The organism is Pseudomonas triticicola (assembly GCF_019145375.1).
GTDB lineage: Bacteria > Pseudomonadota > Gammaproteobacteria > Pseudomonadales > Pseudomonadaceae > Aquipseudomonas > Aquipseudomonas triticicola.
Window position 1 is genome coordinate 2,424,675 of sequence record NZ_JAHSTX010000001.1, and the last position, 115,343, is coordinate 2,540,017.

The 115,343-nt window shown below is 61.7% G+C and carries 68 protein-coding genes and 1 other RNA gene (2 of these 69 cut by a window edge); 34 read left to right on the forward strand and 35 right to left on the reverse strand.

From position 1 onward, the window contains the following. From xth to KVG85_RS10945, 9 genes are all read right to left on the reverse strand, one after another. Positions 1 to 517, reverse strand: the 5' portion of a protein-coding gene (gene xth, locus KVG85_RS10905; RefSeq protein WP_217863847.1) for an exodeoxyribonuclease III. It extends 278 nt beyond the left edge of the window; 517 of the gene's 795 nt are visible here — the first part of the coding sequence; the start codon lies at positions 515 to 517; its stop codon lies beyond the left edge, outside the window. A gap of 83 nt (positions 518 to 600) precedes the next feature. Next, positions 601 to 2,043 carry a mechanosensitive ion channel family protein gene (locus KVG85_RS10910; protein WP_217863848.1) on the reverse strand — a complete coding sequence of 481 codons (1,443 nt, stop codon included), beginning with the start codon at positions 2,041 to 2,043 and terminating at the stop codon, positions 601 to 603. A gap of 311 nt (positions 2,044 to 2,354) precedes the next feature. After that, positions 2,355 to 3,221 (reverse strand): pirin family protein, encoded by an 867-nt coding sequence (locus KVG85_RS10915; protein WP_217863849.1) that lies wholly within the window; start codon positions 3,219 to 3,221, stop codon positions 2,355 to 2,357. Positions 3,222 to 3,378: 157 nt separating this feature from the next. Next, positions 3,379 to 6,582 carry a transporter substrate-binding domain-containing protein gene (locus tag KVG85_RS10920; protein WP_217863850.1) on the reverse strand — a complete coding sequence of 1,068 codons (3,204 nt, stop codon included), beginning with the start codon at positions 6,580 to 6,582 and terminating at the stop codon, positions 3,379 to 3,381. Between the two features lie 10 nt (positions 6,583 to 6,592). After that, on the reverse strand, positions 6,593 to 7,225 hold the full coding sequence (locus KVG85_RS10925) for a response regulator transcription factor (RefSeq protein WP_217863852.1): 633 nt from the start codon (positions 7,223 to 7,225) through the stop codon (positions 6,593 to 6,595). Positions 7,226 to 7,350: 125 nt separating this feature from the next. Continuing rightward, the gene (locus KVG85_RS10930; protein ID WP_212615775.1) at positions 7,351 to 7,785 is read right to left on the reverse strand and encodes a chemotaxis protein CheY; all 435 of its coding nucleotides are present in this window, start codon (positions 7,783 to 7,785) and stop codon (positions 7,351 to 7,353) included. Between the two features lie 230 nt (positions 7,786 to 8,015). Continuing rightward, on the reverse strand, positions 8,016 to 10,715 hold the full coding sequence (mgtA, locus tag KVG85_RS10935; protein WP_217863853.1) for a magnesium-translocating P-type ATPase: 2,700 nt from the start codon (positions 10,713 to 10,715) through the stop codon (positions 8,016 to 8,018). A 675-nt stretch (positions 10,716 to 11,390) separates the two neighbouring features. Further along, complete coding sequence (locus tag KVG85_RS10940) at positions 11,391 to 12,728, reverse strand: lysine N(6)-hydroxylase/L-ornithine N(5)-oxygenase family protein (RefSeq protein WP_110598717.1); 1,338 nt, start codon at positions 12,726 to 12,728, stop codon at positions 11,391 to 11,393. Between the two features lie 133 nt (positions 12,729 to 12,861). Then, positions 12,862 to 13,344, reverse strand: a complete 483-nt coding sequence (locus tag KVG85_RS10945; protein ID WP_264083042.1) for a sigma-70 family RNA polymerase sigma factor — start codon at positions 13,342 to 13,344, stop codon at positions 12,862 to 12,864. A gap of 280 nt (positions 13,345 to 13,624) precedes the next feature. Between KVG85_RS10945 and KVG85_RS10950 the strand changes: the two genes are divergently transcribed. Genes KVG85_RS10950 through KVG85_RS10960 form a run of 3 tightly spaced genes read left to right on the forward strand, consistent with a single transcriptional unit; the run spans position 13,625 to position 18,161 of the window. Next, entirely contained in the window at positions 13,625 to 14,788 is a 1,164-nt protein-coding gene (locus KVG85_RS10950) for an efflux RND transporter periplasmic adaptor subunit (protein WP_217863854.1), read from the forward strand. Beyond that, positions 14,789 to 16,759, forward strand: coding sequence for a MacB family efflux pump subunit (locus KVG85_RS10955; protein ID WP_217863855.1), 1,971 nt, complete (start codon positions 14,789 to 14,791; stop codon positions 16,757 to 16,759). A gap of 7 nt (positions 16,760 to 16,766) precedes the next feature. Next, a complete protein-coding gene (locus KVG85_RS10960) occupies positions 16,767 to 18,161 on the forward strand; it encodes an efflux transporter outer membrane subunit (RefSeq protein WP_217863857.1) in 1,395 nt (464 codons plus the stop codon). 1,597 nt (positions 18,162 to 19,758) lie between these two features. Here KVG85_RS10960 and pvdP read toward each other — a convergent pair. Beyond that, positions 19,759 to 21,384, reverse strand: a complete 1,626-nt coding sequence (pvdP, locus tag KVG85_RS10965) for a pyoverdine maturation tyrosinase PvdP (protein WP_217863858.1) — start codon at positions 21,382 to 21,384, stop codon at positions 19,759 to 19,761. Between the two features lie 207 nt (positions 21,385 to 21,591). Here pvdP and pvdM point away from each other — a divergent pair, with 207 nt between their 5' ends. The 5 genes from pvdM to KVG85_RS10990 all read left to right on the forward strand — a co-directional run bounded on the left by pvdM (position 21,592) and on the right by KVG85_RS10990 (position 29,521). Beyond that, positions 21,592 to 22,956 (forward strand): pyoverdine-tailoring dipeptidase-like protein PvdM, encoded by a 1,365-nt coding sequence (pvdM, locus tag KVG85_RS10970; RefSeq protein WP_217863860.1) that lies wholly within the window; start codon positions 21,592 to 21,594, stop codon positions 22,954 to 22,956. Beyond that, positions 22,953 to 24,239 (forward strand): pyoverdine-tailoring periplasmic protein PvdN, encoded by a 1,287-nt coding sequence (pvdN, locus tag KVG85_RS10975; protein ID WP_217863862.1) that lies wholly within the window; start codon positions 22,953 to 22,955, stop codon positions 24,237 to 24,239. Before pvdM ends, pvdN begins: the two co-directional genes overlap by 4 nt. A gap of 36 nt (positions 24,240 to 24,275) precedes the next feature. After that, positions 24,276 to 25,163, forward strand: coding sequence for a dihydropyoverdine dehydrogenase (gene pvdO / locus KVG85_RS10980; protein WP_206420709.1), 888 nt, complete (start codon positions 24,276 to 24,278; stop codon positions 25,161 to 25,163). Positions 25,164 to 25,272: 109 nt separating this feature from the next. Next, a complete protein-coding gene (locus tag KVG85_RS10985; protein WP_024012358.1) occupies positions 25,273 to 26,922 on the forward strand; it encodes a cyclic peptide export ABC transporter in 1,650 nt (549 codons plus the stop codon). 115 nt (positions 26,923 to 27,037) lie between these two features. Next, positions 27,038 to 29,521, forward strand: coding sequence for a TonB-dependent siderophore receptor (locus tag KVG85_RS10990; RefSeq protein ID WP_217863864.1), 2,484 nt, complete (start codon positions 27,038 to 27,040; stop codon positions 29,519 to 29,521). Between the two features lie 1,003 nt (positions 29,522 to 30,524). Here KVG85_RS10990 and KVG85_RS10995 read toward each other — a convergent pair. From KVG85_RS10995 to KVG85_RS11020, 6 genes are all read right to left on the reverse strand, one after another. Further along, the gene (locus tag KVG85_RS10995; protein ID WP_217863865.1) at positions 30,525 to 31,487 is read right to left on the reverse strand and encodes an alpha/beta hydrolase; all 963 of its coding nucleotides are present in this window, start codon (positions 31,485 to 31,487) and stop codon (positions 30,525 to 30,527) included. A gap of 69 nt (positions 31,488 to 31,556) precedes the next feature. Further along, positions 31,557 to 43,871 carry a non-ribosomal peptide synthase/polyketide synthase gene (locus KVG85_RS11000; RefSeq protein WP_217863866.1) on the reverse strand — a complete coding sequence of 4,105 codons (12,315 nt, stop codon included), beginning with the start codon at positions 43,869 to 43,871 and terminating at the stop codon, positions 31,557 to 31,559. Between the two features lie 13 nt (positions 43,872 to 43,884). Continuing rightward, positions 43,885 to 51,708 (reverse strand): non-ribosomal peptide synthetase, encoded by a 7,824-nt coding sequence (locus KVG85_RS11005; protein ID WP_217863867.1) that lies wholly within the window; start codon positions 51,706 to 51,708, stop codon positions 43,885 to 43,887. Beyond that, positions 51,705 to 55,106 (reverse strand): non-ribosomal peptide synthetase, encoded by a 3,402-nt coding sequence (locus KVG85_RS11010; RefSeq protein WP_217863868.1) that lies wholly within the window; start codon positions 55,104 to 55,106, stop codon positions 51,705 to 51,707. The genes KVG85_RS11005 and KVG85_RS11010 overlap by 4 nt, the downstream gene beginning before the upstream one ends. A gap of 187 nt (positions 55,107 to 55,293) precedes the next feature. After that, entirely contained in the window at positions 55,294 to 56,277 is a 984-nt protein-coding gene (locus tag KVG85_RS11015) for a TauD/TfdA family dioxygenase (RefSeq protein ID WP_217863869.1), read from the reverse strand. 35 nt (positions 56,278 to 56,312) lie between these two features. Then, entirely contained in the window at positions 56,313 to 57,053 is a 741-nt protein-coding gene (locus tag KVG85_RS11020) for a thioesterase II family protein (RefSeq protein WP_217863870.1), read from the reverse strand. A gap of 136 nt (positions 57,054 to 57,189) precedes the next feature. On the opposite strand from KVG85_RS11020, the gene KVG85_RS11025 reads away from it, so the two are divergent. Further along, entirely contained in the window at positions 57,190 to 58,323 is a 1,134-nt protein-coding gene (locus KVG85_RS11025; protein WP_217863871.1) for a cupin-like domain-containing protein, read from the forward strand. Positions 58,324 to 58,434: 111 nt separating this feature from the next. Here KVG85_RS11025 and KVG85_RS11030 read toward each other — a convergent pair whose 3' ends face one another. Next, positions 58,435 to 59,607: an MFS transporter gene (locus tag KVG85_RS11030; RefSeq protein WP_217863872.1), complete on the reverse strand. Its 1,173-nt coding sequence runs from the start codon at positions 59,605 to 59,607 to the stop codon at positions 58,435 to 58,437. 244 nt (positions 59,608 to 59,851) lie between these two features. Between KVG85_RS11030 and KVG85_RS11035 the strand changes: the two genes are divergently transcribed. From KVG85_RS11035 to KVG85_RS11050, 4 genes are all read left to right on the forward strand, one after another. Continuing rightward, on the forward strand, positions 59,852 to 60,856 hold the full coding sequence (locus KVG85_RS11035; protein WP_110647023.1) for a family 2 encapsulin nanocompartment cargo protein terpene cyclase: 1,005 nt from the start codon (positions 59,852 to 59,854) through the stop codon (positions 60,854 to 60,856). Positions 60,857 to 60,945: 89 nt separating this feature from the next. After that, positions 60,946 to 61,746, forward strand: a complete 801-nt coding sequence (locus tag KVG85_RS11040; protein WP_217863873.1) for a glucose 1-dehydrogenase — start codon at positions 60,946 to 60,948, stop codon at positions 61,744 to 61,746. Further along, the gene (locus tag KVG85_RS11045; protein WP_217863874.1) at positions 61,739 to 63,565 is read left to right on the forward strand and encodes a glycoside hydrolase family 15 protein; all 1,827 of its coding nucleotides are present in this window, start codon (positions 61,739 to 61,741) and stop codon (positions 63,563 to 63,565) included. The genes KVG85_RS11040 and KVG85_RS11045 overlap by 8 nt, the downstream gene beginning before the upstream one ends. 186 nt (positions 63,566 to 63,751) lie before the next feature. Beyond that, positions 63,752 to 64,639 carry an alpha/beta fold hydrolase gene (locus KVG85_RS11050; RefSeq protein ID WP_217863875.1) on the forward strand — a complete coding sequence of 296 codons (888 nt, stop codon included), beginning with the start codon at positions 63,752 to 63,754 and terminating at the stop codon, positions 64,637 to 64,639. Here KVG85_RS11050 and KVG85_RS11055 read toward each other — a convergent pair. Further along, positions 64,608 to 65,591: a GlxA family transcriptional regulator gene (locus tag KVG85_RS11055; protein WP_122506491.1), complete on the reverse strand. Its 984-nt coding sequence runs from the start codon at positions 65,589 to 65,591 to the stop codon at positions 64,608 to 64,610. The two genes, KVG85_RS11050 and KVG85_RS11055, sit on opposite strands and share 32 nt — an antisense overlap. 89 nt (positions 65,592 to 65,680) lie before the next feature. Between KVG85_RS11055 and inhA the strand changes: the two genes are divergently transcribed. The 3 genes from inhA to KVG85_RS11070 all read left to right on the forward strand — a co-directional run bounded on the left by inhA (position 65,681) and on the right by KVG85_RS11070 (position 68,974). Further along, on the forward strand, positions 65,681 to 66,367 hold the full coding sequence (gene inhA / locus KVG85_RS11060) for an isonitrile hydratase (RefSeq protein WP_217863876.1): 687 nt from the start codon (positions 65,681 to 65,683) through the stop codon (positions 66,365 to 66,367). 147 nt (positions 66,368 to 66,514) lie between these two features. Further along, complete coding sequence (locus KVG85_RS11065) at positions 66,515 to 67,306, forward strand: CPBP family intramembrane glutamic endopeptidase (protein ID WP_122506493.1); 792 nt, start codon at positions 66,515 to 66,517, stop codon at positions 67,304 to 67,306. 102 nt (positions 67,307 to 67,408) lie between these two features. Next, a complete protein-coding gene (locus KVG85_RS11070) occupies positions 67,409 to 68,974 on the forward strand; it encodes a methyl-accepting chemotaxis protein (protein ID WP_217863877.1) in 1,566 nt (521 codons plus the stop codon). A gap of 724 nt (positions 68,975 to 69,698) precedes the next feature. Here the strand turns inward: KVG85_RS11070 and KVG85_RS11075 are convergent. After that, positions 69,699 to 70,052, reverse strand: a complete 354-nt coding sequence (locus tag KVG85_RS11075; RefSeq protein WP_024012339.1) for a DUF6124 family protein — start codon at positions 70,050 to 70,052, stop codon at positions 69,699 to 69,701. A 1,030-nt stretch (positions 70,053 to 71,082) separates the two neighbouring features. Then, positions 71,083 to 71,763, reverse strand: coding sequence for an alpha/beta family hydrolase (locus tag KVG85_RS11080; protein ID WP_217863878.1), 681 nt, complete (start codon positions 71,761 to 71,763; stop codon positions 71,083 to 71,085). A gap of 90 nt (positions 71,764 to 71,853) precedes the next feature. On the opposite strand from KVG85_RS11080, the gene ccoN (KVG85_RS11085) reads away from it, so the two are divergent. From ccoN (KVG85_RS11085) to hemN, 14 genes are all read left to right on the forward strand, one after another. After that, complete coding sequence (gene ccoN, locus KVG85_RS11085) at positions 71,854 to 73,278, forward strand: cytochrome-c oxidase, cbb3-type subunit I (protein WP_217863879.1); 1,425 nt, start codon at positions 71,854 to 71,856, stop codon at positions 73,276 to 73,278. Between the two features lie 10 nt (positions 73,279 to 73,288). Then, on the forward strand, positions 73,289 to 73,897 hold the full coding sequence (gene ccoO, locus KVG85_RS11090; RefSeq protein WP_003223389.1) for a cytochrome-c oxidase, cbb3-type subunit II: 609 nt from the start codon (positions 73,289 to 73,291) through the stop codon (positions 73,895 to 73,897). Between the two features lie 3 nt (positions 73,898 to 73,900). After that, the gene (locus KVG85_RS11095) at positions 73,901 to 74,098 is read left to right on the forward strand and encodes a cbb3-type cytochrome oxidase subunit 3 (protein ID WP_016773878.1); all 198 of its coding nucleotides are present in this window, start codon (positions 73,901 to 73,903) and stop codon (positions 74,096 to 74,098) included. Further along, the gene (gene ccoP / locus KVG85_RS11100; protein WP_217863880.1) at positions 74,095 to 75,051 is read left to right on the forward strand and encodes a cytochrome-c oxidase, cbb3-type subunit III; all 957 of its coding nucleotides are present in this window, start codon (positions 74,095 to 74,097) and stop codon (positions 75,049 to 75,051) included. The genes KVG85_RS11095 and ccoP (KVG85_RS11100) overlap by 4 nt, the downstream gene beginning before the upstream one ends. Positions 75,052 to 75,551: 500 nt before the next feature. After that, on the forward strand, positions 75,552 to 76,994 hold the full coding sequence (gene ccoN / locus KVG85_RS11105; RefSeq protein WP_217863881.1) for a cytochrome-c oxidase, cbb3-type subunit I: 1,443 nt from the start codon (positions 75,552 to 75,554) through the stop codon (positions 76,992 to 76,994). Further along, on the forward strand, positions 76,994 to 77,602 hold the full coding sequence (gene ccoO / locus KVG85_RS11110; protein ID WP_007917161.1) for a cytochrome-c oxidase, cbb3-type subunit II: 609 nt from the start codon (positions 76,994 to 76,996) through the stop codon (positions 77,600 to 77,602). The genes ccoN (KVG85_RS11105) and ccoO (KVG85_RS11110) overlap by 1 nt, the downstream gene beginning before the upstream one ends. A gap of 5 nt (positions 77,603 to 77,607) precedes the next feature. Then, on the forward strand, positions 77,608 to 77,793 hold the full coding sequence (locus KVG85_RS11115; RefSeq protein ID WP_122705775.1) for a cbb3-type cytochrome oxidase subunit 3: 186 nt from the start codon (positions 77,608 to 77,610) through the stop codon (positions 77,791 to 77,793). Further along, on the forward strand, positions 77,790 to 78,773 hold the full coding sequence (gene ccoP, locus KVG85_RS11120; protein WP_071171608.1) for a cytochrome-c oxidase, cbb3-type subunit III: 984 nt from the start codon (positions 77,790 to 77,792) through the stop codon (positions 78,771 to 78,773). The genes KVG85_RS11115 and ccoP (KVG85_RS11120) overlap by 4 nt, the downstream gene beginning before the upstream one ends. 593 nt (positions 78,774 to 79,366) lie before the next feature. Further along, positions 79,367 to 80,782, forward strand: coding sequence for a cytochrome c oxidase accessory protein CcoG (gene ccoG / locus KVG85_RS11125; RefSeq protein WP_041479087.1), 1,416 nt, complete (start codon positions 79,367 to 79,369; stop codon positions 80,780 to 80,782). A 13-nt stretch (positions 80,783 to 80,795) separates the two neighbouring features. Further along, positions 80,796 to 81,335, forward strand: a complete 540-nt coding sequence (locus KVG85_RS11130; protein ID WP_217863882.1) for a FixH family protein — start codon at positions 80,796 to 80,798, stop codon at positions 81,333 to 81,335. Between the two features lie 214 nt (positions 81,336 to 81,549). Then, positions 81,550 to 84,000 (forward strand): heavy metal translocating P-type ATPase, encoded by a 2,451-nt coding sequence (locus KVG85_RS11135; protein ID WP_217863883.1) that lies wholly within the window; start codon positions 81,550 to 81,552, stop codon positions 83,998 to 84,000. Between the two features lie 23 nt (positions 84,001 to 84,023). Continuing rightward, the gene (ccoS, locus tag KVG85_RS11140) at positions 84,024 to 84,236 is read left to right on the forward strand and encodes a cbb3-type cytochrome oxidase assembly protein CcoS (RefSeq protein WP_039763029.1); all 213 of its coding nucleotides are present in this window, start codon (positions 84,024 to 84,026) and stop codon (positions 84,234 to 84,236) included. Continuing rightward, a complete protein-coding gene (locus tag KVG85_RS11145; protein WP_217863884.1) occupies positions 84,229 to 84,912 on the forward strand; it encodes a sulfite exporter TauE/SafE family protein in 684 nt (227 codons plus the stop codon). Before ccoS ends, KVG85_RS11145 begins: the two co-directional genes overlap by 8 nt. Before the next feature lie 197 nt (positions 84,913 to 85,109). Beyond that, a complete protein-coding gene (gene hemN / locus KVG85_RS11150) occupies positions 85,110 to 86,492 on the forward strand; it encodes an oxygen-independent coproporphyrinogen III oxidase (protein ID WP_217863885.1) in 1,383 nt (460 codons plus the stop codon). Here the strand turns inward: hemN and KVG85_RS11155 are convergent. Further along, positions 86,489 to 86,971: a hypothetical protein gene (locus tag KVG85_RS11155; RefSeq protein ID WP_217863886.1), complete on the reverse strand. Its 483-nt coding sequence runs from the start codon at positions 86,969 to 86,971 to the stop codon at positions 86,489 to 86,491. The two genes, hemN and KVG85_RS11155, sit on opposite strands and share 4 nt — an antisense overlap. Positions 86,972 to 87,125: 154 nt before the next feature. Here KVG85_RS11155 and fnr point away from each other — a divergent pair, with 154 nt between their 5' ends. Then, positions 87,126 to 87,860, forward strand: coding sequence for a fumarate/nitrate reduction transcriptional regulator Fnr (gene fnr, locus KVG85_RS11160; RefSeq protein WP_123448571.1), 735 nt, complete (start codon positions 87,126 to 87,128; stop codon positions 87,858 to 87,860). Positions 87,861 to 87,935: 75 nt separating this feature from the next. Beyond that, complete coding sequence (locus KVG85_RS11165; RefSeq protein WP_024012326.1) at positions 87,936 to 88,484, forward strand: adenine phosphoribosyltransferase; 549 nt, start codon at positions 87,936 to 87,938, stop codon at positions 88,482 to 88,484. 213 nt (positions 88,485 to 88,697) lie between these two features. On the opposite strand, the gene KVG85_RS11170 is transcribed toward KVG85_RS11165, so the two are convergent. The 6 genes from KVG85_RS11170 to dnaX form a co-directional block, all read right to left on the reverse strand. Further along, positions 88,698 to 94,592, reverse strand: coding sequence for an SET domain-containing protein-lysine N-methyltransferase (locus KVG85_RS11170; RefSeq protein WP_217863887.1), 5,895 nt, complete (start codon positions 94,590 to 94,592; stop codon positions 88,698 to 88,700). A 164-nt stretch (positions 94,593 to 94,756) separates the two neighbouring features. After that, the gene (locus tag KVG85_RS11175) at positions 94,757 to 95,905 is read right to left on the reverse strand and encodes an acyl-CoA dehydrogenase family protein (RefSeq protein ID WP_217863888.1); all 1,149 of its coding nucleotides are present in this window, start codon (positions 95,903 to 95,905) and stop codon (positions 94,757 to 94,759) included. 192 nt (positions 95,906 to 96,097) lie between these two features. Continuing rightward, positions 96,098 to 96,700, reverse strand: a complete 603-nt coding sequence (gene recR / locus KVG85_RS11180) for a recombination mediator RecR (protein WP_016773861.1) — start codon at positions 96,698 to 96,700, stop codon at positions 96,098 to 96,100. A 66-nt stretch (positions 96,701 to 96,766) separates the two neighbouring features. Further along, the gene (gene curA, locus KVG85_RS11185; protein WP_217863889.1) at positions 96,767 to 97,801 is read right to left on the reverse strand and encodes an NADPH-dependent curcumin/dihydrocurcumin reductase; all 1,035 of its coding nucleotides are present in this window, start codon (positions 97,799 to 97,801) and stop codon (positions 96,767 to 96,769) included. A gap of 262 nt (positions 97,802 to 98,063) precedes the next feature. Beyond that, complete coding sequence (locus KVG85_RS11190; protein ID WP_003223337.1) at positions 98,064 to 98,402, reverse strand: YbaB/EbfC family nucleoid-associated protein; 339 nt, start codon at positions 98,400 to 98,402, stop codon at positions 98,064 to 98,066. 66 nt (positions 98,403 to 98,468) lie between these two features. Then, positions 98,469 to 100,553, reverse strand: a complete 2,085-nt coding sequence (gene dnaX, locus KVG85_RS11195; RefSeq protein ID WP_217863890.1) for a DNA polymerase III subunit gamma/tau — start codon at positions 100,551 to 100,553, stop codon at positions 98,469 to 98,471. Positions 100,554 to 100,698: 145 nt separating this feature from the next. On the opposite strand from dnaX, the gene KVG85_RS11200 reads away from it, so the two are divergent. After that, a complete protein-coding gene (locus KVG85_RS11200) occupies positions 100,699 to 101,448 on the forward strand; it encodes a substrate-binding periplasmic protein (RefSeq protein WP_217863891.1) in 750 nt (249 codons plus the stop codon). A 107-nt stretch (positions 101,449 to 101,555) separates the two neighbouring features. On the opposite strand, the gene KVG85_RS11205 is transcribed toward KVG85_RS11200, so the two are convergent. The 8 genes from KVG85_RS11205 to KVG85_RS11240 all read right to left on the reverse strand — a co-directional run bounded on the left by KVG85_RS11205 (position 101,556) and on the right by KVG85_RS11240 (position 113,643). Further along, on the reverse strand, positions 101,556 to 103,523 hold the full coding sequence (locus tag KVG85_RS11205) for a hypothetical protein (RefSeq protein WP_217863892.1): 1,968 nt from the start codon (positions 103,521 to 103,523) through the stop codon (positions 101,556 to 101,558). A gap of 36 nt (positions 103,524 to 103,559) precedes the next feature. Continuing rightward, positions 103,560 to 104,048: a hypothetical protein gene (locus tag KVG85_RS11210; RefSeq protein WP_217863893.1), complete on the reverse strand. Its 489-nt coding sequence runs from the start codon at positions 104,046 to 104,048 to the stop codon at positions 103,560 to 103,562. A gap of 176 nt (positions 104,049 to 104,224) precedes the next feature. Next, positions 104,225 to 104,321, reverse strand: an RNA gene (gene ffs / locus KVG85_RS11215) — signal recognition particle sRNA small type. 146 nt (positions 104,322 to 104,467) lie between these two features. Next, the gene (locus KVG85_RS11220; protein ID WP_217863894.1) at positions 104,468 to 105,631 is read right to left on the reverse strand and encodes a zinc-binding metallopeptidase family protein; all 1,164 of its coding nucleotides are present in this window, start codon (positions 105,629 to 105,631) and stop codon (positions 104,468 to 104,470) included. A 275-nt stretch (positions 105,632 to 105,906) separates the two neighbouring features. Continuing rightward, complete coding sequence (ligA, locus tag KVG85_RS11225) at positions 105,907 to 108,264, reverse strand: NAD-dependent DNA ligase LigA (protein ID WP_217863895.1); 2,358 nt, start codon at positions 108,262 to 108,264, stop codon at positions 105,907 to 105,909. Between the two features lie 139 nt (positions 108,265 to 108,403). After that, positions 108,404 to 109,267 carry a cell division protein ZipA gene (gene zipA, locus KVG85_RS11230; protein ID WP_041479106.1) on the reverse strand — a complete coding sequence of 288 codons (864 nt, stop codon included), beginning with the start codon at positions 109,265 to 109,267 and terminating at the stop codon, positions 108,404 to 108,406. Between the two features lie 225 nt (positions 109,268 to 109,492). Further along, positions 109,493 to 112,981 carry a chromosome segregation protein SMC gene (gene smc / locus KVG85_RS11235; protein WP_217863896.1) on the reverse strand — a complete coding sequence of 1,163 codons (3,489 nt, stop codon included), beginning with the start codon at positions 112,979 to 112,981 and terminating at the stop codon, positions 109,493 to 109,495. A 2-nt stretch (positions 112,982 to 112,983) separates the two neighbouring features. After that, entirely contained in the window at positions 112,984 to 113,643 is a 660-nt protein-coding gene (locus KVG85_RS11240; protein ID WP_039763015.1) for a GntR family transcriptional regulator, read from the reverse strand. A 268-nt stretch (positions 113,644 to 113,911) separates the two neighbouring features. Between KVG85_RS11240 and xdhA the strand changes: the two genes are divergently transcribed. Then, positions 113,912 to 115,343: the 5' portion of a xanthine dehydrogenase small subunit gene (xdhA, locus tag KVG85_RS11245; RefSeq protein ID WP_217863897.1), read on the forward strand. The gene runs 23 nt beyond the window's last position; only the first 1,432 of its 1,455 coding nucleotides appear in the window; the start codon lies at positions 113,912 to 113,914; its stop codon lies beyond the right edge, outside the window.

Below are 115,343 nucleotides of genomic sequence, written 5' to 3' on the forward strand. Positions count from 1 at the left end.
GCAACAAGGCGTCCTTGAGCCAGGAACGGGTGTTGTAGATGTCCATGTCGGTGGGCACGACATTGAAGTCACCAGCCAGCACCACCGGGTGATCGCTGCTTTGCAGGTCTTTGGCGTAATTGATCAGACGCTCGAACCAGGCCAGTTTGTAATCGAATTTCGGCCCCGGCTGCAAGTTGCCATTGGGCAGATACAGGCAACCGACCAGCACACCGTGCACTGCCGCTTCGATATAGCGGCTGTGCGTGTCATCGGGATCGCCGGGCAAACCGCGCCGACTCTCCAACGGCTGCGCATCGCGCGCCAGAATCGCCACGCCATTCCATGACGCCTGGCCCTGCCAGATCGCGCCGTAACCGGCGGCCTCCAGTTCGGCAGCGGGAAATGCGCTGTCGACTGATTTGAGCTCTTGCAGGCAGACGATGTCCGGCTGCTCGCGCTTGAGCCATTCCAGCAGATTCGGCAGCCGCGCGCGCATGCCGTTGACGTTGAAGGTGGCGATTCGCAGGTTTTTCATCATCTGCAACTCCTGCCCGGTGGGATTGCAAATTGTGACCCTGAGAACGCCGCGCAGGTTGCATCGAATGACAATACGACAGCTCAGACGCGATTACGCAGCCATTGCAGAAAGCCTCTTTTCGGCGCGACCACGGGCGTTTCCTCGGTCAGCGACTGTGCCTTGTGCAGACGGAAATCGAGCAATGCCTGCATCGCATCGTGAATGTCATGGCGCGCATCCAGGCACGGCTTCAGGTAGGACTTCTCGATGCGATACAGGGCGCAGAAAGTCTTCGCGGAAAAATCCGCCGGCAAGGCGGTGTCGGAAAGAATCCCGGCCTCGCCGATCACCTCACCCGGCCCCATGCGCCCGGATTCCAGGGGTGCACCATGGCGCTTGAGCGTCACCGAAACCACGCCGGACTCAATGATGAACAAATGATCGCTGACCTCGCCGCCCGCCAGAATCGTTTCGCCGGCGCGGAAAGTTTGCAGGGTCATGTTCTGGCTGAAGGTGTCTTTTTCTTCTTCACGCAGAGTCGAGAAGATCGGTGAGCTTTCCAGCAGCGCCCGTGGCCGCGACAACTGCGGTGCGGCGCTGGTCTCGTTGCTGGACAGCAGGTTGACCCCGGACGCCTGCAAATGCCGGTAAGCGAGGTCGAACAACTGATTGCGCACCACGCGCTTCTCGCCCATCGAGGCGACAAATCCACTGATTTCGTACTCCGCGCCGCCGCTGGCAGAACTCTTCAATGACACGCTGGGCGCCGGTGTGTCGAGCAATTGCCGGCAGCCTTGCATTGCCCGCTCCAACGCCTCGATCACTGAGCTGGGCCGGGCATGAGGGCTGACGGGCACGCTGACGGAAACGCCGAACATATTGCTCGGTCGGCTGAAGTTGATGATTTTGGCTTTCGCCGCCAGCGAGTTGGGAATCACGGCCATGCTGCCCTGGCTGGTTTGCAGACGCGTGGCGCGCCAGTCGATGTCGGTGACGCGGCCCTCGGTGCCGTCGATGGAGATCCAGTCATCGAGTTGATAGGGCTTGGTGGTGTTGAGGACGATGCCGGAGAACACGTCGCTCAAGGTGCTCTGCAAGGCCAGACCGACGATGATCGCCAACGCGCCGGACGTCGCCAGCACACCTTTGACTGGCAGATCGAGCACGTACGCCAGCGCCGCAATGATCGCGATGAGGAAAATCACCGCGCCGAGCAAGTCCTGCAACAGCCGGCCGGTATGGCCGACCCGTTGCATCATCACCGCGCCGATCAGCACCGTCAGGGTCCGCGCACCAAACAGCCACCAACCGATCTGCAACCCGGTCGCCGCCAGATGCAGCGGCACGTTGTCGGCCCACGGTGCCGGTTCCATCGGGTTGAGACCTTCGTTGAACAGCACAATGCTGAACAGGGCGAAAATCAGTACCCGCACCAGCAGCTTCCATTCGCTGCCGCGAGAGCTGATCAGCCGCCACAGGCCTAGATCGAGCAGGATCAGGATCAATGCGCAAAACAACGGGTGTTCGGTCAGCAGAGACAGCATCAAACAACTCCGACAAAGGCCAATCGCGAGAAGATCGCACAGATTGGCACAGTGTAGGAGCAAATGATTTCGGTGGATGAGCACCGGCTTACAAACACTGCAAAACCCTGAGCTGACGAAGGCTGCGATCTTGAGGCTGTGGGACGCGGAGCGTCCCCGGATGCATTCCCACGCAGAGCGTGGGAACGATCAGACGCTGAACAACCTGCTCGCGAAGGCGTCCTGTCAGTCGCTACCTCTTGGACTGAAACAGAGCATTCGCGAGCAGGCTCGCTCCCACAGGTGGTTTCGGTTAGCCGTAAAGCTCGGGGTCAGGCGTGCATCCGGCCAAAGCGCCCCGACTGGAAGTCGGCAAAGGCCTGATGGATTTCCTGCTCGGTGTTCATCACGAACGGGCCGTGGCCGACGATCGGTTCGTCGATCGGCTCGCCACTGAGCAGCAATACCACCGCGTCTTCGCTGGCCTGGAGGGTGAGTTGATCACCGTCGCGCTCGAACAGCGCCAGCTGCCCTACCCCAACCGATTCCGCACCATTGACCTGCACCGAACCTTTCAACACCACCAGTGCGGTGTTGCGTCCTTCGTGCAGATCAAGCGTCAGCAGCTTGCCGGCATTGAGGCGCAGATCCCACACGTCAATGGGCGTGAAAGTCCGCGAAGGTCCGGTGTGCCCGGCGAATTCGCCAGCGATCAGCCGCAGACTGCCGGCGTCGTCCTTGAGCGCGATGCTCGGAATGTTCCGGTCGAGAATGGTCTGGTAACCCGGCGCGGCCATTTTGTCCTTGGCCGGCAGGTTGACCCACAGCTGGACCATTTCCAGCTTGCCGCCGGTTCTGGCGAAGTTTTCCGAGTGGAATTCTTCATGGAGGATGCCGGACGCTGCGGTCATCCACTGCACATCACCCGGGCCGATGGTGCCGCCACTGCCGGTGGAATCGCGGTGCTGCACTTCGCCGTCGTAAACGATGGTCACGGTTTCGAAACCACGGTGCGGGTGCTGGCCGACGCCACGCTGTTCAGTGGTCGGGGTGAATTCGGCGGGACCGGCGTGATCGAGCAGCAGAAACGGGCTGATGTGCTTGCCCAGGTTGTCGTAGGAAAACAGCGTGCGCACCGGGAAACCATCGCCGACCCAATGGCCGCGCGGGCTGGTGTAAATGCCGATGATGTTTTTCATGGGGTCTCCAACGGGTAAATGCATTGGATTAAGCCTAAAGGCATATCGAATATTCGACTAGAGGGTGGAAATCGGCTTGAGTGTTCCATATGCAGAACAATTGAGCAGCGGCGCGCATTTCTCGAGCAGGCTCGCTCTCACAGGAGGCTGCATGGGTTCAGAGGCACCGTGCGAGGCCGTGCATGGCTTCGCGCAACCTGTCGATGGCGCGGTCGATGACAGCGCTGTCACTGTCTCGGCACGCCGTGTCCAGATCTGCACACGCCGCAACAACCCGCGCAGCCCCAACCATTTGCGCGCCGCCCCTGATGCGATGGGCCAGCTCACGCAGGCCGTTGCGGTCGCCGACGGTCTGATCCAAAGCCTGCAGATCCTCGTGCAGGCTGTTGCCGACTTCCTTGCGCAAACGCTCGATCAACGAGTGATCGGCACCGGCCATCTGCTCCAGGGCACTCAGATCAATCTCGACGGGCTCGGCACTTGGCGGTTCATCTTCGTGGCGCTCGCAACGATGAGCGCCTTTCAGGGCTTCAGCCAGATCATGCAAGCGAATCGGTTTGAACAGGCAGCCGTCCATGCCGGCATCCAGACAGCGCAGGCGCTCTTCGACCTGCGCATTGGCCGTAAAACCGAGGATAAGACAGGGCCTGCGGCCGCTGGCGGCCTCTTCATCGCGAATGGTGCGCGCCAGCTCATAGCCATTGCGTCGCGGCATGTTGCAGTCGGTGATGACGACATCGAAGGCCTGGGTTCGCCAGCGGTCCAGCCCCTGCTCTCCGTCGCCCACGTCTACCGTGCGATGGCCCAGTTCGCTCAATTGCCAGCACATCAGCAGGCGGTTGACCGGGTGATCGTCTACCACCAACACACTTAATACACAGGTAGCGGCTGCCGCCTCGGGCGTTACCGGTGTGGTCGGCATCGCGGTCAGCAGAGGCAAGGACAGATTCATTTCCACTTGCGTGCCTTGCCCGAGATCACTATCGAGACCGAGCGTGCCGCCCATCATCTCGCAGAGATTACGGCTGATCACCAGCCCCAGACCGGAACCGCTACGCGCCGCTTGAGGGCTATTGCTCGCTTGAACGAACGGGCTGAACAGGCGCTTTTGATCCTCGGCACTGATGCCGATGCCGCTGTCTTCGATGCGCACCAGCATGTCCACTTGAACGTCCGTCATGGCGATAACCTGCAAGCGCAAACTCACCTCGCCCACCTCAGTGAATTTGATCGCATTGCTCAACAGGTTCGACAGCACCTGCTTGAAGCGCGTCGGATCGATCCGCACATCGACGTCGGCGCGCGGATCAAGATCGATGCGCCACAACAAGCGTTTCTGCCGCGCCAGCCCTTCGAAGACACGGCACACCGAAGACACCGTCTTGCGCAGGTTGGCCCGTTCGGGAGCGAGGGACAAATGCCCCGATTCGATACGGGCGATATCGAGAATGTCACCAATCAACGCCAATAATTGCTGGCCGGCATTCGACGCCACCTGAATCGCCAGTCGATCGGTCACGCCCTCCTCCGCGCGCCTGAGCGCCAGTTCGAGCATGCCGATCAAGGCGTTCATCGGCGTGCGGATCTCGTGGCTCATGGTCGCCAGAAAAGTGCTTTTGGCCCGATTGGCCTGCTCCGCTGCGTCCTTGGCCTGTTGCAGTTGCAGCAACCATTGCTGACGCTGATGGATCTGCCGGCGCTGCCAGCCGATCCCGATCAACGCTAGCACCAGCAAGACCGCCGCGCCGGCAAAACCAAGCAGAATCTCTCGGCGATGGCGCGACCAATAGCTGTCCTCTACCACTACATCATGGCTCCAGCGCTCGACCAGCTCATCCATTTGCTGCGGCGCGATGCTCAGCAACGCCTTGTTCAGGATCGAGTGCAGCAACGCCGATTGCGGCGCCGTGGCCAAAGCAATGCGCGCCGGCTGATCGCCAACGGTGCCGGTAATACGCAGGCGGTCGCGGTACTGCCGGGCAATCAGAAAACGCGCCACCAGCAACGAGCTCACCGTCACGTCGACCTGTCCTCGGGCAATCAGCGCCATGCCTACGGCGGGGCTTTTGACCTCGACCAGACGCAGACCGGGGACCCGTTGCAGCAAATAATCGCGCAATGGGTGCCCCCGATAGATCGCCAGGCGTTTGCCCGCCAGATCGTCGAGCGGCAATGGATGTTGCCCGTTCGCCGCGCTGACCAGTACGAACGGATTGTTCAGATAGGCGCGGGTGAATTGCAGCTGCGCTTCCCGCTCGGTGCTCGGCGTCACCACTGGCAAAATATCGAGTGCGCCGGCCTGAAGTTGTTCGAACTGGTCGTTCAGCGAGGTGCCACGCACGATCTCGAAATTCAGCCCGCTGCGCTGTGCAATCAGGCTCAGCAACTGCGCTGCCAGGCCGTTGAAACGTCCGTCGGCATCGAAAAACGCCAACGGCGCGAAGTCTTCGACCGCGCCCACCCGCACTACCGGGTGCTGATCCAGCCACTGCTGCTCGGCGGCGCTGAGCTGTACCCCCGACTGTTCGGCCATCTCGGCGAGGCCGACACTCCAGCGCTGTTCGATCAGATGGCGACGCTCCATGGGCACGGCCAGCAAGGCCTTGTCGACGATGCGTTTGAGCACCACATCGCTGCGCAACAACGCAAAGGCGAACGGATTGGCATCAAGCCCCGACGGCCCGGCCAATTGCAGGTCGTTGCGATAATTGGTGTTGATCAGATAGTTGGCGCTGATGAAGTCGCCCAGATACACATCGTCGGCACCGAAGGCGACCGCGCCGAGTGCATCCATGGCCGAAGCATAAAGCTGCACGTGGGCGCCGGGGTAGAACGCCTGAACATGGGCCAGTGGCAGGTAATCCTCGACCATGGCGATGCGTTTGGTCGTCAGGTCGGCGGGCAGCTTCTCGTCGTGGCGCGTGACCAGCATCGGCTGATCTTCAGCATACGGCCGCGACAGAATAAAAGCCGGATCCACCGCTTCGAAACTGTTCGAGGTGCCCAAGAGATCAACGTCAGCGCGCTTGAGTGCGGCCATCAGTGCAGGCCGATCGGCGAAACGCCGCACTTCGATCCTGATGCCGAGCAGTTGCGCCAGCAGATCGGCGTAATCGGCGGTCAGCCCTTCCAGCTCATGCTGTTGGCGGGTGATTTCGAAGGGCGGGTAATCCGGGCCGGAGATGCCCATGCGCAAGACTGGATGCTCACGCAGCCACTGGCGTTCCCGATCATCGAGGCGGACCTGGACATTGCCCGGCTCGAGGCGGGCCAGCACTTCCAGCGTCTGCGGTTGGTCATTCGCCCAGACCGAGGCGGCAAGCCCCAGCCACAGTCCTAAAACCCGCAGTCCCTGCGTCATGTCGAGGTACTCAGATCAAGTGATTGCGCTTGGCGAACTCACGCAGGAGCACCAGCGAACCCAGGCCAAGTTTCGCCATCATGCGGGTCTTGTAGGTGCTGACGGTCTTGTGACTCAGGTGCATCTCCTGGGCGATGGATTTGTTCGGTTTGCCCAGCGCCAGATTCACGAAAATGCATAGCTCTCGATCGGACAGCTGAGCGATCTGCTCCTTTTCAGTGCGTTGCACGGCGTTGTACAAGCCGCTGTTATTGGGCAAAGCCGAGAAATAGGTGTGGCCGGACATCAATGCCTTGATGGCTTCGTGCAGCAGAGCCAGTTGGTTGCTCTTGGTCACGTAACCCCGTGCGCCAGCACGCAGACAGCGCTCTTGATAATGCGTGGGCTCATGCATGCTGAACACCAGGATTCGGCAGCGCGCCGTCGGCGCCTTGATCTGAATCCGCGTCAACACTTCCAGCCCATCCATGGACCCCAGCCCGAGATCGAGTACGACGAGCTGCGGATCATGTGTGCAAATCAGCGGCACGACTTCATTGCCATTGGACGCTTCATGAATCTGCGTGAAGCCTTGAGCCTGCAGGACGATGCGAATGGCCGCGCGCACGACTGGATGATCATCGACGATCAGCGCTGACTTCATTGGTACTCCTGCAAAATCGAAGACACCGCAACAGTCTGTTCCGGAGTCGGTGGCTGCGCCGGCACTGTTACATGGATGAGCAAGAGAATCACCTGTCAGGTCTGACAGTTGTGCAGCATGGTTTTTTATGCATTGGCATGGCGCAATGACGCGTGTGAATCAGGCGCAGCCTGGCGCTCGCCGTGAGCTTCGACCCTCGCCATCACCTGGCCGATGAGTTGTAGATTGGGCAGTGGCGTCGGACTGATCTGCGCACTTTCCTGAGCAAAACCTGCAAGTGCCTGCAAAGGTGCTGATTGTTCGTTGTAGATCAGAGCATGGCGGACCTGTGGGTTATCGAGCAGAAAGCTCAGCAGATCGAGGGAGCCTGCCGCCAGTTCGGAATTGATCACCAGCACATCAAACGGCTCGCAGCCGTAGTCGACCAGGGTCAACAATTCGCCGAGAGTCTGCACCGGGGCGACGCGGTAGTAGCCGAGCGCATTGAACAGGCGCTCGATTTTCATGCGATGAAAATGCTGCGGGTCGGCGATCAGGATGCGCAACGCTTTGTTGCTCATGGTCATTCTCCCGGTGAGGTTTGGGGAGGGCAAGACTACGCAAGCGCCGGGGATAGCTCTGTAGGACTTTTCCTAAAAATCCGGTCATTCATCCGGCGGCCCTGACGCACCAATATCCCCTGTGGGAGCGAGCCTGCTCGCGAAGGGGCTATACCTGTCAGAGATGTATTGACTGACACGACGCCTTCGCGGGCAGGCTCGCTCCCACAGGGGAAAGCATTCCATGGCGGTTATTGCCAGCCGAACCGGCGGATGTAGAAGCCTTTAACAGCTTGGGTCAGGGCCATGTACGCCAGCAGAATCACCGGCAGAAACACGAAATACAGCGACGGCAGCGCCTGCAATTTGAAGTAATGCGCCAGCGGCCCCATCGGCAGGAAGATGCCGACCGCCATGATGACCCCGGTCATGACCAGCAGCGGCATGGCGGCGCGGCTTTGCAGGAACGGAATCTTCGGCGTGCGGATCATGTGCACGATCAGCGTCTGGGTCAGCAGACCGACCACGAACCAGCCGGACTGGAACAGTGTCTGGTGATCCGGGGTATTGGCGTCGAACACGTACCACATCAAGGCGAACGTGGTGATGTCGAAGATCGAGCTGATCGGGCCAAAGAACAGCATGAAGCGCCCGACGTCAGCCGGCTGCCAGCGCTGCGGCTGTTTCAGCATCTCGTCGTCGACGTTATCGAACGGAATGGCGATCTGCGAAATATCGTAGAGCAGGTTCTGCACCAACAGGTGCATCGGCAGCATCGGCAGGAACGGGATGAACGCGCTGGCAACCAGCACCGAGAACACATTGCCGAAGTTGGAACTGGCAGTCATCTTGATGTACTTGAGCATGTTGGCGAAGGTGCGCCGCCCTTCGAGCACGCCCTCCTCCAGCACCATCAGGCTTTTTTCCAACAGGATGATATCCGCCGCTTCCTTGGCGATGTCCACCGCGCTGTCCACGGAAATGCCGATGTCGGCGCTGCGCAGCGCCGGCGCGTCGTTGATACCGTCGCCCATGAACCCGACCACATGGCCGTTGCCCTTGAGAATGCCGACGATGCGCTCTTTGTGCGACGGCGTGAGTCTGGCGAAAACGTTGGTCGTCTCGACCGCCACGGCCAGTTCGGCATCGCTCATGCGCTCAATGTCATTGCCCAGCAGCAAACCCTGTTGGGCGAGGCCGACCTCACGGCAGATCTTTGCTGTGACCAGCTCGTTGTCACCGGTCAGCACCTTCACCGCCACGCCATGTTCGGCCAAGGCCTTGAGCGCGGGCGCGGTGCTTTCCTTCGGCGGATCGAGGAACGCCACGTAACCGATCAACGTCAGCGCCTGCTCATCCGCCAGGCTGTAAATCTCGCGCCCTGCTGGCATTGAGCGAGCCGCAACCGCGACCACCCGCATACCTTCGGCGTTGAAAGCGCCGGTGACCTGGCGAATCCGCGCCAGCAGCTCGTCGCTCAGCGCCTCATCGACATCGCCGTGACGCACCCGGCTGCACACCGCCAGCACTTCTTCCACCGCGCCTTTGCAGATCAACTGATGTGGCTGACCGCGGCCCTCCACCACCACCGACATGCGCCGGCGATTGAAATCGAAGGGGATCTCATCGACCTTGCGAAACACGCTGCCGACCTTCAGCTCGCGGTGGATTTCCACGTGTTCGAGCACGGCGACATCCAGCAGGTTTTTCAGGCCGGTCTGGTAGTAGCTGTTGAGGTAGGCCAGTTCCAGCACAGCGTCAGAATCCTCACCCCAGACGTCGACATTACGCGCCAGAAATATCTTGTCCTGAGTCAGGGTGCCGGTCTTGTCGGTGCACAGCACGTCCATGGCGCCGAAGTTCTGGATCGCGTCGAGGCGTTTGACGATGACCTTTTTGCGCGACAGAAACACGGCGCCTTTGGCCAGGGTCGAAGTGACGATCATCGGCAGCATTTCCGGAGTCAGGCCGACGGCAATCGACAGCGCGAAGAGCAGCGCTTCACTCCAGTCGCCCTTGGTGAAACCGTTGAGGAACAGCACCAGCGGCGCCATGACGAACATGAAGCGGATCAGCAGCCAGCTGACCTTGTTGACGCCCTGCTGGAACGAGGTCACCGCGCGGTCCGTCGCGCCGACGCGTTGCGCCAGCGCACCGAAGTAGGTGCTGTTGCCGGTGGTGAGAATCAGTGCAATCGCGCTGCCGGAAACGACGTTGGTGCCCATGAACAGAATGTTGTCCAGCTCCAGCGGGTTACGCGTGTCGCGATCGGCCTGGTGGGTGAACTTCTCCACCGGCATCGATTCACCGGTCATTGCTGCCTGGCTGACGAACAGATCCTTGGCGCTGAGCACGCGGCAATCGGCGGGAATCATGTCACCGGCCGAGAGCACGATGAGATCGCCCGGCACCAGTTGCTTGATCGGCAGTTCCTGCCGTGGCGCATCCCGGCGCAGCACCGTGGCGGTGTTGCTGACCATGGCTTTGAGCGCATCGGCGGCCTGATTGGATTTGCTCTCCTGCCAGAAGCGCAGCAGCGTCGACAGCACCACCATGGAGAAAATCACCACGGCAGCCTTGAGGTCTTCGGTCAGCCAGGAGATCACCGCGAGCAGAGTCAGCAGCAGGTTGAACGGGTTTTTGTAGCAGTGCCACAGATGGGTCCACCACGGCAGCGGCTGCTCGTGTTCGACTTCATTGAGGCCGTGTTGCGCGCGCTGTGCATCGGCCTCAACTTCGGTAAGCCCCTCGCCGTGCGTGCCCAGCGATGACAGCAACGCAACGCTGTGTTCATGGGCGGCAGCGACTAGCGTACTGGCCAGCGTCGGCGGCACTTCACGGCTGACCGATGTGTCATTGATCGAATCCAGCAGCGCCAGACGACGGAAGTGCCGGGCGATGTGGCGGCTGCGCAGAAAGCCTGCGAAAAATTCCTTGAGCGTGAGTTTCATGGCTGTGTCCCCTGTGGTCAGCCGGGAAACCGTCGAGCAGGTACCGCCGCGCCCTGGCACCGGGAAAACCGGCACGGCGAGGCGTGGCACGCCGGTCGGGTATGACAGGCGTGTCGATAGGCTGCGATGACGACTGAGGTCGCCATCACGCCTGGTTCAGCGTCGATGAGAAGGACGTCGAGACACGACCCAAAACCGGCCGTGCACGAGATGCCGCTGCTCGCTGTTACGGCGAGACAACGGCAGGGAAAGACTGCGCGTTATCTTGCCGAGAATCTGCCGGTGATCGAGACCGGCCGACAACTGTCACTCGAACAAGTACCCACTGTGGGTCTCCGCAATTGATGAAAACGCGCGCAGCTTACGCCCGCAGCGAAACGGCTGGAAGAGGTGTTTTCGGGGAATGTGAGGGGTGTTCAGGAAGGGTTCAGAATCTCCCCGCGATCGTTCCTGCGCTCAGCGTAGGAACGCCTCATCGGACGCTCCGCGTTCGGCTTCTGAAAGGGACGCGGAGCGTCCCGGGCTGCATTCCCACGCAGAGCGTGGGAACGATCATATGCGGGGCTTTCCATGGCCCCTTCGCGAGCAGGCTCGCTCCCACATTTTGTCCTGCGTTCACAGAACCATTGTGGGAGCGAGCCTGCTCGCGAAAGCGGTATGTCAGGCAATGCAGATTCAGCTGGCAGTCGCCAACAACAGCTCCGCCACCGAGCGGCTGTGCCCGCGCTGTTTGCCATGCTCGTACAGCGAGCCAGCGATTTCATCGGCGCGAATCGGCAGCACCGACAGCAGCGTATCGCTCAGGCCATGGCTGGCCTGGCAGAAGCCCTGCATATAAATGCCGGCCTTGCAGCGCTCGTCGGTGATCAGTTTGTAGTTGCGATCGACCTCGAACTCACCGAGGTATTCCTCCAGCGGCGCGAGCAACTTGCGGTGCATCTGCCGCTCGTAACCGGTGGCCAGCACCACGGCGTCATAGATTCGCACCGTGACTTCCCCGGTGGCGTTGTTGCGCACGGCCAGTTCGATACCGTTTGCCGTGGCAGTGGCGCTCTCGACGGTGGTCAGGGTGCGGAACGCATGGCGGGCAATCCCGGAAACCTTCTGCCGGTAGAAGATGCCGTAGATGCGTTCGATCAGGTCGATGTCGACCACCGAATAGTTGGTGTTGTGGTACTCGTTGACCAGACGTTCGCGCTCGGCGCTGTTCTGCTGGAACACCAGATCAGTGAATTCCGGCGAGAACACTTCGTTGACGAACGGGCTGTCGTCCGCAGGTTTCAAGGCCGAGCCGCGCAGGATCATGTCGACCTGCACCGACGGGAATGAATCGTTGAGATCGATGAAGGCTTCCGCCGCGCTCTGCCCGCCACCGATGATGGCGATGCTCATCGGTTGATTGTTCACGCACGGCTGTCTGGCCATTTGCGACAGATACTGCGAATGGTGGAACACCCGATGATCGCCCTTCAGCGCCTTGAACGCCTCTGGAATGCGCGGCGTGCCGCCAGCGCTGACCACCACCGAACGCGTGGTGCGCACGAACTGCTGGCCGTCGCTGCCCCGGGAAATCACCCGCAACGCTTCAACCTGCTGGTTGTGCAACACCGGTTCGATGAACTGCACTTCTTCGCCATAACGGCTCTGCGCGGTGAACTGCCCGGCCACCCAGCGCAGGTAGTCGTTGTACTCCATGCGGCATGGATAAAAGGTGCCGAGGTTGATGAAATCGACCAGACGCCCGTGGTGCTTGAGGTAGTTGACGAACGAGTACGGGCTGGTCGGATTGCGCAGGGTCACCAGGTCCTTGAGGAAGGAAATCTGCAACTCGCTCTGCGTCGACAAGGTGTTGCCGTGCCAGCTGTAAGTGGCCTGCTTGTCGAGGAACAGCACATCCAGTTCGCCCTGGATCCGGCCGCGCTCCTGCAGAGCGATGGCCAGTGCCAGGTTCGAAGGGCCGAAACCGACGCCGATCAGGTCGTGAACGATGGGCGATGCAATTGCCTGTGTCATTTCCAGTGTCCTCTGGATGAACCCCTCAACGCGGGGAAATAAAGCCTGGGTGGCCTGACCGGCCTGAATCAGGTCAGCAGGTTGTCTGTTGAGTAGGAACGAGGACGATGAAAGGAAATTTAACCGGCGCGGATCACTGGCCATCCCATTGCTGGATGCGCAGACGGCAATGTTTCATGGCGTTGACGATGTGTTTTTCCACCATCGCCCGGGAGATGCCGAGGGTCTGGGCGATTTCCGGATGGGACAGGCCTTCGATCTTGCGCAGCAGAAAACTGTCGCGGCACAGCGGCGGCAATTCGGCCAATGCGCGCTGGAGCATTTCCAGGCGCTGGCCGTGATCGAGGGTGCCGTGGGGTGACGGGGTGAAATAGCGCTCTTCGTTGTCCAGTACGTCCAGCGATTCGACCTGACGCAGCGCGTTACGGCGGTGATCGTCAATAACCAGATTCAAAGCGGTGCGATAAAGGAAGGCCCGGGGTTGTTCGATCGGTACTTCGCTGGAGCGCTCCAGCACGCGTACATAGGCGTCATGCACCACATCCTCGGCGACCTGACGGTTGCCCAGTCTGGCGTTGAGGAAACACACCAGCTCACGATAGTAGTTTTCCAACATGACTCCCGACCGCATCGATGCCGTTTCTGTCCTTGAGCGCACTGATCAGACCTGCGAATCACGCAGTAGCAAGATAGTGGCAACTTGAGATGCGTAATTTATAGTAATTCTCATATAGATTTAAAGAGTTGATTCCATATCCCGGACAAATAGTCGTGGTCCGGCGTGCGGTAACTCGATGTGTCTGCGGCTAAATTCCATGGCGCATGCCTCGTTTACAGGACAGCCCCCGTGTCTGTCGTGCCTTGCGACGGGCCGCAACCACTGGCCGGAAACCTGCATGAATCGTCCCCGCCCCGCCCGTCGCGCGCTGTTTGCCGCCCTCTGTCTGATTCCCCTGATCGCCGTTGCCGCCTGGCAAGTCTTGCCACCCGGTCGCGACGCCGTTGCCACTGTGCAGGTCAGCCGCGGCGATATCGAAAACAGCGTGACGGCGCTCGGCACCTTGCAGCCGCGCCGCTATGTGGATGTCGGCGCACAGGCTTCGGGTCAGATTCAGAAGATTCACGTCGAGGCCGGTGACACGATCGAGGAAGGCCAGTTGCTGGTGGAGATCGACCCGTCGACACAGAAAGCCAAGCTCGATGCCGGGCGCTTTTCCATCGAAAACCTCAAGGCGCAGTTGCAGGAGCAACGCGCCCAGCACGATCTGGCGCAGCAGAAATACCAGCGCCAGCAGAAACTCGCCGCCGGTGGCGCCACCCGCGAAGAAGACGTGCAGACCGCGCGCGCCGAGGTCCGAGCGACCCAGGCGCGCATCGACATGTTCCAGGCGCAGATCCGTCAGGCCCAGGCCAGCCTGCGCAGTGACGAGGCCGAACTCGGTTACACGCGCATCTATGCGCCGATGAGCGGCACCGTGGTCGCCGTCGGTGCGCGGGAAGGCCAGACGCTCAACGCGCAACAACAGACCCCGCTGATCCTGCGCATCGCCCGGCTGTCGCCGATGACGGTGTGGGCCGAGGTTTCAGAGGCCGACATCGGGCACGTCAAACCCGGCATGAGCGCCTACTTCACCACCCTCAGCGGCGGCACTCGGCGCTGGAGCAGCACCGTGCGGCAGATCCTGCCGGTGCCGCCGCGCCCGCTTGAACAGAACCAGGGCGGCAGTCCCACCAGTGGTCGCAGTGGCAGCGAACGGGTGGTGCTGTACACCGTGCTGCTCGACGTCGATAACGCCGACAACAGCCTGATGACCGACATGACCGCACAGGTGTTCTTCGTCGCGCAACAGGCGCAAGACACCCTGACCGTGCCGACTGCCGCCCTGCAACCGGGCTCGCGCCCGCAGTGGCAGCGGGCGCAGATCGTCGCCGCCAACGGTGATATTCAGGCGCGCGAAGTACGCACCGGCATCAGCGATCGCCTGCGCACCCAAGTGCTCGAAGGTCTGGCCGAGGGCGAGCATGTTCTCAGCGCGCCGGCCACTGGTCATGGAGGCTGAATGCACACGCCCCTGATCGACCTGCGGCAGATCCGCAAAGCCTATGGCGGTGATGACAGCCCGCTGGTGGAAGTGCTGCGCGGGATCGATCTGTCGATCCACGCCGGCGAATTCGTCGCCATCGTTGGTGCCTCCGGTTCGGGCAAATCGACGCTGATGAACATTCTCGGTTGCCTCGACCGTCCCACCAGCGGCGAGTATCTGTTCGCCGGGGAAAATGTCGCGCAGCTGGACAGCGATGAACTGGCCTGGCTGCGCCGCGAAGCCTTCGGGTTTGTCTTTCAGGGCTATCACCTGATCCCGTCCGGCTCGGCCCAGGAAAACGTCGAGATGCCAGCGATCTATGCCGGCACCCCGGCCGCCGAGCGGCATGCCCGAGCTCACGCGCTGCTGGAACGTCTCGGTCTCGGCACTCGCACCGGCAACCGTCCGCATCAGCTTTCCGGCGGTCAGCAACAGCGGGTGTCGATCGCCCGAGCGCTGATGAACGGCGGCCACATCATCCTCGCCGACGAGCCGACCGGCGCCCTCGACAGCCACAGCGGCGCTGAAGTGATGACCCTGCTCGACGAACTCGCCGATCAGGGCCATGTGGTGATCCTTATCACCCACGACCGCGAAGTGGCGCAACGGGCCAAACGCATCATCGAAATCCGTGACGGCCTGATCATCAGCGACAGCGCCGAGCACGCGTGCGCGACGCCTGCGGCCAATCCCGGGGCGTTGCAAGCGGTCGACCTGCGCCAGCGCCTGAGCAGCGGCAGCAACCAGACCGGCGCCTGGAAAGGTGAACTGGTGGACGCTGTACAAGCGGCGTGGCGAGTGATGTGGATCAACCGCTTTCGCACCGCGCTGACCCTGCTGGGCATCGTCATTGGCGTGGCCTCGGTGGTGGTCATGCTCGCCGTCGGCGAAGGCAGCAAGCGTCAGGTCATGGCGCAAATGGGTGCGTTCGGCTCCAACATCATTTACCTCAGAGGCTCGGCGCCGAACCCCCGCACGCCGGAGGGCATCATCACCCTCGACGACGTTGCCGAACTGTCCGCCCTGCCCCAGGTGGAACGGATCATGCCGGTCAACGGCTCGACCGCCGGGGTGCGCTTTGGCAATGCCGACCACAGCAGTTACGTCGGCGGCAATGACACCAACTTTCCGCAGATTTTCAACTGGCCGGTGATCCAGGGCAGTTACTTCACCCAGGCCGACGAGGACAGCGCCGCCGCCGTCGCGGTGATCGGCACCAAGGTCCGCGACAAATTGCTCAAGGATGTCGCCGACCCCATCGGTCAATACATCCTCATCGAGAACGTGCCGTTCCAGATCCTCGGCGTGCTTGCGGAAAAAGGCGCCAGCTCCGGCGACTCCGATAGCGACAACCGCATCGCCGTGCCTTATTCGGCGGCGAGCACGCGCCTGTTCGGCAGCCGCAATCCGCAATACGTGGTGATTGCCGCGAAGGACGCGCGCAAGGTCAAGGACGCCGAACAGGCCATCGAACAGGCGATGTTGCGTCGGCACCACGGCAAGAAGGATTTCGAGCTGACCAACAATGCCGCGATGATCCAGGCCGAAGCGCGCACGCAAGGCACGCTGTCGCTGATGCTGGGGGCGATTGCGGCGATTTCCCTGCTGGTCGGCGGTATCGGCGTGATGAACATCATGCTCATGACCGTGCGCGAACGTACCCGCGAGATCGGTATTCGCATGGCCACCGGCGCCCGTCAGCGCGACATCCTGCGGCAGTTTCTCACTGAAGCGCTGATGCTCTCGGTGGTCGGCGGAATCGCCGGAATCGGCCTGGCGCTGCTGGTCGGCGGCGTGTTGCTGCTCAGCGGCGTGGCGATCGCCTTTCAAGGGCTGGCGGTGATCGGTGCGTTTGCCTGTGCGCTGGCCACCGGCGTCATCTTCGGCTTTATGCCGGCCCGCAAAGCTGCCCGGCTTGACCCGGTCACGGCCCTTACCAGTGAATGATCGACCTATGAAAGTGCGACTGACCTTCCTCGCCGCCAGCCTGTTGCTGGCGGCCTGCAGCAGCCCGGCGCCGCGCCTGGACAGCGGCGTGCAGCCACCGAGCGCGTGGCAGTCCGCCGACACCACCGGCGCGCTGCAGAGCAATCGGCAATGGTGGACGCGATTCGGCAGCCCCGAGCTGGAGCGGCTGGTGGAACAGGCGCGGCTGGGCAGCTACGACCTCGCCGCCGCCGTGGCGCGGGTCAGACAGGCCGAGGCCAGCGCAACCATCGCCGGCGCCCCGCTGCTGCCCGAGCTCAAGGCCGGTTTGAATGCCAACCGGCAGAAACTGATCCACGGCAAGGGCTACAGCCAACTGGATGTCAGCCCCGAGAATCGCTCGCTGGACTATTACGATGCCGAGCTCAGCGCCAGTTACGAAATCGATTTCTGGGGCGGCAAGCGTGCCGCCCGCGACAGTGCGGTGTTCGGCGTGCAGGCCAGCGAGTTCGACCGCGCCACCGTCGAGCTGACCTTGCTCAGCGGCGTCGCCAACAGTTACACCCAGGCCCTGGCCTTGCGTGAGCAGGCGCGCATTGCCGAACTCAATCTGGCCAATGCGCAAAATGTGCTGCATCTGGTGCAGACCCGCTTCGACGCCGGCAGCGCCACCGCGCTGGAACTGGCCCAGCAGAAAAGCCTGGTGGCCGAACAACAGCGTCGCCTGCCGCTGGTGCAACAACAGGCCCGCGAAGCACTGATCAGCCTCGCCGCCCTGCTCGGCCAACCAGTGCAAACGTTACCGTTGCCCACGCAATCCTTCGCGCAACTGCACTGGCCGGACATCGCCAGCGGCGTGCCGAGCGACTTGCTCAGCCGGCGTCCGGACATTGCCAGCGCCGAGGCCAAGCTCGCCGCAGCCCAGGCTGATGTCACTGTCGCCCGCGCCGCGATGCTGCCAAAAATTACCCTGACCGCCAGTCTCGGCAGCGGCGCTGATCTGGCGGCCGATTTGCTGCGCACGACGTTCTACAACCTGTCCTCGGGCCTGACCGCGCCGATCTTCAACAATGGCCGCCTCAGCGCCGAACGCGACAAGGCCAAGGCCCGACAGGATGAACTGCTGGAGACCTATCGCGGGGCAATCATCAACGGCTTCGCCGACGTCGAAAAAGCCCTCAGCAGCATTCGTGGCCTCGACGAACAGCGGCAATGGCAAAGCGAAGAACTGAACCAGGCACAAACCGCCTTCGACATCGCCCAAAGCCGCTACCAGGCCGGCGCCGAAGACCTGCTCACCGTCCTGCAAACCCAGCGCACGCTGTATGCGGCGCAAGACCTCAACGTGCAGCTGCGCCTGTCGCGCTTGCAGGCGAGCATTGCCTTGTACAAAGCGTTGGGGGGTGGCTGGGAAGTGATCTGACAGAGATGCGTCGACTGGACTGACGACTTCGCGAGCAGGCTCGCTCCCACAAATGGAATTCGGTTTGGACCGAAATCTCCGGCACGAACAAGGCACCATGTGGGAGCGAGCCTGCTCGCGAAGGGGTCGTGTCAGGCACTGATGCATCTGGATGACACTCCGCATTCGCGAGCAGGCTCGCTCCCACAAATGGAATTCGGTTTGGACAGAAATCTCCGCCACGACCAATGCCCATGTGGGAGCGAGCCTGCTCGCGAAGGGGTCGTGTCAGGCACTGATGCATCTGAATGCCACACCGCATTCGCGAGCAAGCTCGCTCCCACAAATGGAATTCGGTCTGGACGGAAATCTCCGCCACGACCAATGCCCATGTGGGAGCGAGCCTGCTCGCGAAGGGGTCGCGTCAGGCACTGATGCATCTGAATGACACACCGCATTCGCGAGCAAGCTCGCTCCCACAAATGGAATTCGGTTTGGACCGAAATCTCCGCCACGGCCAATGCCCATGTGGGAGCGAGCCTGCTCGCGAATAGGCCTTGTCAGCCGATGATGCGTTGGATGACACACCGCATTCGCGAGCAGGCTCGCTCCCACAAATGGAATTCGGTCTGGACAGAAATCTCCGCCACGAACAAGGCCCATGTGGGAGCGAGCCTGCTCGCGAAGAGGTCGTGTCAGGCACTGATGCATCTGAATGACACACCGCATTCGCGAGCAGGCTAACTCCCACAAATGGAATTCGGTTTGGACGGAAATCTTCGCCACGACCAAGGCCCCATGTGGGAGCGAGCTTGCTCGCGAAGAGGTCCTGTCAGGCACTGATGCATCTGAATGACACCCCACATTCGCGAGCAAGCTCGCTCCCACAAATGGAATTCGGTTTGGACCGAAATCTCCGCCACGAACAAGGCCCATGTGGGAGCGAGCTTGCTCGCGAAGAGGCCTTGTCAGGCACTGATGCATCTGGATGACACTCCGCATTCGCGAGCAAGCTCGCTCCCACAAATGGAATTCGGTTTGGACCGAAATCTCCGGCACGAACAAGGCACCATGTGGGAGCGAGCTTGCTCGCGAAGGGGTCCTGTCAGGCACTGATGCATCTGGATGACACACCGCATTCGCAAGCAAGCTAGCTCCCACAAATGGAATTCGGTCTGGACAGAAATCTCCGCCACGAACAAGGCCCATGTGGGAGCGAGCCTGCTCGCGAAGAGGTCGTGTCAGGCACTGATGCATCTGAATGACACACCGCATTCGCGAGCAGGCTCGCTCCCACAAATGGAATTCGGTTTGGACCGAAATCTCCGCCACAAACAAGGCCCATGTGGGAGCGAGCTTGCTCGCGAAGAGGTCCTGTCAGGCACTGATGCATCTGAATGACACACCGCATTCGCGAGCAAGCTCGCTCCCACAAATGGAATTCGGTTTGGACCGAAATCTCCGCCACGAACAAGGCCCCATGTGGGAGCGAGCCTGCTCGCGAAGGGGTCGTGTCAGGCACTGATGCATCTGGATGACACTCCGCATTCGCGAGCAGGCTCGCTCCCACAAGGGGATTGCGAACTATTCTGAGTGTGTGTGTGTGTGTTGAACCAATCTAGAGCTGTCGGCCCTTGACCTTCAGGTGCCGCGCATACCAAGGGCGCTGTGGCACTTTGCGGAACAGTTCGGTCATGTTGTCTTCGTCGCCGAAGGTGATACGCAGCGCCAGTTTCATGGTTTCCGGATCCATCTCCACGGAGCGCCCGACTTGCAGGCCGGGCACGGTGCTGCAGCCGTGGGTGTCGGGGCCGAGCCAGGGGTCGGAGACTTCCACCCAGCGCCCCGGTGCAAACCATGGCACGCCGTTGACTTCCAGACGGCTCACTTCGCCCGGATGAAAACGTTCATGGGCGCGGAACCAGTCTTCCAGGCGGTCATCAATCCAGCCGTGGAAACGCCAGAACACCGGGTTCACATGGGAGGAAAACGGATCACCGAGAAAGTCGTTTTCCGGCGCATACCAGCGCGCGGCGAAATCCGCCTGATCGCGCGCCATCGGCACGGGAATGTCATTGGACGGGTCACGCGCCACCGAGGCCCAGCGCATGTGCAGCCAGTCGTGCAGGCCCAGTTCGACTTCCGAACCGAACTGGCCAAGGGTCAATTTCGCCAAGTAACGCGGATCGCGATACTGCGATTCCCAGACCAGAAAATTGCTCTGGAAAGTCTCCGCCGCTTTGATGTCGCTGACCCATTTGGTGTACTCGTCATCGCCCTCGGCCAGCCAGGTCGGCGGCAGTGAGTTGCCGTCGTGGTTGTCGAAATAACGCGCGAAGCCTTGGCGGTCCCGTTCCAGCTCAGGCTGCGGCTGCGGAAACGCCGGCCAGGAAGGTAGATCCTGCATCGAGCGGGCGATGCCGAGCATGTGCCGATGCATAAAGAAAAAATCCACGCCCGAGCCATTGCGATCCTTGCTCGGCCCACGGGCATCACGCTCGTTGCTGCGCGGTCCGGGCTGCCAGCCAATGCCGCGCAGCGCTTCGCGTTTTTTCTCCGAGAGCTTGTGCCACTTGTCGCGCGTGGCGTGCCAGAGCTGGTGGAACAACCGATGCTCGGGCGCCACCAGCCAGGCCAACAGTTGCGGATTAAGCCCGGTGCGTTCACGGGCCTCGGGAAAACGCCGCTTGATAGCGATGAACTGATTGTCCAGCTCGGGCAACGCCAACGGCCGATCCAGACGCAGTACCTGCCCGGTGAACGTGGCGCTGCCGGCATTGCCGAACGCCGCCCAGACTTCATCCAGTTTGACTTTGAATTCATACACCGGCGGCGCAAGCGGCGCATCGGTGCGCAGCAGGCGCCAATACATTTCGGCACCGTTGCCCGGCACCAGATCACCGACCACTTGATAACGCACAGGCCCTTCGGCACGCAGATTGGTCCCGGTGTCGAGATAACCGCGCAAGCCGCGCCCACGATGAGCGATGTCGAGAAACAGCTCCAGGCCTTGCGCCGGCAAACCATCAAGCCCCGCTGCCGCACCAGTAAAGCGAATGTCCCAGACCCCACGCAAATTGTCCGCCAGCTGTTGCCCGGCGGTGTCCGCCAGATCGACCGTGGCCTCGCCCGGGGTGATCGGAAACTCCTCGCGAGTCAGTTCACGATGTGCATAAAAAGCGGCAGGCAGCGCGGCGCCCGTGAGTGCCATGCCCGCCATGAACCAGCGTCGAGAGATCGTCATTGCCCTACCTGTGTCAGCCATGAAGCAGGCTTTATCCAAGCTAGAACGTTTGCTCGGCGGGGAAATTTACGCCGCCGGCAAACATCACCCGCGCCGCTGCCGGGCATTTGTAACGCACACCTAAATTAGCCCTGCGGCCACTCGTTCTTCCCAGATAGCAAAGGCCCCTGCGCCTGTACCTCGACGGCGAACCTGAATGAGATGGCAATGACAAAACCGCGTTGGAAAAAGGCTCTATTCATCGGCCTGCCGCTGGCCCTGGCGATCAGTGCCGGCGCAGGATTTCTGGCCTGGGATTACTGGAACAACCCCGGCTACCCGGTGAAGGTGATGAAACAGGCGACTGAATTGCAGGATCGCCTGCTGTCGTTCGACAGCCACATCACCGTGCCGCTGAGTTTCGGCAGCCACGACCACGAAGCCGACAAGGATGGCTCGGGCCAGTTCGACCTGGTCAAGGCCAATCGCGGACGCTTGTCCGGCGCAGCATTGACGGTGTTCGGCTGGCCGGAAATGTGGAACGGCCCGAACGCCCCTCACCGTCCGACCGAGGGTTTTGTCGAAGAGGCGCGCAACCAGCAGGAAGTGCGCTACAAGATCATTTCCGGGATTGTCCGCGACTTTCCCAATCAGGCCGGCATCGCCTACACACCGGATGATTTCCGCCGCCTGCACGGCGAAGGCAAGTTTGCGATTTTCATCAGCATGCTCAACGCCTACCCGCTGGGCGATGATCTGAGCAAGCTCGACCTGTGGGCCGGGCGCGGCATGCGCATGTTCGGTTTCAGTTACATCGGCAACAACAGCTGGGCCGACTCGTCGCGGCCGCTGCCGTTTTTCAATGATTCGCCCGATGCCCTCGACGGTCTGTCGGACATCGGCAAACAAGCGGTGCAGCGCTTGAACGATCTGGGGGTGATCATCGACGTGTCGCAGATGTCGACCAAGGCCCTCGAGCAAGTCGCCGAACTGAGCCGCACACCGCTGGTGGCCTCGCACTCGGCACCAAGGGCGGCAGTGGATATCCCGCGCAACCTCAGCGACAAAGAGCTGCAACTGATCAAGAACAGTGGCGGCGTGGTGCAAGTGGTCGCCTTCTCGCAATACCTGAAACCGCTGACCCAGGGCACGCAGGACAAACTCAATGCGCTGCGTGCGCGCTTCGATCTGCCGCCACTGCCCAATCTGGCCATGGCGCTGATGCCGGGCGATCCGATCATCACTGCCTGGTCGGAACAGAAGCTCGGCCAATACGCCAGCGGCCTCTACGCGATCCTCGAAGAAGAACCGAAAGCCACTCTCAAGGACTTCGGCGACGCCATCGATTACACGGTGCGCAAGATCGGTATCGACCACGTCGGCATTGCTTCGGATTTCAACGATGGTGGCGGCATCAAGGGCTGGGAAAACGTCGGCGAGATCCGCAACGTCACCGCCGAACTGCTGCAGCGCGGCTACTCCGAAGCGGACATCGCCAAGCTCTGGGGCGGCAACTTCATGCGCGTCTGGGATCAGGTGCAAAATGCCGCGAAACCGGCGCTGGCGTCGCGCCAGGAGGTGGCGCGACCATGACCGATCGTCGCACTTTCCTGAAGCAGGCCGGCCTGCTCGCCGCCGCCCTGCCCCTGGGCGCCAGCCTGACTGCACCGGCGGCCATCGCTGCCGTGCCGACTGCGTCGCGGGACAAATGGGCGCAGTTACGTCAAATGTTCGATCAGGATCCTCAGGCGATTCACTTCGCCAATTTCCTCGTCACCTCACATCCCAAACCGGTGCGTGAAGCGATCGAGCGCCATCGCGCAGCGCTGGATCTGAATCCGGGTCTGGCGATGGATTGGGATCTGGGCGTCACCGAGAAGCGCGAAGAAAACGTGCGCCACTGGGCCGGCCAGTATCTGCAAGCCAAACCGGTGCAAATCGCCCTGACCGGCAGCACCACCGAAGGCCTGGCGATGATCTACGGCAGCGTGCAGGTGCGCGCGGATCAGGAAATCCTCACCACGGTTCACGAGCATTATTCGACGCGCAACATTCTCGATTTCCGCAGCCGGCGTGACGGCACGCGCGTGCGCAAACTCACCCTGTTCGAAAACCCGCAGAGCATTTCTCTGGATCAGGTGCTCGACACGATCAATCGCAATATCCGCCCCGAGACCCGCGTGCTGGGCATGACCTGGGTGCATTCGGGCAGCGGCGTGAAGCTGCCGATCAGCGAGATCTCGCGGCTGGTCGATGAGCACAACCGTCAGCGCGAGGACCAGGATCGGCTGATCTACGTGGTTGATGGTGTGCACGGTTTTGGCGTCGACGACTTGAGTTTCCCGCAGATGAACTGCGACTTTTTCATCGCCGGCACGCACAAGTGGATGTTCGGCCCGCGCGGCACCGGCATCGTCTGCAGCCGCACTGAAGAACTGAAATACGTCAGCCCCAGCGTGCCGACCTTCTCCGAGGCCACGGCTTTCTCGACCATCATGACGCCGGGCGGCTACCACGCCTTCGAGCATCGCTGGGCGCTGGACGAAGCCTTCAAGTTGCACCTGCAACTGGGCAAGGCCGAGGTGCAGACGCGCATTCATCAGCTCAACAGCTACCTCAAGCAACGCTTGCAGGAGCACCGCAACATCGAGTTGGTGACCCCGCTCGACTCGCAGTTCTCCGCCGGTTTCACCTTCTTCCGGATCAAGGGCCAGGACAGCGATGAAGTGGCCGCCTGGCTGATGCAAAACCGGGTGATCTGCGACGCGGTCAGCCGCGATGTCGGGCCGGTGATCCGCACCGCGCCGGGCTTGCTCAACAGCGAAGCCGAAGTGGATCGCTTCATGGACATCCTCGGCAAAAAGCTGCGTGCCTGAACCTCGACTGCCGTTTTCCTTTTAAAGAGACGACCCATGAAAAAGCCTCACGCGTCACTCCTCTCCAAAGCCCTGCCCGCACTGGCGCTGAGCGCCCTCTGCGCTGCGCTGTTGCCCGGCAGCGCGCAGGCGGCGACCGCGCCCGCTGCGGGCAAAGTGTTCAAGGACTGCAAGGACTGCCCGGAAATGGTCGTGCTGCCGACCGGCAGCTACACCATGGGCACGCCGGATGATGAAGTCGGCCGCCAACCCGACGAAGGCCCGCTGCACACGGTGACGTTCAGCAAACCGTTCGCTATCAGCCGCTCGCAGGTGCTGGTGGGCGAATGGGACGCCTACGTGCGCGAGACCGGCAACAAGCCCTACGACTTCGATGATCGCCCCGGCCGCCGTTGCACCGCCGGCAAGCCGGAATTCAAACAGACGCCCCGCGATCCGGCGGTATGCATGAACGTCGCCGAAGCCCAGGGCTACATCGACTGGCTGTCGAAAAAGACCGGCCACGCCTATCGCCTGCAAAGCGAATCGATCCGCGAATACGCCGCCCGGGGCGGCAGCACCGGGCCTTTCCCGTTCCCGTTCGATGAGGGCAAGGATTACCAGATTTCCAGGCACGCCAACACTTACGGCGCGGCCGATGGCTACAACTTCACCTCGCCGGCCGGCACCTTCCCGGCCAATGCGTTTGGCGTGTTCGACGCCCACGGCAACGTCTACGAATGGACCGCCGACTGCTACCACCCGGACTACTCCGGCGTGCCCGCCGACGGTCGCCCATGGACCCAGGAAAACTGCGAACGCCAGGTCATGCGCGGCAACGACTGGGGCGAAGCGCCGATCTTCTCGCGCTCGGGCAACCGCAACAGCAGCTGGCCGACCAGCAAGGGCGACTGGCTGGGCTTTCGCGTAGTACGCGACCTCTGATCCCGCCCTCGACGAGCGCAGCCACACCTGCGCTCGGTTAAAGAAACTCCGCGACCATTCGTTTTCCTTAAGTACCGGCACTCCCTCCGCATCGAAGCAGGAATCCTCCATGACCAAGCCTACGCGTGGGGCGATCAACGAATTGTTCGCCCTGCTCAAGCCCTTCCGCCTGATCGTCTCGGCGTCCATCGTGCTCGGCATGCTCGGCGGCCTGAGCGTCACCGTGCTGCTGGCGACCATCAACAACGCCCTGCATTCCGATGACGGCCTGACCCGCACCGTGGTGATGATCTTCGCCGGCCTCTGTGCCCTGGCCCTGCTGACCACGATTCTGTCGGACATCGGCACCAACTATGTCGGCCAGCACATCATCGCCAAACTGCGCAAAGAGCTCGGGGAGAAAGTCCTGTCGGCGCCGATCGACCAGATCGAACGCTATCGCAGCCACCGCCTGATTCCGGTGCTGACCCACGACGTCGATACCATCAGCGACTTCGCCTTCGCCTTCGCGCCGCTGGCGATTTCGATGACCGTGACCCTTGGCTGTCTCGGCTATCTGGCCATGCTGTCGTGGCCGATGTTCCTGATGATGCTGGTGGCCATCGCCATCGGCACCACCATCCAGGCGATTGCGCGGGCCAAGGGCATGCGCGGTTTCTACGCCGCACGCGATTCCGAAGACGAACTGCAAAAGCATTACAACGCGATTGCCGAAGGTGCCAAGGAACTGCGTATTCACCGCCCGCGCCGTCAGCGCATGTTCGTCGCCGGCATTCAGAAAACCGCCGAGAAAATCTGCGACACCCAGATCAGATCGATCAACACCTTCGTCATCGCCAAGTCGTTTGGCTCGATGCTGTTCTTCGTCGTCATCGGCATGGCCCTGGCCCTGCAATCGCTGTGGCCGAGTGCCGACAAAGCGGTGATGAGCGGATTCGTTCTGGTGCTGCTGTACATGAAGGGGCCGCTGGAACACCTGATCAGCACCCTGCCGATCATCAGCCGCGCGCAGATTGCCTTCCGTCGCATTGCCGAGCTGAGTGAACAGTTCTCTTCACCGGAACCGCACCTGTTGCTGCAGGATCAGGGCAGCAAGCCGGCCGCCGTCAACAGCCTGGAACTGCGCAACGTGCGCTACGCCTTCCCGCCCGTCGAAGGCAGCGAACCGTTCCGCCTCGGCCCGGTGAACCTTCGTATCGAACAGGGCGACATCGTGTTCATCGTCGGTGAGAACGGCTGCGGCAAAACCACGCTGATCAAACTGTTGCTGGGGCTGTATGCGCCGACCGAGGGCGAAATTCGCGTTAACGACAAGCCGATCACTGCGGTCAACCGCGACGATTACCGGCAGAACTTCACCACGATCTTCGCCGACTACTACCTGTTCGATGACTTGATCCAGGGCGATCGTGAAGTGCCGCAGGATGCCACCCGCTACCTCGAACGTCTGGAGATCGCGCACAAGGTCAGCGTGCGCGACGGCGCGTTCAGCACCACCGACCTGTCCACCGGCCAACGCAAGCGCCTGGCACTGGTCAATGCCTGGCTCGAAGAGCGCCCGGTGCTGGTGTTCGATGAATGGGCGGCGGATCAGGACCCGACCTTCCGGCGGATCTTCTATACCGAGCTGCTGCCCGACCTCAAGCGTCTGGGCAAAACCATCATCGTGATTTCCCACGACGACCGTTACTTCGACGTCGCCGATCAACTGGTGCGCATGGAGGCCGGCAAGGTCAGAAGCGAACTGCAAACCGCTTGATCGAGGCAGCCGCGACCGGGCCGGAGAAAAAACTTTTCCGGTTTGCCGCGGCTTCCTCGTCTTAATGAGATGAATAAGAACCATTAACAACTATACCTGCCAAGGTCTTAACCTCATGTCCGCATCCCGTTTCATGCTTCGCCCTCTGACTCGAGCCCTGCTGATGCACGGCGCGACCCGCACACGCCTGGCCGGTAGCGGCCTGGGTCTGGCACTGACCCTCGCGGCAGCGCCGTATGTCCAGGCCCAGGAATGGACCCTGAACATCCCGGCCCAACCGCTGGCCCAGGCCCTGCAGACCCTCGGTCAGCAGACCAGCCTGCAAATCGTCTACAGCCCGGAAAGCCTGCAAGGCCTGCGCTCCAGCGCCCTCAACGGCCGCTACCAGGATGACGATTCGCTGAAAGCCATGCTCAGCGGCACCGGCATCCGCTATCAGCGTGACGGCAACACCGTCACCGTGCTCGGCCCGGCCACCGGCGGCAGTGCGATGGAACTGGCGCCGACCAACGTCAACGCCAACCGCCTCGGCGCCACCACCGAAGGCAGCAACTCGTACACCACCGGCGGCGTGACCATCGGCAAAGGCGTGCACTCGCTGAAGGAAACGCCGCAGTCGGTCACGGTGATGACCCGCAAGATGCTCGACGACCAGAACCTCAACACCATCGAACAGGTGATGGAGAAGACCCCGGGCATCACCGTCTACGACTCGCCAATGGGCGGCAAATATTTCTACTCGCGCGGTTTCCGCATGACCGGCCAGTACCAGTACGACGGCGTGCCGCTGGACATCGGCAGCAGCTACGTGCAGGCGGACAGCTTCAACAGCGACATGGCCATCTATGACCGCGTGGAAATCCTCCGCGGTGCGGCCGGCATGATGAAGGGCGCGGGCGGCACCGCCGGCGGCGTCAACTTCGTGCGCAAGCGCGGCCAGGACACCCCGCACACACAGCTGTCGCTGTCGGCCGGGACCTGGGACAACTATCGCGGCCAGGTCGACACCGGCGGCCCGCTGAGCGACGCCGGCACCGTGCGTGGCCGCGCCGTGGTGACCCAGCAGACCCGTCAGTATTTCTACGATGTGGCTGAACGCCGCGACCAGATCTACTACGGCGCCCTGGACTTCGACCTCAGCCCCGACACCACCCTCGGTCTGGGCATGGCCTATGAAGACGTCGACGCCACCCCGTGCTGGGGCGGTCTGCCGCGCTACGCCGACGGCTCCGACCTGCACCTGAAACGCTCCACCTGCCTGAACACCTCGTGGAACAACCAGCGCAGCAAACGCGCCACCTACTTCGCCGACGTCAAACACCAGTTCAACGATGACTGGTCGCTGAAAGTCGCCGGTGTGTACTCGCGCAACACCCAGGACATGGAATATTCCTTCCCGAGCGGCACAGTGCCATTGGGCGCCACCGCCACCAATACGCTGATGCTCGGCAGTACCTATGATTACGATCAGCGCGACTACGGCTTCGATGCTTACGTCGACGGCAAATTCGACGCCTTCGGCCAGCAGCACGAACTGATCGTCGGCGCCAACGCCAGCCGTTCGCACAAGGACGACTTCTACGCAGTGGCGGCATTGCCACAGCGCCAGAACGTCTTCAACCCGAACCACAACATCCCGCAGCCGGATGAAAGCTACTACCTGGCCAACGCCTCCCGTGGCGGCCCGGTGGACATGCACATCAAGCAATACGGCGCTTACTCGATCGCCCGCCTGAAACTCGCCGACCCGATGACCCTGGTACTCGGCAGCCGGGTCAGCTGGTACAAATCCGATACCGATTCGGTGCAGTACTTCCGCGGTGAAGGCACCGAGGTCAACACCCAGTCCACCGAAACCGGCCAGGTCACCCCATTCGCCGGCCTGCTCTACGACCTCAACGACAACCTGACCGCCTACGCCAGCTACACCGACATCTTCACCCCGCAAGGCTCGTACAAAACCATCGACGGCAGCACGCTCAAGCCGCTGATTGGCCAGAGCTACGAGCTGGGGATCAAGGGTGAGTGGTACGACGGTCGCTTGAACACCACGTTCAACCTGTTCCGCACCATCCAGAAAGACGCGGCCCAGGATGACCTGCGGTGCGAAGACAGCTCCTGCCAGATCAACTCGGGCAAGGTCCGCGCCCAGGGCTTTGAAGCTGAAGTCAGCGGTGAAGTGATCGACCGCCTGCAATTGCTGGCCGGTTATACCTACACCCAGACCAAGGTGCTGGAAGATGCCGACGCCACTCAGGATGGCGCGGTCTACAACTCCTATGTGCCGCGTCACCTGTTGCGCGTCTGGGGTGATTACGCCCTGAGCGGGCCGCTGGACCGTGTGACCATTGGTGCGGGTGTCAATGCGCAGACAGGCACCTACCGCGTTTCGCCTCTGGGCGGGGACAATGTCGACGGCGCGGGTTATGCGGTCTGGAACGGTCGCATCGGTTATCGGATTGATGACACCTGGTCGGTGGCGTTGAACGGCAACAACCTGTTCGACAAGCGTTATTACGCGACCATTGGGACCGAGGGGTTCGGTAACTTTTATGGGGATCCGCGGAATTTTGTGATGTCGGTGAAGGCTGATTTCTGATTGGTCTGATGTTGTTTAGAAGCCCCGCTTTGGCGGGGCTTTTTTGTTATTGGAATTGGGGGCATATCCGTTGCTGCGGTGAAGGCTACTTAGGGTTCCGCCCTTACGGCGGGTCACTTTTTCCAAACGCCGGAGTGCCGGCCCAGCGAAAAGGTAACCAAAAAGGCTTTGCCCCGGCGTACGGCCCGCTCGCTGGGGCTCGGGGTACCTTCGTTACGGGACCGATCCGGGCGCAGCGGCTCCGGTTGGCTTCGCTGCACCTACACTCGCTGTGTACGACTGCGTCGTACGGTCGCTGCGCTCCCACGCCCGGATTGATCCCGTAACGAAGCCTGCCGAAGGGGCAAAAGATCAAAAGCCAAAGCCAAAGCAGAAGCAGAAGCAGAAGCCAGATCAACAGCCCCTCACCCTAGCCCTCTCCCAGAGGGAGAGGGGACATGCGAAGTACGCCGACCTGAGATACCGAGTCGAATGCAAATATGCAGAAAATCAAAAGCCCCTCACCCTAGCCCTCTCCCGGAGGGAGAGGGGACTGACGGAGGTGTTTAGGTGAAATATGCCGACTTGCGATACCGAGTCGATGCAGATTCTGAAAAGCCCGCAAATCGGCTCCCTCTCCCTCGGGAGAGGGCTGGGGTGAGGGGCGAATCCACCGAAAATCTCAAGCCATGCGACGCTTCTAACCACTCAGCAATGAGCGTTAGCTCGAGTGCTTTTGACCCACCGGCGACGTCGGAAGGCTGAGTGGAGGGATTGATCCGGGGGTGGGAGCGCAGCGACCGTTTGGCGCAGCCAAACACAGCGAGTGTAGGTGCAGCGAAGCAAACCGGAGCCGCTGCGCCCGGATCAGTCCCGCAGCGAAGGAACCCGAGCCTGCGAGGGCCGAACGCAGGAGCAAGCGTTTTTTGCTTATTTTTTTCTGGGCCGGCATTCCGGGCGCTTGTAAAAAAGTAAGTCGCCGTCAGGCGAAACCGCCAGCAGCCGCTACCGAAGCAACGGATATTCACCCAATCTCAAGAGCCCGCGCAAGCGCCCCACCCACCCGCAGATACACCTCCAGAACCCCAGGCACCACCGTCCCCAACCGCAACAAATCATGAGTCAACCCGGCACATACCTCGACCTCGACCTCAACCCCCTGCCCACGCAGCCTGTCGACATAGGCCTGCCCCTCATCCAGCAACGGATCAAACCCGGCCAATACCACAATGGCCGGCGCAACCCCGCGCAGATCCTGCGCCAGCAACGGCGAAAAACGCCAGTCCAGATAATCCTCCGGCCCACGCGCATAGTGCTGATAAAACCACTCCAGCGTGTCGTTCTCGAGCAAATACCCCTCACCAAACAACAGCCGCGAATCATGCACCCGCGAAGCATCGGTCACCGGATAACACAACAACTGCGCCTTGGGCGCGATAGCTACCGTGTGCGGTTGCCGCAGCGCCTGAATCGCCAGCACCGTCGCCAACGTAGCACCCGCGCTATCACCGCCAACCGCAACCCGCGAACAATCCAGACCGTGACTCGTCGCGTTCTCGGCCAGCCAAGACAACGCGTCCTCGCCATCCTCCAGCGCTGTCGGAAAGCGATGCTCCGGCGCCAGCCGATAACCCACAGAGAGCACCGCACACGGCGTGCGCTGGCAAAACTCGCGGCAGACGCCGTCGTGGGAATCCAGGCTGCCAACGACAAACCCGCCACCATGGAAATACACCAACACCGGCAGCGGCGAGGCAACTCCATTGGGCCGATACAAACGCAACGCCAGCGCCGCGCCATCCCGGGACAGTGTTTCAATCTCGGTGACTTCAAGATCCTGCGGTGCCGGCCAGCGCAGTTGCGCGGTGGTCTGTTCGAAGGTGGCGCGGGCCTCGCTCGGGGTCAGTTGGTGCATGGCGGGCAGGCCGGCGTCCTGGCTGTCTTGAGCGAGGTCGAGGAAAGCTTCCAGATCAGGGTGTAACGACATCGATAAAAATCCTTGTATCCGCAATAGGACGGGCGCGCCTGGGCAGCGCCCGCGCAAAAGGCCGGGTGATCAACCCACCCGCGCCATGCAATGTTCGATCAACGCTTCAAGCTCGCGCTGGTAATCGCTCATCAGCGCATCCATGGTGCCGGCGCGGTAACGCTGGCTGCTGTAGATGCAGCGCAAGGCCAGTTGCCCGTCATAGACCTGGCCGACGATTTCCAGCCAGTTGCCCAGATTCGCCTTGAGGCTGTAGTTGTCGCCGGTCTCTTCCAGTGCCGGCACCAGCAACGCCTGTTCATCGAAGCTCTGGTCGAACTGCCCGAGGTAGTTGAACGTCACCCGTGCCTGCGGCAATGCAGCCAGTTGTGCCGAGATTTCCGGCCCGGCCAGATGACGCAGCACGCCATAGCCGATGCCCTTCTGCGGTACGCCCGCCAGTTGCGCCTGCACATCGATGATCGACTGGCCGATGTCATCGCTGTCCGGGCGCAAACGTACCGGGAACATGCTGGTGAACCAGCCGAGGCTGCGGCTCAGGTCGATCGATTCGAAGAGGTCTTCGCGCCCGTGCCCTTCGAGCAGAATCAGCGCCGACGGTTGCTGACTCCAGCGGCACAGGGCGCGGCTGAGCGCCGACAGAAGCAAGTCGTTGATCTGCGTGCCGTACACCGCCGGGGCCTGTTTGAGCAGTTGTTCGGTGTGCTCGCGGGACAGTTTGAGCCGTGCCTGCGCCTGTTGCCGCACAAGGTTCTTGCCGCGCGGGTTGTCGCATGGCAGATCAACGCCGGGCTGATCCAGTTGCTCCAGCCAATAGCTCAATTCCCGCTCGGCTATCACTGGCGCCTGCGCCTGCAACGCCTCGGCAAACGAACGATAACTGCTGGTACGAATCGGCAGTTGCGGCACCAGCCCCTGCACGGACGCCTCATAAGCGACTTTCAGGTCGTCGAGCAGAATCCGCCACGACACGGTGTCGACCACCAGGTGATGAATCACCACCAGCAACCGCGCCTGACCATCCGGCAAGGCCACATGCATGACCCGCCAGACCGGCCCGTCGTCGAGTTTGAGGCTGCGCTGCGCGAGGTTGGCCAAGGCTTCGACCTCTTCGCTGCTTTGCGCTTCACGGCGCCACAGCACAGTCTCGTCGGATGCGCTGGTGTTGTAGCGCTGCAACCAGCGCCCGCCGTCGTTGGAAAAACGCAGACGCAGCGAATCGTGATGTTGTTCGATCAAGCCCAGCGCCTGTTCCAGGGCGTCAAGATCCAGCGGCTGACGTGCGCTGAGCAGCAACGACTGGTTGTAGTGATGCGCCTCGGCCATGCCTTCGGCGAAGAACCACTCCTGGATCGGCAGCAGATTGAACGCGCCCTCTGCGGCAACCTGAGTCAGGTCCGGCAGCGCTTGCCCGGCGCTCTCCTTCGCCACCTGCTGCTCGAGAATGCCGGCGATGGTTTGATAGCGCATCAGATCGCGCAGCTTCAGTTCCATCTGCAGGGTCGGATGGTTTCGCACCCGCGAGATCACTTGCAGGCTGAGGATCGAATCGCCGCCCAGTTCAAAGAAGTTATCGCTGATACCCACCTGCTCGACCTGCAACACCTGCGCCCAGATTTCCGCCAGCAGGCGTTCCTGCCCGGTGCGCGGGGCAACATATTCGTCGCTTTTGAACTCCGGTTCCGGCAGTGCCTTGCGATCGAGTTTGCCGTTGGGCGTGACCGGGAATGCGCTGAGGCAGACGATCTGCGCCGGCACCATGTATTCCGGCAGCGAAGCGCGCAGCCCGGCCTTGAGTTCATCGCCGATATCATCACCCGTGGCGGTGACCACGTAGCCGATCAGTTGCTTGCCGGAGGCATTGTCGCGGGCAATCACCAGCGCATCGCTGACCGCCGGCAACTGACGCAGGCTGGCCTCGACTTCGCCTAGCTCGATGCGGAAGCCACGGACCTTGACCTGATGGTCGATGCGCCCGACGTAATCGACCACCCCGTCCGGGCGACGACGCACCAGATCGCCGCTGCGGTACAGGCGCTCGCCAGGGGCAAACGGGTTGGGCACGAAGCGTTCGCCGGTCAGGTCGGGGCGTCCGTAGTAACCACGGGCGACGCCGTAACCGCCGATGTACAACTCACCGGCAAAGCCCGGCGGCAGCGGATTCAGATCGTCGTCGAGCACGTACAACGAACGCGCACCGACCGCGCGACCGATCGGCGCGTATGCCGCTTCGCACTGCTGGCTGATGGCGACTTTCCAGAGCATCGGCGTGACCACGGTTTCGGTCGGGCCGTAGCCGTTGGTGAAGAACTGCGGACGCAATGCGGCTTTGACCTGTTCGAAGGTCTGCTCCGGCACCGCATCGCCACCGAAGCAGTAGATGCGTACCGCTGGCGGCGCGATGCCGCTGGCGGCCGCGTACTCGGCCAGTTGCTTCAGATAGGCCGGCGGGAAACAAGCGATGGTCACGCCGTAATCGTGCAGGGCCTGATAGGTCTGCTCCGGCGTCCACAGGCATCCGTCACGGATCACCAGACGACCGCCGCTGTACAAGGTACTCAGCCAGCGTTCATGGGCACCGTCGAAAGCGAACGACATGAAGTGCAGCTCGCAACTGCTCGCGTCCATTTCGTACAACTCGGCGATCGCCTGGCAGTGCATGCTCAGCGGTCCCTGGGTGACAGCCACGCCTTTCGGTCGCCCGGTGGAACCGGAGGTGTAAACCAGATAGGCCAGGCTCTGCTCGTGAACATCGCAGACCGGGGCGGCATCGCTGTAAAGACTGCGATCGAGTTGATCGATTTCCAGACGCCGCACGCCTTGTGGTGCAGGTAACGTCGCGCGCAGGCTGGTTTGCGTCAGCAGCAGGGCCATGCGCGAATCTTCGATCATGTACGCCAGACGCTCCGGCGGGTAATCGATGTCCAGCGGTACGTACGCCGCACCGCTCTTGAGCACGGCGAGGAAACTCACCAGCATTTCCAGCGAGCGCGGCAATGCCACGCCGATCACCACTTCCGGCCCGGCGCCATGGGCGATCAGGCACTGCGCGAGGCGATTGGCCTGCCGCTCCAGTTCGGCGTAGGTCAGGTTGTCGCCGGCGCATTGCACCGCGATCGCGTCGGGCTGCTGTTGCGCATGGCGACTGATCAGCTCCGGCAGCAACTGCGGCGCGTGGCGGTGGGAAGGCTCGGCACTCCAGGCCTGCGCCGCGTGCCATTGTTCGGCGGACAGACGCTGCAAGTTGCCCAGCCGCTCATACGGCGCGGCCATCATCGCCGCGAGGGTGTTTTCCAGGGTCAGGCGAATGCCTTGCACCGCCTCGGCGCTGAAGTGGCTGCGCAGGTACAGGTACTCGATCGACAACTCGTCGCCGAGCATCACCGCAAGGTCCATCGGCACGTTGGTCACGCCATGGCCGATGGATTTGCCGAAGGTCAGCTCGGTGTCGGTTTCTTCCTGCAAGCGCTCGTCGATCGGGAAGTTCTCGAATACCACGATGCTGTCGAACAGCGCATGACCACCGAGATTCGACCAGCGCTGCACATCGGCCAGCGGTGCCTGGGAGTAATCGCGAATGTCGAGGTTGTAGGCCTGCACTTCACCCAGCCAGTCGGCCAGACGCTGATCGGCCTGCGGGGTCTGAATGATCGGCAGGGTGTTGATGAACAGGCCGAGCATGTTGCCGACGTTCGGCAGACTTTCCGGACGCCCTGATACGGTGGCGCCAAAGGTCACCGTCTGCTGGCCGGTGTAGCGTTGCAACAGCAGCAGCCACGCGCCCTGGATCAGTGTGTTGGGGGTGATGCGCAGGTCGCGGCAGAACTCCAGCAGGCGTGAGGTTTGCGCTTTGTCCCAGTTCGAATAGATAGCATCGTGACCGGTAACGTCGGCGCTGTGACGCGGGTGCATCGCCTGACTCAGCGCGGTCGGTTCGTTGACCACCGCCAGACGCGCCTTCCAGAACAGCTCCTGGGCATCCTGATCCTGCGCCTGCAACCAGGCAATGAAGTCGCGATAGCGGCCGTTTTCGCCAGTCACCTCGCCCGTGGAGTAGTACTGCAAGACCTCGCCGAACAGCCGCGAACTGCTCCAGCCGTCCATCAAAATGTGGTGGCTGGTCCAGATCATCTGGTACTGCTCGTCGCCCAGCTGCAGCAGGGTCACCCGCTGCAAACGCGCTTCGGCCAAGTCGAAGCCCAGCGCGCGATCAGCGCTGGCGAACTCGGCAATCGCCGCCTCGCTGCAGTCCTGCTCGCGCCAATCGAGCACCTGCATCTGCAGCGGCGCCTGGCGATGGACGACCTGCAACGGCTTGGCCAGCCCATCCTGCCAATGGAAACTGGTGCGCAGGATCGCCTGACGCACAACGATGAATTCCCAGGCCCGGCGGAAACGCTCAACGTCGAGGCCCTTGATCGGCAGGCTGACCTGTTGCACGTAAAGGCTGCTGCCGTTATCCGACAGGGTGTGGAAGAGCATGCCTTCCTGCATCGGCGACAGCGGATAGACGTCTTCGATCAGCTCCGCCGGCACCGGCAAGGCATCGAGCTGCGCCTGATCCAGTTGCGCCAACGGGTAGTTGGCAGCGCTGGCGGATTGCGCGTCTGCCAGCGAAACCACTGCGGCCAGTTTCTGCACCGTCTGCTGCTGGAACAGGTCTTTGGGCGTGAAGCAAATGCCCTGCTGCCGCGCGCGGCTGACCAGTTGAATCGAGATGATCGAATCGCCGCCGAGGGCGAAGAAATTGTCGGTCACGCCGACCCGCTCGATCTTCAGAATGTCCTGCCAGACCTCGGCGAGTTGCTGCTCCAGCGGCGTCGACGGCGCGACGTAATCGCGTTGTGCCTGGCTGGCATCCGGTGCCGGCAAGGCCTTGCGATCGAGTTTGCCGTTGGGTGTCAGGGGTAATTGTTCGAGGAACAGCCACTGCGCCGGCACCATGTAGTCCGGCAGATGCGCCTTGAGCGCGGCTTGCAACTCAGCACTCAGCGCGTCCAGTTGCGCGGGGCTTTGATCGGCCTCGGCCGGTACCACATAAGCCACCAGTTGCTGGCCGCCAACGCCGTCCACCGCCAGCACCACGCCTTCGCGCACGCTGGCCTGGGCCAGCAGACGCGCTTCGATTTCGCCCAGTTCAATACGGAAGCCACGCACCTTGACCTGATGGTCGATGCGGCCGACGTATTCGATACGGCCGTCATCCAGAAAACGTGTCAGGTCGCCGGTGCGGTACATGCGCTCGCCGTTGCTCGCCAACGGGTTGGGCACGAAACGTTCGGCGGTCAGGCCCGGGCGCAACAGATAGCCACGGGTGATGCCGTCACCGGCCAGATACAGCTCCGCTGCGATGCCGAGCGGTGCTGCCTGCAATTGCCCGTCGAGCAGGTACGCGGTGGTGTTGCGCAGTGGCCGGCCGATATTGGCCTGGCCGCCGAGTTCGCGACGGGTCCAGGTCGAATACGTGGTGTCTTCGGAAGGCCCGTACAGGTCGTAAACGTGGGCGACCGAAGTCTCGCGGTACAAGGTGTCGACCAGCGCCTGCTTGAGCGGCTCGCCGGCCAGATTGATGATGCGCACGCCCGGCGGGATCTGGCCGATGCGTTGTAGCGCGGCAATCGCCGACGGCACGGTGTTGATCAGGCGCACCTGATCACGCTCGGGCAAGTCCGGCAGCTCCAGGGCATTGCGCGCCATGACCATGGATCCGCCGCGCGCCAGGGTGACGAAAATCTCCCACACCGACAGGTCGAAGCACACCGACGTCGAGGCCAGCACGCCTTGCAGATCGTCCTCGCTGTAGACCTCGGCGGACCAGTGAATCAGCGCCTGCACGTTGCGATGGGCGATGGCCACGCCTTTCGGTTTGCCGGTGGAACCGGAGGTGTAGATCACGTAGGCCAGATTGGCCGAGTCGGCGCGCGCCGGCAGGTTGTCCGGCGCTTGCGATGCAAACGCCTCGCCGCCGGCCTCGACCAGCACCACCTGCGCTTCGCTGGACGGAAGTTGCGCGAGCAACGCTTGCTGGGTCAGCAGGACTTTCGCCTGGCTGTCATCGAGCATGTAGGCCACGCGGTCGGCCGGGTAGTCCGGGTCCAGCGGCACGTAGGTGCCGCCGGCCTTGAGCACCGCCATCAGGGCGATCACCAGTTCCGCCGAACGCGGCAGCGCCACGCCGACGCGCACTTCGGCGGTGACACCCAGCGTCACCAGATGCCGGGCCAACTGGTTTGCGCGGCGGTTCAGTTCGCCGTAGCTCAGGGCCACGCCGGCATGACTCAACGCCAGTGCCTGCGGATGCGCTGCGACCCGTGCTTCAAAGCTCTGCGAGATCAACCGCTCGGCCGGATAAGCCGCTTGATTGTCGTTCCACTGCGCCAGCGTCTGCCGTTCGGCCAGCGGCAGCAGACCGATCTCGCCGAGTGCCCGCTGCGGCGCTGCGATAAATTGCTCGAGCACTTCACGCAAATGCGCCGCCAGACCAAGCACGCTGCGCTCGGCAAAGTGCTCGGTGAGGTAATTGAAATCGAGGTTGAGCACTTCGCTGGCGCCGGCAATCAGGGTCAGGCCGTAGTTGGTCTGCTCGCGATGCTCCAGACCGGAAAAACGCAGCCCGCCCGGATTGGCCTCCAGCGCTTCGGACACCGGGTAGTTCTCGAACACCAGCAAAGTGTCGAACAGCGCTTCGCCACTCAATGCGGCCAGACGCTGAATGTCCTGCAACGGCGTCTGCTCGTAATCGCGCAACAGCAGGTTCTTGTCCTGCACGCTGCGCACCCAATCGCCGACGCTGAGGCTGGCCTGCGGGCTGGCGATCACCGGCAGAGTGTTGATGAACAGCCCCAGCTGTTCTTCGATGCCCGGCAAATCCACCGGACGCCCGGATACCGTAGCGCCAAACGCCACCGTGGCCTGCCCGGTGTAGCGCTGCAACACCAGCAGCCACGCGGCCTGCACCAGGCTGTTGAGGGTCACCTGTTGCTGACGGGAGAAGGCGTTCAGACGCTGGGTCAACGCTTCGTCGAAATGCAGACGATGCATCTGTTTGCCCGGCCCCGGCACGGTTCGTCCGTGGCAGGCCGAGGCCAGTCGGGTCGGCTCGTCGAGTTCGGCCAGTTGCCCGCGCCAGAATTCCTGCGCCCCAGCCTTGTCCTGGCCCTGCAGCCAGACCAGAAAATCGCGATAGCGGCCCTGTGCGCTCGGCACCGGCTGGCCGGCGTAATCCTGCAGCACTTCGCCGAACATCCGCGAGTTGCTCCAGCCATCCATGAGGATGTGGTGGCAGGTAAAAATCAGGCGATGGCGATCGTCGGCAGTGCGCAGCAGGCACAGACGCAACAGCGGCGGATTCTGCAGATCGAAGCCGCGTTCGCGGTCGGCCTGCGCCCGCGCCTCAAGCTCCGTCGGCAGATCAGCGGCATCGCGCACATCGATTTCCGGCATTTCCAGGGTCAGTTGGCGATTGATCACCTGCAACGGCGCGTCGAGGCCATCGCGGCCCCAGATGAAACCGGCGCGCAGCACTTCATGGCGGTCGACCACGCGCTGCCAGGCTTGCTGAAACCGCGCGACGTCGAGGCCGTCGATGTCCAGCAGCATCTGATAGACGTAGGCGCTGGCGTCGGCGTCGTACAGGCTGTGGAACAGAATGCCCTGCTGCATCGGCGCCAGCGGATAAATGTCCTCGATGCGCTGGGCGGCAATCGGCAGGCTGTCCAGATGCGCCTGGGACAAACCGGCCAGCGGCACGTCGGACGGCGTGAGGCCGCCCGCATGGCTAAGGCAGTGGTCGATCAATTCGCTCAGTGCCACTTCGTAGGCGCGGGCCAGCGCGGCGATGATCGCCTCCTCGAAGACGTCGCTGCTGTAGGTCCAGGTCAGGCTCAACTGGCCCTGATAAACCCGGCCATCGATAGTCAGCCAATTGGCCATCGGCGCGTTTGCGTCCTGACCGGCGCCCTTGTCTTCGGTGGCCGGCCGCCACAAGGCGTCTTCGTCGAAGTTGTTATCGAACTGGCCGAGGTAGTTGAACGTCACCTGCGGTTGCGCCAGTTCATGCAACGCCGCTTGTGCGTCGGCGGTGCCGAGATAACGCAGCAAGCCATAGCCGATGCCCTTGTTGGGGATCGCGCGCAGTTGCTCCTTGATGCCTTTGATCGAGCTTTCCAGGCTGGCGTTTGGTGCCAGGCGCACCGGGAACATGCTGGTGAACCAGCCCACAGTGCGGCTCAGGTCGATGTCATCGAACAGGTCTTCGCGGCCATGGCCTTCGAGCTGCACCAACGCGCTGTCGCTATCGGTCCACTCGCAGAGCACCCGCGCCAGTGCGGTCAGCAGCAGGTCGTTGACTTGAGTGCGGTATGCCGCCGGGGCCTGTTGCAGCAGCTGGCGAGTGCGTTCGGCGTCCAGCCGCGTGTCGACGCTGCGTTCGAAGCGGTTGTTCAATTGGCCCTGCGGATTATCCAACGGCAAACCGAGCGGCGCGTCGCGCAACTGCTCGCGCCAGTAGCTCAGTTCACTGTCCAGCGCCGCGCTGCGCGCATGCTCTTGCAGGCGCAAGCCCCAGTCCTTGAACGCGCTGGTCTTGGCCGGCAGATGCACGCGCTGTCCGCTGCTGATCTGCTGATAGGCGCTTTGCAGGTCTTCGAGCAGGATTCGCCACGACACGCCATCGACCACCAAGTGATGAATCACCAGCAGCAGACGCTGACTGGCGTCCGGCAAATCGATCAGCGCCGCGCGGATCAGCGGGCCGTTGTGCAGGTCGAGGCTGCGTTGCAGGTCCAGGCACAGCGCTGGCAATGCCGCGCTGTCGTCCAGCGTGAAAGTGCGCAATAACGCTTGTGGTTGATCCTCCGCGCCGTGGCTTTGCTGCCAGCCCTGCTCGGTTTGGCGATAGCGCAGACGCAAGGTGTCATGCTGTTTTTGCACCTGCGCCAGGGCCTGTTGCAGGGCTGCGGCTTGCAGGGTTTTCGCCGGGGTCAGCAGGATCGACTGGTTCCAGTGATGCCGCGCCGGGATGTCGCTGTGGAAGAAATACTGCTGGATCGGCGTCAGCGGCGCATCGCCAAGCACCTCGCCCTGCTCCGTCTGCACGGCGTCGCTCTGTTGCGCGACGGTGGCCAGACGCTGCACGGTCTGGTGCTGGAAAATATCCTTGGGCGTGAAGCGAATGCCAGCCTGCCGAGCGCGGCTGACCACTTGAATCGAAATGATCGAATCGCCGCCCAGCTCGAAGAAATTATCGTGAAGCCCGACCCGTTCGACCTTGAGCACGTCCTGCCAGATCTCCGCCAGACGCTGTTCCAGTTCACTGCGCGGCGCCGCGTAGGCCTCTTGCACATGCGCAACGTCCGGCTGCGGCAGTTGCTTGCGATCGAGCTTGCCGTTGGCGGTCAGCGGCAGCCGGTCGAGGAACGCCCAACTGACCGGAACCATGTAATCCGGCAGGGTGTCGCGCAGGTGCGCCTTGATCGAATCGCGCAGGGCGCCCTGCTCGTCCGCGTTCACTACCTCGACGGGCACGACCCAGGTTGCCAGTTGCTGACCGCTGAGGCCGTCCACCGCCAGCACCACCGCTTCGCGCACCTGTGGATGCTTGAGCAGTTGCGCTTCGATTTCGCCGAGCTCGATGCGGAAACCACGGATCTTCACTTGGTGGTCGATACGGCCGATGTACTCGATCACCCCGTCGCCGCGCAGCCGAGCGAGGTCGCCGGTACGGTACAGACGCTGGCCGGCCTTGCGGTTGAACGGGTCGGGCACGAAGCGGGTAGCGCTCATGCCAGCCTGCTTCAGATAACCACGAGCGAGACCGGCGCCAGCGATGTACAACTCACCGATGCAGCCTTGCGGCACCAGGTTCAGCGAGCTGTCGAGCAAGTACCACGACAGGTCGACAATCGGCGCGCCGATCGGGCTGCTGTGAGTGCTGTGCAGATCGGCCAGCGACAATGGCCGGTAGGTCACGTGCACGGTGGTTTCGGTGATGCCGTACATGTTGATCAGCGTCGGCGCGCGGTCGCCAAAACGCTCGAACCACGGACGCAGATTCTGTACTTCCAAAGCCTCGCCGCCGAACACCACGTAACGCAGGGCATTACTGCGGCTCGACTCGCAGGCGACCTGCATCAACGGCTTGAACGCCGACGGTGTCTGGTTCAGCACCGTGACATTTTCATCGCACAGCAGCGTGTAGAAATCTTCCGGCGAACGGCTGACATCGTGCGGCACCACCACCAATTTGCCGCCGTACAGCAGCGCGCCGAAAATCTCCCACACCGAAAAGTCGAACGCGTAGGAATGGAACAGCGTCCAGCTGTCCTGCGCGCCGAAATCGAACCAGTGCGCGGTGGCGCTGAACAGGCGCATCACGTTGCCGTGCGGCAGCAAGGCGCCCTTGGGTTTGCCGGTGGAACCGGAGGTGTAGATGACGTAGGCCAGATTGTCCGGCGTGGTCAGGCATGGCGGGTTGCTTGCGATGCCGTGCTCCGGCGTTTGATCCAGATCGAGGCAGACCAGCCCCGGCGGAATCGGCAATTTCCCGAGCAAATGCCCCTGGGTCAACAGCAAGTGAATGCCGCTGTCGCCGATCATGTAGCTCAAACGGTCATCCGGGTAGCTCGGGTCCAGCGGCACATAGGCGCCGCCGGCTTTCAGCACCGCGAGAATGGCGACAATCATCTCCAGCGAACGCTCCACCGCCACGCCGACGCGCACATCCGGGCCGACGCCCTCCTCGAGCAGCGTATGCGCCCACTGGTTGGCGCGGTGATTGAGCTCGGCGTAGGTCAGGCGTTGCCCGGCACAGCTCACCGCCACCGCATCGGCATGCCGCTCGGCCTGGAGCTCGATGGCTTGCTGGATGCACTGGGTCAGCGGTTGTTCAATCAGCGACGGATTCCATTGCGCCAACAGCTGTTGCTGCTGGCCGGCGTCGAGCATTGGCAACTGGCCAATACACTGGCTCGGCTCGGCGACGATCGCTTGCAACAGCGCGGTCCAGTGTTGCGCCAGGCGCTCGATGGTCGCTGCGTCGAACAGGTCGGTGGCGTACTTGAGTACCGCTTCGATGCCGTGCGCCTGTTCGGTAGTGTTGAGGGTCAGGTCGAATTGCGCGGTCTGGCTCTGCCATTCCAGCGGTTCGATGTTCAGGCCGTTAAGGCGCGTCGCAACGCTCGCACGGCGCTCGGCCTGGTGGTTGAACATCACCTGGAACAGCGGACTGTGGCTGAGGCTGCGGCCCGGCTCCAGCGCTTCGACCAGTTGCTCGAAGGGCAAGTCCTGATGCGCCTGCGCCTCCTGGGCGGTCTGTTTGACCTGACGCAGCAGTTCGACAAACGGCAGCTCTGCGTCGATGTCCGCCTTGAGCACCTGGGTGTTGACGAAGAAGCCGATCAGGCGCTCGATTTCTACCCGGCCACGGTTGGCCACCGGCACGCCGACACGGATGTCGCTTTGCCCGCTGTAGCGATGCAGCAAGGCCTGAAACGAAGCCAGCAGCAACACGAACAGGGTGACGTTTTCCTGCCGGGCAAACGCTTTGAGGGCATGGCTCAGCGCCGGGTCGAGAATCAGGTTGTGGCTGGCGCCGGCGAAGCTCTGCTCCACCGCGCGCGGGCGATCCAGCGGCAGTTCCAGCACCGGTTGCTCGCCGCCGAGCTTGGCCTGCCAGTAGGCCAGTTGTCGCTCCTGCTCACCGGCCTCCATCCACTGGCGCTGCCACAAGGCGTAATCGGCGTATTGAATCGGCAGGGCCGGCAGACCGGCGTCGTGACCGAGGTTGAAACCGGCATAGAGCTGCACCAGTTCCTCGATCATCACTTGCAGCGACCAGCCATCGGAAACGATGTGGTGCAGGGTCAGCACCAGCACATGGTCATCGGGGTTGACCTGCAGCAGCGCGGCACGCAGCAACGGCCCGTGCTGCAGGTCGAAAGTCTTCTGGCTCTGGGTCTGGACGAAAGCCTCGATCGAGTGCTCCGGGTCATTCGCCAGATCAGCGCTCAGGTTGTGAATATCGAGGGTAAAAGGTCCTGCGGGCAGGACCACTTGCAAGGGTTGCGCGCTGTCTTGAGAGAACACCGTGCGCAAGGTTTCGTGGCGTTCGATCAGCGCCGCAATGCTGCGTTCCAGTGCCGGCACATCCAGCGGCCCCTGCAAGCGCAGGGCCGTCGGAATGTTGTAGGCCGCGCTGTGCGGTGCCCACTGCCAGAGGAACCACTGGCGCTGCTGAGCGTAGGACAGCAGCAACGGCTCTTCAGCCGTGCGCTTGAAAACCGGGGCAATGTCAAAGAGGTTGACGCCTTTCTGCTTGAGCAGAACCGCCAGAGCCTTTCTTTGCTTAGCCGAAAGTTGTCCTACCGACTCGATTAACTCTTGCACGCGTTTTTCCCTCTCAAGAAATCAGTTTTTCCAGATCATCGAGGGATAGACGTTTGAGGGCCTCCAGTGATTTAGCCAATTCATCCTGAACGGGCGACATTTCGACGCGCAGGGCTTCGATCCGCGCGCAGAAATCCTTGAGCGTGTCGGTCTCGAACAGCGCCTTGAGCGGCACCTTGTCGCCCAGACGTTCCTGCACCCGGGTCACCACCAGCGTCGCCAGTAACGAATGGCCGCCGAGCTGGAAGAAGTTGTCCGCCAGCCCGACCCGCTCGACTTCCAGCACCTCCTGCCAGATCGTCGCGACCTCCCATTGCAGATCGCTTTGCGGTGCATGGTATTGCTCCTGCGTCGGGCTCTCGCCCAACGCCATCAGCGCCTTGCGATCCAGCTTGCCGTTGGGCGTCAGCGGGACCGCATCGATCAGGTGCAGATGCCCCGGCACCATGTGCGCCGGCAAGCGACTGGCCAAGGCATTGCGTACCCGCTCGGCCAGCGTCGACCGCTCGCTGTCCGGCGCGGCGACGAGGTAGGCATGCAGGTGTTTGCCAGCGGCGCCGTCCTGCGCCAGTACCACCGCTTCGCCGATATCGTCGAGTTCCAGCAGACGCGCTTCGATCTCGCTGAGCTCGATGCGGAAGCCGCGAATCTTCACCTGATGGTCGGCGCGACCGATGTACTCGATGTTGCCATCGTCGCCCTGGCGCACCAGATCGCCGGTGCGGTACAGGCGCTCGCCGTTGCTCGCGTAAGGATTCGGCACAAAGCGTTCGGCGGTCAGCGCGGCACGGCGCAGATAGCCGCGCGTCACCCCGGCACCCGCCAGATACAGCTCGGCCGCCACGCCCTCGGGCGGCACCTGCAACTGACTGTCGAGCAGGTACGCCACGGTGTTGTCCAGTGGCCGGCCAATATTCGCCCGGCCCTTTGGCGTGCGCAGGGTGAAGGTCGAATAAGTGGTGTCCTCCGACGGCCCGTAAAGATCGTAGACCTGCTGCACCTGAGTGCTGGCGTAGAGGCTGTCGACCAGACCCTGCTTGAGCGGTTCGCCGGCCAGATTGATGGTGCCGACCGAAGCCGGAATCTGTCCCGACCGTTGCAACGCGGCAATCGCCGACGGCACGCTGTTGATCAGCGTGACCTGATCGCGCGCCGGCAAATCCGCCAGCGCCAGGGCGTTGTCGGCCAGCACCAGGCAGCCACCGCAGGCCAGCGTGACGAAGATTTCCCACACCGAAAGATCGAAGCAGATCGAGGTCGAAGCGAGCACACCGCGCAATTGTTCTTCGCGATAGACACCCGCAGACCATTGAATCAGCGCCGACAGATTGCCGTGGCTGATGGCTACGCCTTTCGGTTTGCCGGTGGAGCCGGAGGTGTAGATCACGTACGCCAGATTTTCAGCCGCGAGGTTAACCAGCGGCGCAGTGGCCGGGCATTCGCTGGCGACGTTCTCGTCCACCAGCAGCACCTGCGCACTCAAGGTTTCGGGCAGCATCGCCAAGGCCGCTGGCTCAGTGAGCAGCACCGCCGCGCGGCTGTCGTCGAGCATGTGCAGCAAGCGTTCCTGCGGGTAATCCGGATCGAGCGGCACGTAGGCGCCACCGGCCTTGAGGATCGCCAGCAAGCCGACCAGCATGTCCGGCGTGCGGCGCATGCACACGCCGACGCGCACTTCCGGCCCGACGCCCATGCCTTGCAGCTTGTGCGCCAGACGATTGGCTCGGGCATCGAGGTTTTGGTAAGCGATGGATTGCTCAGCGAACAGCACCGCGTTCGCCTGCGGTTGACGTTGCACTTGCGCGGCAATGTACGCCAGCACCGTGCGTTGATCCGGCGCGGTCGCGGGTGCCTTGCCCCACTCGATCGCTTGTTGCCGTTGTGGCTCGGCGAGCAGTTGCAGCGCCCCCAGCGGCTGCGTGGCGTCGGCGAGGAACTGCTCGAGCAGGCCTTGCAACTGCGCACTCAACGCATTGATCGCTTGAGCGTCGAAACTGGCCTGATCGTAACTCACGCCCAGACTCAGCTCGCGGCCGGTGACCGCCACCAGCGTCAGCGGATAGTTGGTCTGCTCCTGCCGGCGGATTGCCGAGAACTTCAGGCCCGTCTCTGGGCCCTGCGCCAGTGCTTCAGCCATCGGATAGTTTTCGAACACCAGAATACTGTCGAACAACGCCCCGGCACCCGCCCCGGCCCAGCGCTGAATGTCATACAGCGGCGTGTGTTCGTGCTCGCGCAAGGCCAGGTTGAGGTCCTGCACCTGTTGCAGCCATTGGCTGACGCCGATCTCCGGCGATGGCGCCGCCACCACCGGCAAGGTGTTGATGAACAGGCCAATCTGCTGCTCGACACCCGGCAAATCGGTTGGCCGTCCGGCGACCGTCGCGCCGAACGCCACGTGATCCTGGCCCGTATAACGCTGCAACAGCAGCAGCCACGCCGCTTGCACCAGCGTGTTGAGGGTGACTTTCTGCTCGCGGGCGAAGCGGTTCAGTTCGGCGGTCAGCGGTTCGCTGAACACATGCTCGTGATCGGCATAGCCCCTGGCGGCGTGCCTGACCGGCATGGCACTGGCCAGTCGCGTCGGCTGTTCAAGGTCCGCCAGCGCCGTGCTCCAGAACTGCCGACTGGCTTGCTGATCACGCTGGCCGAGCCATTCGACGTAATCGCGATAACGCCCCTGCCCTGCGCTCGGCGTGATGCCGGCGTAACGTTGCAGCACTTCGCCGAACAACTGCGAAGTGCTCCAGCCGTCCATGAGGATGTGATGACAGGTGTAGATCAGGTGATGAGTGTGCTCAGCGGTGCGCACCAACGTCACGCGCAACAGCGGTGCGTCGAGCAGATCGAAGCCGTTGTGCAGGTCTTCAGTGGCCAGATGATCAAGTGCTGAATCAAGGCCAGCGCGACCGCGCCAGTCCTGCACTTGCCACGGCATCTGCACGCGGCTGCGCACCACTTGCACCGGCGCGGCGGCATCCTGCGGCCAGACGAACGCCGTGCGCAAAATGTCGTGGGCATCGAGGGTCTGCTGCCAGGCCTGGCGGAAGCGCTCGGCGTCGAGCTGCTCGACGTCGACGCGCAGCTGATTGGTGTAGGCCGGGCTGTCCGGCTCGTTGCGGCTGTGGAACAGAATGCCTTGCTGCATCGGCGACAGCGGGTACAGATCGACGATGTCACGCGGCGCCATCGGCAGCGCCGACAGCTGCGCCTGGGTCAGGTTGGCGAGTTTGAAGTCCGAGGGTGTCACGCCACCGGCCGCGCTGTCGCAGCAATGTTCGATCAGGCGTTGCAGTTCGCGGCGATAGGCCTCGGCCAACACCCCGATGGTCTCGGCGCGGTACATGCCGGTGCCGAAGGTCCAGGTCAGTTCCAGCTCACCACCGAGGACCTGACCGTCAACACTCAGCCAATTGCCCAGCGGCGCTTGCCCATCCTGATTGGCGCCGGTGCTGTCAGCGCTTGGCAGGAACAACGCGCCCTGCTCGGCGCTGAACGCGCCGTCGAACTGACCGAGGTAATTGAAGGTCACCCGTGGTTGCGCCAGCGTCTGCAACTCGGCTGCACGCGTGAGGTAACGCAGCACGCCATAACCGATGCCTTTGCCCGGCACCGCGCGCAGTTGTTCCTTGACCGCACACAGCGATGCAGCGGGATTGGCCTGCGGGGTCAGGCGCACCGGGAACAAGCTGCTGAACCAGCCGACCGTGCGGCTCAGGTCGATGTCGTCGAACAGGTCTTCACGACCATGGCCTTCGAGCTGGATCAACACCGACGGCTGCTCGCTCCAGTCACACAGCACCCGCGCCAATGCGGTCAGCAACAGGTCGTTGATTTGCGTGCGGTAAGCCGCCGGGGCGACTTTCAGCAGCTTGTCGGTCAGTGCCGGACTCAGGCGCGTACTGACGCGAGCGGCCTGGGCGCGGGTCTGGCTGTCCACGGCGAAATCTTGTGGCAGTGCCGCGTCTTCAGCCGCCAGGGTCTGGCGCCAATAATCGCGTTCGCCGGCCAGCGCTTCACTCTGCGCATAACGATGCAACTGCTCGGCCCAGTTGTGCAGCGAACTGCTCTGGCTTGGCAACATCGGCGCCGTCCCCGCCGCCAATGCCTGGTAAGCCTGCTGCAAGTCCTCCAGCAGAATACGCCACGACACGCCGTCGACCACCAAGTGATGGATGACCAGCAACAAGCGCTGCTCGGCATTCGGCAGAGTGACCAGCACCGCGCGCAGCAACTGCCCGCGCTGCAGATCGAGGCTGCGCTGCGCTGCGTCGGCCACGGCCGGCAAGGCATCGAGACTGTCCAGTTCGCGCAGCCAAAGCAGTTCGGCATCGCGCTGAGTCTGCGGCAACGCCTGCCAGCTATCGCCCGACTGCACAAAGCTCAAGGCCAGCGCTTCGTGCTGCTCGACCAGCGCCGCCAGCGCCTCACGCAAATGTACGACGTCCAACGCCAGGGTCGGTTGCAGCATCACCGCCTGGTTCCAGTGCTGGCGCTGGGCAATCGGCGTATCGAAGAAGCGCACCTGGATTGGCAGCAACGGCAACGGCCCGCGAGCCACTGGTGCGGCGACGGCAGCCGGTTTGGCTTCGATCAGTTTGGCCACAGCAGCCAGTTGGCCGATGGTCTGTTTTTCGAACAACTGCTTGGGGCTGAGCTTGATGCCCTGGCGCTTGGCCCGGGCGATGATCTGCAAGCTGAGGATCGAGTCGCCGCCCAGTTCAAAGAAGTTATCGCTGCTGCCGACTCTCTCGAGCTTGAGCACCTCAGCCCAGATCGCGGCCAGTTTCTCCTCGATCTCACCGACCGGCGCGACGAACTGCTGGCTGACCACGCCGGGCACTGGCAAGGCACGCTTGTCGAGCTTGCCGTTGGCAGTCAGGGGCAGCTTTTCCAGCAACAGCAACTGCGCCGGCACCATGTAATCCGGCAGCCGCGCCTGCAACTGCTCGCGCAGTGCCTGCGCCTGCACCTTCGCGCCCACTGCCGGCACGCACCATGCCAGGAGTTGCAGGCGCGCCGGGTCGTCATCCAGTGGCAGCGCGAGCACGGCGGCTTCGCTGACGCCGTCGAGACTGAGCAACACCCGCGCGACTTCCGCAGGCTCGACACGGTAGCCGCGCACTTTGACCTGATCGTCGGCACGACCGATGAACTCCAGCGCCTGCTCGCGATTGCGCCGGACCCGGTCGCCACTGCGGTACACCCGCGCGCCGGGGTTCCCAAACGGATCAGGCAGGAAACGCTCAGCGGTGAGCCCCGGCTGATTCAGGTAGCCCAGGGCAACGCTGTCGCCGCCGATGTACAACTCACCGGCAACCTGATCAGCTACCGGGTTGAGCACATCGTCGAGCACATAGACATGGGCTCCGACCAGCGCTGTGCCGATCGGAACACTGCGTGCTAGCGCGGCAAGCACTTCGACCTCGTGGGTGAGCACGCCCACGGTGGTTTCGCTCGGGCCATAGTGGTTGATCAGACGACAGCCCGGTTTCAGTTGCTGCACACGCTCGACCAGCGCCGGCGAACAGGCTTCGCCGCCGACGATCAGTGCGTGTTCCGGCAGCACATCGGCAGGCTTGGCCGCCTGCAACAGTGCGGCGAGATGTCCGGGGACGATTTTCAGCACGCCGACGCGATGGCGGGCCATGTATTCGGCAAAGCGATCCGGGTCGAAACCGAGTTCTTCCGGCAGCACATGCAGCAGTCGGCCCGAGCACAACGCACCGAACAGCACGGTGAAACCAAGGTCGGCGGCGATGGTCGAGACCAGCGCCATGCTCGCCTCCGGCGCCGGCGCCAGACGCTCGAGTATGCCGCGCACGTAACTGCCCAGCGCGCCGTGGCTGACCAGCACGCCCTTGGGTTGCCCGGTGGAACCGGAGGTGTGAATCACGTAGGCCGGCGACTGCGCATGCAGCGTCAGCTCAGGCGCGGACGTCGGCAGCGACTGCCATTGCCCCGGTGCAAACTCCAGACCCTGACAGCCCTCAGCCGCCAGTTCGCTGAGCCGTGCGTCGCCTTCAGCACCGATCAGCGCCCGCGCCTGCGCAGCACCGAGCATCTGTTGCAGGCGCGCGCTTGGCGCCTTGACGTCGAGCGGCATGTACACCGCGCCAGCCTTGAGAATCGCCAATACGCAAGTCAGCCAGTCCAGCGAACGTTCCAGCAGCACCGCCACCGGGTCGCCGACATCGACGCCCTGCGCACGCAAATAATGGGCGAGACGATTGGCCTCCTCATCCAGCGCCTGGAACGTCATTGTCTTCTGCAAATCACGAGCCGCCAGCGCCTGCGGCTGCCGAGCCACTTCACGCGCCCAGTGCTGCAACACCGTCAACGCCGGTTCGCGTTGGCTGGCAAGCGCAGCAGGCCGTGGTGTGGCAACCGTGTGCAATGGCGCCTGCGGCGAGTCGAGCAACTGGGTAAACAGATCCAGCAACATCGGCACAAAACCGGCGACCGTTTCCGCCCGATAGAGATCGCTGGCGTAGGTCATCTGGCCGTGGATCAGCGCGCCGTCGTCGGTGATATCCAAGGCCAGATCGAAGTGCGTGCCGTCCTTGGCCAGCGGGTATTCGCCGACAGTCAGGCCGGGCAAGGCCATCGAGCGTTGTTTCTGCATGCCGACGTTCTGGTTGAACTTGGCCTGGAACAGCGGGTTGTGGCCCAGGGTGCGTTCGGCGACCAATTCGTCGACGAGTTGCTCGAACGGCAATTCCTGATGCGCCTGCGCGCCGAACGCCGCTTCACGCACCTGCGCGAGCAAATCGGCGAAACTGCCGCGCTCATCGACCTGGCAACGCAGCACCTGGGTGTTGACGAAGAAACCGATCAGTCCCTCGACTTCGGCGCGGCCACGGTTGGCATTCGGCACGCCGACACGAATGTCGCGCTCGCCGGCCAGACGCGAAAGGAACAGCGAGAACCCGGCCAGCACCAGCATGAACAGGCTGATGCCCTGGCTGCGCGCAAAAACGTTGAGCTGTTGCGACAGGTCGGTGCCGAAATCAAAGCTCAGGGTCTGTCCTGCAAAGCTTTGCGTCAGCGGTCGGGCAAAGTCCGGCGCCACTTCCAGCAGCGGATGTTCGTCGCCCAATTGCTGACGCCAGTAGTCGAGCTGGCGTTCACCCTCGCCGGCCTCCAGCCAGCGCCGCTGCCAGATCGCATAGTCGGCGTATTGCAACGGCAGCGCCGGCAATTGCGGCTCGCGCTGCAGGCTGAACGCCTGATAGCACTGGACGAATTCCTTGACCATGACGTCCATCGACCAGCCATCGGAGACGATGTGATGCATGCTCACCACCAGCACGAACTCATCGTCGGCCAAAGCAAACAGGCTGGCGCGCAACAGCGGGCCGTGGCGCAGATCGAACGGTTGCGCGGTGACGTCTTGCACGTGTTGCGCGAGCAGTTCTTCGCGCTCTTGCGCGGCGGTACCGGTCAGATCGACGCGTTCCAGCGCAATACTTTGCTGCTCGAGAATCAGCTGATGCGCTTGATCGCCGTCGGTGTGAAACACCGTGCGCAACACTTCATGGCGCGCCAGCAGATGGTCGAACGAGCGGCTCAGGGCCGACTCATCCAGCCGGCCTTTCAGACGCAAGCCAGCGGCCATATTGTATGCGGCGCTGTGCGGTTCCAGTTGCCAGAGAAACAGCAGGCGCTGCTGGGCGAATGAAAGGGGAATCTGCGCGCAGTCGTGGCGGCTGACCGGCAGCGGCAACAGGCTGAAATCCTTGCCCTCCTCGCGCAGCTTGGCGAGAAACAGCCGACGCTGTTCCAGCGGCAGGCCGACGAACCTTTTTGCAATACGTTCCGCCATCGTGCCGCTCATACTTCTTCTCCTTGCAAAGCATTCATGAACTGATCCAGGTCGGACCAGTCGTCGTCGCCGCTCGTCTCGGCCAGTTGCCCGAGCACCTCGGCGAGATCCGCCAGCAGCGGTTTTTCGAACAGGCTGCGCAGCGGCAGCACCACGCCCATCTGCTCCTTGACCCGGGCAATCACCTGCGCGGCCAGCAACGAATGGCCGCCCAGTTCAAAAAAGTGATCGTCCAGGCCCACACGCGGCACGTGCAGCACCTCGGCCCAGACCTGCGCCAGACACTGCTCGGCCGGCGATTGCGGAGCGCGGTAATCGCCCTGCAACTGCGCCGGATCCGGCGTCGGCAAGGCCTTGCGGTCGAGCTTGCCGCTCGGCGTGAGCGGCAGGTCCGCCAGCAACAGCAGATGCCCCGGCACCATGTAATCCGGCAGGCTGGCTTGCAGCGCCGCGCGGGTCTGCTGACGGAACGCCGTTTGCGTTGCCGCGCTGGCAAGCACCGCAGGTTCTGTCACCACGTAGGCGACCAGTTGCGCACCGCCGGCGAATGGCACCGCCAGCACCACTGCCTCGCGAACGCGCGGACATTGCTGCAGGCGCGATTCGATCTCGCCCAGTTCGATGCGGAAGCCGCGAATCTTCACTTGATGATCGACCCGGCCGACATATTCCAGCGCGCCATCGCCGCGCAGCTGCGCACGGTCGCCGGTGCGGTACAGGCGCTGGCCATCGGCGAAAGGGTCGGCGATGAACCGCTCGGCGCTGAGGCTCGGCTGACGGTGATAACCGCGCGCCAGCCCCGGCCCACCGATGTACAACTCGCCCACCGCACCTTGGGGCAGCAGGTTCAGATCATCGTCGAGCACGTACAGACGCCGAGCTGCCAGTGCGTGGCCGATCGGCATGCCGCGCCACGACACGTCTTGGGCGGTCAGCGCGGTGCAGTCATGAATCGTCGAGACCACCGTGGCCTCGGTCGGGCCGTAGGTGTTGAGCAGGCGCACATGGCCGAGCCCGGCCTGTTGCCACAAGCGCAAACCGTCCACCGCCATGGCTTCGCCGCCGACGTGAATCTGCCGCAGCGCGCCGAAACTTGCCGGGGGTTTCGCCGCGTATTCCTGCACTAGCCAATACCAATAAGCCGCCGGCAGGTCGGCCAGAGTGATGCCCTGATCGTGGATGACCTGATGCAAAGTCGCGCTGTCCCACAACGGCGCGTCGCGCATGACCACGCTGGCGCCGTGGCACAGCGGTGGGAAAAACTGCTCGACGAAGCCATCAAAACTGCTGGTGGCGAATTGCAGAACCCGGTCGCCTTCGCGCAGATCGCTGTAGTCGATGGCGCGGGCGATGAACTCGCTGAGCGCGCCATGACTGACCGCCACGCCTTTCGGCCGCCCGGTGGAGCCAGAGGTGTAGATCACGTAAGCGAGGTTGTCAGCCTCGACCGTGACCGGCAGGTTGTCGCTCTGCTCGCTGTCGGGCAATTGCTCCAGACACAGGCACTCGATGCCATCCAGTGGCGGCAGCTTGGCGAGGCTTTGCTGATCACTGAGCAACAGTTGCAAACCACTGTCAGCGAGCACATGGCGCAAGCGTTCGGCCGGGGTTTGCGGATCCAGCGGTACATAGGCACCGCCAGCCTTGAGCACCGCCAGCAGCGCCACAGCCAGTTCCAGTGAACGTCCCAGCGCGACGCCGACCAGCACGTCCGGGCCGACACCCTGTGCGCGTAATTGATGGGCCAAGCGATTGCTGCGGCTGTTGAGTTCGTCGTAGCTGAATGCCGGTGCAGGCGCTGTGGCCAACAGCACCGCCGGCGCTTGCGCAGTCCGTGCGACTTGCGCTTCGAACAGGCTTTGCACGCTAGTGAAACGAGGCGCTGGCGCGGTGGCCTGGATCAACCCGTGGCGTTCGCTGTCGGCGAGCATCGCCACCTCGCCGATCAACTGCTGCGGGTCGCGGCACACCGACTGGAGAATGTTGCGCCAATGCCCGGCCAGCGCGGCGATGGTTGAGGCATCAAAAATATCCGTGGCGTAAGTGAAGGCAGCAAACAGTTGCTCGCCCTCCTCGCGGGTGTCGAGCATCAGGTCACTGGTGGCCGCGTGTTGCCGAGCGCTGCCGGCCAGTTGTTCTTCGCTCAGATAACCCACGCGCAAGCCTGAAGCGAGTTGCGCCTGGTGCAAATCGGTGACCAGCGGCTGGTGGTTGAACATCACTTGAAACAGCGGATTGTGGCTTTGGCTGCGCGCCGGTTGCAGGGCTTCGATCAAGGCGTCGAACGGCAGATCCTGATGGGCCTGAGCGCCCAGTGCAGCCTGGCGCAGGTTCTGCAGCAACTCGGTGAAGGGCGTTTGTGCGGTGACCACGCTGCGCAGAATCTGGGTGTTGACGAAGAAGCCGATCAGCCCTTCGGTTTCACTGCGGGTGCGGTTGGCGATCAGCCCGCCGACACGAATATCGGTCTGGCCGCTGTAGCGATGCAACAGGGTCTTGAACGCCGCCAGCAACACCACGAACAACGTCACGCCCTGACGCTGGGCAAGGTTTTTCAGCGCTTCGCGCAAGGCCGCGTCGATCACCGTTTCCAGGCGTGCGCCTTGATGGCTGGCTTGCGCCGGATAAGCGCGGTCGGTGGGCAATTCCAGCACGGGATGTTCGTCGCCCAGTTGCGTGCGCCAGTAGTCCAGTTGCCGCTCGCGCTCACCGGCCTCCAGCCAGCTGCGTTGCCACAGTGCGTAGTCGCGGTAATGCACGGTCAACGGCGCCAGCGTCGGTTCACGCCCGGCCACTAACGCGTCGTAAGTGCGCATGAATTCGTCGATCAGAATGTTCATCGACCAGCCGTCGGCGATGATGTGATGCAGGGTCAGCAGCAACACATGTTCCTGCGCGGCCAGGCGCAACAGCCGCAGACTCAGCAGTGGGCCGTTGTGCAGGTCGAAGGCTTGGGTCGCCTCGGCCATCATGTGCTGCTGCGCCAGCGACCAGCGCTGGGCTTGGGGCAACTCGCTCAAGTCAGTTACCGGCAGTTTCAGTGGCTGCGGTGCGGCCACACGCTGGAAGGCCCGCTCGCCGTCCTGGCCGAAGGTGGTGCGCAAACATTCGTGGCGCGCCGCCAAACGGCTGAAGGCTTGCTCCAATGCTTCGACTTGCAGATCGCCATCCAGACGCACAGCCATCGGCAGGTTGTAGGCTGCGCTGGTCGGCTCCAGTTGCCAGAGAAACCACATGCGCTGCTGCGCGTAAGACAGGCCGTCACGCTCGGCGATGCCGTCGCAGGCGGTCATGGGCAGTTGCGCAAAATCGATGCCCTCGCGGGCCATGCCGGCGAGGAACAGACGGCGTTTGTCCTGGGGCAATTCGATAAAGCGGCGGGCTAGTTTCTGTGCGTCTGCGGCATTCATGCGTGGAGTCCTTGCTGATCGGCGGCGTGACCTGGAGACCCGGTCGTATCAACAAGAACGAATGGCTCGCGCAATGATTTAGCGCGCCAGCGGCAATCACGGCCCGACGGTACAAAGGCCAGACAGACAAATGCCGAAGCCGGTACAGGCCCGGATTCGGCATTCGAGTTGAAGGGTTGCGAACAGGTCAGCGCACGTCCTGCGAATGCCCCTCGGCCATCGCCACGATGACTTTGCGCGGCCCTTCGAACGGTGAGCGCGCGTGAGCCGAAAGCATGTTGTCGAGCATCAGCACATCGCCCTCCTGCCAGGGGAAACTGATCGCACAGTCGTCGAGCACCGCCCGAATCTGCGCCAGCACTTCGTCTTCGATCGGCGAGCCGTCGCCGTAGTAGACATTACGTGGCAGGTCTTCTTCGTCGACGATGTCGAGCAAGCTTTCGCGCACGTCCGCTGGCAGGTTGGAGATGTGAAACAGGTGCGCCTGATTGAACCAGACGTGGTCGCCCGTGACCGGGTGCACCGCCACCGCCTGACAGGTCTGCCGCGTGCGCAGCTCACCGTCGTCCTTCCACTCGCAAACTATGCCGTGAGCCTTGCAGTAGGCCTCGACGACTTCGCGGTCTTCGGTGTTGAACACGTCTTCCCAGGCCACATCGAGGCCATTGCCGAAGTTGCGCACGTACATCAGGCCTTTGCTGACAAAACGCTCGCGGATCGCCACGGGGATGCGCCGGTAGACTTCGCGGCTGTCGGCAATCGGCGTCTCGCCGCCGGACCTGGCGGCGATCATGCTGTAGAACCAGATCTTCATCGGCCAGTCGCGGGAATAGGCCTGTTCGTTGTGCAGCGGAATGCTCTGGTGCGCCGGGTATTCGGTGGAGGTGTACACGCCTTGGGTGACGTTGGTACGCGGCGTCGAGCCGAACTCGTAATTGAGCAATGGATGGCCGAAACTCGCGGCAAACTGGCGAAACTGCTCGGCGCCGTCGAGGCGGAAACCGCGAAACAGCACGCCACCGTCGCGCAGCAGGTGCTCGTCGACCAAGGCCTTCAATTCATCGAATACCGCCAACAGATCGGTGTCGGCCTCGCCCGCCTCGACCAACAGCGGCAAACGTCCGCGCTGCGGCAGCAACGGCCGCACGGAAAATCCCAGAGCAACAGCCATGACTGGCCTCCTGAAAATGATAGATGAGGCGCGTCTCAGAACGCCGGTTGCGCGGCCTGCGCATGGCGCCGGTGATGCACTTCCAGATGCGTCTTGATCGTGCGAATGACCCGCGCCTCGTGCTCATGAATGAAGAAGTGCCCGCCGGTCATCATGTCCACCGAGAAACTGCCCAGGGTCTCCTTGCTCCAGCCGATCAGTTGTTCGGTGGTGGCGCGGTCTTCCTTGCCACCGAGCACGTGCACCGGGCAATTGAGCAAGGGCCGCTCGGCAGGCGTAAAGCGGCCGCACATCATGAAATCGGCGCGCAGCACCGGCAGGGTCAGGCTCATCAATTCCTCATTGGCGAGGATTTCTTCGCTGGTGCCCTGAAAGGTGCGCAACTGTTCGATGAGCTCTGCATCGCTGCGCGGTTCGGCAAAGCCGCGGTCGTAATCGCTGCGCATGGACGGCGCAGCGGTGCCGGAGGCGAACAGCGCCAGCGGCTCCGGCACACCCAACTCGCGAAAGGCATGGGCCAGTTCGCAGGCGAGCAACGCACCGAGGCTATGCCCGAACAACGCATACGGGCCTTGCAGCCCCGCTTTGTGCTCGCGCGCCAATTGTCGCGCCAGTGCACGCATGTCGGTCTGCAGCGGTTCATCGAACCGCGTGCCACGCCCCGGCAGTTCCACCGGTTGCAATTGCAGCCACGTCGGCAGTTGGCGCCGCCAGCGGCTGTAAACCATGGCGCTGGCGCCCGAGTAGGGCAGGCACAGCAATGTCAGCTTGGTCACCGCGCTTTCCTTGAAAAATGTGTCTGCAAGAAAGACGGATCACTGGCCGGACAAATTAGTCGCCCGGTCGCTAAATTCCCTCGCCAGCCGCTCGTTGCCTGTTCAGGAAAAAAACAACTATCGCGAGGGAATCACCGTGGACCTGCAGAGCATTCTGGGCAAGTTGTTCGCCAACGCCGGCGCGGTCGGCATCGAGGGGGTTTTCCAGTTCATTTTCAGCGCGCAGCAGGCGTACTGGTACGACATCAAGACCAGCCAGCGCACGGAAATCGGGCGCCATCCAAGCCCGGACGTGACCATCGAAGTCGCGGAAAAGGACTTTTTGGGGATCATGGCCGGCGTGGTCAATGTCGAGGAACTGTTCGCCAGCGGTCGCCTGAAGATTGGCGGCAACATGGGCCTGGCGACGATGTTGCCGCAGATCATCGACCACGCCCGCCAGGGTGGCGGCACGGTGGCAAAGGTCGACATGAACAAGCGCTACCCGACGCCGCCACGCTTCAGCGAAAAGCTCACTGCCGCGCTGCCTCGCCAGACCAGCGTCGAACGTCGTGCGCGCGCCGAGTTGAGCCGGCACGAATTCGAAACTCGTTATTTGCCCAGCGGCATTCCGTTGGTGATCAGTAATGCCCTGCACGACTGGCCATTGTTCAGCCTGAGCCGCGAGGAATCGCTGGTGCATTTCGCCGAACTGCAAGGCATCACCCGCCATGGCGATTACGTGAAGAAGACCTTTTCCACCGAACGTGATTTCCGCTCGACCTCGATGGCCGAGTTCATTGCCTCGCTGGACAGCCCGGCGGTCAAAGGCGCGGATGGCGAGCCGCCGGCGTACATGGGCAACAACATCCTGCCGGCGCAGTTGTTGCAGCAGATCCAGTACCCGCCCTACTTCGACACGTCGTTGTTCATTCCGCCACGTATCTGGATCGGCCCCAAGGGCACGCTGACGCCGTTGCACCGCGATGACACCGACAACCTCTTCGCCCAGGTTTGGGGCCAGAAGAAATTCACCCTCGCCGCGCCGCATCACCGCGAAGCGCTGGGCACTTGGTCGACAGCGCCCAAGGGAGGCCTGGATGGCTGCGATTTCAACCCGGACGCGCCGGACTATGAACGTTTCCCGGCAGCGCGGGAGGTGACGTTTTTGCGGGTGACGCTGGAGGCTGGGGATCTGCTGTTTTTGCCAGAGGGCTGGTTCCATCAGGTGGAGTCGGTGTCGACTTCGCTGTCAGTCAACTTCTGGGTCGACTCAGGACGCGGCTGGTAACACCGCAAAATAACTGTGGGAGCGACCCTGCTCGCGAATGCGTCGTATCAGGTATGAAGATATTTACTGACACACCGCCTTCGCGAGCAGGCTCGCTCCCACAGTGGAATTTCATTTCAAGTGACGGAAACTTTGGAACGCTGAAATCAGCACCACCGCCCCCGCCGCAATCGCCAGCCAGAAGCCGCTGCGCGCGCCAAACGCATCCACCAGCGCGCCGGAACCGGCGGCACCGATCGCCACGCCGATGCTCAGCCCGGTCACCAGCCAGGTCAGGCCTTCGGTGAGTTTTGCAGGTGGCACGATGCGTTCGATCAGCGCCATCGCCACAATCAGCGTCGGTGAAAAGAACAGCCCGGCGATAAATACCGCGATTGACAAGCCAAGGATGTTGCTCGCCAAAAGCAGCGGCAGCGTGGTCACCGCCGTCGCCACGCCGCCGTAGAGAAACAGGCGCGGCAACGGCAGTTTCGAACGCATCGCACCGAAGGCGATGCCGGCCAGGCATGAGCCGATCGCGTACACCGACAAAACAATACTCGCCGCTGCCGGCTGCCCCTGATGTTGAGCGAAAGCGACGCTGACCACATCGATGACTCCGACGATCACGCCCATCGCCAGCATCAACGCCAGCAGCCATTGCACGTCGGTCGAGCGAATGATCGAGCCCTGATCCTGCGACTCCTGCGCGTGCACCGGTGGTTCGGTGCTGCGCTGGGCGACAAACGCCGTCACGCCGATGGCCAGGGCCAACAGCGCCGCCAGCGGCCCGGCCTCGGGAAACACCGCGACCGACAGGCCCACCGACAGCGGCGGCCCGACGATAAAACACACTTCGTCGAGCACCGACTCCAGCGCATACGCCGTCTGCAATTGCGGCTGGCCACGATAGATCTCGGTCCAGCGCGCCCGCACCATCGCCGACATGCTCGGCATGCACCCGGCCAGCGCGGCGAAGACGAACAACGTCCAGTCCGGCGCCTGCACACGCGTGCACAGCAGCAACATCAATAACCCGCCGCCACCGGTCAGCGCTGCGATCGGCAGCACCCGCCCCTGCCCGTAACGGTCCACCAACCGCGATACCTGCGGCGCGCAAAACGCCGTGGCCAAGGCAAACGTCGCCGCCACCGCACCCGCCAGCGCATAACCGCCACTCAACTGCGCAAGCATGGTGATCAGGCCGATGCCGGTCATGGAAATCGGCATGCGCGCCAGCATCCCGGCCAGCACAAACGCACGGGCACCGGGGGCGGTGAACAATTCGCGGTAGGGGTTTGCCATCGATTGCAGCCTCATCAGGGGCGGCCAAGTTGCCATAGCCTTGAATGCCGTGGAAGCGCGCAATTGTTAGCGGTCTGTGAAGGCCACTGATCTTTCCAGCGCTGAACGACGATGACCACTGGTCGAAAACCCACGCTGACCTGTCAGACCTGACAGGTGTGGTCCCTTGCCTTTTGCGCTTTGATGAGGCCTTGGATCTTCATGTGTCACCGTGAACCCTGCAAACGCACTCAGGAGCCTCGCCATGGACGAATCGTCAATGTTCGTCTCACCCGAAGCGGACAAAGTGCCCTGGGCCGTCCCCGCCCTGTATGGCCTGGCGCCCTTTCGCGACAACGCCGCGCTGGCAGACGAGGTGGATGATCGGCTGATGCCGTGGATCGAGCAGGTGGGGATTTTCCCGGGTCGGCAAGACAAAGTCCGCGCCATGGGTTTCGGTCGCTTCGCCATGCTGTGTCATACCGACACCGATGAGCCCGATCGGCTGTTGCTCGCGGCGCAATGTTTCGCCGCATTGTTCGCCGTGGACGACTACTACTGCGACGATGAGCGAACGGGGTCCGAACCCAGAATGGTCGGGCCGCGCCTTTCCCTGGCGCTGGCGGCGCTGGAACCGGTTTACCTGAGCGCACGGTTCCGCCCGGGGCTTGAGCAGGCCTTGAACAGCGATCCGGTGCTGGTCGCGCTGCGTGCCTATCTGAGGCGGGTCGAGACTTTCGCGACCGCGGCGCAGGTTGCCCGCGTTCGCCATGAAATCATTGCCATGTTCGTCACCATGACCGCCGAAGCGGCCTGGCGTATCGAAGGGCTCACGCCCGCGCTCTGGGAATATCTGGCTCAGCGTCAGATCAACAGTTTTCTGCCGTGTCTGTCGCTGATCGACATCATCGGCGGGTATGAATTGCCCGCCAACGAATACAGCGCACCTGAGGTGCGGCGCGTCACGGCGCTGGCCGCCAGCGCCACGATCATTGCCAATGATCTGTTTTCCGCGCTGAAGGAACAGCAGGCCGGTATCGGTGACTTCAACCTGCCTTTGTTGCTGATCCAGGAACAGGGCTGCTCCCCCGCGCAGGCCATGGCGCAAAGTGCTGCCGTTCACGATGACATCATGCATCTGTATGAGGCGGCAGAACGGGCGGTATTGCCGCACGCCTCGCAGCTACTCCAACGCTACCTGCGCGGACTCAAGAGCTGGCTGGCCGGCAACGTCGAATGGCATCGCAGCAGTGGCCGCTATCAGGTCTGAAGCTGCCAACTTTTCATGGTTGCAGATGAACTCTCGCCACAGGCCATCAGTCAGCTACTTAAGTCTCTGGAACCAAGGCGCGAATCGTCATGCAGATTTCCCTCGCTCATCAGGTGGCGCTGGTCACGGGCGCCAGCTCCGGCATCGGCCATGCCGCCGCCAAGGCACTCGCTGCGGCCGGCGCTGCGGTCGTGATCAACTACAACAGCAGCGCCGAACCCGCCGAAGAACTGGCTGCACAGATCAACGCCGAAGGCGGCAAGGCCCTCGCCATCGGCGCGGATGTTTCAAAAGAAGAAGATGTCGAGCGGCTGTTCGCCGAGACCGTCGAAGCCTTCGGCTCGCTGGATATTCTGGTGGCCAATTCCGGCCTGCAAAAAGACGCTGCCGCCGTGGACATGACGCTCGACGACTGGAACACGGTGATCGGCGTCAACCTCACCGGGCAGTTTCTCTGCGCGCGGGCGGCGTTGCGGATTTTCCAGCGTCAGGGCGTGCGCGAAGGCGTGTCGCGCGCGGCGGGCAAGATCATTCACATGAGCTCGGTGCACCAGCGCATTCCATGGGCCGGTCATGTCAATTACGCGGCGTCCAAGGGCGGCGTCGATCAGTTGATGCAGAGCCTCGCCCAAGAAGTCAGCCACCAGCGCATCCGTATCAACAGCATCGCGCCCGGTGCGATCAGCACGGCCATCAACACAGAAGCCACTGAAGGCGCGGCCGGCGAAAAACTTCTTGAGCTGATTCCCTACGGACGCATTGGCGATGTCGAGGATGTTGCCAACGCAGTGGTTTTCCTCGCTTCCGATGTGTCTGACTACATCGTCGGCACCACCCTGTTCATCGATGGCGGGATGAGCCTCTATCCGGAGTTTCTCGGCAATGGCTGAGCCTGAAGTGGAACAACAAAGTCCCATCGGTGCCCACGGCATTATCGGCGACATGCGCAGCGCCGCACTGGTCAACGACAAGGGCAGCGTGGATTTTTTCTGCTGGCCGGAGTTCGACAGCCCGACGATTTTCTGCTCGCTGCTCGACACCCCGCAAGCAGGGATTTTCCAGCTCGCGCCAGACTTGCCGGATGCGCGCCGCGAGCAAATTTACCTGCCCGACACCAACGTCTTGCAGACCCGTTGGCTGAGCGAACACGCAGTGGTGGAAATCACAGATCTGCTGCCCATCGGTGACGATGTCGACGCCCTGCCCCTGCTGATGCGCCGGGTGCGCGTGGTCAGCGGCTCGGCGACGTTCAACCTGCGTTGCGCGGTGCGCCACGACTATGGTCGCGCCGACACCCGGGCAGAGATGAACGCAAAGGACGTGACGTTCCACGCCGCTGGCCAGCCGTCGATACGCCTGGCTTCAGATCAGGCACTGCAAATCGATGCGCAAGCGGCCGTCGCGCAGTTCACCCTCGAGCACAATGAAACCGCCGCGTTCATGCTCGGCGGCAGCGACGATCCGCGTTTTGCCGAAGGCGCCGGCGAGTTGTGCATGGAGCGCACCCTCAAATACTGGCGTGGCTGGATCGGCCAATCCAACTATCGCGGGCGCTGGCGGGAAATCGTCAATCGCTCCGCCCTCGCCCTGAAACTGCTGACCTCGCGTCGCCACGGTGCGATCCTCGCCGCCGCCACCTTCGGCCTGCCGGAGACCCCCGGCGGCGAACGCAACTGGGATTACCGCTACACGTGGATCCGCGACGCTTCGTTCACCGTGTATGCGTTCATGCGCCTGGGCTTCGTCGATGAGGCCAACCATTACATGCAGTGGCTGCGTGGTCGGGTCAGCGATTGCTGCGGCAAACCGATGAAACTCAACATCCTCTATGCCATCGACGGCCAGCAGGAATTGCCGGAAACCGAACTCACGCACCTGTCCGGTCACGGCGGCGCGCAACCGGTGCGGATCGGCAATGGTGCCTACGATCAGGTCCAACTGGACATCTTCGGCGAGCTGATGGACGCGGTGTATCTGGTCAACAAGTACGGTGATGCGATTTCCCACGAAGGCTGGCGGCACGTCGGCGAAGTGGTCGATCAGGTCTGCGAGACGTGGCAGAGCGAAGATGTCGGCATCTGGGAAATGCGCGGTGAAACCCATCATTTCCTGCACTCGCGGCTGATGTGCTGGGTGGCGCTGGACCGCGCCATCCGTCTGGCTTCCAAGCGTTCGCTGCCGGCGCCGTTCGCCCGTTGGGATAACACCCGGCAAGCGATCTACACCGACATCTGGGACAACTTCTGGAACGAAGAACGCGGGCATTTCGTCCAGTACAAGGGCGGCACCGCACTGGATGGCTCGATGCTGCTGATGCCGCTGGTGCGCTTCGTCAGCGCCAAGGATCCGCGCTGGCTGTCGACTCTGGAAGCAATCGAAAAAACCCTGGTGCGTGACGGCATGGTCTATCGCTATCGCAACGAAGACGCCAACATCGATGGCCTCAGCGGCACCGAAGGCGCGTTCGCCGCGTGCTCGTTCTGGTATGTCGAATGCCTGGCCCGCGCCGGCCAGGTGGAAAAAGCCCATCTGGAGTTCGAGCAATTGCTGCGATATGCCAACCCGCTTGGGCTGTACGCCGAAGAGTTCGACAGCCATGGCCGCCACCTGGGCAACACGCCGCAAGCGCTGACGCATCTGGCGTTGATCAGTGCGGCGAGTTTTCTCGATCGAAAATTGAGTGGCGAAAAGAGCTCCTGGCAGCCCTAGCGCTGACCGTTTTTTCGCCAGCGCTTGTCAGACCGATCTCTGATCGACAGGTATGTTTCCACAACGGGCCTGCATGCCAGACAACTGGCTCAGGCCCATATTCATGGTGAAACCTGCGCAGCGGTGACCCGCAGTCCGTTCGCAGATACAGAGTGTCTGAATACGATTCAAACGGAGTGGTTCGTCATGATCGAGAGCGTTCTTACCCCAACCCTGACCATTGCCTACGAACAGCACGGTCCGAACAACGGCGCCCCGGTGATTCTGCTCCACGGCTTCCCCTATTCCCCGCGCACCTTCGACGAGGTCGCCCCGGCGCTGGCCGCGCGAGGCTACCGCGTCATCGTGCCGTACTTGCGCGGTTACGGGCCGACCCGGTTCAACAGTGCGCAAACCCTGCGCTCCGGCCAGCAAGCTGCGATGGCGCAGGACTTGCTCGATCTGATGGATGCGCTGGGTATCGAACAGGCCATGCTTTGCGGGTATGACTGGGGCGGTCGAGCGGCGTGTATTGTCGCGGCGTTGTTTCCGGCGCGAGTGCGCGGGCTGGTCAGCGGCGACGGCTACCTCGTGCAGGACATCGCCCATGCGAACCAGCCGTTGGACCCCGAAGACGAGCATCGGCTCTGGTATCAGTACTACTTCCACACGCCGCGTGGCGCCGAGGGCCTTAAGCAGAATCGCCGGGAGTTGTGTCAGTTGCTCTGGCGGCTGTGGTCGCCGACATGGTCGCGAAAGGACGAACGCTACGCGCTGACCGCTGGCGCTTTTGATACTCCAGATTTTGTCGACGTGGTGATTCATTCCTATCGGCATCGCTTCGGCTACGCCCCGGGCGATCCAGCCCTGGAGTGGATGGAAGAAGCGCTGGCCACACAACCGATGATCAGCGTGCCGAGCATTTCGCTGTGCGGTGGCGATGATGGCGTCGGCCCGCCTGCGGCGGTTGATGAAGATGCCGAGCATTTCAGCGGCTTTTATGAGCGCCGCGTGCTGGCGGGTGTCGGCCACAACATTCCCGAAGAAGCGCCGCAGGAAACCCTCAAGGCAATACTGGATCTGCTGCAACGCTGACCGAAAACCGCTCGCGATAAGCCTGCGGTGTCACGCCGATGGCACGGAGAAAACTGCGCCGCAACGTCTCTTCGCTGCCAAAGCCGCAATTGGCAGCGATGCGTTTCACCGGCAGGCCGGTATCGCTGAGCAGTCGGCGGGCGGTTTCGACGCGGATCAATTCGATCGCCCGCGCCGGGGTCTGGCCGGTGTCGGCGCGGTAGTGGCGGATAAAGCTGCGTTCGCTCATGCCGGCCTGTTCGGCGAGGGTCGGGATGCCGAGGTCGCAGGTCAGGTTTTCAGCAATCCAGGCGTGCAGTTCATCGAAGCGGTTGCCCTGTTGTTGCAGCGCCAGCGTCACGCTGAACTGCGACTGTCCGCCCGGGCGTTTCAGGAAGACGACCAAGTGCCGGGCGACGTCGAGGGCGATATCGCGGCCGAGGTCTTCTTCGACCATGGCCAACGCCAGATCGATACCGGCCGTGACCCCGGCGGAAGTCCATACCGGGCCGTCGTTGATGAAAATCGGATTGGCTTCCACGTGCAGATTGGGATGTTGCGCGGCCAGTTGCTCGCAGCGCGTCCAGTGGGTGACCACGCGGCGACCATCGAGCCAGCCGCTGGCCGCGAGTAGAAAGGCCCCGGTGCATACCGAAGCCACGCGCCGGCAATGAGTGCCGTGCTCGCGCACCCAATCGACCAGTTGCTGGTCTTCGGCGGCGGGATAAATGCCCCAGCCACCGGCGATGATCAGGGTGTCGCTGGGCGTTTGCGGCAACGGTTCGGCCAGCACCGCCAGGCCCGCCGACGACATCACCGCCCCGCCGCCGCTGGCGATCACGCTCGGCGCATAGGGCGTCGGCAAACCACGCTGGCGGGCCAGATCGTTGGCCGAGGCGAACACCTGCAACGGCCCGGTGACATCAAGAATCTGCATATTGGCAAACGCGAGGACGTGAATGGCTTTAGGCATTTGGCGTAATTCGTGGGGTGATTGGCGTATGCGCCAGAACCTACGCGCCTACAGTGCAGTCGTCCACTTCTTTCAACGGAGCAAGAACGATGACGCTGCAGATCGGTTTTCTGTTATTCCCGCAGGTTCAGCAACTCGACCTGACCGGCCCTTACGACGTACTCGCCTCGTTGCCCGGCGTGCAGGTGCACCTGATCTGGAAGGACCTGATGCCGGTGACGGCCAGCACCGGCCTGCTGCTGAAACCGACTACGACCTTTGAGGATTGCCCGGATCTGGACGTAATCTGCGTGCCCGGCGGCAGTGGCGTCGGACCGCTGATGGAAGATCAGCAGACGCTGGATTTCATCAAACGCCAGGCCGCGCAGGCACGTTACGTGACCTCGGTGTGCACCGGCTCGCTGGTGCTCGGCGCGGCGGGTCTGTTGCAGGGCAAGCGCGCGACCACGCATTGGGCGTATCACCAGTTGCTGCCGACCCTGGGCGCGGTTGCGGTGAAGGATCGGGTGGTACGCGACGGCAATCTGTTTACCGGTGGCGGAATCACCGCTGGCATCGATTTCGCCTTGGTGCTGGCAGCGGAACTGGTCGATGCCGATACGGCGCAACTGGTGCAGTTGCAATTGGAATATGCCCCGGCACCGCCGTTCAACGCTGGGAGCCCGGACGTGGCGCCGAGCGCGGTGGTCGATGAGGCGCGGTTGCGCGCGGCGCCTTCGTTGAAGTTGCGTACGGAGATTACCGAGCGCGCGGCGGCCAAACTGGGCCTGCGCTGATCTTCAGCCGAATGCAAAACCTGTGGGAGCGAGCCTGCTCGCTCCCACATTTGATTTGTGTCTGGCATCACTGCCACACCTTCACTTGTCCCACCTCCCTCGCCCGTGTAGAAAGCCCCTTCCAGAAATCTCGCACAAGGACTTTCGATGAAGGCGCTGCCCTGGCTCTATCTCGCGCTGCTCGGCCTCGGTTACGGATTGGCCCTGAGCTACGGCCAGCTCGGTTGGCTGGCGTTGATCTCCGTGGGGCTTTTGCTGTTCGCCGCGTTCGCCGTGCGTCAGCAAGAGGTGCCGGTCGCGCGTTGGCTCGGCCATGGCCTGTTCATCGTTTTGGCGGTGGCACTGGCGCTGCACTGGCTGCCGGGTTTCGCCAACGGCCGGGTGATCAATCCGCAACGTTTCACTGACAACGCCGTGCCGTTCGCGATGTACCTCAATCTCGACAAACCGTTGGTGGGCTTCTGGCTGCTGTTGGTTTGTCCGTGGATCGTCGCGCGGCGTTCGTTGCGCCTGACGGTCTATGCCACCGCCCTCGCCCTGACGCTGTGCGCGATTCTCGCCCTCGGCGGCGCATTGTTGCTCGGCGTAATCGCCTGGGCGCCGAAGTGGCCGGATCAGGCCTGGCTGTGGGTGCTGAACAATCTGCTGCTGGTGACGCTGGTCGAGGAAGCCCTGTTTCGCGGCTATATACAGGGCGGACTCAGCCGTCGCCTCAAGCACCTGCCCTACGGCGACAACCTCGCGCTGCTGTTGGCCTCGCTGCTGTTTGGTCTGGTGCATGCCGGTGCTGGCTGGACCTGGGTGTTGCTGGCGGGACTGGCCGGGGTCGGCTATGGTCTGGCCTACCGTTTCGGCGGACTGGGCGCGGCGATCGCCACCCATTTCGGCCTGAACCTGTTGCACTTCGGCCTGTTCACCTATCCGATGCTGGCCAGTTGACGCAAGCGCGGTTTTGCGACGGCGTACTTAAATCTGAAAAAAAACTTCAATAAAAACCTGTCGGCGCCGACAACCATTCAAAGCCTTGCGGATTGAAAAACCATGCGTAACAACCAGCCCATTACACAACGCGAGCGGACCTTTCCAGCTCAGCAACGGTTGATTTCCACCACCGATGCCAAGGGCGTGATCACCTACTGCAACGACGACTTTGTCGAGATCAGCGGGTTTTCGCGGGAGGAACTGATCCGGGCGCCGCACAATCTGGTCCGTCACCCTGACGTGCCGTCGGCGGTGTTCTCGCACATGTGGGGCACACTGAAACAAGGCTTGCCATGGATGGGCATCGTCAAGAATCGCTGCAAATCCGGTGACCACTATTGGGTCAACGCCTATGTAACACCGGTGTTCGACGGCAATCAGGTGATCGGTTACGAGTCGGTGCGCGTCAAGCCCACCGCCGAACAGATCCGCCGCGCCGAAGCGCTCTACCAACGCATCAACCAGGGCAAGTCGGCGATTCCTTCGACGGACAAATGGCTGCCGCTACTGCAGGACTGGCTGCCGTTCATTCTGGTCAGCCAGCTGAGCTTCATGATCGGCGCGACGCTGAACTCGCATTGGGGCTTCGCCCTCGCCGCCGGTCTCTCGGTGCCGCTGGGCCTGATGGGCCTGCAATGGCAGCAACGCGGGCTCAAGCGCCTGCTGCGCCTGGCCGAACAGACCACCTCCGACCCGCTGATCGCGCAGATGTACACCGACAGCCGTGGCGCGCAGGCGCGTCTGGAAATGTCGATCCTCAGCCAGGAAGCACGCCTGAAAACCTGCCTGACCCGCTTGCAGGACACCGCCGAGCACCTGACCGATCAGGCCAAGCAGTCCGACGCCCTGGCGCACAACAGCTCGACCGGCCTGGAACGCCAGCGCGTGGAAACCGAACAGGTCGCCACCGCCGTCAACCAGATGGCCGCCACCACCCAGGAAGTCGCCAGCCACGTACAGCGCACCGCTGACGCCACCCAGGAAGCCAACCGCCTGACCGGCCGCGGCCGCGACATCGCCGGCGAAACCCGCGAAGCGATCCAGCGCCTGTCGGTGGTCGTCGGCGAAACCGGCCTGACCGTGACGCAACTGGCCAAGGACAGCGACGAAATCGGCGGCGTGGTCGACGTGATCAAAGGCATCGCCGACCAGACCAACCTCCTCGCCCTCAACGCCGCCATCGAGGCTGCGCGTGCCGGCGAAATGGGCCGAGGTTTTGCGGTCGTGGCTGACGAAGTCCGTCAACTGGCGCAACGCACCAGCGAATCCACCGGGCAGATCCATGCCCTGATCGCCAAGTTGCAACAGACCGCCTCCAGCGCCGTGCAGACCATGGAAGCCGGCCATCGCCAGGCCGAAGAAGGCGTGGCGCGGGTCCTGGAAGCGGATCAGGCACTGGTCGGCATCAGCGAAGCGGTGGCCAACATCACCGACATGACAACGCAGATCGCCGCCGCGACCGAAGAGCAAAGTGCCGTGGCTGAAGAGATCAGCCGCAACATCAGCAATATCTCGGAACTGGCGGATCAGACGTCCGAGCAAGCGCATAACTCGGCGTTGTTGAGTGAAGAGCTGACGAAGACGGCCAACACGCAGTATTCGTTGGTGGCGCGGTTTAACCGCTGATTGAACTGGTGACAAAAAAAACCCGGAAAGCGAGAGCCTCCGGGTTTTTGTTGCTTGCCTGAAAGTGATGGCACTTGGCAGACCGCTTTCTCGAGCAAGCTCGCTCACATATTGGAACTGCTTGGGACCACAGTTTGTGTCCGACGACAATCCCTGTGGGAGCGAGCCTGCTCGCGAAGAGCCTTCTATGCCGACGTCGATCTCACTCAAGCAAAACAGATACTGCCTACAACTGCGCCAGAACGAGCCGACTGGTGCTCGCTGAGGCTAGGTTCTATCGTTTGCCGGTCGCTACTCAGTCACGCATACCGGCCAGCATGAATACAACCCCCGCCCGAAAACCCGCTAAACCGAAAGTTCGAGATGAGCTGACATTCCTTGATGTTCGGCAAGCCGCACGTGATGGGCAGAAAGTGTTCGATACATTTGTGATCACTGGCTGGCTTCCCATTACCGGTAAATCAAAAAGATCGCCGCCTTCGGCAGCTCCTGCTCGGTCACTGTAGGAGCCGCCGAAGGCTGCGATCTTTTGATCCTGGAAGCCCGGACCGCGAAAGCTGTCCGGGCTTTTTGTTCTTGATCTGAAATTTTGGTGTTTGGCAAGCCGCCATCGCGAGCAGGCTCACTCCTACACTGGATCTGCGGTGACCACAGATTAGATGCCAGACACCAATCCTCTGTGGGAGCGAGCCTGCTCGCGAAGAGGCCATTACAGCCAGCGAACTTATTGAGGCAACTTCAGCTTATCCAACAGTCGATTGACCAACAGTTCGTTCAGCATGATCACCTGTTGCAGCGCCAGCAGTGGTTTGCGTTCCGGGCCGCCTATTGAGTTGGCGATGTTACCGGCCATGGCATGGGCGTAGGAAAGCGACTCGCAGGCTTCGACCAACAGGGTTTCGTCATCCAGCGTGGGGTCGACAACATAAACCGGGCGATATTTTGGCGAACTTGGCGGAGCTGCCAGGTCTTCAGGTTTGAGGTAGTAATCGAGGGCGCGGTCGGTGGCTTCCTGGATTTTTTGCGGGTCGAGTGCGCGGTCGTGGGAGGGTGGCGGGTTGGGGGTGACTTTGAACATGATGAAACTCCTATTGCAGATTCAAGGAGCCATCACCTTCGCTACCAAACGAGGGTGGCGGCCATACGCGGGTTGGTAGACCGGCTGCAATAGGAACCCGGCGCCCGCGAACGAGCCCCACGCATGACCACCATATAAACCGAGCCCCCAAAAAAAGGACGGTCTGAAGGCGTAGACATACGGCCATTACAGACGGGCTACCAAACCCGATCACTGCTTTTTGTCAGTGACCGAGAAACGATATAGCCAACCTCATAGCGCGTAAGCCGGCGGATTCTGGCGTAGGCGTAGGCAATGGCGCAAGGAGTTGTAGCCGGGATGGCGTAACGGGTCGTGTAGTTTAAACGTGGGTATTTGATGATGTTTAATGCAGGGACTGCTTCTGACAGGCTTGTAGTTTGATGTCGTCTGGAAGAACGCCTTCGCGAGCAGGCTCGCTCCCACATTTGGACCGAGTACGTCAGTGAGGAATTGGTCGGCTTATAGGTCGCCATCGCTGGTAAGCCAGCCCACATGGATTTGGTCCAAACGGTAGAGATTGGTCGACTGGAAGACCGCCATCGCGAGCAGGCTCGCTCCCACAAAAGCAAAAAGCAAAGCAGCGCAGCTGCCCGCGGCGAAGCCGCCCCACTCAACAATGAGCGCAAGCTCGAGTGCTTTTGATCTTGATCCACCGGCGACGTCGGAAGGCTGAGTGGAGGGATTGATCCGGGCGTGGGAGCGCAGCGACCGTCTGGCGCAGCCAGACACAGCGGAAGGAGGTGCAGCGAAGCAAACCGTAGCCGCTGCGCCCGGATCAGTCCCGGAGCGAAGGGACCCGAGCCTGCGAGGGCCGAACGTAGGAGCAAGCCTTTTGGGTTACCTTTTTGGCGTTTGAAAAAGGTGACCCGCCGTAAGGGCGGAACCCTAAGCAGCCGTTACCGCAGCAACGGATATGCCCCCAAGAGCAAGATCAACAGCTACCCCAACCCTCTCCCCCAAGGGGGCGAGGGGGAAAGGGAGCCGATCTCCATGGAAACCAGAATCTCGGTTAACCCTTGAGAAACTCGGATACTTTCTGCGCGGCGCTGGCCAAATGCTGTTCATGCGTAAACCCAGAAACCTTCAGCGGCTTCAAATCATGATCCCCCGCCACTAACCAAAACACCTCAATCCCCGGCGCTAACGAATACCCCTCAACCGCCTCGCGATTCCCCAGAGCATCCCGCTCCCCCTGCACAATCAACGCTCGCGTGCGCAACGAAGCCAAATGCTCAACCCGAGGCTTCTCCGGCTTCCCCACCGCATAAAACGGATACCCCAGACACACCAACGCATCCACCCCCAACTCATCCGCCACCAGACTCGCCATCCGCCCGCCCATCGACTTGCCGCCAACCGCCAAAACCCCAGCGACATGACGCCGCACAAGCGCAAACACCTCCCGCCAGCAATCCAACAGTTTCGGCGCAGGATTCGGCGGCCGCTTCACCCCATCCACCCGCCGCTGCGCCATATACGGAAACTCAAACCGCAACACGTTGACCCCAAGCCCGGCAAGGCGCCCAGCCATGTCGTTCATCCACTCGCTATCCATCGGCGCCCCCGCACCGTGGGCCAGAATCAGCGTTGCCGAAGCCTCACCAACAGCGGCATCCCAAAGCCATCCATGATCGAGCACACACTGCGCCCATTGATCCCCGTCAATACTGGCCTTGTGCTGTTTGTCCATGCTTGCCTCGCTTTTAGTCTGCCTATAACTCCAGGCGAAGGATTCGCGCTGTTTGCGCGCTCACTTCGGCTGAACCGTGGATGGGGAACCATGAACACTTCTATCAGTACCGCCTACAACTACAAGGTGGTCCGCCAATTCGCCATTATGACGGTGGTGTGGGGCATCGTCGGCATGGGCCTCGGGGTTTTTCTCGCGGCGCAATTGGTCTGGCCGGAACTCAACTTCAATTTGCCCTGGACCAGTTTCGGCCGTCTGCGCCCGCTGCACACCAACGCGGTGATCTTCGCCTTTGGTGGCTGCGCGCTGTTCGCCAGCTCTTTCTATTCGGTGCAACGCACCTGCCAGACGCAATTGTTCGCGCCGCAAATCGCCGCGTTCTGCTTCTGGGGCTGGCAATTGGTGATCCTGTTGGCGGCGATCAGCCTGCCGTTGGGTTACACCAGCTCCAAGGAATACGCCGAGCTGGAATGGCCGATTGACATCCTGATCACCATCGTCTGGGTCGCCTACGCGATCGTGTTCTTCGGCACGATCATGCAGCGCAAGACCAAGCACATCTATGTGGGCAACTGGTTCTTCGGCGCGTTCATCATCACCGTGGCGATCCTGCACATCGTCAACAACCTCGAGTTGCCGGTGAGTTTCACCAAGTCCTACTCGGTGTACGCCGGTGCAACCGACGCCATGGTGCAGTGGTGGTACGGCCACAACGCTGTGGGCTTTTTCCTCACCGCCGGCTTCCTCGGCATGATGTATTACTTCGTGCCGAAACAGGCCGAGCGTCCGGTGTATTCGTATCGCCTGTCGATCGTGCACTTCTGGGCCTTGATCACCCTGTACATCTGGGCCGGCCCGCACCACTTGCACTACACCGCGCTGCCGGACTGGGCACAGTCGCTGGGCATGGTGATGTCGCTGATCCTGCTGGCACCGAGCTGGGGCGGCATGATCAACGGCATGATGACCCTTTCGGGCGCGTGGCATAAGTTGCGCAGCGACCCGATCCTGCGCTTTCTCGTGGTGTCGCTGGCGTTCTACGGCATGTCGACCTTCGAAGGGCCGATGATGGCGATCAAAACGGTAAACGCCCTCTCCCACTACACCGACTGGACCATCGGCCACGTTCACGCCGGTGCACTCGGCTGGGTGGCGATGATCTCGATCGGCGCGCTGTACCACATGATCCCGAAAATCTTCGGCAAAGCGCAGATGCATAGCGTCGGTTTGATCAACGCGCACTTCTGGCTCGCAACCATCGGCACCGTGCTCTATATAGCCTCGATGTGGGTCAACGGCATCGCCCAGGGCCTGATGTGGCGCGCGGTCAACGAGGACGGCACGCTGACTTACTCCTTCGTCGAAACCCTGGTGGCCAGCCATCCGGGCTTTGTCGTGCGGCTGATCGGCGGGGCGATTTTCTTAAGCGGCATGTTCCTGATGGCTTACAACACCTGGCGCACCGTGCGGGCCTCGCATCCTGCCGACGTCGTCGCTGCCGCGCAGATGGCCTGAGGAGTCCGCCATGAAACACGAAACGATTGAAAAGAACGTCGGCCTGCTGATGCTGCTGATGGTGTTCGCCGTGAGCATCGGCGGCCTGACCCAGATCGTCCCGCTGTTCTTCCAGGACGTCACCAACAAACCGGTGGAAGGCATGAAGCCCTACACCGCGCTGCAACTGGAAGGTCGCGACATCTACATCCGCGAAGGCTGCGTCGGCTGCCACTCGCAAATGATCCGCCCGTTCCGCGCCGAAACCGAGCGCTACGGGCACTACTCGGTTGCGGGCGAAAGCGTTTGGGATCACCCCTTCCTGTGGGGCTCGAAACGTACCGGTCCGGATCTGGCCCGGGTCGGCGCGCGTTACTCGGATGACTGGCACCGCGCGCACTTGTACAACCCGCGCAACGTTGTGCCGGAGTCGAAGATGCCGGCCTATCCGTGGCTGGTCACCCAAGCGGTCGACAGCAGCCACACCGAAACCAAGCTGAAAACCATGCGCACCCTCGGCGTGCCGTATACCGACGACGACATCAGCGGCGCGGTCGCCAGCCTCAAGGGCAAGACCGAAATGGACGCCCTCGTTTCCTACCTGCAAGTGCTCGGCACTGCGATCAAGAGCAAGAGGTGAGCCATGGTCATTGAAATGAGTGCAGGCCTGATCCGCGGCCTCGGCACGGTCGTGGTGTTCGTCGCCTTCGTCGGGTTGACCTTGTGGGTATTCAACCGCAAGCGCACGCCGGAATTCGCCGAAGCACGCCTGCTGCCGTTCGCCGACGAACCACTACCCGAAACAATTTCAGCCCCTGAAACAAGGAGTACCCGGCCATGACCACCTTCTGGAGTACGTGGATCTGCGTACTGACCATTGGCAGCCTGATCGGCCTGACCTGGCTGCTGATCGGCACCCGTCGGGGCGAGACCAAGGGCAGCGTCGACCAGACCATGGGCCACAGCTTCGACGGCATCGAGGAGTACGACAACCCGCTGCCGCAGTGGTGGTTCATGCTGTTCGCCGGCACGCTGGTGTTCTCGGTGGGCTATCTGGTTCTGTACCCGGGCCTGGGCAACTGGAAAGGCATCCTGCCCGGTTACGAGGATGGCTGGACCGGCGTGCACGAGTGGGAAAAGGAAATGAACAAGGCCGACGCCCGGTTCGGGCCGATCTTCGCCAAATTCGCAGCGATGCCCCTGGAAGAAGTGGCCAAGGATCCGCAGGCGCTGAAAATGGGCGGTCGTCTGTTCGCCTCCAATTGCTCGGTATGCCACGGCTCGGATGCCAAGGGCGCGTTCGGCTTCCCTAACCTTGCTGACAGCGACTGGCGCTGGGGCGGCGATGCCGAGACGATTAAAACCACCATCATGGGTGGGCGGATGGCGGCGATGCCGGCCTGGGGCGAAGTGCTCGGTGAGGCTGGGGTGAAAAACGTTGCCGCGTATGTGCGCCACGAACTGGCCGGCCTGCCGCTACCCGCCGACAGCAAGGCGGATCTGCAAGCCGGGCAGCAGGCGTTCAGCACCACTTGCGTTGCCTGTCATGGCGCCACCGGCCAGGGCACTGCGGCGATGGGCGCGCCAAACCTGACCCATCCGGCCGGCTTCATTTATGGCACCAGCCTGACCCAACTGGAACAGACCATTCGCCATGGTCGTCAGGGGCATATGCCAGCGCAGAACGAATTGCTGGGCAACGATAAAGTGCAATTGCTTGCCGCTTATGTGTACAGCCTTTCGAAAAATGATGAGCAATTGACCGGCAAGCTTCAAGCTGAAAGCTCCAAGTAAAAGCAACATCCATGTATACAACTCTGCGGGCGACTTGTACCCACTTGTCGCTTGCAGCTTGCAGCTCGTAGCTGCTTCTTTTTGTCGCACCCCTCACGCCCTCTCCTTTCGGAACCCCGGATTCGGGTCTACGCTTCATCGAAGCGGACCGGCTGAAGTCGGTTTCCAGATCAATCCCGAACGATGCGCGCCGTGAACCGGCTGATGGATTCGCCGCAAACGCAGGTAGATAACGGCTGTTGCGCCGATTGCCCTCAATCCCCCGATCACGACCTGTGAACGGGCACCGTTGACGGCGATCCGGATTGCGAGCTTTTTTGCGCCCACTGCGACATTTTGTCAGAGGCCATTTTTGACCCTACGCGGCGCATGGAAAGGCCGCAGAATCAGCGTTGGAAAGCATTGACCCAGGTCATGGCGCGTTGCAATGACCCCCTGCTTTATACATACTTGCGGCCGATTTTATCCCTATAAAAATACCCAAACCGTGGAACCTTAGAATGAGCACAGCAATCAGTCCGACTGCTTATAACTATAAGGTAGTCCGCCAGTTCGCCATCATGACGGTGGTCTGGGGGATCCTTGGCATGGGGCTCGGTGTCTTCATTGCCTCGCAACTGGTCTGGCCGGAATTGAACTTCGGTCTGCCGTGGACGAGCTTTGGACGCCTGCGCCCGTTGCACACAAACCTGGTGATTTTCGCCTTCGGCGGTTGTGCACTGTTTGCCACTTCCTACTATGTCGTGCAGCGAACCTGCCAGACGCGACTGATTTCCGACAGCCTCGCGGCCTTCACCTTCTGGGGCTGGCAAGCGGTCATCGTCGGCGCCATCATCACCTTGCCGCTGGGTTACACCACCACCAAGGAATACGCCGAGCTGGAATGGCCGATCGCAATTCTGCTGGCCATTGTCTGGGTCACTTACGGTCTGGTGTTCTTCGGCACCATCACCAAGCGCAAAACCAAGCACATCTACGTTGGTAACTGGTTCTACGGCGCGTTCATCGTGGTCACCGCGATGCTGCACATCGTCAACCACATGTCGCTGCCGGTCAGCCTGTTCAAGTCGTATTCGGCCTACTCCGGTGCCACTGACGCGATGATCCAGTGGTGGTACGGCCACAACGCGGTGGGTTTCTTCCTGACCACCGGTTTCCTCGGGATGATGTATTACTTCGTGCCGAAACAGGCCGAACGCCCGATCTACTCCTATCGTCTGTCGATCGTGCACTTCTGGGCGCTGATCACCCTCTACATCTGGGCCGGCCCGCACCACCTGCACTACACCGCCCTGCCGGACTGGGCACAATCGCTGGGCATGGCGATGTCGATCATCCTCCTGGCGCCAAGCTGGGGCGGCATGATCAACGGCATGATGACCCTGTCGGGCGCCTGGCATAAGTTGCGCACCGACCCGATCCTGCGCTTCCTCGTGGTGTCGCTGGCGTTCTACGGCATGTCGACCTTCGAAGGGCCGATGATGGCGATCAAGACCGTCAACTCGCTCTCGCACTACACCGACTGGACCATCGGCCACGTACACGCCGGCGCCCTCGGTTGGGTAGCGATGATCTCGATCGGCGCGATCTACCACATGATCCCGAAACTGTTCGGCCGGGCGCAGATGCACAGCACCGGGCTGATCAACGCGCACTTCTGGCTTGCGACCATCGGTACCGTGCTCTACATCGCGTCGATGTGGGTCAATGGCATCACCCAGGGCCTGATGTGGCGTGCAATCAACGATGACGGCACCCTCACCTACTCGTTCGTCGAAGCGCTGCAGGCCAGCCACCCGGGCTTCATCGTCCGTGCGCTGGGCGGTGCTTTCTTTGCCAGCGGCATGCTGCTGATGGCTTACAACGTGTACCGCACCGTTCGTGCGTCGAATCCGGTTGAAGCCGAAGCCGCCGCCAAGATTGCCGTTGTTGGAGCTCACTGATGAAGCATGAAGCTGTCGAGAAGAATATTGGCCTGCTGGCCTTCTTCATGGTCATCGCCGTCAGCGTCGGTGGTCTGACCCAAATCGTTCCGCTGTTCTTCCAGGACGTCACCAACAAGCCGGTCGAGGGCATGAAGCCGCGCTCGGCGCTGGAACTGGAAGGCCGCGACGTGTACATCGCCAACGGTTGTGTCGGCTGCCACTCGCAGATGATCCGCCCGTTCCGCGCTGAAACCGAACGCTATGGCCACTATTCGGTTGCCGGTGAAAGCGTCTGGGATCACCCGTTCCTGTGGGGTTCCAAACGTACCGGTCCGGACCTGGCCCGTGTGGGCGGTCGTTACTCCGATGACTGGCAACGTGCGCACTTGTACAACCCGCGCAACGTGGTCCCCGAGTCGAAAATGCCGGCTTACCCGTTCCTCGTGGAAAACAAGCTCGACGGCAAGGAAACCGCGAAAAAAATGGAAGTCTTGCGCACCCTCGGCGTGCCTTACACCGACGAAGACATCGCCGGTGCACAGGATGCCGTGAAGGGCAAAACCGAAATGGACGCGCTGGTGGCCTATCTGCAAGGCCTGGGCACCATCATCAAAAGCAAACGGTGAATCTGATGGATATCGGGATGATTCGAGGCCTGGGCACCGTGGTCGTGATGGTGGCCTTCATCGGTCTGGCCTTGTGGGTGTTCAGCCCCAAGCGCAAGTCGGAATTCGACGACGCGACCATGCTGCCTTTTGCCGATGATCCCGAAGCCGTCAAGCACGTCGAGCAAGCTTCTAGGAGTAACAAAGAATGACTACGTTCTGGAGTCTGTACGTCACAGTCCTCAGTCTCGGTACGATCTTCGCCCTGACCTGGCTGCTGCTGTCGACCCGCAAGGGCCAGCGCAGCGAACAGACGGACGAGACGGTCGGCCACTCCTTCGACGGGATCGAGGAGTACGACAACCCGCTGCCGAAATGGTGGTTCATGCTGTTCGTCGGCACCATCATTTTTGCCCTGGGTTATCTGGTGCTGTACCCGGGCCTGGGCAACTGGAAAGGTCTGCTGCCGGGCTACAACTATCTGGATACCGAGAAGCAGACCGCGTTCGCCAACGGCCAGACCGGCTGGACCGGCGTCCACGAGTGGGAAAAGGAAATGGCCCGTTCGGACGCTCGCTTCGGTCCGATTTTCGCCAAGTTCGCGGCGATGCCGATCGAAGAAGTCGCCAAGGATCCGCAAGCACTGAAGATGGGCGGCCGTCTGTTCGCGTCCAACTGCTCGGTGTGCCACGGTTCCGACGCCAAGGGCGCCTATGGCTTCCCCAACCTGACCGACGCCGACTGGCGCTGGGGCGGTGAGCCGGAAACCATCAAGACCACCATCATGGGCGGCCGCCACGCGGTGATGCCGGCGTGGGCGGAAGTGATCGGTGAGCAAGGCGTGGCCGATGTGGCTGCTTACGTGGTGACCAATCTCGACGGCCGTAAATTGCCGGAAGGCACCAAGGCCGACCCGGCCAACGGCCAGAAACTCTTCGCCGCCAACTGCGTGGCTTGCCACGGCCCTGCCGGTAAAGGCACCCCGGCCATGGGCGCGCCTGACCTGACACACCCGGGCGCATTCATCTACGGCTCGAGCTTCGCGCAACTGCAGCAGACCATCCGTTACGGTCGTCAGGGCCAGATGCCTGCGCAGGAACAACTGCAGGGCAATGACAAGGTGCACCTGCTGGCGGCGTATGTTTACAGCCTGTCCCATGGTGAAAAAGCGCCGGAGGCGAAGGCTGAGTAAGACCAACGCCTGAAGCATAAAAGGCCCCGCCAATGAGATTGGCGGGGCCTTTTTTATGGGGGCATTTACGCTTTGAGACGTTTTGTTGATAGACCCGTCCTGACGTGCCCCGGTAGGTTTTCCTCAGCCCGATGAGCCACATCGGGATCTATATTCAGGATGAAGCCGACATGCACGAAAGCACACCATCAAAACTCTTCCAACCCTGTTTCGATATTCAAGTCTCGCCCACAAAAACGCCGGCGCAGCCCAACAATACATTTGCGCAAAACGTCTCGGACAATTCAGGTAACGGTGGCGGTCTGGACAGTCTGGGCGGCGGCAGATTGCCCGGACCCGGGAGACGCAGGGCTCCCCCCTTGGGAACGGTGAGTTAGCCACCCCAGCAAAACCGTCCATACTCAACAAGTCAATTGATCTGCGTCAGGCTTTTGCGCAATCGCTACACCATCCGCATTTTTTACCCAACGCGACCAAAGGTCGCACCCTTGAGCCAGAGCGGCAGGCGTATCATCGCGCTACTGCAACAGCCTTTTTGACCTCGGTCGGCACGTATCGACCGAGGCATTTTTCCACTGCCGTGGGATGCAATGATGAGCAATCAGATTCCGGTACACGACGTCACGCCGCCGAGCAAGAACGCGAACAACAGCGTCGACCTTTATGCCTCACGAGAAAAAATCTACACCCGTGCCTTCACCGGCTTGTTCCGCAATCTGCGGATGCTCGGCGGTGCGGCGTTGTTTCTGCTGTATTTCGGCACGGTGTGGCTGAACTGGGGCGGTCACCAGGCAGTGTGGTGGAACCTGCCGGAGCGCAAGTTCTTCATTTTCGGCGCGACCTTCTGGCCACAGGATTTCATCCTGCTCTCGGGGCTGTTGATCATTGCCGCGTTCGGCCTGTTCTTCATCACGGTCTACGCCGGGCGCGTCTGGTGCGGTTATACCTGCCCGCAGAGCGTGTGGACGTGGATTTTCATGTGGTGCGAAAAGGTCACCGAAGGCGACCGCAACCAACGCATCAAGCTCGACAAGGCGCCGATGAGCGCCAACAAATTCCTGCGAAAACTGGCCAAGCACTCGCTGTGGCTGCTGATCGGTTTTGTCACCGGCATGACCTTTGTCGGCTACTTCTCGCCGATCCGCGAACTGGTCATCGAGTTCTTCACCGGCCAGGCCGATGGCTGGTCGTATTTCTGGGTCGGTTTTTTCACCCTCGCCACGTACGGCAATGCCGGCTGGTTGCGTGAGCAGGTGTGCATCTACATGTGCCCGTATGCTCGCTTCCAGAGCGTGATGTTCGACAAGGACACGCTGATCGTTTCCTACGACCCGCGCCGTGGCGAAAGCCGTGGGCCGCGCAAGAAAGGCATCGATTACAAGGCGCTGGGGCTGGGTGATTGCATTGACTGCACGATGTGCGTGCAGGTCTGCCCGACCGGCATCGACATCCGCGATGGCCTGCAGATCGAGTGCATCGGCTGCGCTGCGTGCATTGATGCCTGCGACAGCATCATGGACAAGATGGATTACCCGCGCGGGCTGATCAGCTACACCACCGAACACAACCTCTCCGGGCAGAAAACCCATAAACTGCGACCGCGCCTGATCGGCTATGCCGTGGTGCTGCTGGCGATGATCAGCCTGTTGGTCGCTGCGTTCTTCATGCGTTCGCTGGTCGGTTTCGACGTCAGCAAAGACCGCGTGCTGTACCGCGAAAACGCTGAAGGCCGGATCGAAAACGTCTACAGCCTGAAGATCATGAACAAGGATCAGCGCGACCACACTTACCTGCTGCAAGCCGAGGGTCTGCCGGACCTGCGCCTGCAAGGCAAGCGCGAGATCAAGGTGGCCGCCGGCGATATAGTCAGCATGCCGGTCGAGTTGTCCAGCGCACCGGAACAACTGCCATCGAGCACCAACGAGGTGAAATTCATCCTCAAGGACGCCGATGACAACAGCGTCCACGTTGAAGCCAAGAGCCGATTCATCGGCCCACAAATCCGTTGAGAGAATTTTGAACATGCCCGCTGCAAACGCCGCAAGTCCCTGGTACAAGCACCTCTGGCCGTGGATCATCATCGCGATTCTGGCCTGCTCGGTGGCCTTGACCCTGTCCATGGTGACCATCGCGGTGAACAACCCGGACAATCTGGTCAACGACAACTATTACGAAGCAGGCAAAGGCATCAACCGTTCACTGGATCGCGAGCTGCTGGCGCAAACCCTGAAGCTGCGTGCAGCGGTGCATCTGGATGATGTGACCGGTGAAGTCGATCTGCGCTTGAACGGTGACAGCCAGCCGCAAACCCTGGAACTGAACCTGATCTCGCCGACCCAGCCGGAGAAGGATCGCAGGATCGTGCTGACCCGCAGCGCAAGCGAAAGCGGGCGCTACATCGGCCAGTTGAGCGACAAGGTCGAAGGGCGACGGTTTGTCGAGTTGCTTGGCAGCCAGGACGAGCATGTGTGGCGCATGTTTGAAGAAGAACTGGTCAGCCATGACAAAGAGCTGCTGCTGGGAGACGAGCCATTGCAGGGTGCGGAAGATCTGAAGAAGTGAATCAAAATCAAGAGCCCCCTCACCCTAGCCCTCTCCCGGAGGGAGAGGGGACTGATCTCGGTTGCCTGGAAGCGGGGCGTATGACAGTGACAATGTCAGCGACTGAAGCCGCTCTTCAGGCTCACACCGATCGGCTCCCTCTCCCTCCGGGAGAGGGCTGGGGTGAGGGCAAGCGAACACCCCCAATGCAAGGGCTCACACCCTCATCAATGCCATGACCAACCCAGTTCCCTGCTACCACTGCGCCCTGCCCGTCCCGTCTGGCAGCCGCTTCACCGCCGTCGTCCTCGGGCAGGCCCGCGAGTTCTGCTGCCCGGGCTGTCAGGCGGTGGCCGAAGCCATCGCCGCCGGTGGTCTGGAAAGTTATTACCAGCATCGCAGCGAAGCCTCGGCCAATCCCGAAGCGCTGCCGGTGCAACTGAGCGATGAACTGGCGCTGTACGACCGCGCCGACGTGCAGCAACCGTTCGTGCGCCACGAAGGCGATCTGGCCGAAACCACCTTGTTGATGGAAGGCATCAGTTGCGCCGCCTGTGGCTGGCTGATCGAGAAACACCTGCGCACCCTGCCCGCCGTCGCCGAAGCGCGGCTGAACCTGTCCAACCATCGCCTGCACGTGCGTTGGGCCGACGCACAATTGCCGCTGAGCCAGATCCTCGCCGAGCTGCGCCACATCGGTTACGCCGCCCACCCCTATCAAGCCGATCGCGCCAGCGAACAATTGGCCAGCGAGAATCGCCTGGCCCTGCGCCAGCTCGGCGTCGCCGGTCTGCTGTGGTTTCAGGCGATGATGGCGACCATGGCCACCTGGCCGGAATTCAACATCGACCTCAGCCCCGAGCTGCACACGATCCTGCGCTGGGTCGCGCTGTTTCTGACCACACCGATCGTGTTCTACAGCTGCGCGCCGTTCTTCAAAGGCGCGATGCGCGATTTACGTACCCGCCACCTGACCATGGACGTTTCAGTTTCACTGGCGATCGGCAGCGCTTACATCGCCGGGATCTGGACGTCGATTACCGGGGTCGGCGAGCTGTACTTCGATGCGGTCGGCATGTTCGCCCTGTTTCTTTTGGCCGGGCGCTATCTGGAACGCCGCGCCCGCGAACGCACCGCTGCTGCCACCGCGCAACTGGTCAATCTGTTACCGGCCTCGTGCCTGCGCCTGGATAGCGATGGCCAGAGCGAACGGATCCTGCTCAGCGAGCTGCGTGTGGGCGAGCGGATTCTGGTGCAGCCGGGCTCGATTCTGCCGGCTGACGGCAAGATCATCGACGGTCAGTCGAGCATCGACGAATCGCTGCTGACCGGCGAATACCTGCCACAGCCGCGCACGCTCGGTGATGCGGTAACTGCGGGCACGCTCAACGTCGAAGGCGCATTGACCGTGCAAGTGCAGGCGCTGGGACAGGACACGCGTCTCTCCGCGATCGTGCGCCTGCTCGACCGCGCTCAGGCGGAGAAACCGCGTCTGGCGGAAATCGCCGACCGCGCCGCGCAATGGTTTTTGCTGCTGTCGCTGATTGCGGCGGCAGTGATCGGCCTGCTGTGGTGGCAGCTGGACTCAGTGCGGGCGTTCTGGATCGTTCTCGCCATGCTGGTGGCGACCTGCCCGTGCGCGCTGTCGCTGGCGACGCCGACCGCCCTCACCGCCGCCACCGGCACCCTGCACAAACTCGGCCTGCTGCTGACCCGCGGTCATGTGCTGGAAGGCTTGAACCAGATCGACACGGTGATTTTCGACAAGACCGGCACGCTCACTGAAGGCCGCTTGGTGCTGCGCTCGATTCGCCCGCTCGGGAGGCTGGACAGCGAGCAATGCCTGAGCCTCGCCGCTGCGCTGGAAAACCGTTCGGAACACCCGATTGCCCGCGCTTTCGGCCGTGCGCCGCTGGCCGCCGAGGACGTCCACAGCACACCGGGGCTGGGCCTGGAAGGCGTGGTCGGTGAGCAACGCTTGCGCATCGGTCAGGCGCCGTTCGCCTGTGCACTGAGCGGCGCGGCACTGCCGTCAATGCCTGATGAAGCCGGGCAATGGTTGCTGCTCGCCGACACACACGGACCGCTGGCGTGGCTGGTGCTCGATGATCGCCTGCGTGACGACGCCCCTGCCCTGCTCGCGGCCTGCAAAGCGCGGGGCTGGCGCACCTTGCTGTTGTCCGGCGACAGTTCGCCGATGGTCGCCAGTGTCGCCGCCGAACTGGGCATCGACGAGGCCCGTGGCGGCTTGCGCCCCGATGACAAACTGCAAGTGCTGCAGCAACTTCATCGCGAAGGTCGCAAAGTGCTGATGCTCGGTGATGGCGTCAACGACGTGCCGGTGCTGGCCGCGGCCGACATCAGCGTGGCGATGGGCTCGGCTACCGATCTGGCGAAAACCAGCGCCGATGCGGTGCTGCTGTCCAACCGTCTCGATGCTTTGGTGCAAGCTTTCACACTGGCGCGGCGCACGCGCCGGGTAATCATCGAAAACCTGCTGTGGGCAGCGCTGTACAATGGCCTCATGTTGCCGTTCGCCGCCCTCGGCTGGATCACTCCGGTGTGGGCGGCGGTCGGCATGTCGATCAGTTCGCTGACCGTGGTGCTCAACGCCCTGCGCCTGACTCGCCTGCCGAGCGCGCCGGCCGCCGGCAGCCCGACCCACACCCGTCCGCTGCCGGCCTGAGCCGCGCGGGCCTGGAGTTACCGATGCCAGCTCTCTATGTGATGATTCCCGCTGCCTTGCTGATCGTCGCCATCGCCGTGTACATCTTCTTCTGGGCGGTGGACAGCGGTCAGTACGACGACCTCGACGGCCCGGCGCACAGCATCCTGTTTGACGATCAGGATCCCAACCACACCGCTGCAGTGGACGAAGCCAACGCCGGCAAACCGGACGACAAGGCGCCACCCCATGCTTGAACTGGCGCCCCTGCTGGTCTCGGCGCTGATCCTCGGCCTGCTCGGTGGCGGCCACTGTCTGGGTATGTGCGGCGGCCTGATGGGCGCGCTGACCCTGGCGATTCCCAAAGAGCAGCGCAGCCGGCGCTTTCGTCTGTTGCTGGCGTATAACCTCGGGCGGATTTTCAGTTATGCCACGGCGGGATTGCTCATCGGCCTCGCCGGCTGGGCAGTCGCCAACAGCCCGGCGGCGCTGTTCATGCGCGTGCTGGCCGGGTTGCTGCTGATCGCCATGGGTTTGTACCTGGCCGGTTGGTGGAGCGGGCTCACGCGTATCGAAGCGCTCGGGCGTGGTTTGTGGCGTTTCATTCAACCGGTGGCGAATCGCTTGCTGCCGGTTTCCAGCCTGCCGCGTGCCTTGCTGCTCGGTGCGCTGTGGGGCTGGCTGCCGTGCGGGCTGGTTTACAGCACCCTGCTGTGGAGCGCGAGTCAGGGCAATGCGCTGGACAGTGCGTTGCTGATGCTCGCTTTCGGCCTCGGCACCTGGCCGGTGCTGCTCGCCACCGGGCTGGCGGCTGAACGGGTCACCGCGATCTTGCGCAAACGCAGCGTGCGCATGGCGGGTGGCTTGCTGGTGATTGTGTTTGGCCTGTGGACCTTGCCCGGGCCGCATCAGCATTGGCTTATGGGCCATTAAATGTGTGGGGAGGCCTTCGCGAGCAGGCTCGCTCCCACAGGTCTTGAGTACGCTGCAAATCCAATGTGGGAGCGAGCCTGCTCGCGAAGACGCCCGCACGAACAACACAAATCCTCGCCGTTGATGCAAATCAACATGCCCTGTAACGCCCTCCCCTAGACTCGCCACACTGCCAGCCTATCCGGGGGAATGCCCGCATGCTCGACGCCATTCGTTGGGACTCTGATCTGATCCGCCGCTACGATCTGGCGGGGCCACGCTACACCTCGTACCCGACCGCCGTGCAATTTCACGGTCAGGTCGGCACCTTTGACCTGTTCCATGCCCTGCGCGACAGCCGCAAGGCGCAGCGGCCATTGTCGCTGTACGTGCATGTGCCGTTCTGCGCGAACATTTGCTACTACTGCGCCTGCAACAAGGTCATCACCAAGGATCGCGGCCGTGCGCAGCCGTATCTGCAACGGCTCGAGCAGGAAATCCAGTTGATTGCCTGCCACCTCGACCCGGCGCAAACCGTCGAGCAACTGCATTTCGGTGGCGGCACGCCGACCTTTCTCAGCCACGACGAGTTGCGTCAGTTGATGGCGCACCTGCGCAAGCATTTAAATCTGCTCAACGATGACTCGGGCGATTACGGCATCGAAATCGACCCGCGCGAAGCCGACTGGTCGACCATGGGCCTGCTGCGCGAACTGGGTTTCAACCGGGTCAGCATTGGCCTGCAAGACCTTGACCCGGCGGTGCAGCGCGCAGTCAATCGCCTGCAAAGCCTGGAAGAAACCCGCGCGGTGATCGATGCGGCGCGCACTTTGCAGTTTCGCTCGATCAACATCGATCTGATCTACGGCCTGCCGAAGCAGACACCGGACAATTTCGCCCGCACCGTCGAGGAAGTGATCAGCCTGCAACCGGATCGCCTCTCGGTATTCAACTATGCGCACCTGCCGGAACGCTTCATGCCCCAGCGCCGAATCAACAGCAGCGAACTGCCGAGCCCGGCGCACAAGCTGGAAATGCTCCAGCGCACCATCGAGCAATTGACCGCTGCCGGCTACCGCTACATCGGCATGGACCACTTCGCCCTGCCTGATGACGAACTGGCCATCGCTCAGGAAGAGCACACCCTGCAACGCAATTTCCAGGGTTACACCACCCACGGCCATTGCGACCTGATTGGTCTGGGCGTGTCGGCGATCAGCCAGATTGGTGATTTGTACTGCCAGAACAGCAGCGACCTCACTGCCTATCAGAACAGCCTGGCCAGCGCGCAGCTGGCGACCAGTCGCGGCCTGGTGTGCAACGCCGACGACCGCTTGCGCCGCGCAGTGATTCAGCAACTGATCTGCAATTTCAAACTTGAATTCGCCGAGATCGAGCAGCAGTTCAACATCGATTTTCAAGGCTACTTCGGCGCGCTGTGGCCGCAGTTGCAAAGTATGGCCGAGGATGGCCTGATCAGGCTCGAGCGCGAGCGCATCGAGGTGTTGCCGGCGGGCCGATTGCTGGTGCGCTCGGTGTGCATGGCCTTCGATGCGTACCTGGAGCAGCAGAACCGCCAGCGTTTCTCGCGAGTGATTTAAGGCTTGGTCAGCAACGAGCCGACCTTGAGGTTCTGATCGGGATTGAGCGCCGACTGGTTCATGACTTTCGACAAGGAAAGATTGGCAGTGATCAAGCCACTGTTGAGGGCGGCGATGGCGCCACGTAATGCGGCGAGCTTGTTGATCTTTTCCTCGTTGGAGAGGGTTCTGTCTGACATGACCGCCGCCATGCGGGCTTTTTTCTCGATGATTTCTTTTTGGATTTTGCGAATCATCTTCAGCAACTGCTGGATGTGCTCCGGCAAGCCACTGTTGTCGATGTCACTGTTTTCGCCGCCGACCGCGGCGGATTTGGCGATGGCCGCGCCGGACAGCGACACTTTGACGCCCTCGACCAAGGTCGGGGTTGCCGTATTCGACAAGGCGTCGTCGCGGTCGATTGCAGCGTCGGGACCGGTTACCTCCGGCGAAGCAGCAATGCCGCTGCTACCGGGGCTTAGCGTGCCAATGGCGGTCATCGGGGCCTTCTTTGGATGAGTACTGATAACGGGTTATCGGCCGCCGGTGCTGCGGCTTTATGTCTGTAGGACAACGCCGCCGCGTGCTGGCCTGAATGTCCTTCCGTGGGTTACCCTTACGGCTTATGTGTGTTTTCCCACAAGGATTGAAGAAATGTCCGAGCCAGTCAAACTGCGCGCTCACAACCAGGCCCACTGCAAGGATTGCAGCCTGGCCCCGCTCTGCCTGCCACTTTCTCTGAATCTGGAAGACATGGATGCGCTCGACGAAATCGTTAAACGCGGCCGCCCGCTGAAGAAAGGCGAATTCCTGTTCCGCCAGGGCGACACCTTCGATTCCGTTTATGCAGTCCGCTCCGGCGCCCTGAAGACCTTCAGCCTGAGCGATGGCGGCGAAGAACAGCTGACCGGCTTCCACCTGCCGAGCGAACTGGTCGGACTGTCGGGCATGGACACCGAAAAACACCCGGTCTCGGCCCAGGCGCTGGAAACCACTTCGGTTTGCGAAATCCCCTTCGAACGCCTCGACGAACTCGCGCTGCAATTGCCACAACTGCGCCGCCAATTGATGCGGGTGATGAGCCGCGAGATCCGCGACGATCAGCAAATGATGCTGCTGCTGTCGAAGAAAACCGCTGACGAGCGCATCGCCACTTTCCTGGTCAACCTGTCGGCACGCTTCCGCGCTCGCGGCTTCTCGGCCAACCAGTTCCGCCTGAGCATGTCGCGCAATGAAATCGGCAATTACCTGGGCCTGGCGGTGGAAACCGTTTCGCGGGTGTTCACCCGCTTCCAGCAGAACGAGCTGATTGCCGCCGAGGGCAAGGAGATTCACATTCTCGACCCGATCCAGCTGTGCGCGCTGGCCGGCGGTTCGATCGAAGGCTGATCACGACCCGCGGTTGAGCGAATCGTTTCAGCCGCGGGTATACTGCGCCGTTTGCAGCCCTGCCAGGACACCCCGATGGTCTTCGACTCCTTCGACATCAAATCCCTGATCCGCCCCGTGATCGACTTCCCAAAGCCGGGCGTGATCTTTCGCGACATCACCCCGTTGTTCCAGTCGCCGACGGCCCTGCGCCTGGTGATGGACAGCTTCGCCCACCGCTACGTCGAAGCCGACTTCACCCACATTGGCGCAATGGATGCCCGTGGCTTCCTGATCGGTTCGGTACTGGCCTATCAGTTGAACAAGCCGCTGGTGCTGTTCCGCAAGCAAGGCAAACTGCCGGCGGACGTGCTTGCCGAAGGTTATGCGACCGAGTACGGCGAAGCGTTTCTGGAAGTGCACGCCGACAGCCTGTGTGAAGGCGATTCGGTGGTGATGTTCGATGACCTGATCGCTACCGGCGGCACGCTGATCGCAGCAGCCAACCTGATTCGCCGCATGGGCGCGCGGGTGCATGAAGCGGCGGCGATCATTGACCTGCCAGAGCTGCAAGGCTCGCAGCGCTTGCAGGACATGGGTATCCCGACGTTCTGCCTGACGCAGTTTGCGTTGACTGATAAATAAGCAGCGTCTGACAGGCCGCTTTCGCGAGCAGGCTCGCTCCCACAGGGGAATGCATTTCAACTGTGGGAGCGAGCCTGCTCGCGAAGGGGCCTTCAGCTCCACCGCAAAATCGAAAGCCCTATCTGCGTTCTGATGATCTCGTCCATCACTTCCCTGTCCCGCCGCGTCTTCTTTGATTGCCGGTGCTGACGATCAAACCAGCGAAACTTCAACTCAGCGACCCGGATCCGGCTTGATCGCGATATCAGGCACCGGCTGGTAGTAAGGTCCGTAGTCCAATAGCAATTCCTCTCCCTTCTTGATATCCGACAGTGCTACGTAGAACGTCAGGTTTTTCCCGACCGAGATGGAGGTGACATTGTTCGACTTCCACACAGGCCCGTTTTTCAGTTGCGAAGTATTGACCAGGCTCAGAGTATTCCCCGTATGCAGCCCGCTGACGGTGCGCGTATCCGAAAGTGTGCCGAAAATATAGGTCAGGACCGCCTCAGAACCTTGCTTGCGTTGCTCTTGAAACAATGACGCCTCTGATGGATGGTATTTGCCCGCATAAGGTCCGAGCACTTCAAACTGGGGAATATCGCGCCGCGCGCATACGCAAGCGCCGCGGGCCGGCCCATCATCATCCATTGCAGCGACCACTTTCAGGCATTCATCAAATCGGGACTGGTGTTGCCCCTCGGTACGCAGCCAGTCTTTGATCGACGCCTTGATCTGGGTCGACACCCGCTCCTTCGTTGCACTATTGAGTCCGTCAAGCAGACCATTCCAGTAGGCGATACGGATCTCGTCAATGGGCCCTTCAAGTGACCGGGTCAAGCTGAGTCTCGGGTTCGCCGGATCCTGCAGAATCGGCAGCGTATTGTCGATCTGGTGGCGACGTAACGGTCGAGAACCTCCGGGCACGATTTCGACCACGTCGGGCTCGACTGCCGAGGACGGGCCGGGGATTTGCGGATCTTCGAATCTGCTCCGCCTGGCAGATTTCAACGGAGGGTCGAGAGGGTCGGTCGCCGGTCGTTTTCGTGTCGTATCCGCCTGCTCAGCGGCAGCGTGCTGTGCACGATCGAGGCGGCTCACAGCCGCCTCTTTCAGGGAACCGTCACCGTCGACAAACCGCCCCCAACTGACCGGATTGAACTGGTGTTGACGCATGAACTGCGCGGAAGTTACCGAGTTATCGGCCTTCCCGAGCTGCGTGCGCCATTGGCGTAAATGGTCATCGGTGATCAAGTTATAGGTGCGACCAGCCAGCCGGTTCATCAGCGCCTCGCCGTTGGGCCCCAAGCTGCCATTTCGCCGCACATACGATCTGAATGTTCCGGGATTGAGATGGTGAAGCCCGGCGTAACCTTGCAGGGTCATTGCATCACGAGCCTGCTGCGTCATGCTTTGCCAACGACGAATGTTGATTTCGCTCACCTCATTGAAAGGCAAAGCAGCGAGACGATCACGCACAATCACGCCAGCAGCACTTAACTGACCTCCGGGCTGCACGTAATATTCAAAGGTTTTGGGCGCGAGATTATGCCTGTGGGCAAATCCCTTGCGGGTAATATCCAACTGCTCCTTGGGCGGTAACGCTTCCCAGGCCCGCAGGTGCTCAGCCGTGATGGTCTGTTTTTTGGCTGCCGCATCCGTTTCTGTTCCAACTGAAGGTGACTTGGTGTTTGCACCTGCCCGATCCAGACGTCGCCGCGTTTTATCTTTTAATGAACCATTGGCCTTGACGTAATTTGTCCAGTTTAGCGGGTTGAGTCTGTTGCGACTGACGAACTGCTCTGGTGTAACGGAGTTGTCCGCACTGGCAAACAGCGTGCTCCATTGACGTAGATGCTCATCAGTAATCGGGTTGTAGGTGCCTCCTCCTGCCTTGAACAGCAGAGCTTCACCTATTGATGTCACGCGCCCATCCGTCTGCAGGTAATTTTTAAGTGTGCTCGGATGGAGATGGTACTGACCGGCGAATCCCTCCAGGGTCGTTACGTCTCGCACTTGCGCCGTCATGCCTCGCCAGGTCTGGATGTGCATGGCGGTGACCTTATTGAAAGGCGTGCTCGCTGGGCGGTCACGCACAAGAACACCAGTGGTGCTTAGCTGGCCGTCAGGCTGTACGTAGTAGTCAAAGGTTTTCAGGGAAAGATGCTGCTGATGAGCAAAGCCCTGCGGGCCGAGTCTGCGCTGTTCCTCGGGCGCCAAGGCCTCCCAGGCGCGCAAATGCTCGCCAGTGATCACGTTCCTGCGTACACCGGGCGCCTGAACGGGAGGCAGCTGGTGGGAGGGCTGCGCACGTTGCAGACGTTGCGCGGTCGCCTCCCTCAAGGATCCATCGGGTTTGACCTGAAATTTCCAAAGATTGGGATCCAGCCCGTGCTGACGCAGGAACGCCTCTTGAGTGACCGAGCCGTCCGCTTGCGCCAGGAGCCTGCTCCACTGGCGTATATGCTCGTCGGTAATCGTGTTGTAGGAACCTCCAGCGAATTTGAATAATAGGGATTCGCCGCTGGGCGTCAAAACACCGTTGGGCCGTATGTAAGTTCTGAACGTATTGAGATTGACATGGTGATGCGCGGCAAATCCGTCTGTGGTCATTGCATCCCGCGCCTGCTGTGTCATGTTTTGCCAGCTGCGGATGTGCACTTCGTTTATCTCATTGAAGGGGGCGTCAGTCGGACGATCACGGACCAGCACACCTGTAGCGCTCAGTTGGCCGTCAGGCTGCACACAGTGCTCGAAGGTTTTTACCGACAGATGATGCTCTCGGGCAAATCCCTTTCGGGTCAACCGCAGCTGTTCCTCGGATGACAAGGCCTCCCAGGTTTGCAGATCGGCAGCGGAAATTCTCTTTATGCTGCCATGTCCCGTGCGAACTGCTGCAGCGCTGGCCCGCGCGACACGTCGCACGGCCGCTTCCTTCAACGAGCCATTGTGGTTGACGTATCTTTCCCAAAGTCGTGGATCGAGCCTGCGCTGCGTCTGGAACTGGTTTGCCGTGAGTGAGTTGTCCGGTTGCTCGAACAACTCTTGCCACTGAACCAAATGATCATCGGTAATTCTGTCATACGTGCCACCACCCGCCCGGAACATCAGCGATTCGCCCATAGGCCCGAGGCTGCCATCCAAACGGACATAACTTCTGAACGAACGCGGATTAAGGTGGTGATAAGCGGCGAACCCGTCCATGGTCATGGCATCACGCGCCAGCTGTGTCATGTTCTGCCAGCTCTGGATCCGCGTTGCAGTGATCTCATTGAAGGGTGTTCCGGCGACACGGTCACGCAGGAGCACGCCGGTTTCACTCAGTTGGCCATCAGCGTTCACGTAATGTTCAAAGGTTTTTACGGAGAGGCGATTCTGCCGTGCGAAGCCCTGCCGGGTGAGTCTCGACTGCTCCTCGACTGGCAATGCCTCCCAGGTGCGCAAATGTTCGGCGGTTATTTCTCCACCACCGGGCACACCCAGGCGTTGCCACTGATCGCCCTGAATATGCTGCACGAGCAGCTCGGTTTGCCGGTTGTTGTGATAGACCCGCGCCTGAAGAAAACCGTCCTGCGTACGCGCGATCTGTCGCACCTCGTACACAGCGGCTGTACCTCGGTGATCTGTATGACGAATGTGGGACAGGTGCCCGTCGGCTGCAACATACACACCTTGAGTGTTACGCGTGAGCCCGGCGATACGTGACTCGGGAACGGCGAAACGACCGTAGCGCTTATGGCTCAGCGCCTGCGCCTGGCCGATGTGCGCAGTCGACACATGACCTGCAACAGCCTGAGTCGCGACGTCGAATTGGTCCAGCGCACTGCCGAAAGGCCTCATGGAATCGGCGTCAAAGGCATACCAATGTCCGCCCCTGAGGACCGCAGCGACCTCCAACTTCTGGCCCGCTACATTCAACCCCCCGATCGCCGCAGCGTCGTACTGTTTGCTCACCGCCTTCAAGACATCGTAACTGGCGGCCGCCCCCCTGAGCCTGTTGATCGCTCTGCCGCCTTTGGACAATACGTACAAGCCGCCAACGCCGACAAGTCTGGCCAAATCTCCCAATCCACTGACGGGATTGAGCATTTCTATGGCCGACACACCGATGACGTTGACCGACCTCAGTACCCTGGCTCCGGCAGAAACGGCAGTACGTCCGATCTTCAGGAGTTTTCCGGCAGTTGCAGCGCCAGCAGTGAGAAATCCGAATACGTCCAGCAGCAGATCAAATGCTGCCTCGCCATAACTGCCGGCCTGAAGATTGACTATCGCAGAACGGAAAGGAATCAGGTTCAGCAGAAAATCGTTCAAGGGCCTGGGAGCGAAATACGCATCTAACGGGGTTTGCCCGCGTGCCAATTGTTTTATTGCAGGATCATCGAGATCAAGGTGCTGGAGAAATACATCGGCAATGCAACGGGCCCGAGCGCTGTGGAAGCTGTTCAACAGCGAGTCGTTCGAAGATCGCTCGTGATCGAGATCATTTCCGGTGTCTCGTGGTTTAAGCTCTTTGGTCGCAAAGTATTTGTTGGCATCTCTTGATTGCCTGCTCTTCGCTCTGTACAGGTTCGCCTGTGCAATCGTACCTTTCTCGAAATTGATCTCGTACGCTTGAAAGTTTCCGCGCAACTCGGTTCTGAGGAGCAGCCAAGGCTCTTTTTGTTCCGGACTATTATTGAAAAAACCGTCGGATGTATACGAACTTTCCTGGAAGAAGGTGAGTTTTGCGAATTGCAGAGTCTTCCTGTCTGCCAATGGAAGCTGCGCGATCATGTGCCTGATCGTTGTAGCGACGGCAGATTTTTTTTCTCTGATTGCAGTGGCGAACTGCTCTTCGAAAACCGCCAGTACGCCAAATGTCGGATTATCGTTTACAGCGTCTAGCGGGAGGCGAGCGTCGCTTGACGTGAGGGGCCGCAGATTGGGCAGGTCCATCATCGCGTAATCCAGAAGCGAATGAGTCCCGGCGAATCCTCTTTGGCCGCTCTCCCCTCGATAGATATCTGTACTGAGCGCCTTCACTTCAAACAGCGCGCCTAGATCACCGAATCGCTTCTTCAGGATTGTCAGTGCGATTTCTCTGCGCGTTGGTAGCTCCCGGGTAAGTATGCTGGAGGCAGTAAGCCGCTCATCAAGTTGTGCGTTGAATGCGTTTCTCGCCGCTTCAAGCGTCGCGACCGTGTACGTATCATCGTGGTTTTTTTTTATCACTCCGTTGGCTATTGCCCAATCCAGTACTGAAACTGTCTGGGCGCGTTGAGTGGCGGCGGTATCGATCTCGCGAAATTGATCAGCATCACTCATGACCTGAGCGAACGTCATGTCGAGAACCTTGCCCGGGTGCAAAGCCTCTATCGTCATTGCCGCGATCGTCACGTTGGCCCAGGCCTGACTGCCGATGGTTACATTAGGAGGAATCTTCTGAATCAACAGAGACGGGGCAATTCTGGCAATCAGGATGCGGGCACCGACTTGTGCCATTGCGGCGCTGGTGCGACCGGTCGATCTCAAGTGCTCAGCAAGACCATCCACGACCGCGCGAGGAGCCTCTCCCCAATACTGCTCACTGGCCAGATCAAAACCAGCGATTTTATTGCGATCGGGGGCGAAGATTGATTCAGGATCCATCTGCAGAGCAATTCCGGCCAGCAGGTAATCCGTGACGCTGCTATCGCTTTCCATGCCCTGCATTTTATGTTGCAGCGCTTTGCCCATCAGCTGCCCCTGGGGAGAACCGACCAACGCCTCCAGCATCTTCGCCGGCTCATGCTGCGCCATTATGGGGATGGGGTCGCAATAGTTCAGGAACTCCAGCACACCGCCTTTGGTTTGCATGACCAGCGGCTGATCGCCCAAATGGTGTTGATGGCTCATTGTGACAAGACGCAAGCGGCGCTGCTCGTCCGTGCTCAAGGGAATCGACCATGACAACGCTCCTCCGAGATTGCCCAAGGGGCGCACCTCGGCGCTGGCGGTTTTGGCGAGGTCGGCAGGTAACGCACTACCGCCGTTTGATCGCTCCAGCGGGGTCAACGACTCGACTTTGTCGGGGGGTGGGTGCGCGTGGTTATCAGATGTACGGGCTACTGACGGAAGATGTGTGGGTGCTGGGGTAATGCCGGTCATGAAAAATACCTGTCCTTGGTAAAAAGTCATCCTGCTGTACTGCTCTCAGGGAATGTACTTGCCAATCCGATATGCAGTCATCCCGCGCCCGCGGTGAATTTGATTCAAATTATCTTCGCAGTCCCTCCGGGCGAGCTTGCTCACAAGCAGCCCTCACGCTTTGGTCAAAGCCCCATCTGCTTGCTGATGATTTCGTTCATCACTTCCCGCGTTCCGCCGCCAATCGACAGAATGCGGTTATCCCGATACAGCCGCTCCACCAGGCTTTCACGCATGTAACCGAGCCCGCCAAGAATCTGCACGGCTTCGGTGGTGATCCGGTCCGAGGTGTCGGTGGCGAAGTTCTTCGCCATGGAAATTTCCTTGATTACGCTGTGCCCCGCCGCCATTTTCGCCGCTTGCCGATATGTGAACTCGCGCGACACTTCCAGCGCCGTGGCCATTTCGGCGAGCCGATGTTTGATCACCTGAAATTTGCCGATGGGTTTGCCGAACGCCTCACGCTCGCGCGCCCACTTCAGGCTCTCCTCCAGCGCCAATTGCGCCGTCATGTTGGCCATCAATGCCAGCGCCAGGCGTTCGCTCTGAAAATTGCCCATGATGCAGGCGAAGCCCATGTTCTCGGCGCCGATCAGGTTGCCTGCCGGCACGCGGCAATCGTCGAAGAACAATTCAGCGGTGTCCGACGCCCACCAGCCCATTTTCTTCAATTGCCGACCGACACTGAAACCCGGCGTGCCCTTCTCGATCAGCAACAAACTGATGCCGCCAAACCCCGGCGCACCGGTGCGCACCGCGACCGTGTAGAAATCCGCGCGCACGCCGCTGGTGATGAAGGTTTTGCTGCCACTGACCCGGTAGAAGTCACCGTCACGCACGGCGCGGGTTTGCAGGTTGGCGACGTCGGAACCGCCGCCGGGCTCGGTCACCGCCAGGGCGCTGATCTTTTCGCCGCTGAGCACTTGGGGGACGACCCGCTCGCGAACTTCTGGCCGCGCCCATTTGACGATCGGCGGCAAACCGATATCCAGCGAACCCAACCCCGCCACCAGCCCGCCTGAGCCACAGCGCATCAGCTCCTCACTGGCGGCGACCTTGGCGAACAGATCGCCTTCATGGCTGCCGCCAAGCGCTTCGGGGTAACCAATACCGAGAATGCCCGCCGCACCGGCCTTGAGGTACAGCTGACGGGGAAAGCTTTCGGCTTCTTCCCACTGATTGATGTCCGGCAGGATCTCGCGTTCGACGAAACGTCTGACGCTGTCGCGGACCAATTGGTGGCTGGGGTCGAAGTATTCCTGAAAGGCAGGCATGGGCGAGCTCCACGGAAGGGTTCGCCGACGTTAACCGAGCGCTTGCTTGGTTATCAATGAAATTGTGTGAATCAGATGGACCGCGGCGCGCCATTCGCGAGCAGGCTCGCTCTCACAGGGGATTTGTGAACGACACAAAACCAATGTGGGAGCGAGCCTGCTCGCGAAGGCGTCAGTTCAGACGCCGCAAATTCAGAGGGAAATCGGTTTACGCCCGGCAAACGAATGCGCCAGCGTGCCGCCGTCGACCAGCTCTAGTTCACCGCCCAATGGTACGCCGTGGGCAATCCGCGAGGCGACCAGGCCTTTGTTGTTGAGCAACTGCGCGATGTAATGCGCCGTCGCTTCGCCTTCGACCGTCGGGTTGGTGGCGAGGATGACTTCGGTAAAGGTCCCCGCCTCTTCTATCCGCGCCATCAGTTGCGGAATCCCGATCGCTTCCGGCCCCAGGCCATCCAGCGGCGACAAGTGCCCCTTGAGCACGAAATAGCGGCCACGGAAGCCGGTCTGCTCCACCGCATAAACGTCCATCGGCCCTTCGACTACGCACAGCAGTGTGTCATCGCGGCGCGGGTCGGCGCATTGCGGGCACAGATCGTCTTCGGTCAGCGTGCGGCACTGGCGGCAATGGCCGACGCCTTCCATGGCCTGGCTCAAGGCCTGGGCCAGACGGGTGCCGCCGCTGCGATCACGTTCGAGCAACTGCAACGCCATGCGCTGAGCGGTTTTCTGACCCACGCCTGGCAAGGTGCGCAGAGCGTCGATCAGTTGGCGAATCAAGGGGCTGAAGCTCATGGGTAAACAGTCCGACTAAACAACGAGACGCGGTTTATACCCGCGCCTCTGGCCAGCGTCAAATCCTCAGTCCTGGGCGACCCGGACCACCAGTTTGCCGAAGTTGCGCCCTTCCAGCAGACCGATGAACGCCTCGGGCGCCTGCTCCAGGCCTTCGACCACATCCTCGCGGAACTTGACCTTGCCGTCGCGTACCCACGGCACCATGTGGCTGATGAATTCCGGCTGACGATCACCGTAATCGTCGAAGACGATGAAGCCCTGAATACGCACACGCTTGGTGAGCAATGTGCGTTGCAGCATCGGCAGGCGATCCGGGCCGGTCGGCGCTTCGGCGGCGTTGTAACCGGCGATCAGGCCGCACAACGGGATGCGCGCCTTGGGATTGAGCAACGGCACGACGGCATCAAAGACATGGCCGCCGACGTTCTCATAATAAATGTCGATGCCGTTCGGACAGGCTTTGGCCAACTGTTTGGCGAAGTCATCGGCCTTGTGGTCGATGCAGGCATCAAAACCCAGCTCCTCAACGACGTATTTGCACTTCTCGGCACCACCGGCCACGCCGACCGCGCGCAGGCCTTTGATCTTCGCCACTTGCCCGACCACCGAGCCGACGGCGCCGGACGCCGCAGCCACCACCAGGGTTTCGCCTTCTTTCGGCTGACCGATGTCCATCAGGCCCATGTACGCGGTCATGCCCGGCATGCCCAGTACGCCGAGGGCCATCGACGGGCTCGGCAGGCCAGCCGGGATCGGCATGATGTTGCGACCGTCGCTGATGCTGTGGCTTTGCCAACCGGTGGCGCCAACCACCAGATCACCGGTGTGGAATTTCGGATGATTGGACTGCTCGACCCGGCTGACCGCGCCGCCAGTCATGACTTCGCCGATTTGCACCGGCGCGGCGTAGGACGGTGCGTCGCTCATACGTCCGCGCATGTACGGGTCAAGCGACAGGTACATGGTTTTCAGCAGCACCTGACCGTCCTGCAGATCCGGCAGCGCCTCGCGCTCGAGACGAAAGTTCTCCGGGGTCGGCGCGCCGCTCGGGCGCGAGGCGAGGACGAAGCGTTGATTGAGGGTGAGAGGGTCGGACATGTCAGCGTCTCCTGTGAATGGGGAATTCGGTGTATAGGGAGCAGACCTTGGTAGCGGTGGTGTGTTCGATGTTTCTTCAGTTGTGCCGAGGTGAGTTCATTCGCGAGCAGGCTCGCTCCCACAGGGGGATGCATTCCAAATGTGGGAGCGAGCCTGCTCGCGAAGGCGTCAGTCCAGCCGGCATATGTCCATCAGGCAGAAACAAAAATGCCAGGCACAATGCCTGGCATTTTGTGTAGCTCATCTGCCGCCCAAAGGCGAATCAGAATGGCAGTTTCATACCCGCTGGCAGGTTCATGCCGGCGGTCATGCTGCCCATTTTTTCCTGGCTGTTGGCTTCGATCTTGCGCACGGCGTCGTTGACGGCGGCAGCGACCACGGCTTCCAGCATCTCTTTGTCGTCTTCGCTCAGGCCTTCGACCAGGCTTGGGTCGATGCTCACGCTTTTGACGTCGTGACGACCGGTCATCACCACGGTGACCATGTCGCCGCCGGCCTTGCCGGTGACTTCGGCGTTGGCCAGTTCTTCCTGCATCTTGGCCATTTTTTCCTGCATCTGCTGCGCCTGCTTCATCAGGCCGGCCATGCCACCTTTCATCATGGGAATCACCTCAAACGTACTTGGATAAAACAGCGCCCGGCCATCTTGGCCGAGTACCTTCAGTTATTAGCCTTGGGTGACCAAGGCGTCGACAGGTTCAATAGTATCGCTTCGCACCACCGCGCCGAACTGCTGAACCATCTGCTGGATGAACGGATCACCGTGGATCGATTCCTCCGCCTCACGCTGGCGATTGGCGCGGCGGCGCGAGGCGGCCTGGGCCGGGGTTTCCTGCTCAGGCTTGATCAGCTCGATGGTCAGCGTCAGCGTGCGCCCGTGGAATTGGTTCAACGCGTCGTTGAGACGACGCTGTTGCGTGGCGTTGAACAGGGCGCTATGGGCCGGGTCAAGGTGCATCAGCCAGTGGTCGCCGTCGACCGCAATCAATGTGCAGTTGGCGGCGATGCTGCCGGTCATGCCGGAAATCGGCAGTTTCGGGAACAGCTCCAGCCATTGCAGGGCCAGGCCGGTGGCCGGCGCGGCGGCAGGTTCCGGCTCGGGTTCAGGCTCAGGATCGGCGGCGTGTTCGCTGGCCAGTTCGTCGAGGTAGCTGTAGGCCGAATCCATGTCCGGCTCGATGTAGTCTTCATCCAGCGGCGGTTCGTCGTCCAGGTCCATGCCCGGCGTAGCGGCATCGACGTCGGCGACGGACGGTTCGGGAATTGGCGCAGCGGCCCACTCCGGCGCATCCGGCACCACGCTGTCCGGGGTCGGCAGCGGCATCGGCGGCAGCTCGGGCTGCTCGCCAGCGGTTTCCAGCACTGGTTCGACAGCGGGTTGCTGAACGGGCGCCGGCTCGGGCTCGGCTTCCACCGGATCGTTCCACGGCAGATCGACCACGGCTTCGACGGCGACTGGCTCAGGCTCCGGTTGTGCTTCGACAACCGGCGCCACAGGTTCTGGCTCGGCAACCGGCGCCGCTACTGGTGCGGGCGCAGGTGTGGGCGCAACAGCCGCAGCGACCACCGGCGCAGGCTTCGGGGCGGCAGCCACTGAGTTTGCGGAATCAACTGTGGCCTGGCTGATCCCCACTGGCTTTAGCGGTTGCCTCGGCGCGTCCGCCGTATCCGCCGGGCGGAACGCGAGCATCCGCAGCAAGACCATTTCGAAACCGCCGCGCGGGTCCGGCGCCAGCGGCAAATCGCGGCGACCGATCAGGCCCATCTGGTAATAGAACTGCACATCTTCGGCCGGCAGTGCCTGGGCCAGGGCCAATACGCGATCACGGTCGCCGTGGCCATTGTCGACCCCTTCCGGCAGCGCCTGAGCGATGGCCACGCGGTGCAGCACGTTAAGAATTTCCGAGAGCACGCCGTTCCAGTCCGGGCCTTGCTCGGCCAGATGCCGCACGGCTTCGAGCAGCGCCTTGGCATCGCCCTCGATCAGCGCATGCAGCACGTCATAGACCTGACCGTGATCCAGCGTGCCGAGCATCGCGCGCACGTCGGTGGCGAGGACCTTGCCTTCACCGAACGCGATGGCCTGATCGGTCAGGCTCATGGCGTCGCGCATCGAACCGTCAGCAGCGCGGCCGAGCAGCCACAGTGCATCGTCTTCGAACGGTACGTTTTCCGCAGTCAAAACGTGGGTCAAATGCTCGACCACACGCTCCGGCGTCATGTTCTTCAGGGAGAACTGCAGGCAACGCGAAAGAATCGTTGCCGGAAGTTTCTGCGGATCGGTGGTCGCCAGGATGAACTTGACGTAGGGCGGCGGCTCTTCGAGGGTTTTCAGCAGCGCATTGAAGGAATGGCTGGAAAGCATGTGCACTTCGTCGATCAGGTAGACCTTGAAGCGCCCACGACTTGGCGCGTACTGCACGTTGTCGAGCAGTTCGCGGGTGTCTTCGACTTTGGTGCGGCTGGCGGCGTCGATCTCGATCAGGTCGACAAAACGCCCCTCATCGATCTCGCGGCACACCGAACACTCGCCGCAGGGACTGGAAGTGATCCCTGTCTCGCAGTTCAGGCACTTGGCAATGATCCGCGCGATGGTGGTCTTGCCGACCCCGCGCGTCCCGGTGAACAGGTAGGCGTGGTGCAGCCGTTGGCTGTCCAAGGCATTGATCAGAGCCTTGAGCACATGGGTCTGGCCGACCATTTCGCGGAACGAGCGTGGACGCCATTTACGTGCAAGAACCTGATAACTCATCGAAAACCGTCGCAGCGAAGGAAGCAGAAGCGGCTAATGCTAGCGGAGCAAGGGCAAAATTGCATCCGGTGTCCTCGTCTAAAATGGCTAAGCTGCATCAGCAGAGGCTTTTATCGGCTCGGGATGGGGAATTACCGGAGCGTCTATGCGGTGGGCCGTGGCGGCATTGCTGGGTATCAGCCTCAACGCGATGGCAGCGCAAGCGCCGTTGCGCTTCGCCGTGCCGGACAGTTGGGCGATGCCGATGGTGCAACTGCAAGGCGGCAGACCGACCCAGGGCATCCTGCACGACATCCTGCTCAGTCTGGCGACCCAGGTTGGCGCGCCGGCGCAATTCGTCGTCCTGCCGCGCGCGCGGGTACAGAGCGCCATGGAGCACGGCGACATCGACGTGCGCTGCTATGCCGCACAGTCGTGGCTGCCGAATCAGTCCGGCGATTACATCTGGAGCGTGCCGTTGTGGTTTCAGCGCGACCTGCTGATCAGCCGCAAGGAACAACCGGCGCAGATCAATCCCGCCCAGTTGCCGCGCCAGGCCATCGGCACCGTCCTCGGTTACAGCTACCCTACCCTGCAACCGCTGTTCGACGCCGACCAGTTGCAACGCGAAGACGCGCGCAATCAGGAACAGGTACTGGAAAAGCTACTAGCCGGGCGATATCGCTATGCGGTGAGCAATCAGTGGACGCTGGACTGGATCAATCAGCGCCTGTTGCCGGAGCAGCAGCTGCAAGGGGTCGCGGTGCTGCAGGAACAGAATATCGGCTGCTATGTGAGAAATGATCCGAACGTGCCGGTGCAGCGGATTTTGCGCACGTTGCTGCGGATGAAAATGTCCGGCGAGATCGACGACATTATCCGGTTGTACACCGGCGCCTCTTCAACCACACCCTAACCGCCTGTGGGAGCGAGCCTGCTCGCGAAAGCGGTATGTCAGGCGACACAGTTGTTGAACACGCCGACGCCTTCGCGAGCAGGCTCGCTCCCAAAGGGTTGGCCGGGTCAATAACCGTGCGATTCGCGGAATTTCGGCTCACGGCTGTGGTGATAATCGATCCACTCGACCACGTCGTAAGGCAGATAGAGCTGCTGCCGGGCACGAGACACGGCGATGTACACCGCGCAGATGCGCTGATCGAACTCGTAGGCATCCTTGAATTTCTCGTTACTGAGCAACGTCCGGGTCAACAGCACGCGCCTGAACTCCATGCCGCCCGCCCGCTCGGCCATCATCAACAGGCAGGCTTTACCCGGCTCGATGATCTTTTGGCTCAGTCGCGTCAGGTCGGCAATCATGAAGCCGTTTTGCAGTTGCGCTTCGATCCACAAAAACGCCTCGTCGAAACGGTTGGCCTCACGCACCTGCTGCCAATCAGCCAAGTCGCTGAAATACGGGTGCGGTCCTTTCTCGCTGGACCCGGCATTGTAGAAATCGCGCCGGAACAGCTCGATGGCGGTGGTCATGAAATGCTTGATGTCGTCCTGTGCTTCCCTGTCGGGGAAACTGAAGGCGCAACTGGAATCGTGCAAGTGGATAGCCCACATCATCGTGTCCCACGGTGACGCGGTCAGCACCACGCAACCTTCGGGCGGCACGAAGGCTTGCGGGTAGTACTCGATATCGACGTCGGCGTGACGAGCGCCTTCGAACGGCACTTTGCTCTTCTGCGTGTGGCGTGAGATCAGCGGGTTGACCAGGCGCTCGACATTGCGTCCCGAACGCACCGAATAGCAGATATCGCTCTGGCGAACTTCACGCTTGCGCTTGGGCGCCTCGCCCGTGGCCTGCTGATACTCATCGCCGAGGGTGATCAGCACCTGCTGCCCGCGCTCGATGATTTGCAGCAACGACGCCGGCACATCCTGGCTTTCGTCGATGATCACATGGGTGTAGCGCGGCGGGACGCGGCAACCGGCGAGACTGGCGCGTTTGATCATGAGCAACGTCGGAAAACCGCTCTGGCTGGCCCAGGCCGGATTGGCTTCCAGATACACCCACAGGCGACTGGAGTATTCCAGCAGCGCTTGCGAGTCGGCGCCGGTCAAGGGCTGCTGAAAATGCGGCAAATGCCTGGCGGACAGCGTGTGATCTCTTGAGGTGCAGTACAGCTTGAGCACGCGCAGACAAACCTCGAGGGTGCCCGGCCCGTCGTGGTGGCGAAAGCCGAAGATATTCAGCTCCTGCGCCAGCGCCTGCTTGCTCGGGAGACGCGCCGGCGCTCTGGCCATAGGCAACCGGGGACCGAGCAGCTGAGCCTGGGCGAAATCGAAAAAGGTCTGGCCAATATCCGTGTCGTGGACCTGCACGATGTGCTTGCGCAGCGTCGCCAGTTTCGCCGGGGTGCGCGCCAGTACCAGGGTGCGTTTCGAGCGCAGGCATTCGATCAGCGCGCTGAGCATGTAGCTCTTGCCGATGCCTGCATAACCTTGCACGTGCAGGTCTTCGTCGAGGTTGGCTCGAAAGGTTCGCAGCAGTTTGTCCTGCGCCGCGCTTAACCAGTGTTCACGCTCGCGTGGCGTGACCATTTGCTGGCGAAACGGATTGTTCTGTTGCTGATGGCGGATCTTGTAGTCCACATCCCATTGCCCGCCGGGCAACAGAAATGCCTGCGCGGCGACTTCATCGGCCATGAGAAAGCGCAGGTTCAGACCTTTGAGCGCATTGAGGCCGAAATACAATTTGCGCGAATCGAACAGACGCCGCGCCTCTGCAAGCAGTCCTGCCGATCCGGTGCGCCGGGAGGTGACAGACCAGTCAATGAGTCTGGCGAGAATCTTCTCCGCTGCTCTGGCGCTCAAATCCTGCTCCGTGGCCTGGGCGAGGTTCTGGATGACCAGCACTGCCGCCAGTTCCGGGTCGCTCAGGCTGGCCAGTGCCGCGTCACCCTCGGGCTGCAACAGCGCCGTACACGCATCATGGGTGATGGGCAGAAATACCGGGGTGGCCAAATCAAAATGTTCCGGGTGCATACAACCTCGCCGCCTGGGCTTTAATACAACACCAGATCAGTCCTGGCCATTCTCGTCGTGCATTTCATGGGACTGCGGCAAGTTTCCCTCACGGCTGGCCTCGGGGCTGATCCGCAGTTCGAAGGAGTAGCCGCCGAGCGTGCCGGACATGCCGCGTCGATCTGCTCCGCTACCCAGCGGGCCTGCATCGATTTGCGCCTGTACTTCGTAGAGGGCCATTTCCAGCAGTTTGCGCAGATGTTCAGGGTTTTGAGCGCTGGCGTGCAGTTGCAGGTCGTACTGGCCGGCCACCGATTCAGTGATGAGGGGCTGGTCCTGCACCGCGAGCGGCTGCGCAGTTTCTTCAGCCGCGTTGAACACGGTCGAAGCCGCCAGAATCGCGGCGTGCTCCTCATCCATCAGGTCGAGCACTCGCGACAGTTCCAGCGTGCGCTCGGGCTGATCCTGCATCTGCGCTTTGACATCCAGACGACGCAACTGCCATTCGCGCAGTTTTTCACGAGTCAGATCGTCGATTTCACCCACTTGCCTTACCTCTCAATGCCAGGCGAGGGAGTATGCCACTGTTCGCGGTCGACAGCCGCACGGGCACCGGGACGCTGCGCTGCTGATCCGGCCCAAATCGCAGGCATAAAAAAACCGCAGTGGGCGAAACCCATGCAGTTCTCTTTGAATTCTCGGTAGGTTCGTTAAGGTGGTGCCCCCACCAGCCACACCCCGGCACACAATGTTCCCGCTGTGGCTGCTTCCTTCCGGATCTGACCAGGTTCACGGGTAATCGTTGCGGGGGGACCGATGGGGTCACCATAACGACGCTTGCCTGTCGGCGAGCCGCGCCATTGTACCTGTCTGAGATGAACTTACAACCGTTGGTTGCAGATTAAAAATACCAACAGGTTCAAGGACATGCGCTGACGGCAAAAGATCGCAGCCTGCGGCAGCTCCTACAGGGCCAGGACTTCGTCTGCGCGCCCGCCGGCCTGCTGGATCACCAGATGAATGAAGTGCAACTTGGCGATCGCCGCCGCCGGCAGTACGAACGGGTAGAAATCCGGCTGGCCCATGCTGCGCGACAGTTCGTTGAGCATGCCGGCCAGTTCGATCCACGCATTGACGAACGACAGAAATGCCGTGCCGCCGGGGTGCTCCGGGTCGTACAAGGTGCTGGTGGGAAATGGCTGATAGTCGAAGTCCATTTCCCGTGCGCTCATGCCGAAGCCCAGCGCCGTGTCGACCGCATCCATCATGTGCAGGTAATGCGCCCAGGTTTCCGCCCAGTCTTCCCACGGGTGCATGGTCGCGTAGGCACTGACGTAATGCTGCGGCCAGTCCAGCGGTGCGCCTTGCTGGTAGTGCCGGTCCAGCGCCTCGGCGTAACTGGCGCGTTCGTCGCCGAACAGATTGCGGAACGCGTCCAGCCAAGGGCCGTTGGCGATGAGGCGATCCCAGTAGTAGTGGCCGACCTCATGGCGAAAATGCCCGAGCAGCGTGCGGTAAGGTTCGTGCATTGCCGCCCTGACCTGCTCACGATGCGCATCGTCGGCCTCTTTGATGTCGAGGGTGATCAGGCCATTGGCGTGGCCGGTCATCGGCGCGTTGCCTTCCAGGTCGACACCGATGAAGTCGAACGCCAGCCCGATTTCTTCATCCGTGGTTTTCGGGATGACCGGCAAGCCGAGGGTGATCAGTTGCGCGACCAGTCGACGCTTGGCGATTTCGACCTTGCGCCAGCGTTCGGGATTTTCCGCGACGGACAGGTCGGGAATGGTGCGGTTGAGGCTGCAAGCGATGCACAAGGTGTCGCGATCGTTGGCCGGCAGCAGCCAGTTGCACGCGGCGGGCATGTCGAGGTTGGCGCAGCGGCGGAACAGTCCGGCGTCGGGATCGGCGTCGAGCGTCCAGGTGCCCTCTTCCGGCCCCGGCTGCAGCGAGGTCAGGCGACTTTCTTCAGGGTGATAGCCGAGCAAGGCGTTACAGGCCAGGCACTGACTGTTGCGAAAGAACAGCGACTGGCCGCAACGGCACGGCCAGACTTTGCTGTTGCGCGAGGATCCGGCCACGAACGGCGCGATGATGCGGGAACTGAGCTGCTCGAAAAAGCGGTGCATGGCGATCTCTCCCTGGGACTGGCCAAGACTAGATCATCCTGAAGACAACATCGTTCCCACCCATAACCGCGCAGCCGAGTGATAGCACCATTGTGGTGAGGGGATTTATCCCCGCTGGGTTGCGAAGCGACCCCCAAAACCATACAACGCGGTTAATCAGGTATACCGAGTCGTATGGTTCTGCGACGACGATGTCGCCGAACGGGGATAAATCCCCTCGCCACGGGTGTCCATCCGGAGAGGGGTAAATCCCCTCACCACAGGGGTTCATCCGGTCAGACAGCGACGCCGTGGGTCTTGAGGAAGGCGATAAACGCTTCTTCGTCCATGACCTTCACGCCCAGTTCGTTGGCCTTGGTCAGTTTCGAGCCGGCACCCGGGCCTGCGACCACGCAATGGGTTTTCGCCGACACCGAACCGGCGACCTTGGCACCCAGGCTTTCCAGATGATCCTTGGCCACATCCCGGCTCATCAACTCGACCTTGCCGGTCAGCACCCAGGTTTCGCCGGACAGTGGCAGACCTTCGACGACTTTCTTCTCGCTCTGCCAATGCATGCCGAAATCGCGCAGCTGCTGCTCGGCGCGCTCGGCCAGTTGCCGATGCTCAGGCGAGGCGAAGAACTCGCGCACCGAGTTGGCCTGCTTCTCCGGCAATGCCTGGCGCATGTCCAGCCAGTCAGCGTTCATCACCGCTTCCAGCGAGCCAAAGCGATCGGCGAGTTTCTGCGCACCACCGGGGCCGACGAAAGGAATGTGCAGCTTGTCGAGCAAGCCGCCCAACGTGGTACTGGCGGCGAACTCCGCGCCCAGTTCGCCCTGATCCTGAATCTGCAACCCATGGCCGAGCAATTCGCTGATGACCTGCTGGTTGTGCGCATCCTCAAAGAAACTGTGGATCTCGTGCGCCACTTCCAGGCCGACCTCCGGCAGGTAGGTCAGCACATGCGGCAAGGCCTGTTGCACGCGCTCCAGCGAACCCAGCGAACGCGCCAGCACCTTCGCCGTCTCTTCGCCGACATCGGGAATGCCGAGGGCGTAGATGAAACGTGCCAGGCTCGGTTGCTTGCTGTCTTCAATGGCTTTGAGAAGCTTGTTGCTCGATACCTCGGCAAAGCCTTCCAGATCGACGATGTCGTCGAACTTCAGCGCATACAGATCGGCCGGCGAGCTGACCAGACCTTCGTCGACCAGTTGCTCGACGCTCTTGTCGCCCAAGCCTTCGATGTCCATGGCTCGACGCGAAACGAAGTGAATGATCGCCTGTTTCAGTTGCGCGCCGCAGGCCAGTCGGCCGACGCAGCGATACACGGCGCCTTCGCTGAAGGTTTCCTTGCCCTTGCTGCGCTTGACCAGTTGCGTGCGTTCAACGTGGGAGCCGCACACCGGGCAGCTTTCTGGAATGGCCACCGGGCGCGCGTCATCGGGGCGACGCTCGGTGACTACCTGCACCACTTGCGGAATCACATCACCGGCGCGGCGGATGATCACCGTGTCGCCGATCATCAGGCCCAGCCGCGCGACTTCGTCCATGTTGTGCAACGTGGCGTTGGCCACGGTGACGCCGGCGACTTTCACCGGTTTCAGACGCGCCACCGGAGTCACCGCACCGGTGCGGCCGACCTGGAATTCCACGTCGAGCAGCTCGGTGAGTTCTTCCATCGCCGGGAATTTGTGCGCGATCGCCCAGCGCGGCTCGCGCGCACGAAAGCCCAGTTCACGCTGGTCGGCAATGCTGTTGACCTTGAACACCACGCCATCGATTTCATAGGCCAGCGAGTTACGGCGCTCGCCGATGTCGCGGTAATACTCCAGGCACTCATCGATGCCCTTGGCCAGCTTCAGTTCGTGACTGATCGGCATGCCCCATTTCTGCAACTGCTTGAGGTTGCCGATGTGGGTGTCGGCAATATCGTGAGACACCTGACCGATGCCATAGCAGCAGAATTCCAGCGGACGATTGGCGGTGATCTTCGAATCGAGCTGGCGCAGGCTGCCTGCTGCCGCGTTGCGCGGGTTGGCGAAGGTCTTGCCGCCGATTTCCAGTTGCGAAGCATTGAGGCGCTCGAAACCGGCCTTGGACATGAATACTTCACCGCGCACTTCCAGCGTCGCCGGCCAGCCTTCGCCGTGCAGCTTCAGCGGAATATTGCGCACGGTGCGCACGTTGACGCTGATGTCCTCGCCGGTGGTGCCATCGCCCCGGGTGGCGCCGCGCACCAGCAGACCATCCTGATACAGCAGGCTGACCGCCAGGCCATCGAGCTTCGGCTCGCAGCTGTATTCCACCGCCGCGCCGCCACCAAACAGATCGCCGGCCGGCACGTCGAGGCCTTCGTTGACGCGGCGATCGAACTCGCGCATGTCGGATTCTTCGAAAGCGTTGCCGAGGCTGAGCATCGGGATTTCGTGACGCACCTGAGTGAACGCAGTCAACGCCATGCTACCGACGCGCTGGGTCGGCGAATCGCTGGTGATCAGTTCCGGGTTGGCCGCTTCCAGCGCCTTGAGCTCGTGGAACAAGCGATCGTACTCGGCATCGGGAATGCTCGGCTCGTCGAGAACGTGATAGCGATAGTTGTGCTGATCCAGCTCAGCGCGCAGCTCTAGAATGCGGGTTTTGGCGGCGGTCATGGGTGTTCTCTCATAAAGCAAAAGAGCAGCCGAGGCTGCTCCAGTTTTATTCCATTATCGGCGGCGTGGCCAAAAGATCGCAGCCTCGTTGCACTCGTCAGCTCCTACAGGCCGAAGGCTGCGATCTTTTGATCTGGCCTTAGCGCTTCTGGGTCAGGGCGCGGCGTTCGAATTCGACGATGCGCTGACGGTAGTGCTCAATCGTCTGCGCGGTCAGTACGCTGCGCTGATCGTCTTTCAGTTCGCCGTTCAGTTCCTGGGACAGCTTGCGGGCTGCCGCGACCATCACGTCGAAAGCCTGCTTCGGATGACGCGGGCCTGGCAGACCGAGGAAGAAGCTCACCGCCGGAGTGCTGAAGTGGTCGATGTCGTCCAGATCGAAGATGCCCGGCTTGACCGCATTGGCCATGGAAAACAGCACTTCGCCGTTGCCGGCCATGCTTTCGTGACGGTGGAAGATGTCCATCTCGCCGAAACGCAGGCCACTTTCGAGAATGTTCTGCAGCAGCGCAGGGCCTTTGAAGCCGGCCGGGTCGCGGCAGATCACGCTGATCACCAAAACTTCTTCGGCTTGCGGCTGATCTTTTTCCGCCACGGCCGGTGCAGGCTTGCTGTCTTCGGCGAAATCGTCATCGCGGCTGCTGAAGCTCGGGCCGCCGTCCAGATCAAGGTCGAGGTTCAAGTCGCCCTGCGCCGGGCCGTTGCTGCCGCGCTTGCCACGTTTCGAACCGGATTCACGCGGCTCGCGGGCTTCGCGGTTGGGCATGCTCACCGACGGCAGATCGTGCTCGTCCAATTGCGGCTCTTTGTGCGTGTCCAGGACGCGGGCCGGGCCCAACAGCTCGGCGCTGGTGTCCTCGTCCGGCAGATTGGACAGGCTCCGGTCGAGACGGAATTTCAGCTTTCCCTTGCCGCCGCGCATACGGCGCCAGCCATCGAAAAGAATACCGGCTATCACAATGATGCCGATGACGATCAGCCACTCGCGCAGACCGATTTCCATGTAATCCCGTGCCTCTATAAAAAATGCTGAAAAATAAGGGGTTTACACTGCGTAAACCGCTTTAAAACGTGGCGCCAACTCTATGTTCTGACAGGCGTTTTGCCCACGTATACGAAAAATTGACATTAAACTAGCACGATCAAAGGCTTCGCAGCTACAAGCTTTGAGCTCCAAGCCACAAGCCGTCCACTTGCAGCCTGGAGCTTGTAACCTGCAGCCGCGCCGCTAGGCGTCCACCATCGCCATCGCCTCCTCGACATCCACCGCCACCAGTCGCGAACAGCCCGGTTCATGCATCGTCACACCCATCAACTGCTCGGCCATTTCCATGGCGATCTTGTTGTGGGTGATGTAGATGAACTGCACGGTCTGCGACATCTCTTTGACCAGCCGTGCGTAGCGTCCAACGTTAGCGTCATCCAGTGGCGCGTCAACCTCATCGAGCATGCAGAACGGCGCCGGGTTCAACTTGAAGATGGCAAAAACCAGGGCCAGTGCAGTCAGGGCTTTTTCGCCGCCGGAAAGCAAATGGATGGTGCTGTTCTTCTTCCCGGGCGGCTGCGCCATGATCGTCACCCCTGTATCGAGTAGATCTTCGCCCGTCAGTTCCAAATACGCGCGCCCGCCACCGAAAACTTTCGGGAAAAGCGCCTGCAAACCGCCGTTGATCTGATCAAAGGTATCTTTGAAACGGTTGCGGGTTTCCTTATCGATTTTGCGGATGACGTTTTCCAGGGTCTCCAGCGCTTCGACCAGATCGGCGTCCTGCGCATCCAGATAACGTTTACGCTCCGATTGTTGCGTGTATTCATCGATGGCCGCGAGGTTGATCGCACCCAGGCGCTGAATCCGTGCGTTGATGCGTTCGAGTTCTTCTTCGGCTTCGCGTTCACTGGCTTGCGCCGTCAATGTCGCGAGCACGCCGTTGAGATCGTAGCCATCCTCAAGCAATTGGTCCTGCAAGGCCTTGCGCCGTACGGTCAGGGCTTGCCACTCCATGCGCTGCTGTTCGAGCTGGCCGCGAATCAACTGCGATTGCTGCTCGGCCTGGGTGCGGCGTTTTTCCGCGTCGCGCAATTCCCGATCGGCGTCTTCCAGGGCGATCTGCGCGGTCTTGAGCTCTTCATCGACGGTCATGCGCTTGTCGAGCAACTCTTCGAGTTTCAGACGCAGCTCTTCCAGCGGCGCCTCGCCCTCCTCCAGATTCAGACTCAACTGTTCGCGCTTTTCCGTCAGGCGTTCGGCCTGCATTTCCAGACGCTCCAGCGCCTGACGCGTGGAGTCATGCTGGGCGCGCAACGAGCCGAGGCGCACCGCCAGTTGATGGGCGTGGTCCTTGTGCTGCCGCGCTTCCTGACGCACGCGATCAAGGCGCTCGCGCAGGCTGTCGCGCTGGGCCAGCAGCAACTCGCGCTGCTCGGTGTCGAGCGCCATGGAATCCAACGCTTCCTGCAAATTCATGCGCGCTTCGCCGACCTGCTCGTGCTCAAGCTCGCGCTGTTCGGCGAGTTCGACCAGTTCTTCATCGAGACGGGTGCGGCGCAATGTCAGCTGTTCGGCTTTGGCCTTGCCGGCGGACAACTGCGCTTTCAGTTCGCCTTGCTGGCGCGCTTCTTCCTGCAGCAAGCGGCGCAGATGTTCGCGGCCGTTTTCCTGCTGGCGCTGTTGCGCGCGCAGGGTTTGCAGGCGGGTTTCCATGGCCTCGACCGTGGCTTCGCGCTCTTCACGCTCCAGTTGCAGGTCTTCGATTTCCTGGCCACGGGCGAGCATGCCGCTTTCCGCTTCGCTGGCGCGACGTACACGCAAGAAGTGCCGACCGACCCAATAGCCGTCTCGGCTTATCAGGCTTTGCCCGGCGCTCAACTGGCCGCGCAAAGCCAGCGCCTGTTCAAGGCTGTCGACCGGTTTGACCTGACCAAGCCACGGCGACAGATCGATCTGCGCCTCGACTTTGTCCAGCAGACTGCCGGCCACCCGCACGCCATCGCTGGCCGGGCTGAGCAGGCGCAAATCGCCTTGAGTGAAACCGGATAAATCAAAACCGCTGAAATCGTCGACCAGCACCGCTTGCAGATCGGCGCCGAGCACGGTTTCCACCGCCAGTTCCCAACCGGCCTCGACCTTAAGGCCTTCGGCCAGACGCGGACGCTCGGCGAGATTGTGTTCCTTCAACCATTCGGCGGTGCCGGTGCCCGGATCGAGCGCCGCTTGCTGCAAGGCTTCCAGCGACGCCAGACGACCATTGAGCCGCTGCAGATCGCCCTGGGCCTGCTGCTGCGCAGTCAACGCCTGCTGTAATTCCTGACGCAGTTGTTCAAGCTTTTCGACCTGCGCTTCTTCGCTGGTCTGTAAATCTTCGAGGGTCGCTTCGGACTCGGCGAGCTGCTCGTTGAGCGCCATGATCGCCGCGTCTTCCGGGTCGGCGGACAGCAACGCACGTTCTTCGGCGAGGCGTTTCTGCCGGTCGGCCAGACGCTCCATGCTGCTTTCCAGCTGCTGAATCCGCGATTGCTGGACTTCAGCCTGACGGCGCGGTTCGGCAGCGGTCAGGTTGAAAGCATCCCACTGCTCCTGCCAGCCGTGCATGGTGGTTTCGGCTTCTTCGAGGGCCGCAGCCGCTTCCTCGGCGGCGGCGCTGGTGACTTCCTGCTCGGGGGTGAGCATGTCCAGTTCTTCGCCGAGGGTCAGCAGCAACGTGCGGTCGTGGCCCAGGTGCGACTCGGTCTCCAGACGCGCGCGCTCGGCTTCTTTCAGATCGTCCTGCAACTGGCGTAACCGCTGCTGGCCATGCTGAATGCTCTGCTCGACCCGGGCGATGTCGCCGCCGACCGAATAGAAGCGCCCCTGCACCAGATTGAAGCGTTCGGACAGGTCGTGGTGACCGTCGCGCAGGCGCTCGATGGCCGCATCAGCGTTACGCTGTTCAGCGACCAGTGCTTCGAAGCTGACTTCCTGATTGCCGATGATCGACTCACGCTGGCCGACCTGCTCGTTGAGATCCTGCCAGCGCAGGGCCGACAGTTGCGCCTTGAGCTGACGCTCTTCGGCCTTGAGTTCCTGATACTTTTTCGCCGCCTCGGCCTGACGGTGCAGACGTTCGAGCTGGCGCTCCAGCTCTTCGCGCAGGTCGGTCAGGCGGGCGAGGTTTTCGTGGGTGCGGCGGATACGGTTTTCGGTCTCGCGGCGGCGCTCTTTATATTTCGAGATGCCGGCGGCTTCTTCGATGAAGTTACGCAGGTCTTCGGGCTTGGATTCGATCAGCTTGGAGATCATCCCCTGTTCGATGATCGAGTAGCTGCGCGGGCCGAGGCCGGTGCCGAGGAAAATGTCGGTGATGTCGCGTCGACGGCATTTGGTGCCGTTGAGGTAATACGTGGTCTGGCTGTCGCGGGTGACTTTGCGGCGGATGGAAATTTCCGCGTAGGCGGCGTATTCGCCGAGCAGCGTGCCGTCGGAGTTGTCGAAGACCAGTTCGATGCTCGCCTGGCTTACCGGTTTGCGGCTGGTCGAACCGTTGAAGATGACGTCGGTCATCGACTCGCCACGGAGGTTCTTTGCCGAACTTTCGCCCATCACCCAGCGCACGGCGTCGATGATGTTCGACTTGCCGCAACCGTTCGGCCCGACGACCGCCGCCATGTTACTGGGGAAGTTCACCGTGGTCGGGTCGACGAAGGATTTGAACCCCGCCAGTTTGATGCACTTCAGCCGCACGCTCAGGCAACCGTCAGCGCAGACACCACCAGATCGCAGCTGCGCTGGGCATACGCCGTGAGCACGATGCGGATCTGCGGCAAATCACGGGCGAGTACGGCGGCGAGCAAGCGTTCGAACAGTTCCAGGAATTCGCTCATTTCCGCCTTGCGCTGTTCGAGAGCAAGGAAATACGCGCGGCTCATCGCCGGCTGGAGGTTCTCGACGGTTTCTTGCAGGTACGGATTGTTGGCAAACGGATAGGCGGCGCGCATCACCGCGAAGCTGTCATCGACGAAGCTGCGGATATCGCCGCGTTCGTAATTGGCGGTCAGGCGCTGCTGGATCTGCACGAACGGCGCCATGTCCGACTGCACCTGCCAGCCATTGGCCACCGAATTGCCGAGCAGGATGTACAACTCGCTCATCAGCGTGCACAGGCTCTGCACCTTGTGCGGCGTCAGCTCGGTAACGTGGGCGCCACGACGCGGCAGGATCGCGATCAGGTGACGGCGCTCGAGGATCAGCAAGGCTTCGCGGACCGAACCGCGGCTGACGTTGAGCGCCAGCGTGACCTTCTGTTCCTGGATGCGCTCTCCCGGCTTCATTTCGCCACGAATGATGCGTTCGGCGAGGTGGTGAGCGATTTGCTCGGCGAGGCTGTCCGGCGCCTTGAACGTCATGGTTGTCCTTCAAACTCTATCGATCTGCACAAGCGGCGCAGTGTAGCGCAAATGCGCGGTCATGGCGGAGTGCCCACTCAGCGGTTTTTGGCACGAATCCCGCAAAAAAGCGCAGTGACCGATGAAGGTCAATACTGAATAGACACGCTGTTGATCGACGAATCGGATTTTCCTGACCTTTAAGTCAGAAAACCATTGACCGAAAAGTCAGACCTGCTAAATTCGGTTCACGTCGGTTAACAACAATAATGAGTCTGCGAGGCCTTCCGTGATCCAGTTTTTACTTAACCAGGAACTCCGTAGCGAGCACGCCCTGGACCCGAATCTGACTGTGCTCAATTACCTGCGTGAACATGTGGGCAAGCCCGGCACCAAAGAAGGTTGCGCCAGCGGTGACTGCGGCGCCTGCACCGTGGTGGTTGGCGAGTTGCAGACCGATGACACGGGGCGTGAACATATTCGCTATCGCAGCCTCAACTCGTGCCTGACTTTCGTCTCGTCCTTGCACGGCAAACAACTGATCAGCGTTGAAGACCTCAAGCACAAAGGCGAACTGCACAGCGTGCAGAAAGCCATGGTCGAGTGCCACGGTTCGCAGTGCGGCTTCTGCACCCCCGGTTTCGTCATGTCGTTGTTCGCCCTGCAAAAGAACAGCGATGCGCCGGATCAGGCCAAGGCTCACGAAGCGCTGGCTGGCAACCTCTGCCGCTGCACTGGCTACCGCCCTATTCTCGCCGCTGCCGAACAATCCTGCTGCGCCAAGCCTGCGGATCAGTTCGACGCCCGCGAAGCCGAGACCATTGCCCGCCTCAAGGCCATCGCGCCGACCGATATCGGCGAACTCAACAGCGGCGACAAGCGCTGCCTGGTGCCGCTGACCGTCGCTGACCTGGCCGATCTCTACGACGCTTATCCACAAGCGCGGCTGCTCGCCGGCGGCACCGATCTGGCGCTGGAAGTCACCCAGTTCCACCGCACCCTGCCGGTGATGATCTACGTCGGCAACGTCGCCGAAATGAAGTGCATCGAAACCTTCGATGACCGCATCGAAATCGGCGCCGCCACCGCCCTCTCCGACTGCTACGAGGCCTTGAATGCCGAGTACCCGGACTTCGGCGAACTGCTGCACCGCTTCGCCTCGTTGCAGATCCGCAATCAAGGCACCCTCGGCGGCAACATCGGCAACGCCTCGCCGATCGGTGACTCGCCACCGCTGCTGATCGCCCTCGGCGCGCAGATCGTGCTGTGCAAAGGCGAAACCCGCCGCACGCTGAACCTGGAAGATTACTTCATCGACTACCGCGTCACCGCGCGCCAGGAAAGCGAGTTCATCGAAAAAATCATCGTCCCGCGCGCCAGCGCCGAGCAGTTGTTCCGTGCCTATAAAGTGTCGAAGCGCCTGGATGATGACATCTCCGCCGTCTGCGCTGCCTTCAATCTGCGCGTGGAAAATGGCGTGATCGCCGACGCCCGGTTGGCCTTCGGCGGCATGGCGGCGATTCCGAAACGCGCTGCGCACTGCGAAGCCGTGCTGCAAGGCGCGCCGTTCAACAACGCCGTGATCGAGCGCGCCTGCGCCGCGCTGGCCGAAGACTTCACGCCGCTCTCGGACTTCCGCGCCAGCAAGGAATATCGCCTGCTCAGCGCGCAGAACCTGCTACGCAAATACTTCATCGAACTGCAAACACCGCACATCGAGA

What these genes read in the sequence shown, in the direction of transcription:
- KVG85_RS11045 (WP_217863874.1), top strand. Translation starts at nt 61,739, where the DNA reads ATGGCTGAGCCTGAAGTGGAACAACAAAGTCCCATCGGTGCCCACGGC.
- inhA (WP_217863876.1), top strand. Translation starts at nt 65,681, where the DNA reads ATGACGCTGCAGATCGGTTTTCTGTTATTCCCGCAGGTTCAGCAACTC.
- ccoS (WP_039763029.1), top strand. Translation starts at nt 84,024, where the DNA reads ATGCCAGCTCTCTATGTGATGATTCCCGCTGCCTTGCTGATCGTCGCC.
- KVG85_RS11200 (WP_217863891.1), top strand. Translation starts at nt 100,699, where the DNA reads ATGCGGTGGGCCGTGGCGGCATTGCTGGGTATCAGCCTCAACGCGATG.
- mgtA (WP_217863853.1), bottom strand. Translation starts at nt 10,715, where the DNA reads ATGAAACTCACGCTCAAGGAATTTTTCGCAGGCTTTCTGCGCAGCCGC.
- KVG85_RS11205 (WP_217863892.1), bottom strand. Translation starts at nt 103,523, where the DNA reads ATGCACCCGGAACATTTTGATTTGGCCACCCCGGTATTTCTGCCCATC.
- recR (WP_016773861.1), bottom strand. Translation starts at nt 96,700, where the DNA reads ATGAGCTTCAGCCCCTTGATTCGCCAACTGATCGACGCTCTGCGCACC.
- KVG85_RS11030 (WP_217863872.1), bottom strand. Translation starts at nt 59,607, where the DNA reads ATGGCAAACCCCTACCGCGAATTGTTCACCGCCCCCGGTGCCCGTGCG.
- pvdP (WP_217863858.1), bottom strand. Translation starts at nt 21,384, where the DNA reads ATGACGATCTCTCGACGCTGGTTCATGGCGGGCATGGCACTCACGGGC.
- KVG85_RS10925 (WP_217863852.1), bottom strand. Translation starts at nt 7,225, where the DNA reads ATGAAGTCAGCGCTGATCGTCGATGATCATCCAGTCGTGCGCGCGGCC.
- pvdN (WP_217863862.1), top strand. Translation starts at nt 22,953, where the DNA reads ATGACCGATCGTCGCACTTTCCTGAAGCAGGCCGGCCTGCTCGCCGCC.
- KVG85_RS11155 (WP_217863886.1), bottom strand. Translation starts at nt 86,971, where the DNA reads ATGACCGCCATTGGCACGCTAAGCCCCGGTAGCAGCGGCATTGCTGCT.
- pvdM (WP_217863860.1), top strand. Translation starts at nt 21,592, where the DNA reads ATGACAAAACCGCGTTGGAAAAAGGCTCTATTCATCGGCCTGCCGCTG.
- KVG85_RS11080 (WP_217863878.1), bottom strand. Translation starts at nt 71,763, where the DNA reads ATGGACAAACAGCACAAGGCCAGTATTGACGGGGATCAATGGGCGCAG.
- ligA (WP_217863895.1), bottom strand. Translation starts at nt 108,264, where the DNA reads ATGACCGCCGCCAAAACCCGCATTCTAGAGCTGCGCGCTGAGCTGGAT.
- KVG85_RS11035 (WP_110647023.1), top strand. Translation starts at nt 59,852, where the DNA reads ATGGACGAATCGTCAATGTTCGTCTCACCCGAAGCGGACAAAGTGCCC.
- KVG85_RS11040 (WP_217863873.1), top strand. Translation starts at nt 60,946, where the DNA reads ATGCAGATTTCCCTCGCTCATCAGGTGGCGCTGGTCACGGGCGCCAGC.
- KVG85_RS10920 (WP_217863850.1), bottom strand. Translation starts at nt 6,582, where the DNA reads ATGACGCAGGGACTGCGGGTTTTAGGACTGTGGCTGGGGCTTGCCGCC.
- KVG85_RS11145 (WP_217863884.1), top strand. Translation starts at nt 84,229, where the DNA reads ATGCTTGAACTGGCGCCCCTGCTGGTCTCGGCGCTGATCCTCGGCCTG.
- curA (WP_217863889.1), bottom strand. Translation starts at nt 97,801, where the DNA reads ATGTCCGACCCTCTCACCCTCAATCAACGCTTCGTCCTCGCCTCGCGC.
- dnaX (WP_217863890.1), bottom strand. Translation starts at nt 100,553, where the DNA reads ATGAGTTATCAGGTTCTTGCACGTAAATGGCGTCCACGCTCGTTCCGC.
- KVG85_RS11055 (WP_122506491.1), bottom strand. Translation starts at nt 65,591, where the DNA reads ATGCCTAAAGCCATTCACGTCCTCGCGTTTGCCAATATGCAGATTCTT.
- KVG85_RS11130 (WP_217863882.1), top strand. Translation starts at nt 80,796, where the DNA reads ATGCCCGCTGCAAACGCCGCAAGTCCCTGGTACAAGCACCTCTGGCCG.
- KVG85_RS10960 (WP_217863857.1), top strand. Translation starts at nt 16,767, where the DNA reads ATGAAAGTGCGACTGACCTTCCTCGCCGCCAGCCTGTTGCTGGCGGCC.
- KVG85_RS11005 (WP_217863867.1), bottom strand. Translation starts at nt 51,708, where the DNA reads ATGAGCGGCACGATGGCGGAACGTATTGCAAAAAGGTTCGTCGGCCTG.
- KVG85_RS11170 (WP_217863887.1), bottom strand. Translation starts at nt 94,592, where the DNA reads ATGACCGGCATTACCCCAGCACCCACACATCTTCCGTCAGTAGCCCGT.
- KVG85_RS10940 (WP_110598717.1), bottom strand. Translation starts at nt 12,728, where the DNA reads ATGACACAGGCAATTGCATCGCCCATCGTTCACGACCTGATCGGCGTC.
- KVG85_RS11015 (WP_217863869.1), bottom strand. Translation starts at nt 56,277, where the DNA reads ATGGCTGTTGCTCTGGGATTTTCCGTGCGGCCGTTGCTGCCGCAGCGC.
- KVG85_RS11065 (WP_122506493.1), top strand. Translation starts at nt 66,515, where the DNA reads ATGAAGGCGCTGCCCTGGCTCTATCTCGCGCTGCTCGGCCTCGGTTAC.
- KVG85_RS10985 (WP_024012358.1), top strand. Translation starts at nt 25,273, where the DNA reads ATGACCAAGCCTACGCGTGGGGCGATCAACGAATTGTTCGCCCTGCTC.
- KVG85_RS11135 (WP_217863883.1), top strand. Translation starts at nt 81,550, where the DNA reads ATGACCAACCCAGTTCCCTGCTACCACTGCGCCCTGCCCGTCCCGTCT.
- KVG85_RS10915 (WP_217863849.1), bottom strand. Translation starts at nt 3,221, where the DNA reads ATGAAAAACATCATCGGCATTTACACCAGCCCGCGCGGCCATTGGGTC.
- ccoG (WP_041479087.1), top strand. Translation starts at nt 79,367, where the DNA reads ATGAGCAATCAGATTCCGGTACACGACGTCACGCCGCCGAGCAAGAAC.
- ccoO (WP_003223389.1), top strand. Translation starts at nt 73,289, where the DNA reads ATGAAACACGAAACGATTGAAAAGAACGTCGGCCTGCTGATGCTGCTG.
- pvdO (WP_206420709.1), top strand. Translation starts at nt 24,276, where the DNA reads ATGAAAAAGCCTCACGCGTCACTCCTCTCCAAAGCCCTGCCCGCACTG.
- KVG85_RS10945 (WP_264083042.1), bottom strand. Translation starts at nt 13,344, where the DNA reads ATGTTGGAAAACTACTATCGTGAGCTGGTGTGTTTCCTCAACGCCAGA.
- ccoN (WP_217863879.1), top strand. Translation starts at nt 71,854, where the DNA reads ATGAACACTTCTATCAGTACCGCCTACAACTACAAGGTGGTCCGCCAA.
- KVG85_RS11075 (WP_024012339.1), bottom strand. Translation starts at nt 70,052, where the DNA reads ATGTTCAAAGTCACCCCCAACCCGCCACCCTCCCACGACCGCGCACTC.
- KVG85_RS11220 (WP_217863894.1), bottom strand. Translation starts at nt 105,631, where the DNA reads ATGCACCGCTTTTTCGAGCAGCTCAGTTCCCGCATCATCGCGCCGTTC.
- KVG85_RS10955 (WP_217863855.1), top strand. Translation starts at nt 14,789, where the DNA reads ATGCACACGCCCCTGATCGACCTGCGGCAGATCCGCAAAGCCTATGGC.
- ccoP (WP_217863880.1), top strand. Translation starts at nt 74,095, where the DNA reads ATGACCACCTTCTGGAGTACGTGGATCTGCGTACTGACCATTGGCAGC.
- KVG85_RS10930 (WP_212615775.1), bottom strand. Translation starts at nt 7,785, where the DNA reads ATGAGCAACAAAGCGTTGCGCATCCTGATCGCCGACCCGCAGCATTTT.
- KVG85_RS11050 (WP_217863875.1), top strand. Translation starts at nt 63,752, where the DNA reads ATGATCGAGAGCGTTCTTACCCCAACCCTGACCATTGCCTACGAACAG.
- KVG85_RS11165 (WP_024012326.1), top strand. Translation starts at nt 87,936, where the DNA reads ATGGTCTTCGACTCCTTCGACATCAAATCCCTGATCCGCCCCGTGATC.
- KVG85_RS11240 (WP_039763015.1), bottom strand. Translation starts at nt 113,643, where the DNA reads ATGACGTTCAAGGCGCCGGACAGCCTCGCCGAGCAAATCGCTCACCAC.
- ccoO (WP_007917161.1), top strand. Translation starts at nt 76,994, where the DNA reads ATGAAGCATGAAGCTGTCGAGAAGAATATTGGCCTGCTGGCCTTCTTC.
- hemN (WP_217863885.1), top strand. Translation starts at nt 85,110, where the DNA reads ATGCTCGACGCCATTCGTTGGGACTCTGATCTGATCCGCCGCTACGAT.
- KVG85_RS11115 (WP_122705775.1), top strand. Translation starts at nt 77,608, where the DNA reads ATGGATATCGGGATGATTCGAGGCCTGGGCACCGTGGTCGTGATGGTG.
- KVG85_RS10950 (WP_217863854.1), top strand. Translation starts at nt 13,625, where the DNA reads ATGAATCGTCCCCGCCCCGCCCGTCGCGCGCTGTTTGCCGCCCTCTGT.
- fnr (WP_123448571.1), top strand. Translation starts at nt 87,126, where the DNA reads ATGTCCGAGCCAGTCAAACTGCGCGCTCACAACCAGGCCCACTGCAAG.
- KVG85_RS11095 (WP_016773878.1), top strand. Translation starts at nt 73,901, where the DNA reads ATGGTCATTGAAATGAGTGCAGGCCTGATCCGCGGCCTCGGCACGGTC.
- KVG85_RS11175 (WP_217863888.1), bottom strand. Translation starts at nt 95,905, where the DNA reads ATGCCTGCCTTTCAGGAATACTTCGACCCCAGCCACCAATTGGTCCGC.
- KVG85_RS10995 (WP_217863865.1), bottom strand. Translation starts at nt 31,487, where the DNA reads ATGTCGTTACACCCTGATCTGGAAGCTTTCCTCGACCTCGCTCAAGAC.
- KVG85_RS11070 (WP_217863877.1), top strand. Translation starts at nt 67,409, where the DNA reads ATGCGTAACAACCAGCCCATTACACAACGCGAGCGGACCTTTCCAGCT.
- KVG85_RS10990 (WP_217863864.1), top strand. Translation starts at nt 27,038, where the DNA reads ATGTCCGCATCCCGTTTCATGCTTCGCCCTCTGACTCGAGCCCTGCTG.
- ccoP (WP_071171608.1), top strand. Translation starts at nt 77,790, where the DNA reads ATGACTACGTTCTGGAGTCTGTACGTCACAGTCCTCAGTCTCGGTACG.
- ccoN (WP_217863881.1), top strand. Translation starts at nt 75,552, where the DNA reads ATGAGCACAGCAATCAGTCCGACTGCTTATAACTATAAGGTAGTCCGC.
- KVG85_RS11190 (WP_003223337.1), bottom strand. Translation starts at nt 98,402, where the DNA reads ATGATGAAAGGTGGCATGGCCGGCCTGATGAAGCAGGCGCAGCAGATG.
- KVG85_RS11010 (WP_217863868.1), bottom strand. Translation starts at nt 55,106, where the DNA reads ATGAATGCCGCAGACGCACAGAAACTAGCCCGCCGCTTTATCGAATTG.
- KVG85_RS10910 (WP_217863848.1), bottom strand. Translation starts at nt 2,043, where the DNA reads ATGCTGTCTCTGCTGACCGAACACCCGTTGTTTTGCGCATTGATCCTG.
- zipA (WP_041479106.1), bottom strand. Translation starts at nt 109,267, where the DNA reads ATGGAAATCGGTCTGCGCGAGTGGCTGATCGTCATCGGCATCATTGTG.